87 protein-coding genes and 2 pseudogenes are annotated in these 97163 nt (G+C 73.0%); 40 read left to right on the top strand and 49 right to left on the bottom strand.

What is annotated here, in order from left to right; all coding sequences use genetic code 11:
- The 3 genes from M8J74_RS16825 to M8J74_RS16815 all read right to left on the bottom strand — a co-directional run.
- Positions 1-413: 6-phosphofructokinase (locus M8J74_RS16825; protein WP_249837183.1), on the bottom strand; the 413-nt coding region annotated here is incomplete at its 3' end.
- Positions 414-592: 179 nt separating this feature from the next.
- Entirely contained in the window at positions 593-1321 is a 729-nt protein-coding gene (locus M8J74_RS16820; protein WP_058926760.1) for a type 1 glutamine amidotransferase, read from the bottom strand.
- A 17-nt stretch (positions 1322-1338) separates the two neighbouring features.
- Positions 1339-2577: a MurT ligase domain-containing protein gene (locus tag M8J74_RS16815; RefSeq protein ID WP_058926761.1), complete on the bottom strand. Its 1239-nt coding sequence runs from the start codon at positions 2575-2577 to the stop codon at positions 1339-1341.
- 137 nt (positions 2578-2714) lie between these two features.
- Between M8J74_RS16815 and def the strand changes: the two genes are divergently transcribed.
- Complete coding sequence (def, locus tag M8J74_RS16810; RefSeq protein WP_249837182.1) at positions 2715-3293, top strand: peptide deformylase; 579 nt, start codon at positions 2715-2717, stop codon at positions 3291-3293.
- On the opposite strand, the gene M8J74_RS16805 is transcribed toward def, so the two are convergent.
- Positions 3290-3934: a TetR/AcrR family transcriptional regulator gene (locus M8J74_RS16805; RefSeq protein ID WP_058926763.1), complete on the bottom strand. Its 645-nt coding sequence runs from the start codon at positions 3932-3934 to the stop codon at positions 3290-3292. The genes def and M8J74_RS16805 overlap by 4 nt on opposite strands.
- A 171-nt stretch (positions 3935-4105) precedes the next feature.
- On the opposite strand from M8J74_RS16805, the gene M8J74_RS16800 reads away from it, so the two are divergent.
- On the top strand, positions 4106-5332 hold the full coding sequence (locus M8J74_RS16800; protein ID WP_249837181.1) for an acyl-CoA dehydrogenase family protein: 1227 nt from the start codon (positions 4106-4108) through the stop codon (positions 5330-5332).
- A 159-nt stretch (positions 5333-5491) separates the two neighbouring features.
- Here M8J74_RS16800 and M8J74_RS16795 read toward each other — a convergent pair whose 3' ends face one another.
- On the bottom strand, positions 5492-6163 hold the full coding sequence (locus tag M8J74_RS16795; RefSeq protein ID WP_058926765.1) for a response regulator: 672 nt from the start codon (positions 6161-6163) through the stop codon (positions 5492-5494).
- The gene (locus tag M8J74_RS16790) at positions 6160-7428 is read right to left on the bottom strand and encodes a sensor histidine kinase (RefSeq protein ID WP_249837180.1); all 1269 of its coding nucleotides are present in this window, start codon (positions 7426-7428) and stop codon (positions 6160-6162) included. Before M8J74_RS16790 ends, M8J74_RS16795 begins: the two co-directional genes overlap by 4 nt.
- 217 nt (positions 7429-7645) lie before the next feature.
- Between M8J74_RS16790 and M8J74_RS16785 the strand changes: the two genes are divergently transcribed.
- The 3 genes from M8J74_RS16785 to M8J74_RS16775 all read left to right on the top strand — a co-directional run bounded on the left by M8J74_RS16785 (position 7646) and on the right by M8J74_RS16775 (position 11739).
- Positions 7646-8386 carry an ABC transporter ATP-binding protein gene (locus tag M8J74_RS16785; RefSeq protein WP_249837179.1) on the top strand — a complete coding sequence of 247 codons (741 nt, stop codon included), beginning with the start codon at positions 7646-7648 and terminating at the stop codon, positions 8384-8386.
- A complete protein-coding gene (locus M8J74_RS16780; protein ID WP_249837178.1) occupies positions 8386-10950 on the top strand; it encodes an FtsX-like permease family protein in 2565 nt (854 codons plus the stop codon). Before M8J74_RS16785 ends, M8J74_RS16780 begins: the two co-directional genes overlap by 1 nt.
- A gap of 117 nt (positions 10951-11067) precedes the next feature.
- Positions 11068-11739: a thiaminase II/PqqC family protein gene (locus tag M8J74_RS16775; protein ID WP_249837177.1), complete on the top strand. Its 672-nt coding sequence runs from the start codon at positions 11068-11070 to the stop codon at positions 11737-11739.
- A 4-nt stretch (positions 11740-11743) separates the two neighbouring features.
- Here M8J74_RS16775 and M8J74_RS16770 read toward each other — a convergent pair whose 3' ends face one another.
- The 5 genes from M8J74_RS16770 to M8J74_RS16750 all read right to left on the bottom strand — a co-directional run bounded on the left by M8J74_RS16770 (position 11744) and on the right by M8J74_RS16750 (position 16506).
- Positions 11744-11980, bottom strand: coding sequence for a DUF6213 family protein (locus M8J74_RS16770; protein WP_058926770.1), 237 nt, complete (start codon positions 11978-11980; stop codon positions 11744-11746).
- Between the two features lie 25 nt (positions 11981-12005).
- A complete protein-coding gene (locus M8J74_RS16765) occupies positions 12006-13391 on the bottom strand; it encodes an NADP-dependent succinic semialdehyde dehydrogenase (protein ID WP_249837176.1) in 1386 nt (461 codons plus the stop codon).
- Positions 13392-13464: 73 nt separating this feature from the next.
- A complete protein-coding gene (locus M8J74_RS16760) occupies positions 13465-13950 on the bottom strand; it encodes an NUDIX hydrolase (RefSeq protein WP_249837175.1) in 486 nt (161 codons plus the stop codon).
- Entirely contained in the window at positions 13947-15485 is a 1539-nt protein-coding gene (locus tag M8J74_RS16755) for an ATP-dependent DNA ligase (RefSeq protein ID WP_249837174.1), read from the bottom strand. Before M8J74_RS16755 ends, M8J74_RS16760 begins: the two co-directional genes overlap by 4 nt.
- Positions 15486-15588: 103 nt before the next feature.
- The gene (locus M8J74_RS16750; RefSeq protein ID WP_249837173.1) at positions 15589-16506 is read right to left on the bottom strand and encodes an NAD(P)/FAD-dependent oxidoreductase; all 918 of its coding nucleotides are present in this window, start codon (positions 16504-16506) and stop codon (positions 15589-15591) included.
- Positions 16507-16585: 79 nt separating this feature from the next.
- Between M8J74_RS16750 and M8J74_RS16745 the strand changes: the two genes are divergently transcribed.
- A complete protein-coding gene (locus M8J74_RS16745) occupies positions 16586-17164 on the top strand; it encodes a helix-turn-helix domain-containing protein (RefSeq protein WP_058926775.1) in 579 nt (192 codons plus the stop codon).
- Between the two features lie 43 nt (positions 17165-17207).
- Here M8J74_RS16745 and M8J74_RS16740 read toward each other — a convergent pair whose 3' ends face one another.
- Positions 17208-17549, bottom strand: coding sequence for a helix-turn-helix transcriptional regulator (locus M8J74_RS16740; protein WP_249837172.1), 342 nt, complete (start codon positions 17547-17549; stop codon positions 17208-17210).
- Between the two features lie 132 nt (positions 17550-17681).
- On the opposite strand from M8J74_RS16740, the gene M8J74_RS16735 reads away from it, so the two are divergent.
- The 6 genes from M8J74_RS16735 to M8J74_RS16710 all read left to right on the top strand — a co-directional run bounded on the left by M8J74_RS16735 (position 17682) and on the right by M8J74_RS16710 (position 23123).
- Positions 17682-18425 (top strand): ANTAR domain-containing protein, encoded by a 744-nt coding sequence (locus tag M8J74_RS16735; protein WP_249837171.1) that lies wholly within the window; start codon positions 17682-17684, stop codon positions 18423-18425.
- A gap of 118 nt (positions 18426-18543) precedes the next feature.
- Complete coding sequence (locus M8J74_RS16730; RefSeq protein ID WP_249837170.1) at positions 18544-19521, top strand: NADPH:quinone oxidoreductase family protein; 978 nt, start codon at positions 18544-18546, stop codon at positions 19519-19521.
- A complete protein-coding gene (locus tag M8J74_RS16725) occupies positions 19518-20702 on the top strand; it encodes an acyl-CoA dehydrogenase family protein (protein WP_249837169.1) in 1185 nt (394 codons plus the stop codon). Before M8J74_RS16730 ends, M8J74_RS16725 begins: the two co-directional genes overlap by 4 nt.
- The gene (locus tag M8J74_RS16720) at positions 20699-21772 is read left to right on the top strand and encodes an acyl-CoA dehydrogenase family protein (protein ID WP_249837168.1); all 1074 of its coding nucleotides are present in this window, start codon (positions 20699-20701) and stop codon (positions 21770-21772) included. The genes M8J74_RS16725 and M8J74_RS16720 overlap by 4 nt, the downstream gene beginning before the upstream one ends.
- A gap of 190 nt (positions 21773-21962) precedes the next feature.
- Positions 21963-22826, top strand: coding sequence for a phosphatidylinositol-specific phospholipase C/glycerophosphodiester phosphodiesterase family protein (locus tag M8J74_RS16715; RefSeq protein WP_249837167.1), 864 nt, complete (start codon positions 21963-21965; stop codon positions 22824-22826).
- Between the two features lie 102 nt (positions 22827-22928).
- Positions 22929-23123 carry a hypothetical protein gene (locus tag M8J74_RS16710; RefSeq protein ID WP_058926782.1) on the top strand — a complete coding sequence of 65 codons (195 nt, stop codon included), beginning with the start codon at positions 22929-22931 and terminating at the stop codon, positions 23121-23123.
- Positions 23124-23135: 12 nt separating this feature from the next.
- Here M8J74_RS16710 and M8J74_RS16705 read toward each other — a convergent pair whose 3' ends face one another.
- From M8J74_RS16705 to M8J74_RS16695, 3 genes are all read right to left on the bottom strand, one after another.
- Entirely contained in the window at positions 23136-24374 is a 1239-nt protein-coding gene (locus M8J74_RS16705; protein WP_249837166.1) for a phosphodiester glycosidase family protein, read from the bottom strand.
- A 75-nt stretch (positions 24375-24449) separates the two neighbouring features.
- The gene (locus tag M8J74_RS16700) at positions 24450-24809 is read right to left on the bottom strand and encodes a DUF779 domain-containing protein (protein ID WP_249837165.1); all 360 of its coding nucleotides are present in this window, start codon (positions 24807-24809) and stop codon (positions 24450-24452) included.
- Positions 24810-24898: 89 nt separating this feature from the next.
- Positions 24899-25414 carry a GNAT family N-acetyltransferase gene (locus M8J74_RS16695; protein ID WP_249837164.1) on the bottom strand — a complete coding sequence of 172 codons (516 nt, stop codon included), beginning with the start codon at positions 25412-25414 and terminating at the stop codon, positions 24899-24901.
- 181 nt (positions 25415-25595) lie between these two features.
- On the opposite strand from M8J74_RS16695, the gene M8J74_RS16690 reads away from it, so the two are divergent.
- From M8J74_RS16690 to M8J74_RS16675, 4 genes are all read left to right on the top strand, one after another.
- Positions 25596-27671 carry a xanthine dehydrogenase family protein molybdopterin-binding subunit gene (locus tag M8J74_RS16690; protein WP_249837185.1) on the top strand — a complete coding sequence of 692 codons (2076 nt, stop codon included), beginning with the start codon at positions 25596-25598 and terminating at the stop codon, positions 27669-27671.
- 41 nt (positions 27672-27712) lie between these two features.
- Positions 27713-28174 (top strand): (2Fe-2S)-binding protein, encoded by a 462-nt coding sequence (locus M8J74_RS16685; protein ID WP_249837163.1) that lies wholly within the window; start codon positions 27713-27715, stop codon positions 28172-28174.
- 79 nt (positions 28175-28253) lie between these two features.
- On the top strand, positions 28254-31628 hold the full coding sequence (locus tag M8J74_RS16680) for a pyruvate carboxylase (RefSeq protein ID WP_249837184.1): 3375 nt from the start codon (positions 28254-28256) through the stop codon (positions 31626-31628).
- Positions 31629-31814: 186 nt separating this feature from the next.
- Complete coding sequence (locus M8J74_RS16675; RefSeq protein WP_249837162.1) at positions 31815-32303, top strand: DUF1360 domain-containing protein; 489 nt, start codon at positions 31815-31817, stop codon at positions 32301-32303.
- A gap of 24 nt (positions 32304-32327) precedes the next feature.
- On the opposite strand, the gene M8J74_RS16670 is transcribed toward M8J74_RS16675, so the two are convergent.
- The 3 genes and pseudogenes from M8J74_RS16670 to M8J74_RS16660 all read right to left on the bottom strand — a co-directional run bounded on the left by M8J74_RS16670 (position 32328) and on the right by M8J74_RS16660 (position 35314).
- Entirely contained in the window at positions 32328-32798 is a 471-nt protein-coding gene (locus tag M8J74_RS16670; protein ID WP_249837161.1) for a nucleotide triphosphate diphosphatase NUDT15, read from the bottom strand.
- Between the two features lie 104 nt (positions 32799-32902).
- Positions 32903-34121: pseudogene (locus tag M8J74_RS16665) on the bottom strand (beta-galactosidase).
- Positions 34122-34156: 35 nt separating this feature from the next.
- Positions 34157-35314 (bottom strand): FAD-dependent oxidoreductase, encoded by a 1158-nt coding sequence (locus tag M8J74_RS16660; protein WP_249837160.1) that lies wholly within the window; start codon positions 35312-35314, stop codon positions 34157-34159.
- A gap of 57 nt (positions 35315-35371) precedes the next feature.
- Here M8J74_RS16660 and M8J74_RS16655 point away from each other — a divergent pair, with 57 nt between their 5' ends.
- Positions 35372-36058 carry a TetR/AcrR family transcriptional regulator gene (locus M8J74_RS16655; protein ID WP_249837159.1) on the top strand — a complete coding sequence of 229 codons (687 nt, stop codon included), beginning with the start codon at positions 35372-35374 and terminating at the stop codon, positions 36056-36058.
- 81 nt (positions 36059-36139) lie between these two features.
- Here M8J74_RS16655 and exaC read toward each other — a convergent pair whose 3' ends face one another.
- The 8 genes from exaC to xylB form a co-directional block, all read right to left on the bottom strand.
- Positions 36140-37663, bottom strand: a complete 1524-nt coding sequence (gene exaC / locus M8J74_RS16650) for an acetaldehyde dehydrogenase ExaC (RefSeq protein ID WP_249837158.1) — start codon at positions 37661-37663, stop codon at positions 36140-36142.
- Positions 37664-37784: 121 nt separating this feature from the next.
- On the bottom strand, positions 37785-39050 hold the full coding sequence (locus M8J74_RS16645) for a GAF domain-containing protein (RefSeq protein ID WP_249837157.1): 1266 nt from the start codon (positions 39048-39050) through the stop codon (positions 37785-37787).
- A gap of 191 nt (positions 39051-39241) precedes the next feature.
- Positions 39242-39841, bottom strand: a complete 600-nt coding sequence (locus M8J74_RS16640) for an N-acetylmuramoyl-L-alanine amidase (protein WP_249837156.1) — start codon at positions 39839-39841, stop codon at positions 39242-39244.
- Positions 39842-39887: 46 nt separating this feature from the next.
- Positions 39888-40901, bottom strand: coding sequence for an acetamidase/formamidase family protein (locus tag M8J74_RS16635; protein WP_249837155.1), 1014 nt, complete (start codon positions 40899-40901; stop codon positions 39888-39890).
- Positions 40898-42409, bottom strand: a complete 1512-nt coding sequence (locus M8J74_RS16630; RefSeq protein ID WP_249837154.1) for an APC family permease — start codon at positions 42407-42409, stop codon at positions 40898-40900. Before M8J74_RS16630 ends, M8J74_RS16635 begins: the two co-directional genes overlap by 4 nt.
- A 298-nt stretch (positions 42410-42707) precedes the next feature.
- Positions 42708-42833 carry a hypothetical protein gene (locus tag M8J74_RS44530; protein WP_283948235.1) on the bottom strand — a complete coding sequence of 42 codons (126 nt, stop codon included), beginning with the start codon at positions 42831-42833 and terminating at the stop codon, positions 42708-42710.
- Complete coding sequence (locus M8J74_RS16625) at positions 42830-44038, bottom strand: ROK family transcriptional regulator (RefSeq protein WP_249837153.1); 1209 nt, start codon at positions 44036-44038, stop codon at positions 42830-42832. Before M8J74_RS16625 ends, M8J74_RS44530 begins: the two co-directional genes overlap by 4 nt.
- Before the next feature lie 10 nt (positions 44039-44048).
- A complete protein-coding gene (xylB, locus tag M8J74_RS16620; protein WP_249837152.1) occupies positions 44049-45491 on the bottom strand; it encodes a xylulokinase in 1443 nt (480 codons plus the stop codon).
- A gap of 153 nt (positions 45492-45644) precedes the next feature.
- Here xylB and xylA point away from each other — a divergent pair, with 153 nt between their 5' ends.
- Positions 45645-46811 (top strand): xylose isomerase, encoded by a 1167-nt coding sequence (gene xylA, locus M8J74_RS16615; RefSeq protein ID WP_249837151.1) that lies wholly within the window; start codon positions 45645-45647, stop codon positions 46809-46811.
- Between the two features lie 309 nt (positions 46812-47120).
- On the top strand, positions 47121-47366 hold the full coding sequence (locus M8J74_RS16610) for a hypothetical protein (protein WP_249837150.1): 246 nt from the start codon (positions 47121-47123) through the stop codon (positions 47364-47366).
- A gap of 53 nt (positions 47367-47419) precedes the next feature.
- On the opposite strand, the gene M8J74_RS16605 is transcribed toward M8J74_RS16610, so the two are convergent.
- The gene (locus M8J74_RS16605) at positions 47420-48685 is read right to left on the bottom strand and encodes an SWIM zinc finger family protein (RefSeq protein ID WP_249837149.1); all 1266 of its coding nucleotides are present in this window, start codon (positions 48683-48685) and stop codon (positions 47420-47422) included.
- Positions 48682-51582, bottom strand: coding sequence for an SCO1167/SCO6262 family helicase (locus tag M8J74_RS16600; RefSeq protein ID WP_249837148.1), 2901 nt, complete (start codon positions 51580-51582; stop codon positions 48682-48684). Before M8J74_RS16600 ends, M8J74_RS16605 begins: the two co-directional genes overlap by 4 nt.
- Before the next feature lie 207 nt (positions 51583-51789).
- Between M8J74_RS16600 and M8J74_RS16595 the strand changes: the two genes are divergently transcribed.
- Positions 51790-52851: a fatty acid desaturase family protein gene (locus tag M8J74_RS16595; RefSeq protein ID WP_249837147.1), complete on the top strand. Its 1062-nt coding sequence runs from the start codon at positions 51790-51792 to the stop codon at positions 52849-52851.
- 126 nt (positions 52852-52977) lie between these two features.
- Entirely contained in the window at positions 52978-53160 is a 183-nt protein-coding gene (locus M8J74_RS16590) for a tail-anchor membrane protein (RefSeq protein WP_058928543.1), read from the top strand.
- Positions 53161-53164: 4 nt separating this feature from the next.
- Here M8J74_RS16590 and M8J74_RS16585 read toward each other — a convergent pair whose 3' ends face one another.
- From M8J74_RS16585 to M8J74_RS16575, 3 genes are all read right to left on the bottom strand, one after another.
- On the bottom strand, positions 53165-54556 hold the full coding sequence (locus M8J74_RS16585; RefSeq protein ID WP_249837146.1) for a tannase/feruloyl esterase family alpha/beta hydrolase: 1392 nt from the start codon (positions 54554-54556) through the stop codon (positions 53165-53167).
- 259 nt (positions 54557-54815) lie between these two features.
- Positions 54816-55700, bottom strand: a complete 885-nt coding sequence (locus M8J74_RS16580) for a hypothetical protein (RefSeq protein ID WP_249837145.1) — start codon at positions 55698-55700, stop codon at positions 54816-54818.
- 135 nt (positions 55701-55835) lie between these two features.
- Positions 55836-56132 carry a hypothetical protein gene (locus tag M8J74_RS16575; protein ID WP_249837144.1) on the bottom strand — a complete coding sequence of 99 codons (297 nt, stop codon included), beginning with the start codon at positions 56130-56132 and terminating at the stop codon, positions 55836-55838.
- Between the two features lie 99 nt (positions 56133-56231).
- On the opposite strand from M8J74_RS16575, the gene M8J74_RS16570 reads away from it, so the two are divergent.
- Positions 56232-57128 (top strand): oxygenase MpaB family protein, encoded by an 897-nt coding sequence (locus M8J74_RS16570; RefSeq protein ID WP_249837143.1) that lies wholly within the window; start codon positions 56232-56234, stop codon positions 57126-57128.
- A 6-nt stretch (positions 57129-57134) separates the two neighbouring features.
- Here M8J74_RS16570 and M8J74_RS16565 read toward each other — a convergent pair whose 3' ends face one another.
- Entirely contained in the window at positions 57135-57734 is a 600-nt protein-coding gene (locus tag M8J74_RS16565) for a class I SAM-dependent methyltransferase (RefSeq protein WP_249837142.1), read from the bottom strand.
- Between the two features lie 152 nt (positions 57735-57886).
- On the opposite strand from M8J74_RS16565, the gene M8J74_RS16560 reads away from it, so the two are divergent.
- The 5 genes from M8J74_RS16560 to M8J74_RS16540 are packed head-to-tail and all read left to right on the top strand — an operon-like array spanning position 57887 to position 62780.
- On the top strand, positions 57887-58660 hold the full coding sequence (locus M8J74_RS16560; protein ID WP_249837141.1) for an MHYT domain-containing protein: 774 nt from the start codon (positions 57887-57889) through the stop codon (positions 58658-58660).
- 55 nt (positions 58661-58715) lie between these two features.
- Entirely contained in the window at positions 58716-61229 is a 2514-nt protein-coding gene (locus M8J74_RS16555; RefSeq protein WP_249837140.1) for a sensor histidine kinase, read from the top strand.
- Positions 61226-61663 carry a roadblock/LC7 domain-containing protein gene (locus M8J74_RS16550; protein ID WP_249837139.1) on the top strand — a complete coding sequence of 146 codons (438 nt, stop codon included), beginning with the start codon at positions 61226-61228 and terminating at the stop codon, positions 61661-61663. Before M8J74_RS16555 ends, M8J74_RS16550 begins: the two co-directional genes overlap by 4 nt.
- Positions 61664-61685: 22 nt before the next feature.
- A complete protein-coding gene (locus tag M8J74_RS16545) occupies positions 61686-62099 on the top strand; it encodes a DUF742 domain-containing protein (protein WP_249837138.1) in 414 nt (137 codons plus the stop codon).
- Between the two features lie 30 nt (positions 62100-62129).
- Complete coding sequence (locus M8J74_RS16540; RefSeq protein ID WP_249837137.1) at positions 62130-62780, top strand: GTP-binding protein; 651 nt, start codon at positions 62130-62132, stop codon at positions 62778-62780.
- A gap of 24 nt (positions 62781-62804) precedes the next feature.
- On the opposite strand, the gene M8J74_RS16535 is transcribed toward M8J74_RS16540, so the two are convergent.
- Positions 62805-63233: a PPOX class F420-dependent oxidoreductase gene (locus tag M8J74_RS16535; protein ID WP_249837136.1), complete on the bottom strand. Its 429-nt coding sequence runs from the start codon at positions 63231-63233 to the stop codon at positions 62805-62807.
- Between the two features lie 94 nt (positions 63234-63327).
- Between M8J74_RS16535 and M8J74_RS16530 the strand changes: the two genes are divergently transcribed.
- Together M8J74_RS16530 and M8J74_RS16525 are read left to right on the top strand one after the other, a co-directional pair.
- Entirely contained in the window at positions 63328-63741 is a 414-nt protein-coding gene (locus M8J74_RS16530) for a roadblock/LC7 domain-containing protein (RefSeq protein WP_249837135.1), read from the top strand.
- 127 nt (positions 63742-63868) lie between these two features.
- A complete protein-coding gene (locus tag M8J74_RS16525) occupies positions 63869-64819 on the top strand; it encodes a DUF6397 family protein (protein WP_249837134.1) in 951 nt (316 codons plus the stop codon).
- Between the two features lies 1 nt (position 64820).
- Here the strand turns inward: M8J74_RS16525 and M8J74_RS16520 are convergent, their stop codons facing one another.
- Together M8J74_RS16520 and M8J74_RS16515 are read right to left on the bottom strand one after the other, a co-directional pair.
- Complete coding sequence (locus M8J74_RS16520) at positions 64821-65687, bottom strand: acyl-CoA thioesterase (protein WP_058926812.1); 867 nt, start codon at positions 65685-65687, stop codon at positions 64821-64823.
- Between the two features lie 19 nt (positions 65688-65706).
- Positions 65707-68220: a DEAD/DEAH box helicase gene (locus M8J74_RS16515; protein ID WP_249837133.1), complete on the bottom strand. Its 2514-nt coding sequence runs from the start codon at positions 68218-68220 to the stop codon at positions 65707-65709.
- Positions 68221-68365: 145 nt separating this feature from the next.
- On the opposite strand from M8J74_RS16515, the gene M8J74_RS16510 reads away from it, so the two are divergent.
- The gene (locus M8J74_RS16510) at positions 68366-69160 is read left to right on the top strand and encodes a metal-dependent hydrolase (protein ID WP_058926814.1); all 795 of its coding nucleotides are present in this window, start codon (positions 68366-68368) and stop codon (positions 69158-69160) included.
- A 53-nt stretch (positions 69161-69213) separates the two neighbouring features.
- Here M8J74_RS16510 and M8J74_RS16505 read toward each other — a convergent pair whose 3' ends face one another.
- The 4 genes from M8J74_RS16505 to M8J74_RS16490 form a co-directional block, all read right to left on the bottom strand.
- On the bottom strand, positions 69214-69486 hold the full coding sequence (locus M8J74_RS16505) for a type B 50S ribosomal protein L31 (protein ID WP_249837132.1): 273 nt from the start codon (positions 69484-69486) through the stop codon (positions 69214-69216).
- Positions 69487-69522: 36 nt separating this feature from the next.
- Entirely contained in the window at positions 69523-69993 is a 471-nt protein-coding gene (locus M8J74_RS16500; protein ID WP_249837131.1) for a DUF5709 domain-containing protein, read from the bottom strand.
- A 417-nt stretch (positions 69994-70410) separates the two neighbouring features.
- The gene (locus M8J74_RS16495; RefSeq protein WP_249837130.1) at positions 70411-72192 is read right to left on the bottom strand and encodes an ABC transporter ATP-binding protein; all 1782 of its coding nucleotides are present in this window, start codon (positions 72190-72192) and stop codon (positions 70411-70413) included.
- A complete protein-coding gene (locus tag M8J74_RS16490; protein ID WP_249837129.1) occupies positions 72189-74075 on the bottom strand; it encodes an ABC transporter transmembrane domain-containing protein in 1887 nt (628 codons plus the stop codon). The genes M8J74_RS16495 and M8J74_RS16490 overlap by 4 nt, the downstream gene beginning before the upstream one ends.
- 132 nt (positions 74076-74207) lie before the next feature.
- Between M8J74_RS16490 and M8J74_RS16485 the strand changes: the two genes are divergently transcribed.
- Positions 74208-74945: a L,D-transpeptidase family protein gene (locus M8J74_RS16485; protein ID WP_249837128.1), complete on the top strand. Its 738-nt coding sequence runs from the start codon at positions 74208-74210 to the stop codon at positions 74943-74945.
- 57 nt (positions 74946-75002) lie between these two features.
- Positions 75003-76595, top strand: a complete 1593-nt coding sequence (locus M8J74_RS16480) for a peptide-N4-asparagine amidase (protein WP_249837127.1) — start codon at positions 75003-75005, stop codon at positions 76593-76595.
- Positions 76596-76735: 140 nt separating this feature from the next.
- Here the strand turns inward: M8J74_RS16480 and M8J74_RS16475 are convergent, their stop codons facing one another.
- A complete protein-coding gene (locus M8J74_RS16475; protein WP_249837126.1) occupies positions 76736-77197 on the bottom strand; it encodes a MarR family winged helix-turn-helix transcriptional regulator in 462 nt (153 codons plus the stop codon).
- Between the two features lie 112 nt (positions 77198-77309).
- Here M8J74_RS16475 and M8J74_RS16470 point away from each other — a divergent pair, with 112 nt between their 5' ends.
- On the top strand, positions 77310-79112 hold the full coding sequence (locus M8J74_RS16470) for an ABC transporter ATP-binding protein (protein ID WP_249837125.1): 1803 nt from the start codon (positions 77310-77312) through the stop codon (positions 79110-79112).
- A 43-nt stretch (positions 79113-79155) separates the two neighbouring features.
- Positions 79156-80007 (top strand): endolytic transglycosylase MltG, encoded by an 852-nt coding sequence (gene mltG, locus M8J74_RS16465; protein WP_249837124.1) that lies wholly within the window; start codon positions 79156-79158, stop codon positions 80005-80007.
- A gap of 13 nt (positions 80008-80020) precedes the next feature.
- Here the strand turns inward: mltG and M8J74_RS16460 are convergent, their stop codons facing one another.
- Positions 80021-81097, bottom strand: a complete 1077-nt coding sequence (locus tag M8J74_RS16460) for an NAD(P)-binding domain-containing protein (RefSeq protein ID WP_249837123.1) — start codon at positions 81095-81097, stop codon at positions 80021-80023.
- An 84-nt stretch (positions 81098-81181) separates the two neighbouring features.
- On the opposite strand from M8J74_RS16460, the gene M8J74_RS16455 reads away from it, so the two are divergent.
- Positions 81182-81610 (top strand): YjbQ family protein, encoded by a 429-nt coding sequence (locus M8J74_RS16455; RefSeq protein WP_249837122.1) that lies wholly within the window; start codon positions 81182-81184, stop codon positions 81608-81610.
- 18 nt (positions 81611-81628) lie between these two features.
- Here M8J74_RS16455 and M8J74_RS16450 read toward each other — a convergent pair whose 3' ends face one another.
- From M8J74_RS16450 to M8J74_RS16440, 4 genes are all read right to left on the bottom strand, one after another.
- Positions 81629-82852 (bottom strand): cytochrome P450, encoded by a 1224-nt coding sequence (locus tag M8J74_RS16450; RefSeq protein WP_249837121.1) that lies wholly within the window; start codon positions 82850-82852, stop codon positions 81629-81631.
- Positions 82853-82916: 64 nt separating this feature from the next.
- The gene (locus M8J74_RS45205) at positions 82917-83003 is read right to left on the bottom strand and encodes a hyalucidin A family RiPP precursor (protein WP_505016704.1); all 87 of its coding nucleotides are present in this window, start codon (positions 83001-83003) and stop codon (positions 82917-82919) included.
- Between the two features lie 6 nt (positions 83004-83009).
- Positions 83010-84212, bottom strand: coding sequence for a cytochrome P450 (locus M8J74_RS16445; RefSeq protein ID WP_249837120.1), 1203 nt, complete (start codon positions 84210-84212; stop codon positions 83010-83012).
- A gap of 171 nt (positions 84213-84383) precedes the next feature.
- The gene (locus M8J74_RS16440) at positions 84384-85172 is read right to left on the bottom strand and encodes an IclR family transcriptional regulator (protein ID WP_249837119.1); all 789 of its coding nucleotides are present in this window, start codon (positions 85170-85172) and stop codon (positions 84384-84386) included.
- Positions 85173-85374: 202 nt separating this feature from the next.
- Between M8J74_RS16440 and M8J74_RS16435 the strand changes: the two genes are divergently transcribed.
- The 4 genes from M8J74_RS16435 to M8J74_RS16420 all read left to right on the top strand — a co-directional run bounded on the left by M8J74_RS16435 (position 85375) and on the right by M8J74_RS16420 (position 89670).
- Positions 85375-85740: an AfsR/SARP family transcriptional regulator gene (locus tag M8J74_RS16435; RefSeq protein WP_249837118.1), complete on the top strand. Its 366-nt coding sequence runs from the start codon at positions 85375-85377 to the stop codon at positions 85738-85740.
- 96 nt (positions 85741-85836) lie between these two features.
- A complete protein-coding gene (locus M8J74_RS16430) occupies positions 85837-87099 on the top strand; it encodes an MFS transporter (RefSeq protein ID WP_249837117.1) in 1263 nt (420 codons plus the stop codon).
- 87 nt (positions 87100-87186) lie between these two features.
- The gene (locus M8J74_RS16425) at positions 87187-88377 is read left to right on the top strand and encodes a cytochrome P450 (protein ID WP_249837116.1); all 1191 of its coding nucleotides are present in this window, start codon (positions 87187-87189) and stop codon (positions 88375-88377) included.
- A gap of 69 nt (positions 88378-88446) precedes the next feature.
- Positions 88447-89670 carry a cysteine desulfurase-like protein gene (locus M8J74_RS16420; protein WP_249837115.1) on the top strand — a complete coding sequence of 408 codons (1224 nt, stop codon included), beginning with the start codon at positions 88447-88449 and terminating at the stop codon, positions 89668-89670.
- 7 nt (positions 89671-89677) lie between these two features.
- Here the strand turns inward: M8J74_RS16420 and M8J74_RS16415 are convergent, their stop codons facing one another.
- A complete protein-coding gene (locus M8J74_RS16415; protein WP_249837114.1) occupies positions 89678-90286 on the bottom strand; it encodes a tRNA-specific adenosine deaminase in 609 nt (202 codons plus the stop codon).
- Between the two features lie 189 nt (positions 90287-90475).
- Between M8J74_RS16415 and M8J74_RS16410 the strand changes: the two genes are divergently transcribed.
- The gene (locus M8J74_RS16410) at positions 90476-93667 is read left to right on the top strand and encodes an amidohydrolase family protein (protein WP_249837113.1); all 3192 of its coding nucleotides are present in this window, start codon (positions 90476-90478) and stop codon (positions 93665-93667) included.
- A gap of 134 nt (positions 93668-93801) precedes the next feature.
- On the opposite strand, the gene M8J74_RS16405 is transcribed toward M8J74_RS16410, so the two are convergent.
- From M8J74_RS16405 to M8J74_RS16395, 3 genes and pseudogenes are all read right to left on the bottom strand, one after another.
- The gene (locus M8J74_RS16405) at positions 93802-95043 is read right to left on the bottom strand and encodes a vWA domain-containing protein (protein ID WP_249837112.1); all 1242 of its coding nucleotides are present in this window, start codon (positions 95041-95043) and stop codon (positions 93802-93804) included.
- Positions 95040-96275 (bottom strand): AAA family ATPase, encoded by a 1236-nt coding sequence (locus tag M8J74_RS16400; protein ID WP_249837111.1) that lies wholly within the window; start codon positions 96273-96275, stop codon positions 95040-95042. The genes M8J74_RS16405 and M8J74_RS16400 overlap by 4 nt, the downstream gene beginning before the upstream one ends.
- Before the next feature lie 177 nt (positions 96276-96452).
- Positions 96453-97163: pseudogene (locus tag M8J74_RS16395) on the bottom strand (hypothetical protein); the annotation flags it as partial.

Raw genomic sequence — 97163 nt, 5'->3', positions numbered from 1 at the left:
CCGAAGGTGACGTCCGTGACGGCGATGTCGTTGTCGATGGTCTTGGGGACCCCGACGATGGGCAGGCCGTTGTCGTACATCAGCCGGGCCGCCTTCAGCGTGCCCTCGCCGCCGATCGGGATGATGGCGTCCAGGCCGAGTTCCTGGACGTGCTCCCTGGCCCGGGCCACGCCGTCACGCAGGTGCGAGGGCTGGACCCGGGAGGAGCCGAGGATGGTGCCGCCGCGGGCCAGGATGCCGCCCACCGCGTCGAGGTCGAGCTTGAGGTAGTCGCACTCGAGGAGGCCCTTCCAGCCGTCCCGGAAGCCGATGACCTCGTCACCGTGGTCGACGACGGCACGGTGGACGACGGACCGGATGACGGCGTTCAGGCCGGGGCAGTCGCCGCCGGACGTGAGGACACCAATGCGCATAGCCCGAGAAAACCTTCTCAACGTGGTCGGCACCGGACCGCGCTGTCCGGCTCGAACCCCGCCACCCTAGCGGCAGGAGGGGGCGGGGCCGCACCGTGCGTCCGACTGCTGGACGACCCCGCTCACCTGTGCGTACTCGGCGTCAGACGGGCTGGTTGCCGGGGGTGGGACAGGAGGTGTCAGGCGGGCTGCTGAGCCGACGCGATGCGCTCGTTGCGCAGCGCCTCGTACCACCGGTCGTCGGTTGGGGGCAGCGCGTTCACGTCGAGCGCCAGCTTCAGCAGCAGGTCGGCGATCAGCGGGTTCCGCGCCAGCACCGGCCCGTGCATGTAGGTGCCGAAGACCGTGTCGTTGTACGCGCCCTCCGTGCCGTCCCCCGTGCCGTTGCCGTTGCCGAGCTTGACCTGGGCGAGGGGGCGGGCCGTCGGGCCGAGGTGGGTGACGCCCTGGTGGTTCTCGAAGCCGGTCAGCGGGGGCAGGCCCAGGCGCGGGTCGATGTCGGCGAGCACGTCGCCGACGCACCGCTGGCCCTCGCCGCGGACCGAGACCACGTCGAGCAGGCCGAGGCCCGGCTCGCGCTGGCCGAGGTCGTTGATGAACTCGTGGCCCAGGATCTGGTAGCCGGCGCAGACGGAGAAGACGATCGCGCCGTTGCCCACGGCCCGGTGCAGGCCGCCGTCCCGGCGCAGCCGCTCGGCCGCCAGCCGCTGGGGCCGGTCCTCGCCGCCGCCGATGAGGTAGATGTCACCCGACGTCGGGATCGGCTGGTCGCTGCGCACGTCGAGCCGGGCCACGTCCAGGCCGCGCTGCCTGGCCCGGCGCTCCACGACGAGGGCGTTGCCCTGGTCGCCGTAGGTGCTGAGCAGGTCGGGGTAGATCCAGACGATCCGCAGTTGGTTGTCGCTCACAAAAGTCCCCTGATGTCTCAGTTGCCGACGCGGCGGCGCAGGTCCTGGAAGGCGGTGTAGTTGGCGATGACCTCGATCCGGCCCGGCGGACACGCCTGGACCGCCTGGTCGAGGTTGTCGCACACCTGGAAGTTCTGGTCGGCGACCTCCAGACGCACCGCGAGGTCCAGCTTGCGGTCGCCGATCACGCAGATCGGGTGACCGGACAGGCGCGTGTAGTCGACGTCCCACAGCCAGGAGGTGTCGGTGCCGTCGGCGCCGCGCGCGTTCACCGAGAGGATCACCGGCGTCGGCGGAGGATCGATCAGGCTGAACGTTTCGAGCCAGCCCGCCGGGTTCTTCGCCAGCAGCAGCCGCAGGTCACGGCCCTGGAACTGGACCACGTCGTAACGGCCCGCGACGGCCTGCACCTGCCACATGCGCTCCAGGGCGACCTGCGGCGGGACCCCGAAGACGGCGGCGACGGCGGCCGAGGAGGCGGCGTTGGCCTTGTTGGCGCGGCCCGGCAGCTGCAGATGGATCGGCCAGGCCGAGCCGTGCGGGTCGAGCACGTGGTCACCGGAGAGCGCCCAGCTCGGCGTGGGCCGCCGGAAGCCGCACTCGCCGCAGAACCAGTCGTCGCCGGGCCGCTGCATCACGCCGCCGCAGGACGGGCAGGACCAGGCGTCGTCCTTCCACATCTGCCCGGCGGCGACCCAGACGACGTTCGGGGAGGACGAGGCCGCCCACACGACCAGCGGGTCGTCGCAGTTGGCGACGACGACGGCCTTCGAACCCGCGAGGCCCTCACGCCAGTTCTCCGCCAGCATGCGCGTCTCGGCGGCGCGGTCGAGCTGGTCGCGGGAGAGGTTGAGCAGGGCGATGCACTTGGGGGCGGTGTCCCGGGCCACGCCCGCAAGGTACTTCTCGTCCACCTCGATGACGCCGTAGCGCGCGTCGGAGCTGCCGGCGAGCGCGGAGGTGATGCCGGCGGGCATGTTGGCGCCGAGGGCGTTGGAGACGACCGGTCCGGCGGCCCGCAGCGCCTCGGCGATGAGCCGGGTCGTGGTCGTCTTGCCGTTGGTCGCGGACACCAGGACCACGTCCAGGTTCTGGGCGAGCCGGGCGAGCAGGTCGGGGTCGAGTTTGAGCGCCACCCGGCCGCCGATCACCGAACCGCTGCCGCGCCCCGCGGCTCGCGACGCCGCTGCGACCGCCTTGCCCGCGGTCACGGCCAGCTTGGCCCGCGGCGTGAGCGGGTCCGAGTTGCCTGACATCAGTTCTCGATCCTCCTTGCGTACGCGCCGCGCCTCAAGCCTGACGGCAACGTGGTGTGGACCTCAGCCTATCGAGATCCACTCGCAGTCCCGAACCACGGCATGGCCAAAGCGCGCGCGACCGTACGCTTGCGGCCATGCGAAACGGCTCCATTCCGGGCGCCCGTGGGCGAGTCCGGCCCCTCATCCTGCTCGGCGACACGGCATTGCGCACCCCCTGCGCGGACGTCACCGACTTCGGCCCCGAACTGGCGGCACTCGTGGAGGACTTGTTCGCCACGATGTACGCGGCCCAGGGCGTGGGCCTGGCGGCCAACCAGGTGGGGGAGTCCTTGCGGGTCTTCGTCTACGACTGCCCGGACGACGAGGACGTGCGGCATCTCGGCCATGTGGTCAACCCGCGCCTGGTGGAGACCGACGGGGTGGTGGTCCGCGGTCCGGAGGGCTGCCTGTCGCTGCCGGGCCTGGAGGCGGGGACCGAGCGCCACGACCACGCGGTGGTGGAGGGTTTCACGGTGACCGGGGAACCGGTCACCGTGCACGGGACGGGATTCTTCGCACGGTGTCTGCAGCACGAGTGCGACCATCTCGAGGGCCGGGTCTACGCCGATCACCTCACGGGATGGCGCAGACGCAGGCATCTGCGCCAGGTGGGGAAGGCGTCCTGGCACCGCCCTTCCGGCGGATCTCCGCGATCGGGAGACAGCGACCGCTAGAAGCCCGGTCCGCCGATCCGGTCTCCGGCCGCGGCCAGCCGCCCCCACAGCAGGTCGGCCAGGCTGCGCACCAACTCCGCCCGCGAGCAGGGGCGTTCGCCCAGCCACCAGTCGCCGGCCGCGTGCATCATCCCGACGATCCCGTGCCCCCAGACCCGGGCCAGCCGCTGGCTCTCCGGACCCAGGTCCAGCCGGTCCTCGATGACCTGGGCCAGTTCCTCGCCCATCCTGCGCAGCAGCGGCGCCGAGTGCTTGCCGACGTCGAAGCCCTGCTCGGCCGCCGTACCGCCCTCCGCCGGGTGCATCAGGAAGCGGTACACCTGGGGCCGTGCCTCGATCGCGGCGAGGTAGGTGTCCAGCGTGGCCTCCACGCGCTCGCGGCGCTCCGCGGGCGCGTCCAGCGCGGCGCGCAGGGAGTCGAGCAGCGCGTCCGTGTGCCGCTTGGCGAGCGCGGCGTACAGTCCGCCCTTGTCGCCGAAGTGGCGGTACAGAATGGGCTTCGTAATGCCCGCCTCCGCCGCGATGGCGTTCATCGAGGCCTGTGGGCCATCCCGCAGCACCACCCTGTCCGCGGCCTCCAGCAACTCGCGCCGACGGCGGTCGGCGGACCGCTGCTGCTCGGTCCGCTGTGTGGTGTCCATGAGCTCTCCCCACCCGTGCTGAATCGGTAACGCCTGCGCAAACTAACACCCGACACACCCACTGCATCGAACAGGCTGCCGAGACGTCGTCGGAGTTGACTTTTCCTACCGGTGGGTAACAGACTCGTGTTACCGCTAGTAACACATTTGCACGTCGCCGCTGGAGGGGACATGGCCGAGTTCACCATGGAGCTCAACGACGAACAGAAGGAGGTCCGGGACTGGCTGCACGGCTTCGCCGCCGACGTCATCCGCCCCGCGGCCGCCGAATGGGACGAGCGTGAGGAGACTCCCTGGCCGGTCATCCAGGAGGCCGCGAAGGTAGGCATCTACTCCCTCGACTTCTACGCCCAGCAGTACTTCGACCCCACCGGGCTCGGCATCCCGATGGCCATGGAGGAGCTCTTCTGGGGCGACGCGGGCATCGCCCTGTCGATCGTAGGCACGGGTCTGGCCGCCGTGGGCGTTCTTGCCAACGGAACCGAGGAACAGATCGGCACCTGGATCCCCCAGATGTACGGCGACGCGAACGACGTCAAGGTCGCCGCCTTCTGCTCCTCCGAGCCCGACGCCGGCTCCGACGTGGCCTCCATGCGCACGCGTGCCGTCTACGACGAGACCAAGGACGAGTGGGTGATCAACGGCACGAAGACCTGGGCGACCAACGGCGGCATCGCCAACGTCCACGTCGTCGTCGCGGTCGTCGACCCCGAACTCGGCTCCAAGGGCCACGCCTCCTTCATCATCCCCCCGAACACGCCCGGTCTGTCGCAGGGCCAGAAGTTCAAGAAGCACGGCATCCGCGCCTCGCACACCGCCGAGGTCGTCCTGGAGAACGTCCGGGTCCCCGGCTCCTGCCTGCTCGGCGGCAAGGAGAAGCTCGACGAGCGCCTGGCCCGTGCCCGCGAGCGGGCCAAGCAGGGCGGCGAGCGCGTGAAGAACGCCGCCATGGCCACCTTCGAGGCCTCCCGCCCGGCCGTCGGCGCGATGGCGGTCGGCACCGCCCGCGCCGCCTACGAGGTCGCCCTGGACTACGCCAAGACCCGCGAGCAGTTCGGGCGGCCGATCATCGACAACCAGGGCGTCGCCTTCCAGCTCGCCGACATGCGCACCTCCGTCGACGCGGCGCGGCTGCTGGTCTGGCGGGCCTCGTGGATGGCGGTCAACGGCAAGCCGTTCACCGCCGCCGAGGGCTCGATGTCCAAGCTGTTCGCGAGCGAGACGGCGAAGAAGGTCACCGCGCAGGCCATCCAGATCCTCGGCGGCAACGGCTACACCCGGGAGTACCCGGTGGAGCGCATGCACCGGGACGCCGCGATCTACACCATCTTCGAGGGCACGAGCGAGATCCAGCGCCTGGTGATCGCCCGCACCCTGTCGGGCATGCCGATCCGCTGAGCGCCCCGCCGAAGGGCCGCGAGGCGCGGTCGGTCGTCCGCGGCGCCGTCGTGGCCGGTCGCGCGCCCGCGGCGGAGCCGCCTGTCGATCGCAGCCCCGCGCCCCTTCGCGGGCGTCGCGGACCCGCGGCGGACCTCACCGGGTCCGCCCGGCGCGGGCTCAGCGGCCAGCGCGCGGCACGACCAGGCCGCTGTCGTAGGCCAGGATCACCGCCTGGACCCGGTCGCGCAGGCCGTACTTCTCCAGGATGTGGGCGATGTGCGTCTTCACCGTCGTCTCGCCCACGCCGAGTTCGAGGGCGATCTCCGCGTTCGACAGACCGCGGCTGAGCGCCCTCAGCACGTCCAGCTCGCGCCCGGTGAGGGCGTCGAGCCGGGCCGGCACGGGCGCCTCGGCGGGCGCGCCCAGGTGCGCGAAACGGTCCAGCAGCCGGTGGGTGACGCGCGGCGAGAGCACGGCGTCGCCCTCGGCGACCGTGCGGATCGCCCCCACCAGGGAGTCGGCGGGGCCGTCCTTGACCAGGAACCCGCTGGCTCCGGCGCGCAGGGCGTCCACGACATGGGCGTCCAGGTCGAAGGTCGTCAGGATCACGATCCTGCTGGCCGAACCCGCCTCCACGATGCGCCGCGTGGCCTCCACACCGTCCGTGCGCGGCATGCGGATGTCCATCAGGACGACGTCCGGGCACAGTGTCCCGGTCAGCTCGACGGCCTCCGTGCCGTCCGCCGCCTCGCCCACGACCGTGATGTCGGGCTCCGCTTCGAGGATGAGCCGGAATCCCGTGCGGATCATGGGCTGGTCGTCGACCAGCAGGACCCGTATGGCCTTCATGCGCTGTGCCCTTCGTGCCGGGGTTGAGGGACCGGGAGCGGGATGACGGCGTGCACGCAGTAGCCGCCGCCCGGCCGGGAGCCGGTGTGCAGGGAGCCGCCCACCGCGCCGACCCGCTCGCGCATGCCGACCAGGCCGTGCCCGGTGCCGTGCGCCGCGACGGGCGGCCGCACCGGCTCGCCGTCGGAGGCGGGTCCGTCGTCGCACAGCCGCACCGTGAGCCGCTCGCGCTCCGGCTCCCAGGCCAGGGTGAGCGCGGTCCTGGTGCGGCCCGCGTGCTTGAGCGTGTTGGTGAGCGCCTCCTGCGCGATCCGGTACACGGCGAGGTGTGATCCGGCGGGCAGTTCGACCGGCTCACCGCTGGTGCTGAAGTCGACCCGCAGCCCGGCCGAGCGCACCGAGTCCACCAGCGCGGGCAGCGCCTCGACGGTGGGCTGCGGCGGTTCCCTGCTCGGGTCGCCCGGCCCCTCCTCGTCGGTGCGCAGCACGTCGAGGAGATGGCGCAGTTCGGTGACGGTGGCCCGCCCGGTCTCCTCGATGGCGCCGTGCAGTTCGTGGGCCTTGTCCCGGTCGCGGTCCTGGACGCGGTCGGCGGCGATCGTCTGCACCACCATCAGGCTCACGTTGTGCGCCACGATGTCGTGCAGCTCGCGGGCGATCCGGGCGCGCTCCGCCATGACCGCCGCCCGCGCGTCGGCGGCCTGCTCCCGTTCGAGCGCGGCGGCCCGCTCCAGCGCCTGGTCCCGGATCGCGGCCCGTGCCCTGGCCAGCCGCCCCAGCGCCCAGGCGGCGATCAGCAGGACCCCCTCGGTCAGCAGCGCGGCGATGCGGTGCCCGGCCGGGGCGACCACCGCCTCCGTCACGGCGGCCGCCGGAATGAGCACCGAGCCGACCAGGGCCGCGATGCGTGGTGTGCTGCGGGTGGCGGTGAGGAAGACGGCCGTGGCGACGGTCAGGTAGGTGGGGCCGATGGACGTGCCGTCGGGCCCGGACAGGTCCGGGACGTAGTGGCGGCCCTGCAGCACGCCCGCGGCCGCCGCCGTCACCAGCAGGGCGGGCAGCGGGCACAGCCGGTGCACCGCCAGGGGGAGCGTCGTCAGCAGGACGAGGATCACCCAGGTGGCGTCCGGCTCGCGCAGTTCCGGGCCGCCGTGCGGCATCGCCAGCGGCAGGACCAGACAGCCGGCGGTCAGCAGCACGGCGAGAGCCGCGTCGGTGACGGCCCGCGGCCAGGGGCGCCCCGCCAGCGACTCCATCCGGTTCATGGCTCTTACCGTAGACGGACCGCGAACCCCCGTGATCTCCCCTGAGGTGGAAAGCCGGGGCGGCCCTCCTCCGTGGAGTCTCCTCCGTGAGGAGGAGGCGCCCGCCCGCCTCGCCCACCCGGCCGAGACACCGGTTCGACTGCGTGGCCGAGGCCGAGTCCCGCCGCCCGCGATGCACTTGAGACACCACTGACGGACAGTCGCAAGGGGAGTCACGGTGCGCGCAAGCCGGTACGCGGTCCACCTCACGGACGTGACCAAGCGGTACGGGGAGGGCCCGGACGCCGTCCTCGCCCTCGACGGGGTCAGCGCGGGCATCGAACCCGGCACCTTCACGGCGGTGATGGGCCCCTCGGGCTCCGGCAAGAGCACCTTCCTGCACTGCGCGGCCGGCCTGGACCGGCCCACGGCGGGCGAGGTGCGCCTCGGCGACCAGAACCTGTCGGCGCTGAAGGAAAGGCGGCTGACGGAACTGCGGCGCACCCGGATCGGGTTCGTCTTCCAGGCCTTCAACCTGCTGCCGTCGCTGACCGTCGAGCAGAACATCCTGCTGCCGCTGCGCCTGGCCGGGCGGCAGCCCGAACCGGACCGGCTGCGCCACATCGTCGACGCCGTCGGCCTCGGCGGGCGGCTGACCCGCTACCCCGCGCAGCTCTCCGGCGGCCAGCAGCAGCGCGTCGCGATCGCCCGTGCCCTGGTCACCCGGCCCGAGGTGATCTTCGCCGACGAGCCCACCGGCGCCCTCGACCCCGAGACCGCCCGCGACATCCTGGTGCTGCTGCGCCAGGCCGTCACCGACCTGCACCAGACGGTCGTGATGGTCACCCACGACCCCGTCGCCGCCGCCCACACCGACCAGGTCCTCTTCCTCGGCGCCGGACGCGTCGTCGACGGCATGGTCACCCCCAGCGCGGACCGCGTCGCCGAGGTCATGTCCGGCCTGCGGAGGGCGGCGTGATGCTCGGACTGGCTCTGCGGACCCTGAAGTCCCGTGCGGCCGGGTTCGCCGGCACCTTCGTCGCGCTGCTGCTGGGCGCCGCCGTGCTCAGCGCCTGCGGCATCCTCCTGGAGTCCGGCATCCGGGCGGGCTCCCCGCCCGAGCGGTACGCGGCGGCCGACGTCCTCGTCACCGGCCGGCAGGACGTCGAGCTCACCCTGAAGGACGTGGACGGCTCGACGCTGAAGCAGTCCCAGCCGCTGCCCGAGCGCGTGCCGCTGCGGGCGTCCCTGGCGGAGCGGATCAGGAAGGTGCCCGGCGTCCGCGCGGTGACCGAGGACGACGGCGCGACCGTACGCCTGGCCACGGCCGCGGGCCGGTCCGTGCCGGGCCGGCACGGCGGCGCACCCCAGGCGCACAACTGGTCGGGCCTGGCCCTCGGCGACTTCCGGCTCACCCGGGGGCACGCGCCGCGCACGGCGGGGGAGGCGGTCCTGGACACCGAACTCGCCGGCCGGGCCGGCATCCGCCCCGGCGACACGGTGAGGCTGATGACCGCCTCCGTGCCGCGCGTGTACACCGTGAGCGGACTCGTCGCCCTCGACGACGGCCGGGCGCCCCGCCAGTCGGTGCTGTTCCTGACCGGCCCCGGCCTGCGCCAACTCGGCCCCGCGACCTACGCGTTCGGCGTCCGCGCGGCTCCCGGCACCTCACCCGGCCGGCTCGCCGACGCCCTTCGCTCCGCGCTCGGCGACGACCGGCTCGCCGTGCACACCGGGGAGGGGCGCGGCCGGGCGGAGTTCCTCGACGTCGCCGTCAGCGGATCCGACCTCACGGTCCTGGCCGGCGCCGTCGGCGGGAACGTCCTGCTCATCGCCGTCTTCGTCCTGTACGCCACCGGCGCGCTGTCCGTCCGCCACCGCCGCCGCGAGATCGCCCTGCTGCGCGCCATCGGCACCACGCCCGGCCAGTTGAGGCGGATGCTGGCCGCGGAGGCGGCCGTCACCGGGCTCGTCGCGGGGCTGCTGGGCTGCCCGCTCGGCCTGCTCCTGGTGCACTGGCTGCGCGACCGGTTCGCCGGACACGGCATCGTGCCGCCCGACTTCGCGCTCGCCCTCAGTCCGCTGCCGTTCCTGGCCGCGGTCCTGGTGACCGTGCTGACCGCGCCGGCCGCCGTTCTCACCGCCGGGCTGCGCGCCAGCCGCATCCGGCCGACCGAGGCGCTGGGGGAGGCGGCCGTGGAGCCCGCCGGCCTCGGCCGCGGACGCCGGATCACCGGCGGGGTGCTGTTGGCGCTCTCGGCCGGGGTCTTCGTCACCGGCCTGGTGCAGCACGCCGACTTCCTCACCCTGGTCGGCCTCGCCAACTCCCTCGTCCTCCTCCTGGTGATCGCGGGCGCCGTCCTCGGGCCGCTCCTCGCCCGCACGGCCGTACGCCTGCTGTCCCCGCTGCTGGAGCGGACCGGCGTCACCGGCCATCTCGCGGCGGCCAACTCCCGCGCCAACGCCGGACGCCTGGCGGGCGCGATCACCCCGCTGATCCTCGCCGTGTCCTTCGCCTCGACCGTCGTCTTCACCCAGACCACCGCCCTGCGGGAGTCCGCCGACCAGATCCGCTCCGGCCTTCTCGCCGACCACGTGATCACCGCGCCGGCCGGGGTGTCGCCCGACCTCGCGGCGAAGGCACGGGGACTGGGGCAGGTCGCGGCGGCCACCGGACTGGTGAAGTCCAAGGTCGTGGCAGCGGGCGAACTCATGGGCGCGCAGGAGGCCGTGTCGCTGAGCGCGCAGGGCGTGGACCCTCGCGCCCTCACCGCCACCCTCGACCTGCGCACCCGCGAGGGCGACCTGGCCTCCCTCGCGCCCGGCACGGTCGCGCTCAGCACCACCGCGGCCTCCTGGCTGGGCCTCGGCGTCGGCGACACCGCACGCCTCCACCTCGGCGACGGCACACCGTTCCGGGGCCGGGTCATCGCCGTCTACGGCCGCGGCCTCGGCTTCGCCGACGTCACCCTCGACCACGACCTCCTGCTCGCCCACACCACCCGCAAGGCCGACACCTCGGTGCTCGTCCGCGCCGCGCCCCGGGCGCAGGGCCTCTCCCACGCCCTGGCCGGGCTCGCCGCGGCCTACCCGGGCACGACGGTGCGAAGCGGCCTCACCGCCGACGACCAGCTGGCGGAACAGCGCGCGAACGCCTGGGTCAACTACCTCGTCGTCGGCGTCATCATCGCCTACACCGCGATCACCGTCGTCAACTCCCTCGCGATGACGACCGCCGCGCGCCGCCGCGAGTTCGCGCTGCTCCGGCTGTCCGGCACCGCCCGCCGCCAGGTCGCCGGCATGATGCGCAGGGAGAGCGCCGTCGTCGTCCTGGCCGGCGTGGGCACCGGCACGCTGCTGTCCGTCTTCCCGCTCCTCCTGGTCGCCCTCGCGCTGGGCGGAACGCCGTGGCCCGCCGTGCCCCCGCTCGGCTACGCGGTGATCGCCGGCGCCCTCGCGGCCCTGGCCACCGCGGGCGTGATGGTGCCGACCCGGCTGCTGCTGCGGATCCGCCCGGTCGAGGCCATCGGCGTCCGGGAGTGAACGCGCTCCACGACCACGCGGCCGAGAGGGCGATGTTCCCGCGGCGGGCTGCTTCCGTCCCCGCGATCCGTGCGAAGGTCGGAGCAGGAGCCCCCCACCCGATCGACGGAGGACACGATGGCGCCGACGGCCGCGGAACTGCTGGAGAGCACCACCGCACAGCTCGCCCCGGACCCGCACGCCAACCCCCTCGTCCCCCTGATCGCCCGCGGCGAGGCCCCGCGCGACGCGCTCGCCACCCTGGCCCTGGAACAGCAGTGGGTGATCCCCGCGGACCGGGCGGCGTTCCGTCATCTGGCCGAACGCGCGAGCGAGGAGCCGGAGGCGGCGGCGTTCTTCACGATGCTCGCCGAGGGGGAGTCGCTGGCCCAGGAGCGGCTGCGGCCGTTCGCGTCGGCGTGCGGCGTCGACGAGGCCCGCTCCCGCGCCTACGACCCCCTGCCCGGCTGCCAGGCCTACCCGGCCTACGTCGCCTGGCTCGCCCTCAACGCCTCCCCGGCCGACACGGTCCTGGCGATCACCGCCAACTTCTCGGCGTGGGGCGGCTACTGCGAGCGGATCGCCAGGGGCCTGCGGCTCCACTACGGCTTCAAGGACGAGGCCTGCGCCTTCTTCGACCTCTTCGCGCAGCCGGCGCCCGAACTGGACCGCACGGCGCGGGCGGCGGTGCAGGCGGGCCTGGACGCGGGAACCCTGAGCGAGGAACGCGCCCACGCCTACGGCCGGCTGCTGCAGAGCTACGAGGCGATGTTCTGGAGCACCCTGTCGACGCTGCCCTCGCTGCCCTGAACCCCTACGGCGCACCCCCGCTGCTGTGGGCGATGCACGCCACGTCGATCCGGTCGGCGAGCTTGGCCAGCTCGATCGTCAGCGCGGCCACCGTGTCCTCGTCGAGACCCTGCTCACCGGCCTCCACGAGGTGCAGCCACCGACCGCCCACGGTCCGCAACAACTTGCTCACGTCGGCGGCGGCCACCTGAAGGGTCCCGCGGTCGTCGACGATCAGAGGCAGAGTCACTTCGCGGTTCACAACCGGGATGTTAGCCGCGCAACACTCACGCCCCGTGCCAAACCGTCGTGATGTTGCAGAACTCGCGGATTCCGTGCCCGGCCAGCTCACGTCCGTAGCCGGACCGCTTGACCCCGCCGAACGGGAACGCCGGGTGCGAGGCGGTCATGCCGTTGAAGAACACGCCGCCGGCCTCCAGGTCCCGGACGAACCGGTCCACCTCCGCCTCGTCCCGGGTCCACACGTTCGAACTGAGTCCGAACGGCGAGTCGTTGGCGATCAGCACGGCCTCGTCCAGGTCCGCCGCCCGGTACAGCGTGGCGACCGGCCCGAACGCCTCCTCGCGGTGGATGCGCATCTCCCGGGTGATCCCGGCGAGCACGGTCGGCGGGTAGTACCAGCCGGGTCCGTCCGGCCGCTGCCCGCCGCACAGCACCTCGGCGCCGCTGCGCCGCGCGTCGTCGACCAGCTCCTCCAGATCGGCCCGACCCTGCTCGCTGGAGAGCGGCCCGACCTCGGTGTCCTCCTCCAGCGGGTCGCCCACCTTGAGCGCCTTCATGCCCTCGACGAACCGCTCGGCGAACCGGTCGTAGACGTCCGTGTGCACGATGAACCGCTTGGCGGCGATGCACGACTGCCCGTTGTTCTGCACCCGCGCGGTGACCGCGATCTGCGCGGCCCGGTCGATGTCGGCGGAGGGCATGACGACGTACGGGTCGCTGCCGCCCAGCTCCAGCACCGTCTTCTTGATCATCTCGCCGGAGGTGGAGGCCACCGCCCGCCCGGCCGGTTCGCTGCCGGTCAGCGTGGCCGCCTTGACCCGGTCGTCGCGCAGGATGTCGTCGATCGCGCCGGAGCCGACGAGCAGCGTCTGGAAGCAGCCCTCGGTGAAGCCGGCCTGGTGGAAGAGGTCCTCCAGGAACAGGGCCGTCTGGGGGACGTTGGAGGCGTGCTTGAGCAGGCCCACGTTGCCCGCCATCAGCGCGGGCGCGGCGAACCGGACCACCTGCCACAGCGGGAAGTTCCACGGCATCACCGCGAGCACGGGGCCGAGCGGCCGGTAGCGCACCCGCACCCGTGACGCGCCCGAGTCCTTGACGTCGGAGTCGGCGGGCTCCTCGTCGGCGAGGAGTTCCTCGGCGTGCTCGGCGTACCAGCGCATCGCCTTGGCGCACTTGGCGGCCTCCGCGCGGGCCTGCTTGACCGGCTTGCCCATCTCGGTGGTCATCACCCGGCCGATGTCCTGCTGCATCCCGTCGAGCAGTTCGGCGGCCCGGTTCAGCAGCCGGGCGCGCTCGGCGAACGACGTCGTCCGGTACGTGCGGAACGTCGCCTCCGCGAGCTGGAGCCGGCGCTCGAGCTCCTCCTCGCCCATGGCCTCGTACGTCTTGAGCGTCTCGCCGTTCGCCGGGTTCACCGTCGCGATGGGCATGGCCGACCTCCCTGCGGCTTGGTGTTACGACCTTCCCGCGCGGGGCGGGCGACCGCAACGCGTGTGCGTCTGCTCAGGGCTCCGCGGAGCCCCTTCCGGCCGAGTGCTCCGCCAGCCGGTCGAGAAACGCGGCCTGCGCCTTGACGATCACCTCGCGGCCCCGGTCCAGGCCGAACCAGGCCACGCGGTCCAGTTCGGGGAACTCCTGCGTCCGGCCCGACCGCGGCGGCCACTCCATGACGAACGTGCCGGGAGTGATCGCCGCCGGGTCCAGGTCGGCCTCGATCGCCCACGCCGTGACGGTCTTGCCGTTGGTCTGGCGCACCTCGCCCAGCTCCACGGCCCGCCCGTCGGGCGGCTCCAGACCCAGCTCCTCGCGGAACTCCCGGCGGGCCGCCTCCCAGGCGGGCTCGTCGGGTTCGTACTCGCCCTTCGGGACGGTCCACGCCCCGGCGTCACGTTTCGCGAAGAACGGCCCACCCATATGGCCCAGCAACACCTCCAGGCCGTCCTCGGTGTGCCGGTACAACAGCAGGCCCGCGCTGCGCCGTGCGGTCACACCCCCACCTCCGGGTGCGCGGCGAGCAGGGTCTCGACGGTGTCGGCGTCCTCGGGGCGCTTGTCCTCGCGGTAGCGCAGCACGCGGGCGAAGCGGAGGGTGACGCCGGCCGGGTAGCGGGTGGAGCGCTGCAGCCCGTCGTAGGCGATCTCGACGACGAGTTCGGGGCGTACGGTCACCACGTGGCCGCTGCTGTCGACGGCCAGTTCCCGCAGCCGCTCGGTCTGCCACTCCAGCATCGCGTCGGTCATGCCCTTGAAGGTCTTGCCGAGCATCGCGAAGCCGCCGTCCGCGGTGCGGGCGCCGAGGTGGAGGTTGGAGAGCTTGCCGGAGCGCCGGCCGTGGCCCCACTCGGCGGCCAGCACGACCAGGTCGAGGGTGTGCACCGGTTTGACCTTCAGCCAGGACGCGCCGCGCCGGCCGGCGCTGTAGGCGGCGTCGAGGGCCTTGACCACCACTCCCTCGTGGCCGCGCGCGAGGGTCGCGGCCATGAATGCCTCCGCCATGTCGCTGTCCTCGGCTCCGGTCACCAGCGCGCGGCGCACCCGCATCGGCTCCGGCACCAGCGACGCCAGTTCGGTGTGCCGCTCGGAGAACGGCAGGTCGAGCAGGTCGCGGTCGCCGACGGACAGGGCGTCGAAGAAGACGGGGGAGACGGGGACGGACTTGGCGGCCGTGGGCACGTCGACCCGCGAGCCGACGCGGCCGGCCGTCTCCTGGAAGGAGCGGGGCCGCCCGTCCTCGCCGAAGGAGATGACCTCGCCGTCCAGCACGAACCGCCGCCCCCGCAGCCGCAGCGCGGCGCCGGTCACCTCGGGGAGGCGGTCGGTGATGTCGTCGAGGGTGCGGGTGTAGACCCGTACGGCGTCGCCGTCGCGGTGCACCTGGACGCGGATGCCGTCCAGCTTCTCCTCGACGGCGCAGGCGCCGAGCTTGTCGATCGCCTCGGTCACCGAGGAGGCGGTGTGCGCCAGCATCGGCAGGACCGGGCGGCCGACGGTGAGGCGGAAGCGGTCCAGCGCCGTGGGGCCCTCGCTCAGCAGGGCCTCGGCGACGGTCTGCAGGGAGCCCGCCAGCATCACCGCCCGGCGGACGTCAACCGGCGGCGCCCCGGTGGCCTGCGCCAGCCCTTCCACGGCGACGGCGTCCAGGGCGCCCTGCCGCACCTCGCCGGTGAGCAGGCCGAACAGGAACCGCTGTTCCTCCTTGGTGGCGGCGCCCATCAACTCACCCACCAGCCGTCCTCGTTCGGCCTGCGAGCCGGGGCCCGCGACCTTGCCGAGGCCGGTGAGCAGGGCGTCCACCTCGCGCACGGTCAGGGTGGGTTCGGCGGCGGGGGCGACCGGGCGGCTGAGCACCTTCCAGCCGACGCCGAGCCGCCCCTGGGGCAGCCGTCCCGCCAGGTACGGGATCACGATCGGTACGTCGTCCGCCTCGGCGTCGCCGAAGAGTTCGGCGAGCAGGGCGATCTTCCGGGACCGCGCCGAGGTGGCGGCGACCTCCTGGGACACATGGGCCAGGCGGGCAAGCAGCATGCTGCCATGGTGCAACGCGCTCGCCCCGGTGACACCTGGACGAGCGGGTCCGGGTGCCGGCCGCGCCCGTGCGGCGGGTCCGTACCCCGACACAGCGGCCCTGCTACGGCGTCGCGTCCAGGTCGGTCATCAGCAGCTCCCCGTTGATCGTCGCGCCCGCCCGGTAGCCGCCCGCCGCCGCGTTGACGACCTGCTCGGCGAAGCCCATCGCGTTGCCGGCCGCCCAGACACCGGGCACGGTCGTCAGTCCGGTCTCGTCGACCACGGGATACGCGCCGAAGGGCGTCTCGCGCAGTTCGGCGCCGAGCCGCTCCAGCAGATCCGTCCGCGGCACCGCCCGGGGTGCGACGAAGACGACCTCGCGCGCGTGCGTCGTGCCGTCCGCCAGCCGGACGCCGGTCAGCCGGTCGTCCTCGACGACCAGCTCCGAGACCTCGCCCGGCACCACCTTCACGCCGGCCGCGGCCAGCCTGCGCAGGTCGTCGTCCGTCAGCTCCCGCTCCTGGACGGTGTGCAGGAAGAACGTCACGTCCTTCGACCACTGGGACACCATCAGCGCCTGGTGCACGCCCATCGGGGTGGTGGCCAGCACGCCGAAGGCCCGGTCGCGCACCTCCCAGCCGTGGCAGTACGGGCAGTGCAGCACATCGCGGCCGAACCGCTCGGCGACCCCGGGGACCGCCGGCGGCTCGTCCTTCAGGCCGGTGGCCACGACGAGGCGCCGGCCCCGGACGGTCCGGCCGCTCGCGAGCGAGACGGTGAAGCCGGGGGCGACGTCCACCGCCCGGTCCCGGACCAGGTCGACGCCGTAGCGGGCGATCTCCTCCCGGCCGGCGGCCAGGAACTCGGCCGGCGGCATGCCGTCCCGGGTCAGATAGCCGTGCATATGGGCGGCGGGCGCGTTGCGCGGCTCGCCGGCGTCGACGACCAGGGTGCGGCGCCGGGCCCGGCCCAGCACCAGCGCGGCGGAGAGCCCCGCCGCTCCGCCGCCGACGACGATCACTTCGTACTGCTCGGTCATGGGTGACCACCTCCACGCCCGACGGTCGCCGAACCGATGCCGGTTTGACAAACGCGTTTGCCGAAACTGCAATGGCTTCATGACGGACGACACGGACGGTGTCCTCGCGGAGGTCGGTCCCCGGCTGCGCCGCATTCGCAAGGAGCGAGGGGTCACGCTCGCCGGTCTGGCGACGGCGACCGGCATCTCGGTGAGCACGCTGTCCCGGCTGGAGTCGGGGCTGCGCAGACCCAGTCTGGAGCTGCTGCTGCCGATCGCGCGGGCGCACCAGGTGCCGCTGGACGAGCTGGTGGGCCAGCCGCGGACGGAGGATCCGCGCGTCCACGGCAAGCCGGTCGTCCGCCACGGCCGCACCTTCTGGCCGCTCACCCGGCAGCCCGGTGGACTGCAGGCGTTCAAGGTGCTGGTGCCCCGCAGCACGGAGGAACCCGAGCCGCGCACCCACGAGGGCTACGAGTGGATGTACGTGCTGTCCGGGCGGCTGCGGGTGGTGCTCGGCGAGCACGACGTGGTGCTCGCGGCGGGGGAGGCGGCGGAGTTCGACACCCGGGTGCCGCACTGGTTCGGCTCGACCGGGGAGGGGCCGGTGGAGTTCCTGAGCCTGTTCGGGCCCCAGGGGGAGCGGATGCACGTGCGGGCACGGCCCAAGCGGGCGTGACCCGCCCGGACGGCAAGGCCCCGCGGGTGACCCGGCCCGCGGGTCAGGCCGGGGTGTTCGGCCGGCCGTCGGACGTCGTGCGGTCGGCCTCGGCGTGCGCCAGCATCGACAGCAGGGACGCCACGGTCAGGCCGGCCTCGGCCGGGTGGCGCAGGACCATGCTCGGCTCGATGCGGTAGGTGTTGGTGCGCCCCTCCCGGACATGGGAGAGGTAGCCGTCCCGCTCCAGGTCGGAAATGATCTTCTGCACGGCACGTTCCGTGAGCCGGCAGTGCGCGGCGATGTCGCGGATCCTGGCGCTCTGGTTGTCGGCGATCGCGGCCAGCACGCGTGCGTGATTCGTCAGAAACGTCCATCCGGTGTGTGACTCGGGCACTCCATCCATGCCTCCACTCTAGCGAGCGACCATTCACGTATTCAAAAACCGGAACGCGATTTCGTGTATTGGTTGACGTGCTTGGGGCACAAGAGGGAATCTGAGGGGGCCATGCAGACGTGTACACGAGGGAGAAGGGCCATGCCGGAATCCGCGGACTCGGCGCAGCCCCTCACCGCACAGGAGTCCCCGGGACGGTCGCCCGGCGACGGTCCGCGCGCCGCGGTGCCGTGTCTGGCCGCGATCGAGTCCGTCACCGAAGGCGACCGCGCGCTGGTCACCGTGCACGGTGAGCTCGACGTCGGCGGCGCCGGGCTGCGGACCGCGCTCGGTGACGTCCTCGACCGCTCGGCCACCGGAATCGACCTCGACCTGACCGCGGTCGGCTTCTGCGACTGCGGCGGCCTGAACCTCCTGCTCGACCTGCGGCGGCAGGCCCTCGACCGGGGCAAGACCGTCGGGGTGCGGGCCTGGAGCCCGGCGGTGGCCCGGCTGTTCGAACTGACCGGCACGCGCGAGCTGTTCACGCCCTCCGCCCCCGGCGGACGGGGCGCCGTCGCCGTCGCCGAGGCCCCGGTCCGGCGCGCGGACGCCGATCAGGAGCTGCGCACGGAGGTCGCCCAGCTGCGCCGGGCCATGCGGACCCGGCCCGTCATCGACGTGGCCCGCGGCATCCTGATGGCGAGCTTCGGACTGAGCGCCGACGCCGCCTGGGCCGTCCTCGTCACCGCCTCCCAGAACAGCAACACCAAGCTGCACCAGCTCGCCCAGGACCTGATGGGCGCCGTCGACGGCTCCGCGCTGTCCGCGGAGGTGCGGCAGCGGATGGCGGACGCCGTCGCCCTGGTGCGGGAGCGGCAGGACGGCACCAGGCCCTCGGTGTAGGACCCCGGGGTGTGACCTTCCCGGCAGTCCTGTTCCCTCCATGGCAAGCGACCGCTTAGTATGCGGTGGATCCCGGTCGATACCCCGGTCCGACGACGCTGTCCCGTGGAGGCACCGCATGCAGGCATGGCAAGTGCACGAGCTCGGCGAGCCGAGTGAGGTGATGCGGCTCCAGGACGTCCAGGCGCCCACCCCCGGCGACGGCCAGGTGCTGCTCAAGGTGCGGGCCGCCAACATCAACTTCCCGGACGTGCTGATGGCCCGCGGCCACTACCAGGTGCGCCCGCCGCTGCCGTTCACGCCCGGCGTGGAGATCTGCGGCGAGACCGAGGACGGCCGCCGCGTGCTGGCCAACCCCGCGCTGCCGTACGGCGGTTTCGCCGAGTACGCCGTCGCGGACGCCGCCGCGCTGCTGCCCGCCCCGGACTCGCTGGACGACGCCGAGGCCGCCGCCCTGCACATCGGCTACCAGACGGGCTGGTTCGGTCTGCACCGCCGCGCCCGTCTGGAAGCCGGCGAGACGCTCCTCGTCCACGCCGCCGCCGGAGGGGTCGGCAGCGCGGCCGTGCAGCTCGGCAAGGCCGCCGGGGCGACGGTCATCGGTGTCGTCGGCGGGGCCGACAAGGCCGCCGTGGCCCGCGAGCTGGGCTGTGACGTGGTCGTCGACCGCAAGAGCGAGGACGTCGTCGCCGCGGTCAAGGAGGCGACCGGCGGCCGGGGTGCCGACGTCATCTACGACCCGGTGGGCGGCGAGGCCTACACCCAGTCCACCAAGGTCGTCGCCTTCGAGGGCAGGATCGTCGTCGTCGGCTTCGCCGGCGGCTCCATCCCCAGCCCCGCGCTCAACCACGCGCTGGTGAAGAACTACTCGATCCTGGGCCTGCACTGGGGGCTGTACAACACCAAGAACCCGAAGCTGGTCCTGCACTGCCACGAGCAGCTCACCGAACTGGCCGCCCGGGGCGCCATCAAGCCGCTGGTGAGCGAGCGCGTGCCGCTCGGCGAGGCGGCCGCCGCCGTGCAGCGCGTCGCCGACGGTGTCACCACCGGCCGGGTCGTCGTCGTCCCGTCCCTCGCGAACGGAGCCGCCGCATGAGCGTCGACGCAGCCGAACTCCGGCGGCGCACCGCCGAGTTGCTGAAGGCGCATCCGCCGGCCACGACCGACCGGCCGGACTTCCTCCGCGCCCGCTTCGACGCGGGACTGGCGTGGGTGCACTACCCGGAGGGCCTCGGCGGCCTCGGCGCCCCGCGGACCCTCCAGGCCGTGGTGGACGCCGAGCTGGAGGCCGCGGGCGCCCCCGACAACGATCCCCGCAGGATCGGCATCGGCCTCGGCATGGCCGCGCCGACGATCCTCAAGTACGGCACCGAGGAGCAGAAGCAGCGCTATCTGCGGCCCTTGTGGACCGGCGAGGAGGTCTGGTGCCAGCTCTTCAGCGAGCCCGGCGCCGGCTCCGACCTGGCCGCGCTCGGCACGCGGGCCGTTCGGGAGGGCGAGGACTGGGTCGTCAACGGGCAGAAGGTGTGGACCTCCAGCGCCCACCTCGCCCGCTGGGCCATCCTCATCGCCCGCACCGACCCGGACGTGCCCAAGCACGCCGGCATCACCTACTTCCTGTGCGACATGACCGACCCCGGCGTCGAGGTCCGCCCGCTGCGGCAGATCACCGGCGAGGCCGAGTTCAACGAGGTCTTCCTCACCGACGTCCGCATCCCCGACTCCCGCCGCCTCGGCGAGGTCGGCGACGGCTGGCGGGTCGCGCAGACCACGCTCAACAACGAGCGCGTCGCCATCGGCGGCATGCGGCTGCCCCGCGAGGGCGGCATGATCGCCCCGGTCGCGAAGACCTGGCGCGAGCGGCCCGAACTGCGCACCCACGACCTGCACCAGCGGCTGCTGAAGCTGTGGGTGGAGTCCGAGGTGGCCCGGTTCACCGCCGAGCGGCTGCGCCAGCAGCTCGTCGCCGGACAGCCCGGCCCGGAGGGCGCCGGCATGAAGCTCGCCTTCGCCCGCCTCAACCAGGAGATCAGCGGCCTGGAGGTGGAACTGCGCGGCGAGGAGGGCCTGTTGTACGACGACTGGACCATGCGCCGGCCCGAACTGGTGGACTTCACCGGCCGCGACGCCGGCTACCGCTACCTGCGCTCCAAGGGCAACAGCATCGAGGGCGGGACCAGCGAGGTCCTGCTGAACATCGTCGCCGAGCGCGTCCTGGGCCTGCCCGCCGAGCCGCGCACCGACAAGGACGTCGCCTGGAAGGACCTGGCCCGATGACCGACCTGCTGTACTCGGAGGAGGAAGAGGCGCTCCGGGCCGCCGTACGGGACCTGCTCGCCGACCACTGCGACGCGCCCGGCGTCATCGCGCGCACCGAGTCCGACGCCCCGCACGACCTCGCCGCCTGGAAGGCGCTCGCCGACGGCATGGGCCTCGCCGGCCTGCTGGTGCCCGAGGCACAGGGCGGGCAGGGCGCCGGCCACCGCGAAGTGGCGGTCGTGCTGGAGGAACTGGGGCGGGCCGTCGCCCCCGTGCCCTACCTCACCAGCGCGGTCGTCGCCACCGAGGCCCTGCTGGAGTGCGGGGACGAGGAACTGCTCGGCCGGCTGGCCTCCGGGCGGACCGTGGCGGCCCTCGCGGTCGGGCTGCATCGCGCCCCGGGCACCGCCTTCGCCGTCGCACGGCTGGAGAACGGCACCCTGCACGGGGAGCTGACCGGCGTCGCGGACGCGGCGGCGGCCGACGTGCTGCTCGTGCCGGCCGAGGACGGCGGCCTGTACGCCGTGCAGGCGTCCGACGCCACCGTCACCCCGCAGGTCTCCCTCGACCTCACCCGGCCGCTGGCCGGCGTCGTCCTCACCGGCGCCCCCGGCCGCCGCCTCGGGGACGCCGATCCCGCCGTGCGACGGGCCCTGCGCGCCGGCGCCGGACTGCTCGCCTCCGAACAACTCGGCCTGGCGGAATGGGCGTTGACCGAGACCGTGCGCTACCTGAAGGAGCGCAAGCAGTTCAACCGTCCCGTCGGCGGGTTCCAGGCGCTCAAGCACCGGCTCGCCCAGCTGTGGCTGGAGGTCGTCAACCTCCGCGCCGCCGCCCGCAACGCCGCCGACGCGCTCGCGACCGGCGAGGACGTGGACCTGGCCGTCGCGGTCGCCCAGGCCTACGCGGCGCCCGTCGCCGTGCACGCCGCCGAGGAGGCGCTGCAGCTGCACGCCGGCATCGGCATGACCTGGGAGCATCCGATCCACCTGTACCTCAAGCGCGCCAAGGCCGACTCGATCGCCTACGGCACGGCGGGCGCGCATCGCTCCGAGGTGGCCGAACTCGTCGACCTGCAGGCCCCCTGAGCGTCCCTCGGCGAAGCCCGGTGAAGCCCGGTGAAGCCCGCCCCACCTGGGGCGGGCTTCTTCGTGCGCTCGGCGCAAGGAGTGAACGGACGGCGGCGGTCCGGCCAACTCCTGCCATGTACAGATACTTTGGGGCTTCGGCGGCCCCATACTCCCTGTGGTTCGGACCCGCCCCACAGGGAGGCAGAACATGGCCCTCGTCACCCGCCGCAGAGCTCTCACCGCCCTCGGCGCCACGCTCGCCGCCGTCCTCGCCCCGCCCGCCGGAAGCGCCTTCGCCGCCGAACGGCGGCACCGCAAGGCCCCGTTGTGGCGCGCTCACGCCCACAACGACTACGAGCACCCCAGGCCCCTCTTCGACGCCCTCGACCACCGCTTCGGCAGCGTCGAGGCCGACATCTTCCTCGTCGGCGACCAGCTCCTGATCGGCCACACCGAGAGCGACCTCGACCCGACCCGCACCCTGGAATCGCTCTACCTCGACCCGCTGGCCGCCCTCGTCAAGGCCAACCACGGCTCCGTGTATCGCAGTTACCGCAAACCGCTGCAGCTGCTCATCGACATCAAGACCGAGGGCTCCTCCACCTACCTCGAACTCGACCGCCACTTGCGGCGCTACCGGCACCTGTTCACGACCTATGCCCACGGCCGCGTGTACCCCGGTGCGCTCACCAACGTCATCTCCGGCGACCGGGCCGCCCGCACGCCCATGGAGGCGCAGAGCGTGCGCCGCGCCTTCTACGACGGCCGGCTCACCGACCTCGGCACCCCCGCGCCCGCCTCCTTCATCCCGCTGATCAGCGACAACTGGCAGCTCAACTTCACCTGGCTCGGCGAGGGCGCCTTTCCCGACGCCGAGCGGCAGAAGCTGCGCGCCCTCCTCGCCCGGGCCCACGCGGCCGGCCAGAAGGTCCGCTTCTGGAACACCCCGGACCTGCCCGGGCCCGCCCGGGACGCGCTGTGGGCCGAACTGCTGGACGCAGGCGTCGACTACCTCAACACCGACGACCTCGCCGGCCTCGAGTCCTTCCTCGACGCCCACCGGACGGCGTAGAACCACACGTTCGGGGGACAGGTCAGCCGTGCCGACCGGCCCTCCGCTACGCCACACTTGCGGCCGAACGCCGCGAAACGGGCGTGGCGGAGGAGGTTGACGATGGCGATTTCCATCTCTGTGGTGCTGCTGCTCCTGATCCTGGCGGTGATCTTCCTGCGCAGCGGCGGGCTGAAGGTCTCCCATGCCCTGGTCTGCGCGCTGCTCGGGTTCTTCCTCGCCGGCACGAGCGTGGCGCCCACGATCCACAGTGGCGTCACGGCGACCGCCGACATCCTCGGCAGCCTGCGGCCCTGAGCCGGCCCGCGGTCAGGGCGTCGTGAACACCCCGATGCCGTTCGGCACCGGGCGTTCCGCGTCGCCCGAGGGATGGTTGCGCACGGTCACCGTGCTCGCCCCCGGAGCGCGCGCGACCAGCGTGGTGGAACCGCCGCCGTCCAGACTGAAGGCATCGGTAGCGCCCAACTCGCGCATTTCTTCGGCGACTTCGGCGATGGTCAGGCCCTTGCGGTAGTCGGGCGCGCCGTCCAGTGCGAACAGCAGCAGCCGCCTGCCGCCGTCCGTGATGCCGACGGCCGTGCGGACGGCCGAGACGGTGCCGTCCAGCCCGGGCAGCGGCTGTCCGCGCCGGAGCACGGGATAGCCGCCGAGGGCGAATCGGTAGGCGACCTTGGAGTGGGCCGCGACCAGGCGGTGCGTCACCTTCACCGGCTCGCCCTCGGCGAGTTTCCGCAAGCGCCGGGCGCCCTCCTCGCGGCCGACGAGCACCGTGGTGCCCACGGCGACGGGCCCCTGACCCGGGGTGGCGGCCGCCGCCACGACCCGGCCCCGGCGGACGGTGACCTCGTAGGTGTCCGTGCTGCACGCGGCGCCCCGGTCGGTGTCCGTGCCGCAGGTCGCGCGGACCCGGGAGGCCGCGCCCCAGTCCGAGGTGAACGCGCCGATCGAGTTCTCGGGCAGCGCGAACTGGTTGAGTCCGCGCAGCGGCAGGCGTCCGGCCGGTGTGCGGATCGTGCCCTCCAGGGCGAGGCCGTCCAGCCGGGCCCTGCGGTCGACGCCCACGCCGAACACGTCCTCGGTGCCGGTACCGGGCGGCAGGGCGGGGCCGAAGCGCTGACCGTCGGGCACCGCCGCCTTCAGGACGTGCCCCGCCGCGATCGCGGGTCCGTCGGTGGCGCCGGTCGCCTCGACGCCCGGGTGCTGGGTCTCCGAGATGTTGAAGAAGTCGCCGTTCACGCCCGCGACGGCGCCCTGCGCGTCGGCCAGCCGGGAGACCGTGGCCCGGGCGGCGACCGCCCCCGGATACAGCAGGCCGAGCCGTACGCGTGGATCGCGCAGATCGACGGTGAGCAGGTGCGCGTGGGCCGGCCCCTTGCTCCCCCGGAGGTCGAACTGCCGGTAGGTGACGCCCGGCGCGATCGCGGTGGCGGCGGACGCGGCGCCGGCCGGTGCCGCCCCCACCAGGGCCGCACCGGCCAGCGCGCCGAATGCCGTGACGAACGAGAGTACGGATCTGCCTGCTCTGGAACGCTTCTGACGGCGCGTCACTGTGCCCCCTGAGGTCTCGTCAACTCTCCGAACGCTCAGGGGAAGTGCAGCAGACCGCGGTGGTCCGCGCAGCGACTACGCGTCGACTACGCGAGAACGGGTGAGAAAACGCACCCCCTCGGGTGCCTCCAGCGAGAAACCGCTGCCGCGACCGGTGACGACGTCCACGATCAGCCGGGTGTGGCTCCACGCCGCGTACTGGCTGCGGGACATCCAGAACGTCACCGGCTCCGGCACCCCCTCCACCTCCAGCTCCGCCAGCAGCACGTCGGAGTCACCGGTGCGGAACTCGCCCTCCGGGTAGCACATGGGCGCGCTGCCGTCGCAGCAGCCGCCGGACTGATGGAACATCAGCGGGCCGTGCGTGGCCCGCAGGGCGCGCAGCAGGTCGGCGGCGGCCGGGGTGAGTTCGACGCGCGGGATCTCCTCGTCCATGCCGTCCAGAACACCACGGACAAGGTTGCGAGAGGGTTGCGCGGCAGCGGGGGCGGCGGCAGGGGCTGCGGCAGCGGGAAAAGGAGTAGCTAGGGAGCGGCCCAACACCCCAGGGAGACCAGCTGGTCCGGTGCCCAGCGTCGCTCCACCACGGCCAGCAGCTCCCAGCCGAGCCGCTCGTACAGGGCCGTCGCCGCCGTGTTGGAGACGACGACGTCGAGCACCGGATGCAGACCGCGCGCCCGCGCCTGGGCGACGGCCCGGGCCATCAGGGCGGCACCGAGACCGCGCCCGTGCGCGGCGGGCGACACGAACAGGCGCCCCACCACGGCGGTGTCCGCCACATCGACCCCGGCGCGGGCGCTCCACAGACCGGGTGCCACGTCACCGCCGTCGGGCCGCGACAGCTCCACGTGCCCGACGACACGGCCGTCGAGTTCGGCCACCCAGGCGGCCTCCATCGAACTCGGGGTGAGCCAGCGAGCGGGGTCCGCCGGCCAGTTGACCGGGTAGCCGCTGTGCCGGTGCACGGCGGCGAGAGCCGCCACACAGGCGTCGAGATCGTGGTCGGCGCGCTGCCGGACGCGGGATTCGTCGGTCGTCATGATCGGCCAGTATTCCGTGGGCCGGCAGAGGTCACCGAGTCGCCGGTGGCGGGAAGGGAACCCACAGGGCGGCCGGCCCCTCCTATCGGTTGACGCAGTGGCCGACCCGATCGAGGAGTGTCTGTTGGACGGCATCGACGCCTCCACCGCCGGACCGCGCACGGTCTCCCGCCGCCGGTTCATGGTGTACTCCCTGTCCACGGCCGGCCTCGTCGTGGCCGCCCCGCTCGGCTGCGACACCTCGACGGCCCAGGGGTCCGAACCCGCCCGCGCGCCGGCCGACACGGTGGTGACCGGCACCGACGACGAGATGCTGGTCCTGGAGGTCACCCGGGAGAACAAGGTGGTCGTACGACTGCCCCGGGTCGAGGTCGGCCAGGGCATCACGACCGCCGTCGCCATGATGATCGCCGAGGAGCTGGACGCCCGCCTCGCCGACGTCGACATCCCCCTCGCGGACGCGCGGACCAAGGGCAACCAGAACACGGGCGGCTCGGACTCCGTCCGCTCGCTGTACGACCCGGCCCGCCGGCTGGCGGCCACGGCACGCGCCCGCCTGGTGACCGCGGCCGCCCGCCGCTGGCGCGTCCCCGCCTGGAGCCTGCGCACCGAGGACACCAAGGTCATCGCCCCGGACGGCCGCACCGCCACCTTCGGCTCGCTGAGCGCGGCCGCCGCCCGCGTGCGCCGCACCTCGGTGTCCGACCGGCCCAAGCCGGCCTCCCGGCACAAACTGATCGGCCGGCCCACGAACCGCGTCGACGGCCGCGACATCGTCACCGGCAGGGCCACCTACGCCGGCGACCTGCACGTGGCCGGGGCGAAGCCGACGGTGGTCGCGAGGCCGGCGACGTTCGGGGGGAAGGTGGTCACCGTCGACGACCGGGCCGCCCGCGCCCTGCCGGGGGTCCACGCGGTCGTACGGGTCCCCGGCGGGATCGCCGTCGTGGCCGAGACCTTCCACCACGCCTTCCAGGGCCGCGACGCCCTGAAGATCAAGTGGGCGCCGGGCCCGCTGGGCTCGCTGTCCGACGCCGGCATCCGCGCCCGGCTCAAGGCCGCCGTCCCGAAGCTGGGCGCCCCGCCGCGCGGGTCGAAGCAGGTCGAGGGCGAGTTCGAGTTCGCCTTCGTCAGCCACGCCCCGATGGAGGTGCTGACGGCGATCGCGGACGTGCGCGCGCACCGGGCGGAGATGTGGTTCTCCGCCCAGGGACCCATGGCCGCCCGCGACGACATCGCCTCCGCGGTCGGCCTGCCGGCCTCGGCGGTCACGGTCCACGTCATGCGCGGCGGAGGTTCCTTCGGGCGGCGGCTGACGCATGAGGCCGCCGTCGAGGCCGCCCTGATCTCCAAGGCGGCCGGCCGGCCGGTCAAGCTCATGTGGAGCCGCAACGACGACACCCGCCACGGCCGGATGCGCCCGGCCACCCACCACCGCCTCCGCGCCAGCCACAAGGACGGCCGGGTCGTCGCCTTCGCCCACGCCATGGCCTCCGTCGACGAGTCCTACGGCAGCAAGGGCGGCGCCCGGCAGGCGCTCTTCGTCCGGCCGGCCGCCCGCCCCGCCCCCAGCGACTCCGGGCTGTACAACTTCGGCCGCCTGTCCGGGGATTCGGGTGGCGTCGAACTCGCGATGCCGGTCGGCGCCTGGCGCTCGGTGGACTCCGGGACGATGCGCACCGCGGAGGAGATCCTCGTCGACGAGATCGCCGGGAGCCTCGGCGTCGACCCGGTCGCCTTCCGCCGTACGACCCTGCGGAGCAAGGCCGTCCGGGCCGTGCTCGACAAGGTCGCCGAGGCCGGGAGCTGGAACGCGCCGCTGCCCGCCGGACACGGGCAGGGCGTCGCCGTCCACGAGGAGTACGGCTCCTGCGTTGCCTGCCTCGCCGAGATCGACGCCACCGACCCGAAGAAACCGAGGGTCGTCAAGGTGGTGATGGCCGCCGACGTCGGCACCGCCGTCAACCCGCGCGGCCTTCAGGCCCAGCTCATGGGCACCGCCGTCGACGGGATCTCCACGGTGCTGAGCGCCGGGCTGCACATCGACCGGGGCGCCGTCCGCGAGGGCAGCTTCGCCGACTTCCACTGGGCCCGCCAGCGGAACGCCCCCCTGCATTTCGAGGCGCACATCATGCCGTCCACCGCCGAGCCCGGCGGCGCGGGCGAACTCGGCGTGCCCGCCGCCTCCGGAGCCGTCGCCAACGCCTACGCCCGGGCCACCGGCACCAGACCCCGCCGCTTCCCGCTGAACTTCTGAACCTCCTTCCTGAACTTCTGAACCTCTTCGAGAAGGTGCCGATGCCGTCCTACTCCTTCGTCCTCAACGGCGAGAAGGTCACCGTCCAGGCCCCGGCCGACATGCCGCTGCTGTGGGTGCTGCGCGACCTGCTGCACGTCACCGGCCCCAAGTACGGCTGCGGCGTCGGCGTCTGCCGGGCCTGCACCAGCCACCTCGACGGCGAGGAGATCCAGCCCTGCGTCGTCAAGGTCAAGGACTGTGCCGACCGGAAGGTCACCACCATCGAGGGCCTGGCCGACGGCGACACCCTGCACCCCGTGCAGCAGGCCTGGCTCGACTGCGACGTCTCCCAGTGCGGCTTCTGCCAGCCCGGGCAGATCATGGCCGCCGTCGCCCTGCTGAAGAAGACACGCCACCCCACCGACGCCGACATCGACGGCATCGAGAACGTCTGCCGCTGCGGCACCTACGCCCGCATCCGTGAGGCGATCAACAAGGCGGCCACGAAAATCACTCCCTGAGTGGCCCGGGTCACATGGCCACGGGCGCATGGCACCGACACCATGGGGGACGTTCGTCGGCAGGCTGAAGGGAGCGGTGATGTTCCGCAAGGTGCTGGTCGCCAACCGTGGTGAGATCGCGATCAGGGCGTTCCGCGCCGGCTATGAGCTGGGCGCGCGGACGGTCGCCGTCTTCCCGCACGAGGACCGCAACTCGTTGCACCGGCTCAAGGCCGACGAGGCCTACGAGATCGGCCAGCCCGGCCACCCCGTGCGGGCCTACCTGTCGGTCGAGGAGATCGTCCGCGCCGCCCGCCGGGCCGGCGCGGACGCCGTCTACCCGGGCTACGGCTTCCTGTCGGAGAACCCCGAGCTGGCCAAGGCCTGCGAGGAGGCCGGCATCACCTTCGTCGGGCCGAGCGCGCAGACGCTGGAGCTCACCGGCAACAAGGCCCGCGCCGTCGCCGCAGCCCGCGCGGCCGGCGTGCCGGTGCTCGGCTCCTCCCAGCCCTCCACCGACGTCGACGAACTCGTGCGCGCCGCCGAGGAGATCGGCTTCCCGGTGTTCGTGAAGGCGGTCGCGGGCGGCGGCGGGCGCGGCATGCGCCGCGTCGAGGACCCGGCCGCGCTGCGCGAGTCCATCGAGGCCGCGTCCCGCGAGGCCGCCTCCGCCTTCGGCGACCCGACCGTCTTCCTGGAGAAGGCCGTCGTCGACCCCCGCCACATCGAGGTGCAGATCCTCGCCGACGGCACGGGCGACGTCATCCACCTCTTCGAGCGCGACTGCTCCCTCCAGCGCCGCCACCAGAAGGTCATCGAGATGGCGCCCGCGCCCAACCTCGACCCGGAGCTGCGGGACCGGATCTGCGCCGACGCGGTCCGCTTCGCGCGCGAGATCGGCTACCGCAACGCGGGCACGGTCGAGTTCCTCCTCGACCGCGACGGCAACCACGTCTTCATCGAGATGAACCCGCGCATCCAGGTCGAGCACACGGTCACCGAGGAGGTCACCGACGTCGACCTCGTCCAGGCCCAGCTGCGCATCGCCTCCGGCCAGACCCTCGCCGACCTGGGCCTGTCCCAGGAGACGGTCAAGCTGCACGGCGCGGCCCTGCAGTGCCGTATCACCACCGAGGACCCCGCCAACGGCTTCCGCCCCGACACCGGCCGCATCAGCGCCTACCGCTCGCCCGGCGGCTCCGGCATCCGCCTCGACGGCGGAACCACCCACGCCGGTACGGAGATCAGCGCGCACTTCGACTCGATGCTGGTCAAACTCACCTGCCGCGGACGGGACTTCAAGGCCGCGATCGGCCGGTCCCGGCGCGCCGTCGCCGAGTTCCGCATCCGCGGCGTCGCCACCAACATCCCCTTCCTGCAAGCGGTGCTGGACGACCCGGACTTCCAGGCCGGGCGGGTGACGACGTCGTTCATCGAGGAGCGCCCGCACCTGCTGACCGCCCGCTCCTCGGCCGACCGCGGCACCAAACTGCTCACCTACCTCGCCGACGTCACGGTCAACAAGCCGCACGGCGATCGGCCCGAGCTGATCGACCCGGACACCAAGCTGCCCCCGCTGCCGGCCGGTGAGCCCCCGGCGGGCTCCCGCCAACGGCTCGTCGAGCTCGGCCCCGAGGGCTTCGCCCGCGCCCTGCGCGCGTCCCCGACCATCGGCATCACCGACACCACCTTCCGCGACGCCCACCAGTCGCTGCTCGCCACCCGGGTGCGCACCAAGGACCTGCTGGCCGTCGCTCCGGTGGTGGCCCGCACGCTGCCCGAGCTGCTCTCCCTGGAGTGCTGGGGCGGAGCGACGTACGACGTCGCCCTGCGCTTCCTCGCCGAGGACCCCTGGGAGCGGCTGGCCGCCCTGCGCGAGGCCGTCCCCAACCTCTGCCTGCAGATGCTGCTGCGCGGCCGCAACACGGTCGGCTACACCCCGTACCCGACGGAGGTCACCGACGCCTTCGTGCACGAGGCCGCCGCCACCGGCATCGACATCTTCCGCATCTTCGACGCCCTCAACGACGTCGGCCAGATGCGCCCCGCCATCGACGCCGTGCGCGAGACGGGCACCGCGGTCGCCGAGGTCGCCCTCTGCTACACCTCGGACCTGTCCGACCCCGGCGAGCGCCTGTACACGCTGGACTACTACCTGCGGCTGGCGGAGCAGATCGTCGCGGCCGGCGCGCACGTCCTGGCGATCAAGGACATGGCCGGACTGCTGCGCGCCCCCGCCGCCGCGAAGCTGGTCTCGGCGCTGCGCCGCGAGTTCGACCTGCCGGTCCACCTGCACACCCACGACACGGCGGGCGGCCAGCTCGCCACCTACCTGGCCGCGATCCAGGCCGGCGCGGACGCGGTGGACGGCGCGGTCGCCTCCATGGCGGGCACCACCTCCCAGCCGTCGCTGTCGGCGATCGTCGCCGCCACCGACCACTCCGAGCGGCCCACCGGGCTCGACCTCCAGGCCGTCGGCGACCTGGAGCCGTACTGGGAGAGCGTCCGCAAGATCTACGCCCCCTTCGAGGCGGGCCTCGCCTCGCCGACCGGCCGCGTCTACCACCACGAGATCCCCGGCGGGCAGCTCTCCAACCTGCGCACCCAGGCCGTCGCGCTCGGCCTCGGCGACCGCTTCGAGGAGATCGAGTCGATGTACGCGGCCGCCGACCGGATGCTCGGCCGGCTGGTCAAGGTCACCCCGTCGTCCAAGGTGGTCGGCGACCTCGCCCTGCACCTCGTCGGCGCCGACGTCACCCCCGAGGACTTCGAGGCGACGCCGAACAGGTTCGACATCCCCGACTCGGTGATTGGCTTCCTGCGCGGCGAGCTGGGCACCCCGCCCGGCGGCTGGCCGGAGCCCTTCCGCAGCCGGGCGCTGGAGGGCCGTGCGGAGCCCCGGCCGGTCCAGGAGCTGACGCCGGAGGACCGCGAGGGCCTGGCCAAGGAGCCCCGCGCGACCCTCAACCGGCTGCTCTTCCCCGGCCCGACGCGCGAGTTCGACAGCCACCGCCAGACCTACGGCGACACCAGCGTCCTGGACAGCAAGGACTTCTTCTACGGTCTGCGCCCGGGCAAGGAGTACGCCGTCGACCTCGAACCCGGCGTCCGGCTGCTCATCGAGCTGGAGGCCGTCGGCGAGGCCGACGAGCGCGGCATGCGCACCGTGATGTCCACGCTGAACGGCCAGCTGCGGCCCATCCAGGTCCGCGACAAGGCGGCCGCCTCCGACGCGCCGGTCACCGAGAAGGCCGACCGGTCCAACCCCGGCCACGTGGCGGCGCCGTTCGCCGGTGTGGTCACGCTCGCGGTCGCCGAGGGCGACGAGGTCGACGCCGGGGCGACCGTGGCCACGATCGAGGCGATGAAGATGGAGGCCGCGATCACCGCGTCCCGGGCGGGCCGCGTGAACCGGCTGGCGATCAACCGGATCCAGCAGGTGGAGGGCGGCGACCTGCTGGTCGAGATCGGCTGAGGCGACACCACGACAGCGGCGCCCGCGGGCGGTCAGGAGTCGCGCAGGGTGCTGTGCGGCGACCGGCCGTAGGCGTCGCGGTGGAGGGCGGCGAAGCCCGTTTCCCTTCCCCGCGTGTGACCTGCACCGCCCGGGGAACCCGGGGCGCGCCCGAGGCAGGGAGTACGGGCGGTCCAGGGAGGTTCCATGAGCGGGCAGACCGCGCAGTACGACCACGGGGGCGCCCCTCTCGCGGGGTACGCCACCCTCGCCGCCGCCTTCACGGCCGGTGTCACCGCCTTCGCCGCGTTCGTACGGCGGCGGGGGATCCGGCCGCCCAGTGAGGTCCCGCCCTGGGACGTCGCCCTCGAGGGCGCGGCGACGTACAAGGCGTCCAGGCTGCTGACCAAGGACGAGATCACGAGCTTCGTCCGGGCGCCGTTCGCCCGCCGCAGCGGCGAGGGCGAGGGCCCGGAGGTCATGGACGAGCCGCGGGGGCACGGCGTGCACCGCGCCGTCGGCGATCTGGTGACCTGTCCGTTCTGCACGTCCGTCTGGGCGGCCGGCGTGCTGGTGTGCGGATACACCGTCGTGCCCCGCGCCACCCGGCTGGTCTGCGCGGGACTCGGCGCCGTGACCATGGCGGACTGGCTGCAGTACGCCTGGACCTGGACCCAGCAGGCGGCCGAGGACTGAGCACCGGCCCCCGGCACGCTCCCGTCAGCCGAAGGACAGCGGGTAGCGGTGAACGGGTGGCAGGTCCCGCAGGACGCCGGGCCGGAAGACATCGATGACGTGCGCGCTCGGCGTGAACAGGGGTTCGGCGAGGGCCGGCAGGCGGTCGACGTCGTGCCACTCCCAGCGATGGACCAGGTGCGGCTCGGTGACGGACGGTTCGCCCTGGTACGCCGTGACGTGGACGGCGGCCGTGAGGCGGGGCATCCCGTGCGCGCGGTCCATCAGCAGGGCCGGCAGCCGCACCCCGTCGCGGTCGGCCTTCAGCCCGGTCTCCTCCTGAAGCTCCCGCACGGCCGTGTCGCGGAAGTCCTCGCCCGGCTCGTTCTTGCCGCCGGGCAGCTCCCACACCCCGCGGGTCGACCAGCCCAGCAGGAGCCGGCCGGCCGGATCGGTCACCACGACGCCGGCGCCGGTGAGAGCGTGCGGCGAAGGCCGTCCCTTGTCGGCGTACATGAGCCTCCCTGCCCGGTGGGTCGGCCCTGTGCCGGGCCGGTCGACGAGTGCCTACCCAGCGCGGGAGGGCACAGTCCCCGGGCGCGGCGCTGGGGGCGCGCCGGTCAGACAGAGCCCGGTGTTCCGGGCGGCCCGGAACCGGTGCCCCCGGGGCCGTCGACGCTCGCGCCCCTCTCGCTCTCCCCGACGAGGACCCGCACGTCCCACGGGCCGAGCCGTACCGTGGCGCCCGAGGTGAGGCGGCTGCCGTCCAGCACGTCGGACAGCTCCGACGGGGCCTGAACCGTGGCAGGCTCCCAGCTCCAGTTGTGAACCACGTGCACGCGGCGCCCGTCGACGGCCGTGCCGGTCGTCGCGGTGACGGACTCCGGAAGGTCCTGCCACGGAGAGCGCGCCCGCGGCGCCAGCCAGGCGGCCAGCGCCCGGGCCAGATCACGCCCGGGCACGGTGCCGACGTGGGTGACGCGGCCCTGGCCGTGGCGGCGCGTGGTGACGGCGGGCCAGCGGCCGAAGTGCGGATGGTCGTACGTCACCAGCACCTCGGCATCGGTCACGGTGAGGCCGTCGGCCCAGTAGGTGGCCACGGCCGTCTCCGGCAGCCGCAACTCCCCGCCGGGGACGGCACGGACGGGTATGTCCCGCACCAGATCGCTGAACTCGTCGTACGACACCCCCGCTGCCTCCGTCAGACGTCCGGGCGCCGGTTCGGTGCGCGCCCGTGCCTCGTGGTCGGCGTAGCCGGTGCGAGACCCGGCCCCACTCGCGGTTCAGGGTCTCCACGTCGCCGTACTTGTGCCGCAGATGGTCCACGAAGCGCTGGAAGACGCCGTGGTTGTGCAGGAGTTCCGGGCCGGGTTCGTTGTCCACCTGGAAGCCGATGACCGCCGGATGGTCCGCGTACCGGGCGACGATCGCGCGGACGACGCGCTCGGCGTGGAAGCGGAACGCGGGGTGGGTGAAGTCCACTTCCTGCCGGGCGCCCCAGCCGATGCGCTCGCCGGTGCGCCGTTCACCGGTGATCTCGGGGTACTGGCGCGCCAGCCACGGCGGGACGGCGTACGTCGGCGTGCCGAGGACGACGGAGATGCCGCGCTCGTGCGCGCCGTCCAACACCGGCTCCAGTCAATCGAGTTCGAACCGTCCGTTCTCCGGCTCCCAGGTCGACCAGACCGACTCGCCCACCCTGATCACGCTGAAGCGAGCCTCGGCCATCAGGTCGAGGTCGGCCTTCAGGCGTTCGGCGGGCCGTGCGGTGCCATGGGCGGGTCGGTACTCGTGGTAGTACGCGGCGCCGAACAGGACGCGGCCGGGCAGAGCCGCCATGAGGGGAACCTCCGGGGAGAGGTCGTCCCGGTGGGTCAGGAGGGCTGGACCTCCTCGAAGACGGCGAGGGCTTCGGCGGGGTCGGGGCTCACCAGGCGTTCCAGGCCGGCCGTCGTGATCTTCGCCCACTTCTCGGCCCGGGCCCACATCCGTTCCTCGAAGGCGCGGACGGCCGCGTCCAGATCTGCCGGGCCGGTGGCGACGGCCTTGGTGAGGCCGGCGGCCCCGGAGTCCGCCGCGATGGCCTCGGCGAGTTCGGCGCCCTCCAGCATCGCGAGGTTCGCGCCCGCGCCCAGCGGGGGCATCAGATGCGCGGCGTCGCCCAGGAGCGTCACGCCCGGGACGTGGGGCCAGGTGTGGGAGACCGGCAGGACGTACAGGGGGCGGTGGGCGAAAGCGGCGCCCTGGCGCAGGAGTTCGAGAACGGCAGGGGCCCAGCCCTCGTACAGGGTCAGCAGGCCCGATCGCACCGCCTCGGCGTCGGACAGGTCGAGGTGGGCGTGCCAGTCCAGCGGTGCGCGGAACTGGGCGTACACCTTGACGTGCCCGCCGCTGTTGCGCTGGGCGACGAGGTTCCGGTTCACGCCGTACACGGCCATGGACCCCTCCCCGACCATCCGGGCGAGATCGGGGTGGCGGGTGTCGACGTCGTCCAGGGAGGTCTCCATCGCGGTGACGCCGGTGTAGCGCGGCGTCTCCTGTGAGACCGCCGGCCGGACCCGCGACCAGGCGCCGTCGGCACCGACCACGAGGTCGAACGTCTCCTGCCGCCCGTCCGCGAAATGGACCAGTACGCCGTCCCCGGTCCCCGGCGTCACCCGCGTCACGGCCCGCCCCCACTGCACGTCGAGCGGGCCGAGCAGCAGGTCGCGGAGCTGCCTGCGGTCGATCTCGGGGTTGGCCCGCTCGTCCGGACGCGGCCGCCAGTCGCGCAGGACCGTCCCGTCCGTGTCCAGGATGCGCATGGCCTGCCCTTCGGGACGGGACAGCGCCAGGAACTCCGTGAGCAGCCCCGCCTTGTCCATCGCGAGCTGGCCGAGCCCTTCGTGCAGGTCCAGCGTGCCGCCGGGTGGGCGGGCGTCGGGGGAGGCGTCGCGTTCGAAGACGGTGACGGGGTGGCCGTGGCGGTGCAGCACCCGGGCGAAGGTGAGGCCTCCGGGGCCACTTCCGACTACGGCAATACGATGTCTCATGTCGATACACTGTATTTCTCGCTTACGATGCACCGCAAGCAACAGAACGGTGTGATCATGACTGTGTGGGACCGGCCCGAACCGCCGGCTCGCCCCGCGCCGCTCGACCGGGAGCGGATCGTCGCCGCCGCCGTCGCGCTGGCCGACGAGGGCGGCCTGGAGGCGGTGTCCTTGCGCAAGGTCGCCGCCCGGCTCAACGCCGGACCGATGCGGCTCTACGGCTACATCTCCACCAAGCAGGAACTGTTCGACCTCATGGTCGACGAGGTCCAGGCCGAAATCCTCCCCGAGGAACCGCCCGGTGACTGGCGGGAGGCGCTGAGCACCCTCGCCCACCGCACCAGGCAGGCCGCCCTCCGGCACGAATGGCTGGCCGACCTGCTCGGCGGCCGCCCGAGCCTGGGCCCGAACGGCCTCGCCGTGACCGAGGCCACCCTGGCCGCCCTCGACGGCTTCGCCGATATCGACACGGTCATGCGCGCCGTAGAGACCGTCGGCGCCTACTTCACCGGCGCGATCCGGCGCGAGATCGCGAACATCCGTGCCGAGCGGGCCACTGGCCTGTCGAAACGCGAATGGCAGCGAGCCTCTGGCCCCCACGTGACGCGCATGCTGGCCACGGGCCGCTTCCCGGCGCTGAGCAGGGCCGTGCACGACGGCACGGACGTGGACGCCGAGACCACCTTCACGACCGGCCTGGACTGGGTCCTCGACGCCGTGGCCGTGAAACTGCAGGGCGCCTGACCCGTTGATCGGCGATCGACCGGGTCAGGCGCCTTGCGAGTACGGCTGTGGCTGTCGTCGAGATTGCGTCTGCGGCTGGGGCTAGAAGAAGCCGAGCTTCTTCGGCGAGTACGACACCAGCAGGTTCTTGGTCTGCTGGTAGTGCTCCAGCATCATCTTGTGCGTCTCGCGGCCGATGCCCGAACCCTTGTAGCCGCCGAACGCCGCGTGCGCCGGGTAGGCGTGGTAGCAGTTCGTCCAGACGCGGCCCGCCTGGATCGCACGGCCCGCCCGGTACGCCGTGTTGATGTCACGCGTCCACACACCCGCACCGAGCCCGTACAGCGTGTCGTTGGCGATCTTGATGGCGTCGTCGAAGTCGTCGAACGACGTCACGGACACGACCGGTCCGAAGATCTCCTCCTGGAAGATCCGCATCCGGTTGTCGCCCTCGAAGATCGTCGGCTGGACGTAGTAACCGCCCTTCAACTCGCCGTCGTACTCGATGCGTTCGCCGCCGGTGAGGATCTTCGCGCCCTCCTGCCGGCCGATGTCCAGGTAGGAGAGGATCTTCTCCAGCTGGTCGTTGGAGGCCTGCGCGCCGATCATCGTGTCCGTGTCCAGCGGGTGGCCCGTCTTGATCTGCTCGGTCCGGGCGACCGCCGCCTCCATGAACTCGGCGTAGTGGCCGCGCTGCACCAGCGCCCTGGACGGGCAGGTGCACACCTCGCCCTGGTTGAGCGCGAACATCGTGAAACCCTCGAGCGCCTTGTCCCGGAAGGCGTCGTCGGCCGCGGTGACGTCCTCGAAGAAGATGTTCGGGGACTTGCCGCCGAGCTCCAGGGTGACCGGGGTGATGTTCTCCGACGCGTACTGCATGATCAGACGGCCGGTCGTGGTCTCCCCGGTGAACGCCACCTTCGCCACCCGCGGGCTGGACGCCAGCGGCTTGCCCGCCTCCACGCCGAAACCGTTGACGATGTTGATCACGCCCGGCGGGAGCAGATCGGCGACCAGGCTCAGCCAGTAGTGGATGGACGCCGGGGTCTGCTCGGCCGGCTTCAGCACGACCGCGTTGCCCGCGGCCAGCGCCGGCGCCAGCTTCCAGGTCGCCATCAGGATGGGGAAGTTCCACGGGATGATCTGCGCGACCACCCCGAGCGGCTCGTGGAAGTGGTACGCCACCGTGTCCTCGTCGACCTCGCCGAGCGAACCCTCCTGCGCCCGGATCGCGCCCGCGAAGTAGCGGAAGTGGTCGATGGCGAGCGGGATGTCCGCGGCCAGCGTCTCCCGGATCGGCTTGCCGTTCTCCCAGCTCTCCGCGACCGCGAGCTTCTCGAGGTTGGCCTCCATACGGTCGGCGATCTTCAGCAGGACGTCGGAGCGCTGGGTCATCGACGTACGTCCCCACGCCGGAGCCGCCGCGTGCGCCGCGTCGAGCGCCCGTTCCACGTCCTCCGCGGTGCCGCGCGCGATCTCGGTGAACGGCTGCCCGTTCACCGGGGACGCGTTCTCGAAGTACTGCCCCCGGGCCGGCGGCACGTACTCGCCCCCGATGAAGTGGTCGTAGCGCGCCTGGTAGGAGACGATCGCGCCCTCGGTGCCGGGCGCCGCGTAACGGGTCATGCTGGTGCTCCTTCAGAAGCGCTGCCCGCCGTTGGGCAGCTTTCCTGCGGAGGCTAGGGACGGGGACGTTGCAACCACGTTGCCGGTCGGCCGGGCGGGGTTGCGGCGGGGAGCTCGTCGGTCAGCGCGGGCGCGCCGTCGGTGCCGCCAGTTCCGTCTCCAGTGCCGTCAGCCGCGACCGTACCGCCGGCGTCGGGCGGACCGCGGCGAGCGCCCGCCACACGTCGAGGTCGTCCTCGCCCCAGGGCGCGTGCGCCCAGTCCGCGAGGAGGTCCGGGTCACGGCGGGCGATCAGCGCCGTGCGCAGGCCGTCGGCGAGGCGCTGCCTGAGCCGCACCACCGCCGGGGCGTGCGAACCGGGCAGCAGCGGTCCCGCGTACGCCCTCGCGGCCGCCGTGACCGCCCCGGTCTCCAGCCGTCGCTCGACCACGGCGACGTCGCACTCCACCGGCACCGTCAGCCGGTAGGGCCGCGAGGCCAGCAGCCCCGGGCCCAGGACCCTGCGCAGCCGGGCCAGTTCGGCACGCAACGTCACCGGCGTCACCGACTCGTCCTCGTACAGCGCGCACAACAGCTCGTCGCCGGTCAGCCCCTCCGGGCGTCGCGCCAGCAGCACGAGGATCTCGCTGTGCCGACGGCTGAGCCGGATCCGGCGCCCGTCGATGCGGAGCTGGGCCTCATCCCGGCCCAGCACGGTCAGCTCGGGCGTGTCGGTGCCGGGCCGCTCCGGCACGAGCAGTGCCAGCTGCGACTCGGCGGCCCGGGCCACGGCCTGCACGAAGCCCAGGCTGTGCGGATGCGCCAGCCCGTCGCCACCGGTGATGTCCACGGCGCCGAGCACCCGCCCGGTCCGTGGATCGTGCACCGGGGCCGCCGCGCAGGTCCAGGGCTGCACCCGCCGGATGAAGTGCTCGGCCGCGAACACCTGCACCGGCCGGTCCACGGCGACCGCGGTCCCCGGCGCGTTCGTCCCCATCGCGGTCTCCGCCCACCGGGCGCCCGGTACGAAGTTCATCCGGCCCGCGTGCCGCCGGGTCGTCGGATGGCCCTCGACCCACAGCAGCCTGCCGTGCGCGTCGCACACCGCCAGCAGATGCTCGCCGTCGGCGGCGAACGTCCCCATCAGCTCCCGGAACAGCGGCATCACCCGCGCCAGCGGATGCTCGGCCCGGTAGGCGCCGAGGTCGCCGTCCATCAGGTCCACGTCCGCCAGTCCGTCGGGCCCCACGCCGGCCCGCGCCGAACGCCGCCACGACTCGGCCACGACCGAACGCACCGGGCGGGTCACGGTGCCCGCCTCGGTGAACGTCTCGTGCGCCCGGCGCAGCATCCGTGTGCGCTCGGTGAGGTCGGCCCCCGGCTCCAGGGCAACCCACGGATCGGTCAACTCGGCCTCCCCGGAAAACGATGCGGCTGGGGACATCGTCACTCCGGGTACGCGTCCCGACAACCGTTTCGACCACGATCACCCGGACGAAGCGCCGGTCTCTCGTGTGTCGAGCGAACCGGTTCCTCGTGTGTCGAGCGAACCGGTCCCTCGTGCGTCGAGCGAACCGCAGGGTGCGCCGGCCCGCCGGATCACGCGAAGTTGACCATCCTTATAAAGCGCGTCCAGTCCCACTCGGGCCCGGGGTCGGTGTGGTCCGTGCCGGGCACCTCGTAGTGGCCGATGATGTGCGCCCGGTCCTTCGGGATGCCGTACTTGGCGCAGACCGCCGCCGTCAGCTTCGCCGACTGCTCGTACAGGGCGTCGGTGAAATAGGCAGGTTTGTCCACCCAGCCCTCGTGCTCGATGCCGATGCTGCGTGTGTTGTAGTCCCAGTTCCCCGCGTGCCAGGCGACGTCCTTCTCCCGGACGCACTGCGCCACGTGGCCGTCGGCCGAGCGCACGAGGTAGTGAGCGGACACCGCCTTCTTGGAGTTCTGGAAGATGGCGAGGGTGTCCGCGTAGGTCTCCTGGGTGACGTGGATGATCACGTAGTCGAGCGGATAGGACGTCGGCCGGTTGGACGCCGTGTAGTTGGAGGTCGTCGCGGGCTGCCATTCCGCGGGCGGGTAGTCGACGGCCTGGACGTCGGCGTCGGCCCGCGCGTCGGGCAGCAGCACGTACGGAACGGCGGCCAGCGCGGCCCCCTTGAGGAACCGTCTTCTGGAGGTGCCGGGTCTTGCTCGCTCCATCGAGCCGTACCTTTCGTGTGGGGGACGAGGTGGGCCCGCGGCCCGCTCAGCGCCGCAGCGCGGCGGCGGTCTCGCGAAGCCGGGCGTGCATCCCGCGGTAAGTCTCGCGCTCGGGCAGCCACTGCTTGCGGATCTTCGCCACACACGTGTAGTTGGTGTCGCACACGTTGGCCAGCGGTGATTCCACCGCCTGGGTGGCGAACTGGTACGCGTCCAGCTCACTGAACCCGTAGTCCCGCGCCAGCCACTGCACCAGATCGAGCTGCGAGATCCGGAACGCGTCCTCGAGCGGGCGGGCCGAGCCGGTCGAGACGATGTGCGTGTCCGACTCGATGCGCGGCCAAGGCGTGGCCACTCCCTTGAGCAGCTCGACGATCACCACGGTGTTCATGGCGCACTCGACGGCGACCCCGCAGGTCTCGCCCTCGCCCTGCCGGGCGTGCCCGTCGCCCAGGCTGAGCAGCGCCCCTTCCACGTTCACGCCGAGATAGCAGGTGACGCCGGCCCGCATCTCCGGCGTGTCCATGTTGCCGCCGTGCGCGTCGGGCACCAGCGCGGAGCGGACCTCCAGGTTCGCGGGCGCCACGCCCACCGTCCCGTGCATGGGGTCGAGGGGCAGTTCGGCCTCGATGTCGCTGTCGTGCGCCCGGAACAGCGCTGTGCGCCGGGTGAGGTCGAGCTGCCAGAGCCACACGGTCTCCGGCAGTGGCGGCTGCAGCGTGGCCGTGGCGTGGGTGGAGGTGAGCGCGCCGAACAGGGGCACGGTGGTCGACGCGGCCCAGTCGCGCGCCGGTTCGATCGACACGAAGTGCACGGCGACGGTGTCTCCCGGCTCGGCGCCCTCCACGTGGAACGGTCCGGTCTGCGGATTGAGGAACGGGAACTCGCACACCTCGGACACCAGGTCCTTCTCGGACCGCACCCGCCCGGCGAAGCAGTCCTCCGTGTACAGGTCGAGGACAGTGCCGGGCGTGACGCGTGCCACGGGCGGTGCGCCGCCGAACGTCCAGGCGAACTCGCCCGGTTGGGGCCGGACGGTGAGGATGCGGGGGTCGCTCATCGGTGGGTCGCCCCGTTCTGCGCGGGATCGGCGGGGTCGGCGGGATCTGTGGAATCGGTGGGGGCGGGTTCGTCGAGGTGGACACGGGCGGTCTCCGCTATGCGCCCGGGGTGGCGCCGCATCAGCACGACCAGCACCACGAGCCCCGCGGCCATCCATATGCCGACGATCGGTCCGGCGTAGGACACCGGAGCGGTCAGCTCGGTGACGAAGTCGAAGACGGGCAGGCCGGCGGCGGTCAGCAGCGCGGGGACGAAGGCGGCGATGCCCAGCACGGGCAGCAGCAGATGCCGCACCGGCTTGAGCGATTCCCGCCCGCGACGCAGGAAGTAGCCCGCGCAGGCGAGGTTCACCACGATGTACACGCCGATCACGACGGTCACGATCACCGTGGCGAGCAGCAGGAAGGCAGTCACCGGGTCGTAGCCGAGCCCCAGGCCGAGTACCGCACCGACCGCCACGGCACTCTGCACGGCGATTCCGGCGACGGGGGAGCGGTACCTCGGGTGGAGGACGGCGAAGAGGCGGGGCAGGACGCGGATGCGAGCCAGGGCGAAGGCGGTCCGCGTGGAGACGTTGGCACACGCGTTGGCGTTGGCGACGGCCGAGTTGACCACCGCGAGGAAGACCAGGACCCAGAACAGCCCGAACGACGCGCGGGCCACTCCTTCCCACGACGCGTCCCCGGAGACGCCGAAACCCGCGAAGCGCTCGGGGCCGAAGTACACCGTCATGGCGTAGGTCGTCAGGACGTAGAAGAGGCCGATCGCCAGCGCGGCGCCAAGGACCGCTCGATGCATCGTCCGCCGTGGGTCGCGGGTCTCCTCGGCCAGGGGAGCCGCTGCCTCGAACCCGGCGAAGGCCAGCACCGTGTACACCGAGCCGGCGAAGACCCCGCTGACGCCGTGATAGCCCTCGGGTGTGTGGGAAGTCCCGAACACGGAAAGGGTGTTGTGGCTTCCCGCCCTGACGATCAGCCAGACGGCGAAGACGAGGAACACGAGGATCTCGAAGACGCCGAGGACGGTGCCGAACCGTGCCGAGGCACGCACACCGAAGTACCCCGCGGCCGTGATGACCGCTGCGCCGGCGAGGGCCCACGGCCACCACAGGTCCGCCGGGTACGAGGACCACTCCTGGTGCAGCGTGCCCGCCGTGGTGAAGCCGAGCTGAAGAAGCAGCAGGGGTGGGACGAGCGCCTCCACGAAGACGTACCCCCAGCCCACCAGGAACCCGACGACGGGGTGCAGCCCCTGCGCCGCGTACACGGACACCGAGCCTGCCGCCGGGAGTTCCCGGGCCAACTCGGCCACGCAGGAAGCGGTGAACAGACACGCCACCAGCGCGATCAGCACCGCGAGGGGCAGACTGCCTCCCGCGAACGCCGCCCCGGACGGAATGGACGCGGCGACCGCGGCGGCCGGGGCCATGGCCGTGATGCTCTGGAACAGCACCTCGCGCAGTCCGATCGCGTCACGCCTGAGCCCCGCCCCCGATTCCCCCGACATGTGAATCCCCCTCAATCCACGCCGACTTGCCCGACGCCCTCGACACCGACGGCTGCGCCTCGCGTGATTCACGGTACGGCGCACTCGGGACGGGCAGAAGGGCATGGCGTGCTTCGGTGGACGACGCCGCGGATGTGGATAACTCGGCCACTCGAACGGGTGAAGCAGGCCTGAATCCGGCATCCTCGGCGCGGTGGTTCGGGGCCGTGGACGGGGTGGCGCGGTCGGTCTACCGCGTTCCGCCGCCGCCGCTGGCGCGGTGGTGGGGGCCTGGAGGCGCGGTCGGGTTCAGTCGTGTTCAGTCGTGTTCCGGCGCCTGGGCGATGCCGGGGGCCTGTGCCAGCGCCTGTGCGATACCGCGGGCTTGTTCCGGCGCCCGTGTGATGCCGACGGCCCGCCGGCCGCCCGGCGCGATCGGGGTCACCCCCGCTCCGCCACCGCCGCCGGATCGTCGAGGACCGCCCGGACCACCGAGTGCGCGGCGCCCAGGAGCGGGCCCTCGGAACCGAGGCCCGACACCGTCACCGGGCAGGCGGGGCCGGCGGTGCGCCGGGCCAGCTCGGCCTCCAGCGACGGCAACAGCCACGGCGCGAGTCCGGCCAGCGCGCCGCCCAGCACCACGCCCTCGGGATCGAGCAGGTTGACCGCCCCCGTCAGGGCTATGCCGAGTGCCTCACCGGCGTCGTGGAGGGCCCGCCGTACCTCGGTGTCACCGTCGGCGGCCCGGTTCGCGAGCAGGCCGACGCGGTCCTCGCCCGGTTCCAGTCCCGCCGCCCGCAGCACAGCCTCCTCACCGGCGTACTGCTCCAGGCATCCCCGGCCGCCGCACGGGCAGGGGGGTCCTTCCGGACGGACGGGCACGTGTCCCAGCTCGCCGGCGAACCCACGGGTCCCGCGCAGCAGCCCGCCGGCCACGACGACCGCGGCGCCGATGCCGATCTCCGCGGACACGTGCAGGAAGTCGCGCGGCGTGCCCTCGCCGAGCCAGAGTTCGGCGAGCGCGCCGAAGTTGGCCTCGTTGCCGACGGTCAGCGGCCAGTCGGGCGGGAGCAGCGCGCCCAGGTCGGTGTCGTGCCATTCCAGGTTCGGGGCGCGGACGACGGTGCGGGCGTCGCGGGCCACCAGGCCGGGCACGGCCACCGCGAGCCCCGCGGGCCACAGCCCCTCGCCCTGCGCCTCGGCGACGACCCGGTGCACCAGCTCGGTGAGTTCCGCGATCACCGGCTCGGGGGAGCGGCCGCGGTTCGCACCGTGGCGGACGGCCTTCGCCCGCACCTGTCCGCGCAGGTCGACCGCGCACACCGCGAGATGGTCGACACCGACCTCGGCGCCGATGCCGGCGGGGCCGTGCGCGCTGACGGCGAGTGCCGAGCCGGGGCGGCCCACCCGGCCGGGCCGCTCGGGGCCCAGCTCTTCGAGCAGGCCCGAGCGTATGAGCTCGTCGACGAGGCTCGACACAGCCGCCCGGGTCAGCCCGATGCGGGAGGCCACCGTGGCGCGGGAGAGCGGGCCGTCGGCGCTGACGGTGTGCATCACCCGGGCCAGGTTGCGGCGGCGCATGCCCTGCTGGGTGTCCGGCAGCGCCCGGCCGGGCCCGGCCGGGTGCGCCTCGTGCAGCGGTGCGGTCATGCCCCCGTCCTCAGCGGTCGTCGGTGCTCCGCTCCAGCAGCGGGGCCGCGTCGGAGAGTACCCCGGCGATCCTTTCCAGCGTCTCGTCGTCCCGCTCCACGGCATCCAGCACCGGCCCCGCGGCCGTGTTCCAGCGCCGGGCGACCGCGGCCGGGTCCTCGCCGGTCAGCAGCCCCGCCGCCTGCGCCGCGGCGCCCAGCGCGACCAGCTCCTTGGCCTCGGGCACCTGAACCGCACGGCCCGACAGCCGCCGTACGGTCTCCTGCCAGGCCCGGCCGCGGGCGCCGCCGCCGATCAGCAGCAGCGGCACGGAGCGGTCCGCGTCCGCGTCGAGGACGAGGTCGAGCGCGCCGAGCAGGGAGTGCACGGCGCCGTCGTATGCGGCCTGCAGGACCTGGCCGGCGGTCGTGTCGTGACGCAGGCCGTGCAGCAGCCCCGACGCGCCGGGCAGGTTCGGGGTGCGCTCGCCGTCCAGGTAGGGCAGCAGGGTGAGGCCGGTGGGTTCCACGGCCTCGCGGTCGAGGCCCAGCAGGGCGGCGACGCGGTCGACGGCGAGGGTGCAGTTCAGGGTGCAGGCCAGCGGCAGCCAGTCGCCGTGGGCGTCGGCGAAGCCCGCCACGGTCCCGGTCGGGTCGGCCGGGCGGCGCCGGGAGACGGCGTACACGGTGCCCGAGGTGCCGAGGCTGAGCACGGGGGCGCCGGGCCGCAGCCCCAGGCCCAGCGCGGCGGCCGCGTTGTCGCCCGTGCCCGGCGCGACCAGGGTGCCCTTGGAGAACGGCAGGTCGTGGCTGTCGCGCACGGTGCCCGCCACCTCGCCCGGCCGCACCACGCGGGGCAGCATGGCGGGGTCCAGGCCGACGTGCGCGAGGGTCTCCTCGTCGTACGCCTCCGTCCCGGACGCCCACCAGCCCGTGCCCGAGGCGTCGCCGCGGTCGGTGGTGCCCTGTCCCGTCAGGCGCTCGGTGAGGTAGTCGTGGGGCAGGCGCACCGCCCGGGTGGCGCGGACCGCCTCCGGCTCGTTCTCGGCCAGCCACGCCCATTTGGTGACCGTGAACGACGGCCCGGGGACGCTGCCGGTGCGCTCCGCCCACGCCTTCGGGCCACCCAGCTCCTCGATCAGACGCCGGGCCTGCGGTGCCGAGCGCACGTCGTTCCACAGCAGAGCGGGGCGCACCGGTTCACCCCGCTCGTCCAGCGTGACCAGGCCGTGCTGCTGACCGCCGATCGACACGGCGGCCGCCTCGTGCGCCGCGTCGCCGCACTGGCGCAGCGCCTCGCACAGGGCGTCCCACCACTGGCGCGGATCGCTCTCGCGGCCGGCCCCGGAGGAGACCGTGTGGGGGGCCTGGCCGCTCGCGACGACCTGGCCGGTGGCCGCGTCGACGACGAGCGCCTTGGTGGACTGGGTGGACGTGTCCACGCCGACGACGAGCGGTCCCTCGGCTGCTGACATCGGGCTCTCCCTCTTCCGCGGCTCAGCGGGATGTTCTGTGACAGACCCCCTGGACTCTTCCCAGGGCTGCGTCCGCATACTAATTTGTAAACGGCCATGACGAAATAGTTCTTCATGGTCCGCCCGACAGTCTGTGAAGCAAGGAGCCGCGGCATGAGCTACCAGCCCACCCCCGAGGACAGGTTCACCTTCGGCCTGTGGACCGTCGGCTGGCAGGGAAGGGACCCGTTCGGCGACGCCACGCGGCGTGCCCTCGACCCGGTCGAGACGGTGCAGCGCCTGAGCGAGCTCGGCGCCTACGGCGTCACCTTCCACGACGACGACCTGATCCCCTTCGGATCCTCCGACAGCGAGCGCGAGTCGCACATCAAGCGCTTCCGCCAGGCCCTCGACACGACCGGCATGACCGTGCCGATGGCCACGACGAACCTCTTCACCCACCCGGTCTTCAAGGACGGCGCGTTCACCGCCAACGACCGCGACGTGCGTCGCTACGCCCTGCGCAAGACCATCCGCAACATCGACCTCGCCGTCGAGCTGGGCGCGAAGACCTACGTCGCCTGGGGCGGCCGCGAGGGCGCCGAGTCCGGCGCCGCCAAGGACGTACGGGTCGCCCTGGACCGCATGAAGGAGGCCTTCGACCTCCTCGGCGAGTACGTGGTCTCCCAGGGCTACGACCTGAAGTTCGCGATCGAGCCGAAGCCGAACGAGCCGCGCGGCGACATCCTGCTGCCCACCGTCGGCCACGCCCTCGCCTTCATCGAGCGCCTGGAGCGCCCCGAGATGTACGGCGTCAACCCCGAGGTCGGCCACGAGCAGATGGCCGGGCTGAACTTCCCGCACGGCATCGCGCAGGCCCTGTGGGCGGGCAAGCTGTTCCACATCGACCTCAACGGCCAGTCCGGCATCAAGTACGACCAGGACCTGCGCTTCGGCGCCGGCGACCTGCGTGCCGCGTTCTGGCTGGTCGACCTCCTGGAGAGCGCCGGCTACGCGGGCCCGAAGCACTTCGACTTCAAGCCGCCGCGGACCGAGGACCTCGACGGCGTGTGGGCGTCGGCCGCGGGCTGCATGCGCAACTACCTGATCCTCAAGGAGCGCGCCGCCGCCTTCCGTGCCGACCCCGAGGTGCAGCAGGCCCTGCGCGCCTCGCGGCTGGACCAGCTCGCCGAGCAGACCGCGGCGGACGGCCTGGAGGCGCTCCTGGCCGACCGCAGCGCTTTCGAGGAGTTCGACGCCGAGGCGGCCGCCGCGCGCGGGATGGCTTTCGAGCGGCTCGACCAGCTGGCGATGGACCACCTGCTGGGGGCGCGCGGCTGATCACACACACGCGCGTGTCGGTGAACGGGCTCCGCACGGAATGCGCCGGAATCGTACGGTCCACGGAATGGGGTCGTACCAAGTTCCGTGCGGGGCTCGCGCGTCGTCCGGTTCGAGGCGACTCTGGACGGTATGGCCACGCCGCCGGTACCGCCTCGCCCGCCCGGACCACCGGGCGACACGCCGCCTCCGGGCGGCGGTTTCGGACCGCCCTCCTACGACGACCGGCCGTCGGGCCCCCGACCGCCGCAGGAGCCGGCTTCGCCGCCGGGGTCAGGACGGCGGCGAAGTCCGTTCTCCGTCCTGCTGGTGGCGGTCGCCGCGATCGTGGCCGTGGCCGTCGTGGTCCTCATGGCCACCTCTCGGCACGACGGCTCACCGGGCAGGAAGTCGCCGGGCGGCACCGGTGCCGGCGGCTCACCGTCGGCGTCCCGTGGCTTCCCGACGAAGCTGCCCAGCGAACTGCCGTCGAAGCTGCCCAGTCGACTGCCGAGCGAGATCCCGAGCGGCATCGCGTCGCTGATCCCGTCCTTGGGCAGCGTCCGGCTGCCGTGACCGTCGTCGGACACGGCACCCCTCGCGGGCCCGATCGAGGGGTGCCCCGCCCGTCAGCCCTCCTCCTCCCCAGCCGCGTCCAGTGAGGCCAGTGCCGTCGCCGGGTCCCGGGACGCCCCGCCGGCGGGCACCCAGCGCCCGCGCTCCTCGCGATACGGCCACCACCGCCCGTCCCGACCCAGCCGCAACTGGGCCGGCGCGTCCACGACCGTCCACCGGTTGCCGACGGCCCGCAACGACGGCCGCTCCTCGTCGTCCCACGCCCCCTCCAGGGCGGCACGCGCGCGGGTGAGGCTTTCGCCCGAGACGGTCCACTCCTCCTCCAGCACCGCCGCCGCGGCCGCGCCGCCGAGCTCCCACGCGCGCGTGGCCAGCGCCAGCCCCTCGCGGTCACGTCCGGAGCCCTCGGCCAGCCGGTCCGCCACGGCCTCCGAGGGCGCGCCGAGGGCCAGCCGCACCGCGTCCTGAGTGACCGTCAACTCTTCCACGGCGCACTCCGGTTCCGGCTCGGCATGCAGTGCCTCGGCGAGCAGCCGATGCGCCTCCGCGGCGGTCCGCGCCGCCAGATGACGGAGCGCGCCCGGATCGATGCCCGCCGGCGGCGGGGTGCCGGTGTCGAGCGAGGGCGGTGTGCCGCGTTCCTCGGGCAGGTCCGGCGGGGCGGGCAGCGACGGCAGGATGCCGCCGGCCGCGTACGCCTCCGCGGCGTCCACGCCCTCGTCGGTGGACGTTTCCGCCGCGGGTGACGCACTGCGGGCCTGAAGGCCGGTCAGCAGTGCCCGTTCGCCCCGTCCTCGCATCAGGAGCAGGGCCAGGGGAGCCTGGTCCAGCAGGCGTGCCACCTGGTAGCACAGGGCCGCGGTGTGCCCGCAGTGGTCCCAGGCGTCGCAGTCGCACCGCGCCTCCAAGTCGCCCATGCCCGGCAGCAGGTCGACACCGGCGGCGGCCGCGTCCTCGACCAGGTGCGGCGGCATGTCGCGATCCAGAAGGGCCGCGACGTGTCCGGCCCGCTCGACCGTCATGTCCAGCAGGCGGTTCCACTGGTCGTCGTCGAGTTCCGCCAACAGGACATCGGCGCGGTACGCGCTGCCGTCGCGGTCCTGCACCACGGCGGTGATGCGCCCCGGCCGGACGGACACCGCGCCCACGGCTCCCGCGCGGGCGAGGCGGCGGCCGGCCTTGAGCTGAGCCGAGTCCAGTGCCGCGTCCTCCAGGGCCTTCAACCAGGCCCGACCCCACCACGTGCGCGCGAAGGCCTGCCCGTGCGCGGGCGGCAGCGGCGCGAACGTGCGCTCGGTGTCCGTGTCGTGCCGGCTCATCGTGCGCTCCCTCGCAGCTCCACCAGATCGATCAGTTCGGCATCCGTCAGCTCGGTGAGAGCCCCCTCGCCGGAGCCCAGCACCGCTTCGGCGAGCTTCTGCTTGCGGGCCAGCATCGCGGCGATGCGGTCCTCGACGGTCCCCTCCGCGATCAGCCGGTGCACCTGGACGTGCCGGTGCTGGCCGATCCGGTACGCCCGGTCGGTGGCCTGGGCCTCGACGGCCGGGTTCCACCAGCGGTCGTAATGCACGACGTGCTCGGCCCGAGTGAGGTTCAGGCCCGTGCCCGCGGCCTTCAACGACAGCAGGAAGACGGGCACCTCGCCGTCCTGGAACCGCCGCACCATCGCCTCCCGTCCTGCGACGGAGGTGCCGCCGTGCAGGAGCTGAGAAGGCACCCCGCGTGCCGTCAGATGCCGTTCCAGCAGGCGTGCCATGCGCACGTACTGGGTGAAGACCAGAACGCTCGCCCCCTCGGAGAGGACGGTGTCCAGCAGTTCGTCCAGCAGTTCCAGCTTCCCGGAGCGCCCGCCGGTCTTCGGCAGCTCCTCCTTCAGGAACTGCGCCGGATGGTTGCAGATCTGCTTCAGCCCCGTCAGCAGCTTCACGATCAGCCCGCGCCGCGCCATGCTGTCGGCTGCGGAGATCTCCGCCAGCGTCTCGCGCACCACCGCCTCGTAGAGCGCCGCCTGTTCCTCGGTGAGCGACACGGCGCGATCCGTCTCCGTCTTCGGCGGCAGCTCCGGCGCGATGCCCGGGTCCGCCTTGCGCCGCCGCAGCAGGAACGGCCGTACCAGCCGCGCGAGTCGCTCGGCGGCGGCCGGGTCCCCGCCGCCCTCGACGGCCCGCGCGTAGCGGGTGCGGAAAGTGCCGAGCCGGCCGAGCAGCCCCGGGGTCGTCCAGTCGAGAATCGCCCACAGTTCCGACAGGTTGTTCTCCACCGGGGTGCCGGTGAGCGCCACGCGTGCGCGTGCGCCGATGGAACGCAGCTGTCGCGCGGTCGCGGAGTAAGGGTTCTTCACGTGCTGTGCCTCGTCCGCGACGACCATGCCCCAGGCCACCTCCCTGAGCGCGCGGGCGTCCAGGCGCAGCGTGCCGTACGTGGTCAGCACGAACTCTCCGTCGCCCACGCCGTGCAGGCCGCGGCCGGGGCCGTGGAAACGGCGCACGGGCGTGCCGGGTGCGAACCGCTCGATCTCCCGCTGCCAGTTGCCCATCAGCGACGTCGGACACACCACGAGGGTGGGACCGGCCGTGGGCGTCTCGGCCTGCCGGTGCAGATGCAGGGCGATGAGCGTGATCGTCTTGCCGAGCCCCATGTCGTCGGCGAGACAGCAGCCCAGACCGAGCGAGGTCATCCGGACCAGCCAGCTCAGGCCCCGCACCTGGTAGTCCCGCAGCGTGGCCGCGAGCGCGGCGGGCTGTCCGATGGTCTTGTGGCCCTCGGGATCCGCGAGCCGCTCGCGCAGGGCTTCGAGTCGACCCGTGAGGTGTACGGCGACCGGGTGGCCGTCGACTTCCGTGGAGCCCGTCAGGGCGGCTCGGAGGGCGTCGACGGGCGTGATCCGGTGATCCTGTCGCGCGCGGGCCCGCCGGACCTCCCGGGGGTCGACCAGGACCCACTGGTCGTGCAGGCGCACGACGGGGCGCTTGGCCTCGGCGAGCAGGTCCAGCTCCTGCCTCGTCAGCCGCCGGTCGCCCAGTGCGAAGCGCCAGTCGAAGGCGAGCAGCGCGTCGGCGGACAGCGACGGCGGCGCGTCGTACTCGTCCCGGCGGGCCGTCGTCTCGTCGTCCGGCGGACCGATCACCGCGCCGACGGTCAGCCCGCGGGCCGGCTCCTTCGGCCAGTGCACGTCGACACCGGCGGCGGCGAGCGCCCGCGCTCCCTCGGAGAGGAGGTCGGTGATCTCCTCGTCGGCGAGCTCGACCGCCTCCGGCACGCTCTCCGACAGCAGCGGGGTGAGCGGCGGCCAGGCCCGGGCCGCCCGGCGCAGCGCCACCAAGGTGTCCAGGCGCGCGCGGGGACCGAATCCCGGGGCGGTGTCGGCGGCGGCGTCCCACATGTCGGCGGCATCCGCGACGAGCCCCGGATCGTTCACCCCGTGCACCTGCGGCACCGCCCGGAACGTGACAGCCGCGTCGTCCACGGCGGGTTCCGCGAGCCCGGTCACCTCGATCCGCAACGACAGCCGGACACCGGCGTCGTGGCCGGAGGCGACGTCGGCGGCCCAGTCGCGCAGCTCCGGCATGCGCCGGGCTTCGCGGGCCGCGTAGGCGGGGCCGCCGGTCACCAGCGGTGCCGCGGGGGAGCGGGGCAAGGTGTCGGCGACCGCGTCCAGGAAGGCGCGCAGCAGCCGTTCCGGGTCCGGGAGGCGCCAGGGCCCGGTGCCGCTCAGCGGTGTGGCGTGTGCCTCCGGCGGCATCGCGGCGGCCAGTCGGCGCACACGCTCGGCGTCCTCCGGGGACAGCGGACCGACACGCCAGGCGTCGTGGTCGCCGGGCGACAGACCGGGCAGCAGCAGCCCGCGAGCCACCAGGTGCAGGGCGAGCATGCCCGCGGCGCCCCAGAACACGGTCGCCCGGGGCCCGTGCGCATCGCCACGCGCGCGCGTGAGGACCGGCAGTGCCGCCCGCACCGGCAGCACGGCGGCGGGCACGTCGACCCGGTCGAGACCGTGCTCGCCAGGCAGGACGAGGCCCACCTCCCGGACGTGTCCGGCGGCGGGGGACGGAGGGGCGGCGCCGTCGGGCCGCCAGAAGGCGACGGCGCCGTCACGGGCGGGGCCACCGGGCAGGAAGACAGCGCTGCACAGGGTCAGTTCATGAGTTTCGGACGGTGTGGCCAGAGGGGTCCTCCGCACGGCTGTACCGCACTCCTCAAATTTGACTACCGACATGGGGAGGTCGAGAGTACAGCAATCCGGCAGGAGATCCGCCGCGATCGGGGGCGAGGGAATTCCTCACCTCATGGGTGCTGTCAACCCCCCTGTGTGCCACGGGCTGACACCAGGGCACACCCGGGTGGTGGCGCCATGGTCGCGAAGCGTCGCCGTTCCGTACGTTTCTCCAGGTCAGACCGTTGCCCATAAAGCCGGAGACCGGACATGCCCGAGCCCGTCACAGCCGTCGTCGACCCGATCCCCCACGCGCGCGCCGCACCGCCCTCCGCGAGCGAGTTCGCGCCCCTGCTGCGCACGGTGAAGGGCCAGGGCCTCCTGGAGCGGCGCCGCACCTGGTACACGCTCGGCATCGCCGTCAACGCGCTCGCCCTCGCCGGAGTGGTCACCGGTGTCGCTCTCACCGGCGACTCCTGGTGGTCCCTCCTCCTGGCCCCGCCGCTGGCGGTCCTCTCCGCCCGCACCGCGTTCATAGGCCACGACGCCGGACACTCCCAGATCACCGGCGACAGGACCCGCGCCCGCGCCATCGGCCTGATCCACGGCAACCTCCTCCTGGGGATGAGCTACGCCTGGTGGAACGACAAGCACAACCGCCACCACGCCAACCCCAACCACATCGACAAGGACCCCGACGTCGTCGCCGACGTCCTGGTCTTCACCGCCGCGCAGGCGGCACACCGTTCGGGCTTCCGCCGGTGGCTCACCCGCAACCAGGCCTGGCTCTTCTTCCCGCTCACCCTTCTCGAAGGCGTCGCCCTGAAGGTCCACGGCTTCAGGGACCTGCGCCGGCAGCCCCTCCGGGAGCGTGCGGTCGAGGGCGGCCTCCTGGTGGCGCACGTCGCCGCGTACGCGACGCTGCTGCTCACCTCGCTGTCGCCCGGCAAGGCGCTGGCCTTCGCCGCCCTCCACCAAGCGCTGTTCGGTCTGCACCTGGGACTGGCCTTCGCCCCGAACCACAAGGGCATGGAGATGCCCGACCCCACCGGTGAGCGGTGGGGTCATCTGCGCCGGCAGGTCCTCACCTCGCGCAACATCCGCGGCGGAGCGCTGACCGACTGGTTCCTCGGGGGCCTCAACTACCAGATCGAGCACCACCTCTTTCCCAGCATGCCCCGTCCGCATCTGCGACTCGCCCGGCCTCTGGTGCGCGCGCACTGCGAGGAGTTGGGTATCCCCTACGTGGAGACCGGGCTCGTCGACTCCTACCGGCAGGCCCTGCTCCACCTGCACGAGGTGGGGGAGCCCCTGAGGCCGGCACGGTCGTGAAGGGCTCTCGGGGACGGGTCGGGGTCAGGACTCAGGGTCGTCTCAGGGTCGCGACCCGGAACCGCGGGGAGCGCGGGCCCGTTCTCAGGACAGAGAGCGGCAGTGGCCGCGAAGGAGGCGACGCACATGTCGAAGAACGCGAAGATCGCCATAGGAGGTGTGGCGCTCGGGCTCTTCCTGTGGATCTGGCTGCCCTTCTGGGCGGTGGTCCTGATAGTCATCGGAGTCCCGACGGCCGCGTACCTGACGCTTGACCCGTCACAGCGGCGCAGGCTGCGTCGCATCAGCCGCAAGGAACTGGGCCGCTGAGGCGCTATCGCGACGAAGCGCCCGGATCGCCGAGCGCGCACGAGTCGACCACATCGCCGCCCGAGGGCCGTGCGACGGTGTGGTCGGCGGGCGGCCGGGTGCCCTTCTCCACCCAGGAGACCAGCGAGTCGAAGGCCGACCGGTAGCAGGGCAGGATGGGTCGCAGCCGATCCGGAAACGTGTCGTACAGGCCGTCCACGTGCGTGCCGCCCTGGATCGTGTAGTAGCGGTGCAGCGGGCCGCGTCCGCTCGCGTCGACCATGCGCGCGTACACGTCCGAGTCGGCCGCCTTCGGCAGCAGGGCGTCCAGGTCGCCGTGCAGCGTGATCAGCGGTCTGCCGATCCGGCCGGTGAGCGACACGCGCGCTACCGCCCGGTGCACGGCGGCGGGTCGTGCGGCGTAGTCGTACGTGGCATCGGCGGGGCACGGCGCCAGGATCCGGTCCGCCGTGCTTCCGGCGGACGCACCGGGGCAGTCGGGGTCGTAACCGGGATCGAACTCTGCGCGGTAGATCTTCTGCGTGACCCCCCAGTAGGCCTTCTCGTGGTACGGCCACAGGAATTCCGAGCCGCGCGCGAAACCGACCGCGTACATGTCCTCGTCGCGTGCCGAACCCAGCGTCCGGGCCACCGCCGTGGGCAGGGAGGTGAGCAGGTTGGGCCCGTCCGGGGTCCACAGGGCGCCCTCCCAGTCCACGCCGCCGTCGTACAGCTCCGGATGGTTCTCGAGCTGCCACCGGGTCAGGTAACCGCCGTTGGAGATGCCGGTCATGTAGGTGCGGCGCGGGGCGTGACCGTACCGCTGGGCCACCGCGCGCCTGGCCGCCCGGGTCAGCTGGGTGGTGCGCGCGTTCCATTCGGCGATCGCGTCACCGGGGCGCGTTCCGTCCCGGTAGAAGTCCGCGCCGCTGTTGCCCTTGTCGGTCGCCGCGTAGGCGTAGCCCTCGGACAGGACCTGGTCGGAGATCGCCTTGTCCGTCGCGTACTGCTTACGGGTGCCGGGTGCGCCGGTGACGACCAGGCCGCCGTTCCAGCGGTCGGGGAGCCGGATCACGAACTGCGCGTCGTGCGCCCAGCCGTGGGTGGTGTTGAAGTGGGACGAGTCCGGGAAGTACCCGTCGATCTGCAGCCCAGGCACGCCCGACGGAGTGCGGGTTCCGGCGGCGGTGAGTCCCGCCTGGTCGGCCGAGTCGGTGTACGGCGTTCCGGCCAGCCCGGTCGTGGTCAGGTCGGGCAGACAGGCGCCGAGCTGCAGGGCCGCGCCGGGTACGCGCACGCGGTCCTGACGGGCGCAGTGCTCCCCGCCCGCCGCCGCGGCCGACGCGTGGGCCGGCCAGGCCAGGGCCGCCGCGAGCAACGTGGCGACAGCGAGCGGGACACCGCGGATGGGACGCATGACGGGCCTCCTGAGGCAGCGCTGGGGTGACGGCGCCCGAGGGGACGGGCGCCGAGAGCTGCCTCATGGTGCGGCTCGGCGTTCAGGGCATCCATGGGTCGGGACCCCATGGAATGAGGTCGTCGTATGGGGAATCAGCACAGGCGGCGGGAGCTACCACCCGCCCTGCGTATCAGGGGAGCGCCACGGAACCGCCGAGTCACGGCAACTGCCGCGCCTGCCCGTGGGAGAGGATCGGCACTCTCGTCGTCTCGCCTGCTCAGCTCGGGCGCACGGCCATCTTGTCCAGGGCCTCCAGCAGCCCCGGCAGCTCCGGCCCCCGGCCCACCGGCAGCACCTCGCCGGGCTCCGCGTCGAGCAGCACGAACGCGATGTCGTCGGTCCTCGCCACCAGCGACCAGCCGGGACCGTCGGCGCGCAGGGTGCGCGCGTCGCCCGGGGCGAACGACGAACGGACCCGGCCGAGCGGTGGCGGCGAGTCGACGTAGGCGCGGGCCTCGGCGAGCACACGCCGGATCCCGTCGTGGCCCGGAGGCCTCGCCGGCCGGCCCTCGGCACCCGACTCGCCCCGATCGGCCTCACCGGCCTCCGCCGCGTCCTGCGAGCCCTCGTCGGCCGCCGGGGCGCCGTCCGTGTTCGCGAAGGACCCGTCGTCGATCTGCTCCCGCCACAGGGCCCACTGCAGGGCGATCTCGTCGGCGCCCAGCCGCCGCTGGGCCGGACCCCAGGTGGTCGTGTCCGGCGGCGCCAGCGGGGCACGCTCCGCGACCTCGGGATCGGGGTCGTGCGGCTCGGGCACACCCGGGGCCGCGACGGCGACCGCGAGCGGCCAGCCCGGCAGAGCGGCCACGACCGAACGCTCGTCGGGCGACAGGTCGTACTCCATGCCGCAGTCCCACGACGCGATGGCGACGGCGACCAGCGAGACGTCGTCGACGACGACGGTCCACCGGGCGCCGTCCCCGTCCTGGCCGATCACCAGGCCGTATCCGTCGGCGAGCGGCGCGAGGCCGAGCGCCGCGCAGGCCTCCGGATAGTCGTCGCCCAGCACGCTCGGAAACTTCGCCGGCGTCAACAGCACCGCCGTGAGCACATAGAGCGCGTCGTCCGCGGCGGCGACGGCGCCTTCGTCCGTCCCGGCCATCCCAGCCTCCCCATCGTTCGTCCAACGGCGCGCACCCTAATGCGCGCGGAAGGCGCTTGTCACGACGCACAAGCGCACCCGGAGCTGCAGTTTTCCGGGTGGACGGGGCGAATCGACCTCCGGTCCCCGCGTGTGTCAGACCGCCGGAAGCCCGAGGAGGGTGCGCGCCACGGCCCGCGGTGACTCGTCCCGCTCCCGGGCCAGCGCGATCAGCGCCCGGCAGGCCAGCTCGTTGACCCCGAAGGACAGCGCTTCCGGCGACACCCAGCCCGCCGCCTCGTCGATCCGCTCCTGGTCGTCCTCCGCGCACGCCGAGACGTACGCGGCAGCGGCTTCGAAAAGATTGTGTGTACGTTTATCCCGGCCGTCGCTCATCCCTCCGCGCGCGGCGGTGAGGAATCTGGCACCGGACTTGCGCAGCCTGCCCCACATGCTGATCGCCTTCCCCCTGCGTCGTTGCCCTGACCCATCGTCCATCTCCTGCTACTCAACGTAGAGTTGCAGTCGCGGCGGCAGAAGGGGGAGGACGCGGTGAAGCGCTTCACACGGCTCGAGGAGATCCGGCGGCTGGACCCCTACCGGGACGCGTCCGAGATCTACCGCCTCAGCTCGGCCTACGAATTCCCGTGGGACTACACCCGCGCGCTCGAACTGGCCCTCTACCGGACCTACGCGGTGCCCTCCATCGGACGGTTGCTCGCCGAGACCGCGGAGCTCACCGGGCGCGCGCAGAAACGGTACGACGACACCACGCTGCTTCTCGACGCCATCGTGGAGCACGGCTTCCGCAGCGCGGAGGGCCGCACGGCGGTCCGCCGGATCAACCAGATGCACCGCAGCTACGAGATCACCAACGAGGACATGCGCTACGTCCTGTGCACGTTCGTGGTGATGCCCAAGCGGTGGATCGACGCCTACGGCTGGCGCAGGCTGTCACGGCACGAGATCGTCGCCACGGCCGAGCACTACCGCACCCTCGGCCGCCACATGGGCATCCAGGACATCCCCGGGTCCTACGAGGAGTTCGAAGCGCTTCTCGACGCCTATGAGGAGGCCCACTTCGCGTGGGACGCGGGCGCACGCCGCGTCTCCGACGCCACGCTCGACCTGATGGCCTCCTGGTATCCGCGCCCGCTGGCCCCCCTGCTGCGCACCTCGACTCTCGCGCTGCTCGACGACCGCCTCCTGCGGGCTTTCCGCTACGCGCCGCCGGGCCCCGCCACGCGCGCGTTGGTGCGCCGCGGGGTACGCGCGCGTGGACGGTTCGTCCGCCTGATGCCGCCGCGGCGGACAGCGCACCACGCGCGACAGAACCGGGAGGTCAAGGGCTACCCCGACGGCTACCGCCTGGAACGGCTGGGCACCTGGCCGGTTCCGGGTGTGCGGGGCTGCCCCGTGCGGCACCTGGACGTGACCGCCGGCGAATGAGCCGGTCTACCCCTCCCGCACGGCAAGCGCGAGGAAACGGCTGTCCTCGTCGGCGTACGACGTCATCCGCCAGCCCGAACCGGCCAGCAGCGGCCGCAGGTTGGGCTCCGCGCGCAGATCGTCCGGAGTGATCGTGCGGCCCTGGCGGGCGGCGAGCGCCGCCCGGCCGATGGGGTGGAACAGGGCGAGCGTCCCGCCGGGACGGACGACACGCGCCAACTCCCGCAGGTTCTCAGTCGGCCGGGGCAGATGCGCGATCAGGCCGGCGGCGAACACCGCGTCCAGGGACTCCGACCGCAGCGGCAGCGCGGCCACGTCGGCCAGCAGCAGCCGCCCGTCACGGTCCCTGCCCGCCCGTACGGCGGCCTGGAGCATGGCCGGGGTCAGATCGACTCCCACGGCCACTCCCGTGGCCCCCACGGCGGCACGCAGGGGCGTCAGGGTCCGCCCGGTGCCGCAGCCGGCGTCGAGCACCCGGTCGCCTTCGCGCAGGCCGAGGTCGGCGACCGCGGAGGCGTAGGAGGGACCGTCGTCGGGGAACCGGCTGTCCCAGTCGGCGGCGCGGGCGCCGAAGAACTCCTGCACGTGTGTGTGGTCGTCGCTCATGTTCCGCATGATCCCTCGCCGACACGGATGACGCCCTGGTGCGCATGTTCGGGCGGGACGCGGTCTTTCAGGCGCACCGCTGCGTCACATTGCAGCACCTTTCGAAATGGGCCCCCTTCGTGCGCCTGCGCTCCCGCTAGCGTCCCGGGGCCATGGGACACCTGGACCATGCCACCTTCGGCTGGCTGACCCCCGTACTGTCGTACGTGATGGCCTGCACGGGCGCCGCCCTCGGGCTGCGCTGCACGGTCCGCGCTCTCGGCGCCACCGGACGCTCGCGTCGCAACTGGCTCCTCACCGCCGCCTCCGCCATCGGCACGGGCATCTGGACCATGCACTTCGTCGCCATGCTCGGCTTCGGCGTCAGCGGTACCGACATCCGCTACGACGTGCCGCTGACGCTCCTGAGCCTGCTCGTCGCCATGCTCGTCGTCTGCGGCGGAGTCTTCGCCGTCGGCTACAGCAAGGACCGCACCCGGGCGCTGCTCCTGGGCGGACTCGCCACCGGCGTCGGCGTGGCGAGCATGCACTACCTGGGCATGGCCGCGGTACGGCTGCACGGCCGCGTCGGCTACGACCCGCCCCTCGTCGCGCTCTCCGTGGTGATCGCCGTGGTCGCGGCCACGGCGGCCCTGTGGGCTGGCCTCAACATCAAGTCACCGGTGGCCGTCGCCGTCGCCTCGCTGATCATGGCCGCCGCGGTCACGAGCATGCACTACACCGCGATGTTCGCGGTGCGGGTCCACGTCGTGCCCTCCGGCCGGGCCCTGCCCGGGGCCACGGCGATGCAGTTCATCTTCCCCCTCGCCGTCGGCCTCGGGTCCTACCTGTTCCTGACCTCGGCCTTCGTCGCGCTGTCGCCGACGACCGGAAAGCGCGAGGAGGCCGCCTCGACCCAGCGGCCGGTCGAGAGCGCCGTCCCGTAGGCGCGGCTCCGGCCGCGACGGCACGCATCCCGAACCACTCCCGAGCGAGGAGTCCATGCGCACACCCCGTAGGACGTCCACCAGCGGCGCCGAGACGCCCCCCGGGTCTCTCCCGCGCGGTCGGCGCGCCCACGCCGGACCCCCGGCCGACGAGCGCGAGCAGGAGTACGACGGCACGGCGGGCGAGCAGCCCCCGCGCGCGACGCGGCGCCGCATACACCCGCGCACCATCCGGGCCAGGGTCGTCTGCCTGCTGATGGTGCCGGTCGTCTCGCTGCTGGCCCTGTGGGCCTACGCCACCGTCACCACCGCCCAGGACGTCTCCGGGCTGCGGCAGTTGCAGCGCGTCGACGAGGAGATCCGCACGCCCGTCGCCGAGGCCGTCGCCGCCCTGCAGGCCGAACGCACCGCCGCCGTGCGCTGCGCCACCGACCCCTCGCCCCGGCACAGGGACGACTACAAACAGCTCGCGGACCGCACCGACCGGGCCGTGGCCCGGCTGCGGCTCGGCGACGACAGCACCGTCGCCGACGGCACGGAACTCCCCGCGGACGTGTCCAGGCGGCTCAAGGCCTTCGTCACCGGCGCCGGAGAACTGAACACCCTGCGCAGCGCCGTACTGGACCACCGCACCGACTGGACGCGGGCGTACGGGGGTTACACGCGGACCATCGCCACCGCGTTCGCGGTGGACGGCGCGCTCGGCGGCATCCGATACGCCGACCTCGGCACCGACGCGCGCGTACTGCTCGAGTTCTCCCGCGCGGGCGAAGCCCTCGCCCAGGAGGACGCGATACTGGCCGGCGCGCACCGCGCCGACGGTCTCAGCGAGCCGGGACTGCGGCTGTTCACCGGAGCGGTGGACACCCGCAGGACCCTCACCGCGATCGCCGTCGCCGACCTGAACGGCACCGACCGCGACACCTGGCACACCCTCGCCCGCAGCAGCGCCTACCGGGCCGTCAACGCCGCCGAGGATCACGTCCTGGCCGGCACCCCCGGCCCGCTGAGGGCCACCGCGTCGCAGGACACCTGGAACACCGCACACGCACGCGTGCAGGCCGGCATGCGAGCCATCGAGTCCGGCGCCGGACGCGAGGTCGCCGGCCGGGCCGATCCGTTCACCCGCGGCCTGCTCACCCCGGCCGGCGCCGCCGTCCTCCTCGGCCTCGCCGCCGTCGCCGCCTCCCTCGTCATCTCCGTGCGCATCGGCCGCGGCCTCGTCGTCGAGCTGGTGAGCCTGCGCGACAGCGCCCTGGAGATCGCCCGGCGCGGCCTCCCCGAGGCGATGCGGAAGCTGCGCGCCGGCGAGGAGATCGACATCCGGTCCGAGGCCCCGCCCGGACCGCCCGCCGAGGACGAGGCCGGACAGGTCGCCGAGGCCCTCGGCATCGTGCACCGCGCCGCACTGCGGGCCGCCGTCGAGCGCGCCGAACTCGCCAGCGGCATCTCGGGCGTCTTCGTCAACCTCGCCCGCCGCAGCCAGGTCCTCGTCCACCGCCAGCTGACCCTGCTCGACAGCATGGAACGCCGCTCCGACGACCCGAACGAACTCAGCGACCTCTTCCGCCTCGACCACCTCACCACCAGGATGCGGCGGCACGCCGAGAGCCTGATCATCCTCTCCGGCGCGGCGCCCGGCCGGGCCTGGCGCACGCCGGTGTCGCTGACGGACGTGGTGCGCGCGGCCGTCTCCGAGGTCGAGGACTACGCGCGCGTGGAGGTACGGCAGCTCCCCGAGGCGTCCGTGGTGGGCACGGCCGTCGCCGACCTCACCCACCTGCTGGCCGAACTCGTCGAGAACGCCGCCCAGTTCTCCCCACCGCACACGCGCGTGCGCATCACGGGAGAACCCGTCGGCAACGGCTACGCCCTGGAGGTCGAGGACCGCGGCCTGGGCATGGGCAAGGAGACCCTGGCCGAGGCCAACGGGCGCATCGCCCAGTCCGAGACGCTCGACCTCTTCGACAGCGACCGCCTCGGCCTCTTCGTGGTCAGCAGGCTCGCGGCCCGCCACGGCGTCAAGGTGCAACTGAGCACCTCGCCCTACGGCGGTACGACCGCCGTCGTCCTGCTGCCGACCGCACTCCTGCACACCGAAGCGGCAAAACGTTCCCCCGGCGAGGTGGCCGGCCCGCGGCGGCCGGTGGCACGCGAGTACGCGCGCGTGCCCGGCGCCACCTTGCCCAAGGAGTCCGTGCACGCCCTCGCCGAGCGGCCGGCACTGTCGGCACCGGCCGCGGCGGAACCGGCGTCCGACCCCCCACCCCCTGGAGTGACCACCTTGCGCCCGCACCGTTCCGAGGACGACGTCGAAGCATCGGACGACCTGCCCCGCCGGGTGCGTCAGGCGAGCCTCGCCCCTCAGCTGCGCGGGCACCGCGGCGAGGAACCGGAACGGCGCCCCTCCGGCGCCCTCGCGGACGAACAGCGCACCCCGGAGGTCGTACGCGCACGCATGGCGGCCTACCGCGACGGCTGGGCGCGCGGCGGCGGAAGGCAACCGGGCCGCGGTGCCGGCCCAGATTTCACAGCGGGCAGCGACAGCAACGAAGGAGATCGCGCATGATCCAGGACCCGAGCACCAGAGCCGCCCAGCGGAGCGGCGAACTCGACTGGCTGCTGGACGACTTGGTGCTGCGCGTGGCCGAGGTGCGGCACGCCGTGGTGCTGTCCAACGACGGCCTCGCCGTGGGCGCGTCCACCGATCTGCGCCGTGAGGACGCGGAACACCTCGCCGCCGTCGCCTCCGGCTTCCACAGCCTGGCCAAGGGTGCGGGCCGGCACTTCGGGGCCGGCGGCGTGCGCCAGACCATGGTGGAGATGGACGACGCCTTCCTGTTCGTGGCCGCCGCGGGCGACGGCTCCTGCCTGACCGTGCTGACCGCCGTGACCGCCGACATCGGCCTGGTCGCCTACGAGATGGCACGCCTGGTCAAACGCGTCGGCGAGCACCTGTACACCCCGCCGCGCGCCGGCGCGCGGCCGCCCGCCGCAGGATGAGGCGCGAGGACGGTCCGCTCGAATGAACACCGACAGGACCGGCGTGGCGCAGCAACCGGGCAGCCAGTGGTTCGACGGCGAGGCGGGACCGCTCGTGCGCCCGTACGCCATGACGGGCGGACGTACCCGGCCCGGGCCGACCGGTGTCCGCTTCGACCTGATCGCCCTGGTCACCCTGGACCCCGGCACGCCCGGCGCGGCGGACGACGCCGCGCTCGGCCCGGAACACCGGACCTTGATCGACCTGTGCAGCACGGAGACCCAGTCGGTCGCCGAACTCGCCGCCGGCACCGACCTGCCCGTGGGCGTGGTCCGTGTCCTCCTCGGCGACCTGCTGGAGTCCGGCCGCGTGACCGTCAGCCGTCCCGTGCCACCCGCTCAGCTGCCCGACGAGCGGATTCTGCGCGAAGTGATCGAGGGGCTGCGAGCCCTTTAGGCGCACCCGAAACACCGAGAGAAGTGATCGATGATCTCCGAGCACCGCGAGTACTCCGAACACCCCCAGCAGTCCGAGCACCACGGACACTCCGACGCCCCGGACGGCGAGACGGCACCGCTCGCGTTGAAGATACTGGTCGCCGGCGGCTTCGGCGTGGGCAAGACCACCCTGGTCGGCGCGGTCAGCGAGATCAAGCCGCTGCGCACCGAGGAACTGCTCAGCGAGGTCGGTCAGTCGGTGGACGACACCGGCGGCGTGGACCAGAAGGTCACGACGACCGTCGCCATGGACTTCGGCCGCATCACCATCCGCTCCGGTCTGTCCCTCTACCTCTTCGGCACGCCGGGCCAGGACCGCTTCTGGTTCCTGTGGGACGAGTTGGCGCAAGGGGCGCTGGGCGCCGTGGTCCTCGCCGACACCCGCAGGCTCGACGACTGTTTCCCCGCGGTCGACTACTTCGAGCACCGGCACATCCCGTTCGTGGTGGCCGTCAACTGCTTCACCGGCGCCCGCAGGTACACGGACGAGGAGGTCTCGCGCGCCCTCGACCTGGACCCGGGGACGCCGGTGGTGCTCTGCGACGCCCGGGACCGCGCCTCGGGGAAGGAGGTGCTGATCCGGCTCGTCGAGTACGCCGGGCGGATGCACACCGCCCGGCTGCTCGACTCCGTCGGCTGACGTCCCACGCCGCCCTGTGGACGGTCAGCCGGAGACGGCCTTCTCCGCCAGCACCTTGTCGATCGTCATCCGCACGAGGAGTTCGCCGGGTACGCCGTTGCGGGCCCCGAACTCCTCCGCCCGCTCCTCGCCCATGTACCTCGCGCCGATACGGGTGGCCCAGTACCGCAGTTCCTCCGGGTCCTCCGAGATCCGGGCCCGGCCCCGCAGCACCACGTAGTCGTAGGGCGGCCGGTCGTCGTCCACGCACAGCGCGGCACGCCCGTCGCGGGTCAGATTCCGCCCCTTCACACTGGTCTTCGCGGTGTTGAACACGACGTCGTCCCCGTCCAGCACGAACCAGATCGGCGTCACGTGCGGGCTCCCGTCGGCCCGGACGGTCGAGAGTTTCGCGGTGCGGGTGCCGTACGAGACGAACGCCCGCCATTCCTCATCGGTCATCTTCTGTGCCATGCCCCCATCCTCCTTGCTCGCGGGCGTGGTGTGGGGAAGGCTGACGGGCAGATCCTCCGGCCAGGGGGAGTCGATACACGGGGAGTTTTCGACCATGGTGCAGAACCAGACACTTGGCTGGCTGCTGGACGATCTGACCGAGCGGGTGGAACAGGTGCGGCACGCCCTGGTCCTGTCCAACGACGGTCTGGTCACCGGCGCGAGCACGGGCCTCAGGCGCGAGGACGCCGAGCATCTCGCCGCGGTCTCGTCCGGACTCCACAGTCTGGCCAAGGGCTCGGGACGCCACTTCGGCGCGGGCGGAGTGCGCCAGACGATGGTGGAGTTCGACGACGCCGTGCTGTTCGTGACCGCGGCCGGTGCGGGCAGTTGTCTGTGCGTGCTCAGCGCGGCGGAGGCCGACATCGGTCAGATCGCCTACGAGATGACCCTGCTCGTCAACCGGGTCGGCGAACACCTCGACATCGAGGCCCGCCAGCCCGACCCGACCTCGGCAAAAGACTTCTGACCTGCGGTTTCCCTCTTTCCCGTGGAGTTATCCACAGGTCCGCCACACGATCCGCCGTAGCGGCTACGGTTTTTTTCCGAGGCCGCGCGGACGGCGCGGACCACCGACTCCACGGGGGAGACCAGTCATGCAGGGCAACATCGTCACGCCATCGACCCACACGGCCCGCACGACCTGTACGCCCAGCCGCGCGGCCAGGGAACTGGGCTTGAAACGAGGCGAGTTCGATCTCGCCGTGCACCTCGGACACATCAGGACCGTGCCCGACGAAGGCGGTGGCGGGCCGCGTGTCCCACGCGCCGAGATCGACCGGCTGCGGGCAGGGGAGGGCTCTCCCGAGAACCTGCGCACACGCGTCGAGACCATGGGCACCAAGGAGGGCGCCGGGCTGCTCGACGTACCGCCGGGCCGGTTCACGCGACTGGCCAGGCTCGGTGTCGTCGTGCCGGTCAAGTTCTACCTGAACCGTTATCGAGCGGTGGTGTGGCTCTATCTCGCCGAGGAACTGCGGCAGTTCGCGGCGGACGAGAACAACGCGCGTCTGCTGAGCGGGCGCACACCACCGGGACTGCGGGAACAGCTGAAGGAGGGCCTGGATGTCCGGGCGCGCAACTGGCGGGTACGGCAGCTGGGCTTCCTGCGGCGGCAGAGCGCGGGCCATCCGTGGGCGCAGGCGGCCGCCGTCGCCTCCCTGCTCGATCCGGCCCAGCTGGCGGAGATCGTGCCGGACCCGTACGAACGCGCCCACGTGAACCGGTTCCTGCCCAAAGTCACGACGTACGGCGCTCCGGACTCGCCCACCGCCCAGGTGGCGGCACGGATCCTGCGGGCCACCGACCCCGACGAGATCGCCTGGTACCGAGCCGACCTCGAACAGGCGGTGCGCGAGGCCAGGGCCGCCCAGCCCGCACCCCACCCGGCCGCGGTACACAGCCCCGCCGCGGCACACAGCCCGGCCCGACCACAGCGGCCGCCCGCCCCGCCGGCCGTGCCCGCCGTGCCGCGACAACACCCGCAGGCCGCGGAGGCCCGAAGGCCGCGCGGCCTGCTGGGCCGGCTCCGCCGCAGGCACGCGTGAGCTACAGCCGGCGGAACAGACCCTCCTGAACCACGGACACCAGCAGCCGGCCCTCCACGTCGTAGATCCGTCCGCGGGCCAGGCCCCTGCCGCCGACCGCGATCGGCGACTCCTGGTCGTACAGGAACCACTCGTCGGCGCGGAACGGCCGGTGGAACCACATGGCGTGGTCCAGCGACGCGATGTCGAAGCTGCGCGGCCCCCACAGGGGCTGGACCGGGATGCGGACGGCGTCCAGGAGGGTCATGTCGCTGGCGTAGGTCAACGCGCAGGTGTGCACGACCGGGTCGTCGCCGAGCGGCCCGACCGCGCGCATCCACACGGCGCTGCGCGGCTCGGCGTCCTCGACCTCCTCGGGCGTCCAGCGCAACCGGTCCACATAGCGGATGTCGAAGGGCTGGTGGCGGGACATCCGCTCCAACTGCTCGGGCAGCGTGCCGTGGTGCTCACGGATCTCCTCGGCGACCGTCGGCAGGGACTCCGGGTCCGGGACCTTGCGGGCCGGCGGCAGCTGGTGCTCGAAGGGCCCTTCCTCAGGTTTGTGAAAGGAGGCGGTGAGATTGAAGATCGTGCGGCCCTGCTGTACGGCGGTGACCCGGCGCGTGGTGAACGACCTGCCGTCCCGCACCCGTTCGACCTGGTACACGATCGGCACACCCGGCCGGCCCGGACGCAGGAAGTACGCGTGCAGGGAGTGCACGGGGCGTTCGCCGTCGGTGGTGCGGGCGGCGGCGACCAGCGCCTGGCCCGCCACCTGGCCACCGAAGACCCGCTGCAGGGACTCGTTCGGGCTCAGGCCACGGAAGATGTTGACCTCGATCTGCTCCAGATCGAGCAGGTCGACGAGTCTCTCGGCCGGGTTCGTCATGCGGGGGTCGCTCCTGGGCTCACAGCTGACCGACATCGGTGACACGGACGACGGCACGGCCCTCCGCGTCGGAGGCCGCGAGGTCGATCTCCGCGCTGATGCCCCAGTCGTGGTCGTCGTTCGGGTCGTCGAAGATCTGCCGGACGCGCCAGACGCCGTCCTTCGGCGCCTCCTCGATCACGAGCAGCTTCGGGCCGCGGGCGTCCGGACCGGTACCGAGGTCGTCGTACTCGTCCCAGTACTTGTCCATCGCCTCGCCCCACGCATCGGCGTCCCAGCCGTTCTCGCCGTCCATCTCGCCCAGTTCCTCGACCTGGTCGAGCGCGGCGAGCTCGACACGGCGGAACAGGGCGTTGCGGACCAGGACCCGGAAGGCGCGCGAATTGGCGGTGACCGGCTTGACCTCGTCGGCCTTCTCCTGGGCCTCCTCGGCGGTCATCTCCTCCGGGTTGGCCAGCTGCTCCCACTCGTCCAGCAGACTGGAGTCGACCTGGCGGACCATCTCGCCGAGCCACTCGATCAGGTCCTGCAGGTCCTCGGACTTCAGGTCGTCCGGGATGTTGTGGTCGAGGGTCTTGTAGGCGCTGGCCAGGTAGCGCAGCACGATGCCCTCGGTGCGGGCCAGCTCGTAGAAGGACACCAGCTCCGTGAAGGACATGGCCCGTTCGTACATGTCGCGGATGACGGACTTCGGCGACAGCGGGTGGTCGCCCACCCAGGGGTGGCTCTTGCGGTACGTGTTGTAGGCGTGGAAGAGCAGCTCCTCCAGGGGCTTGGGGTAGGAGATGTCCTGGAGGCGCTCCATGCGCTCCTCGTACTCCACGCCGTCCGCCTTCATCGCCGCCACGGCCTCGCCCTTGGCCTTGTTCAGCTGGGCGACGAGGATCTGCCGCGGGTCGTCCAGCGTCGACTCGACGACCGACACCATGTCCAGTGCGTAGGACGGGGAGTCCGGGTCGAGGAGCTCGAACGCGGCGAGCGCGAACGTGGACAGCGGCTGGTTGAGCGCGAAGTCCTGCTGCAGGTCGACGGTGAGGCGGACGATACGGCCGCTGGCGTCCGGCTTCTCGAGCTTCTCGACGATCCCGCCGTCCAGCAGCGAGCGGTAGATGGCGATCGCCCGCCGGATGTGCCGCAGCTGCTGCTTGCGCGGCTCGTGGTTGTCCTCCAGCAGGTGCCGCATGGCGTCGAAGGCGTTGCCCGGACGGGCGATGACCGACAGCAGCATCGTGTGCGTCACGCGGAAACGGGAGGTCAGCGGCTCCGGCTCGGAGGTGATGAGCTTCTCGAAGGTGTTCTCGGTCCAGCCGACGAAGCCCTCGGGCGCCTTCTTGCGGACGACCTTGCGCCGCTTCTTGGGGTCGTCACCGGCCTTCGCGAGGGCCTTCTCGTTCTCGATGACATGCTCGGGCCCCTGCGCGACGACGAAGCCCGCCGTGTCGAAGCCCGCCCGCCCGGCCCGGCCGGCGATCTGGTGGAACTCACGGGCGCGCAGGGTGCGCACCCGGCTGCCGTCGTACTTGGTCAGCGCCGTGAACAGCACTGTGCGGATGGGGACGTTGACGCCCACGCCCAGCGTGTCCGTGCCGCAGATGACCTTCAGCAGGCCGGCCTGGGCGAGCTTCTCCACCAGACGCCGGTACTTGGGCAGCATGCCGGCGTGGTGGACGCCGATGCCGTGCCGGACGTAGCGGGAGAGGTTGCGGCCGAACTTGGTGGTGAAGCGGAAGTTGCCGATCAGCTCGGCGATCTGCTCCTTCTCCTCCTTCGAGCACATGTTGATGCTCATCAGCGCCTGCGCCCGCTCCACCGCCTGCGCCTGGGTGAAGTGCACGATGTAGACCGGGGCCTGCCGGGTCTGCAGCAGATCGGTGAGGGTCTCGGTGAGCGGGGTGAGCCGGTACTCGTAGGAGAGGGGAACCGGGCGGGTCGCCGAGCGGACCACCGAGGTGGGGCGGCCGGTGCGGCGGGTGAGGTCCTTCTCGAAGAAGGAGACGTCGCCCAGCGTCGCCGACATCAGGATGAACTGCGCCTGCGGCAGCTCCAGGATCGGGATCTGCCAGGCCCAGCCGCGGTCGCCCTCCGCGTAGAAGTGGAACTCGTCCATGACGACCTGGCCGACGTCGGCGCCCTTGCCGTCACGCAGCGCGATCGACGCCAGGACCTCCGCGGTGCAGCAGATGACGGGGGCGTCGGCGTTGACGGAGGCGTCACCGGTGAGCATGCCCACGTTCTCGGTGCCGAAGAGTTTGCACAGCTCGAAGAACTTCTCCGAGACCAGCGCCTTGATCGGCGCCGTGTAGAAGGTGACCTCGTCACGGGCCAGGGCCGCGAAGTGGGCGCCCGCCGCGATCATGCTCTTGCCGGAACCGGTGGGTGTCGACACGATCACGTTCGCGCCGGAGACCACCTCGATCAGCGCCTCCTCCTGGTGGGGGTAGAGCGTCAGACCGCGCTCCTGGGCCCACGACTCGAAGGCTTCGTAGAGAGCGTCGGGGTCGGCGGTCGGCGGCAGCTGATCGATGAGTGTCACGCACCCATCTTGCCTGGCGTCCTGCTTCATCGGGGAATCGGCTGCGGCTGTGAAGATCACGAGCAGTACGCTGTGACGCCGACGGAGCGTCAGCGCACCCGGTCAACTGGACAGCGGCACACGAAGAATGGGGCGGGGAACGGCCATGATGGGACCAGCACACTCACTGTCGGGGGCCGCGGCCTGGCTCGGCGTCGGCGCGGCGGCCGCCGCGACCGGGCACACGATGCCCTGGCCGGTCCTGCTGGCAGGTGCCCTGATCTGCGCCGGAGCGGCTCTCGCCCCGGATCTGGACCACAAGGCGGCCACCATCTCCCGGTCCTTCGGGCCCCTGTCCCGCTGGGTGTGCGAGATCGTCGACAAGCTCTCCTACGCCGTCTACAAGGCGACCAGGAAGCAGGGCGACCCGCGCCGCTCCGGCGGTCATCGCACGCTCACCCACACCTGGCTCTGGGCGGTGCTGATCGGTGCGGGCTCGTCGGCGCTGGCCGTCAGCGGTGGGCGCTGGGCGGTGCTGGCCATCCTCTTCGTCCACATGGTGCTGGCCATCGAGGGCCTGCTGTGGCGGGCGGCGCGCGGCTCCAGCAGCGACGTGCTGGTCTGGCTGCTGGCCGCGACCAGCGCCTGGATCCTCGCCGGGATCCTGGACAAGCCGGGCAACGGTTCCCACTGGCTGTTCACCGAGCCGGGCCAGGCGTACCTGTGGCTGGGGCTGCCGATCGTGCTGGGCTCGATAGTGCACGACATCGGGGACGCGCTGACGGTCTCCGGCTGCCCGATCCTGTGGCCGATCCCGGTCGGCCGCAAGCGCTGGTACCCGATCGGCCCGCCGAAGTTCATGCGGTTCCGGGCGGGCAGCTGGGTCGAGCTGAGGGTGTTGATGCCCGTGTTCATGCTGCTCGGTGGGGTGGGCTGTGCGGCGGCCCTGAACTTCATCTGAGGCAGCGGGCCCCTCTGCGGGAGGGGCCGGTGGGGCGGGCGAGGCCGCGGGACTCAGCCGTCGGCGCCCTGGCCCTGAGCCGCCCCGCCGCCGTAGCGCCGCTCGAACTGGGCGATGCGGCCCTCCGAGTCCACGGTCCGCGCCTTGCCGGTGTAGAAGGGGTGGCTCTCGGAGGAGATCTCGACGTCCACCACGGGGTAGGTCTCGCCGTCGTCCCACTCGATGGTCTGTTCGCTGGTGGCGGTGGACCGGGTCAGGAAGGCGTAGCCCGCGGCGCGGTCGCGGAAGACCACCGCGTGGTAGTCGGGGTGCTTGTCCTGCTGCATACGTGCTCCTCGTGCGCAGTGGGGGCGGCGGACAGGTCAGCCGTAGAGGGAATCCTCGTCGACGATGTGCATCGCCGCCTCCTCGGCGGAGGCCGCCGCGCCGTCGATGCCCACGTCGGTGGCGATCAGGGCGCTCTCCTCGTCCTCGTGCGCCCCCTCGTCGGGGGCCACGAGGCGGCCGGAGCGCACGGCGCCGACCTCGTTGTCCAGCAGCTCCCCGTCCGTGCCGTCGACATCGCCGAGGCCGTCTCCGTCGGGCGCGACCAGGTCCGGAAGCTCCTCGGCCAGGCGTTCCTCCAGCGTCTCCCCGTGGTGCCGCTCGGCGGCCGTCACATCGGCGCGCTCCACCGCCCAGGGGCGTTCCGGAGGGGACCAGCCGCGGTCGAGGGGGTCGTCGACACCGTCGTACTCCAGGGTGTCCTCGGAGTCGAGCAGCCCGGTGTCCTCCCGCTGGTCGGATCCGTCGGGCTGGTAGACGTCGTCTCCCCATCCCTCGGCGCTGTTCACGGGATACCTCCAGGTGCTGGGGACGGGCCCGTTCCGGTCAGGCCCGGCGTCGGGCCGCCGGTGCGCGGAGCACAGGCCGTGCCCATGCGGACCGCGGGGTCCTCGGGACACTCCCCGAGCCGGTGCCGGTATCCAGACTTCCACTGTCGATCGGCACCGCGCAACGGCACGCCCCGAGCGGGCCGGACGGCACGGGCGCCGGGCCCGCGGATCACCTCCGTGCGGCGGCGCCCCGCGGCGCCCCCGCGCCGGCCGGCCCGCGAGGACGCCGGCCGGTGGTTCCGCGCCCTCACCGGGACCGCGCTTCGGCCCCTCGGTACCGGCCCGGGGCACGGTCCCGCGCTCTGCGGCCAGGGGTTCCGTACCTCCTCGGCCTCAGCGGCAGCGTCTGGCCCGGGGTTCCTTACCCCCTCGGCCTCACCCGTGCCAGGACCGCCACAGTGCCGCGTAGGCCCCCTGGGCGGCGACCAGCTCGTCGTGGCTGCCGAGCTCGCTGATGCGGCCGTTCTCGACGACGGCGATGACGTCCGCGTCGTGCGCGGTGTGCAGACGGTGGGCGATGGCGACCACCGTGCGGCCGTCGAGGACGCGGGCCAGGGAGCGCTCCAGGTGGCGGGCCGCGCGCGGGTCCAGCAGGGACGTCGCCTCGTCCAGGACCAGCGTGTGCGGGTCCGCCAGCACGAGGCGGGCCAGCGCGATCTGCTGGGCCTGGGCCGGGGTCAGCGTCAGGCCGCCGGAGCCGACCTCGGTGTCCAGGCCCTCGTCCAGGGCGCGGGCCCAGCCGTCCGCGTCGACCGCGCCGAGCGCCGCCCACAGCTCGGCGTCCTCGGCGTCCGTCCGGGCGAGCAGGAGGTTGTCGCGCAGGGAGCCCACGAAGACGTGGTGCTCCTGGTTGACGAGGGCCACGTGGGAGCGGACGCGTTCGGCGGGCATCCGGGACAGTTCCGCGCCGCCCAGGGCGACCTGCCCGGTCCGCGGGGCGTAGATCCCGGCGAGCAGCCGGCCCAGGGTGGACTTGCCGGCGCCCGAGGGGCCGACCAGCGCCAGACGGGTGCCGGGAGCGACGTCCAGGGACACGCGGCGCAGTACGTCCACGCCCTCGCGGTAGCCGAAGTGCACCTGGTCGGCGTGGAGGTCACGGCCGTCCGGGGCGAGCGCCTCGTCCCCGGCGTCCGGTTCGATGTCCCGGACCCCGACGAGGCGGGCCAGCGACACCTGGGCCACCTGGAGCTCGTCGTACCAGCGCAGGATGAGGTTCACCGGGTCGACGAGCATCTGCGCGATCAGCGCGCCCGTCGTCAGCTGGCCCACCCCGATCCAGCCCCGCAGGGCGAACCAGCCGCCGATCATGAGGACCGAGGCGAGGACCGTCACATGGGTGAGGTTGATGACCGGGAAGAGCACCGACCGCAGCCACAGGGTGTAGCGCTCCCAGGCGGTCCACTCGCGCACCCGGCGGTCCGACAGCTCGATCCTGCGGTCGCCGAGCCGGTGGGCCTCGACCGTGCGGCCGGCGTCGACCGTCTCGGCGAGGGCGGCGGCCACGGCGGCGTACCCGGCGGCCTCGGAGCGGTAGCCGTGCGGCGCCCGCTTGTAGTACCAGCGGCAGCCGATCACCAGCAGCGGCACGGCGACCAGCACGGCGGGCGCCAGCGGCGGCACCGTGACGACGAGGCCGCCGAGCAGCAGCACCGCCCACACCACGCCGATGGCCAGCTGCGGCACCGCCTCGCGCATCGCGTTGGCCAGCCGGTCGATGTCGGTGGTGATGCGGGAGAGCAGGTCGCCCGTGCCGGCCCGTTCCAGGACGCCCGGCGGCAGCCCGACGGAGCGCACCAGGAAGTCCTCGCGCAGGTCGGCCAGCATCCGCTCGCCGAGCATCGCCCCGCGCAGCCGCACCTGCCGCACGAACACGGCCTGCACGGCGAGCGCCAGCACGAACAGCGAGACGGTGAGGGGCAGATGGAGCTCCCGGGCACCCTCCGACACCCGCTCGACGAGGTCGCCCAGCAGCAACGGGCCGGCCAGCGAGGCCAGGACGGACGCGGTGTTGACGGCGATCAGGACCAGGAAGGCACGGCGGTGCCGGCGGAACAGCTCGGCCACGTAAGCGCGTACGGTCGCCGGGGCGCCGACGGGCAGGGTGTTCGCCGTGGTCGGGGCCGCCGGGTCGTAGGCCGGTGGCGCCACGCCGATCATGCTGTCTCCTCGATCTCTTCCAGTGCGTTCAGTTCCTCGAGCGCGCCGTTCAGGGCGGCCTCTTCGTCGGTCTCGCGGGTCACGACGGCCCGGTACCGGGGTTCGGTGTGCACCAGTTCGCGGTGCACGCCGATCGCCGCGACCTCGCCCTCGTGCACGAGCACGACCCGTTCCGCGCGGTCCAGCAGCAGCGGTGAGGAGGTGAAGACCACGGTCGTGCGTCCCTGCCGCAGGGCGCGCAGTCCTTCGGCGATCCGCGCCTCGGTGTGCGAGTCCACGGCCGAGGTCGGCTCGTCCAGGACCAGCACCTCGGGATCGGTGACGAGCGACCGGGCCAGGGCGAGCCGTTGGCGCTGGCCGCCGGACAGGGACCGTCCGCGTTCGGTGATCCGGATGTCCATCGGGTCCTCGGCGTTCAACGACCCCTGGGCCAGGGCCTCCAGGACGTCCGCGCACTGGGCGGCCGCCAGCGCGTCCCGCGCGGTGACGGCACCGGATGCGGGCACGTCCAGCAGCTCGCGCAGCGAACCGGACAGCAGCACCGGGTCCTTGTCCTGCACGAGCACGGCCGCGCGGGCGGTGTCCAGGGGCAGTTCGTCGAGGGGCACCCCGCCCAGCAGCACGGACGTGCCCGGCTCGGCGGGGTGTCCGCCCAGCCGTTCGGCGAGCAGTCCCGCCGCGTCCGGGTCGCCGCACACCACCGCGGTGAGCCGGCCGGCCGGGGCCAGCAGGCCGGTGGCGGGGTCGTACAGGTCACCGGCCGGTGCTTCGCGAGGGCGCGCACCGCCGCTGTCCGGATCGTCCGGGCGCGCGCCGCCGCTGTCGGGGTCGTCTGGCCGTGCGCCGCCGGTGCCGGGGTCGTCCTGCCGTGCGCCCTCCGAGTCCGTGGCCCGCTCCAGCGACAGCACCCGTGCCGCCCGTTTGGCCGACGGCCGCGAGAAGGAGTACGCCATCGCGATCTCCTCGAAGTGGCGCAAGGGATAGGTCAGGACCATCACCGAGCTGTAGACGGTGACCAGTTCGCCGATGGTGATGCGGCCCTGCCGGGCCAGGTGGACGCCGTACCAGACCACCGCGATCAGCAGCAGGCCCGGCAGCAGGACCTGGATCGCGGAGATCAGGGACCACATGCGGGCGCTGCGCACGGCGGCGTGGCGGACCTCCTGGGAGGCGCGGCGGTAGCGGTCGAGGAAGAGTTCCTCGCCGCCGATGCCGCGCAGCACGCGCAGTCCGGCGACGGTGTCCGAGGCCAGTTCGGTGGCCCGTCCGGCCTTCTCGCGCTGGACGTCGGCCCGCCGGGTGGCGCGGGGCAGCAGCGGCAGCACCGCCACCGCCAGCAGGGGCAGTCCGACGGCGACCACCACGCCGAGCGCGGGCTGGTAGACCAGCAGGGCGACGCAGACGATCACGACGGTCGTGGCAGCCGCGGTGAACCGGGAGACGGCCTCCACGAACCAGCCGATCTTCTCGACGTCGCCGGTGGACACGGCCACGACCTCGCCGGCCGCCACCCGCCGGGTCAGGGCCGAGCCGAGCACGGCGGCCTTGCGGGCGAGGAGTTGCTGGACACGGGCGGCGGCCGTGATCCAGTTGGTGACGGCGGCGCGGTGCAGGAAGGTGTCTCCCAGCGCGACGCACACGCCGACGAGCAGCAACAGCCCGCCCGTCAGGGCCAGTCGGCGACCGGAGCGGTCGACCACGGCCTGGACGGCGAAACCCACACAGAACGGCAGCGCGGAGACGGCCACGAAGTGCAGCAGCCCCCACGCCAGGGACTTGACCTGGCCGCCCAGTTGGTTGCGGCCCAGCCACCACAGGAACCGGGGACCCGAGCGCGCGTCCGGCACACCCGGATCGGGATAGGGGAGGTCTTGGATCTGCATGACGACTGTCGTCCCGGTGGCTCGTGTCAGGGGTGGACGGAAACCGCGTTCGGCGGCAGCAAACCGTGACAGGTTCGCCTCGCAGCGTGGTCAATGGCAAACGGTTTTCCGGCCGCCGTACAAAATGGGGCGATGCGAAGGAACGGTGCGCCGCGCGCGGCGATCGCGTTGACGGCCACGACAACACTGCTGGCCTTACTGGCGGCATGCGGCGACGGCCGGCACGGCGGCCCCTCACGGCAAGACGGTCGGACCGGCGCCGCGGGCAAGGCGGCCGACGCCCCCGCCCACCGCGGCATTCCGGGCGTCGGCGAGCGGCTGGCGCGGCGCATCCCCGCCGACGCCGGGCAGATCGTCGCCGTCTACGGAGAGGGCAGGGACTCGCCGGACTCGAAGGTCGTCCTGTACACGAAACGCGGCTCGGCCTGGCAGGAGACGCGCAGTTGGCCCGCGCACAACGGCAAGAGGGGCTGGACGGCCGATCACCACGAGGGCGACCGGCGCAGCCCCGTCGGCGTGTTCACGCTCACCGACGCTGGGGGCGTCCTGCCCGACCCCGGCGCCCGGCTGCCGTACACGCGGGACGCGTCCTTCGCGGCCCCGCGCTGGTGGGCCGAGTCGCACTGGCACGACTTCGACTACGTCATCGCCATCGACTACAACCGCGTCAAGGGCACCCCGCCGAACGACCCGTCCCGGCCCGAGGGCGATTCCAAGGGTGGCGGGATCTGGCTGCACATGGACCACGGAAGCGGTACGTCCGCCTGCGTCAGCCTGTCCCGGGCGGCGATGGAGTACCTGCTGCGGACGCTGGACCCGGACCGGCATCCGGTGGTGGTGATGGGGGACAGAACCGACCTGGAACGCTAGCCCCCGCGCCGGAGGCGTCATTGCCACAGGGTGCCGACTCGCCGTAGAACACCGGCCATGAAGAGACGGATCGTCATGTCCATGCTTGCCGGAGCGACCCTCCTGGCGAGCACCCTCCTCGGGGCCGCCCCGGCGCAGTCCGCCGACGTGCCCGCAGAGTTCGGCACCGACTGGCACGACCCGGTGACCGCGGCGCCGCCGATCGAGAAGCCGTCCGGCAGGTCCTGCCAAGTCACCCTGGCGGAGGCGCAGTTCCGGGACTTCACCCCCTACCGCGGCGCATATGCCCCGCCGAAGGGCTGCGGCGACCGCTGGAGCAAGGTGGTGCTGCGGCTCGACGGCAAGGTCAAGGGCCGGCAGTACGACCGGCTCGGCTATCTGCACGTCGGCGGCGTCGAGATCCTGCGCACCTCCACGCCGGAGCCCTCGCCCGACGGCATCGCGTGGTCCGTCGAGAAGGACGTCACGCGCTACAGCGACACCTTCCGCCACGAGCAGGACGTCGAGATGCTCATCGGGAACGTCGTCGACGACACCTACACGGGCGTGATCGACGTCAAGGTGACGCTCACCTTCTACGCCGGGAGACCGGCCGCCGCCCCCGACCGCGTCCTCACCCTCGGGGAGGGCGACACCCTCACCACCCCGCGCAACAGCGAACGCATCGTCGCCGAGGTGTACGCCACCGGATCGGGCGGCGGCTGCGAGGAGTTCTGGTATCTGGCGGTGTCGGACAAGGCGCCGTACTCCTGCCAGGCGGACGGCGGGCCCTACCGTGAGGTGCAGATCAAGGTGGACGGGCAACTGGCCGGAATCGCCGCGCCGTTCCCGCACGTGTGGACCGGCGGCTGGTCGAATCCCTTCCTCTGGTACGTCGTTCCGGGCCCGCGCGCCTTCGACGTCAAGCCGATCGAGTACGACCTCACCCCCTTCGCCGGGCTGCTGAACGACGGCCGGCCGCATCGCGTCGACGTCTCGGTCGTGGGCGTGCCCGAGGGGCAGAGCGGGTGGAGCGCGCCCGTCGACGTGCTCGTGTGGCAGGACGCGAAGAGCGACCGGGTGACCGGGAAGCTCACCGTGAACAAGGCCGGCGACCTCGCCAACTCCTCCACCTACACGGCCGGTTCGCCGGAGCGGGTGGACACCGACGCCGGCCACCGGCTGACCGTGTCCGGGTACGTGGACACCTCGCACGGCCGGGTCACCACCACCGTGAACCGCTCGCTCGCGAACACCTCGAAGCACGTGTGGACCGACGGCGAGAACACGGACACCCTCGACGCCACGTGGACGGACGAGGAGTCGGTCACCGTCGACGGCCGCGGCCCGGCCCGTACGACGGCCACGCACCGGACGTACACGATGGACGGCTCGATCACGATCGGCACGGACGACCGGCTGCGGACGGTGCTCTCGCTCGGTGACCGGGCCGTGGTCGCGGAGTCGGCCGGCGGCCGGCGGGCCGTCCGGTCGCGGCTCGACGACACCGTCTCCGGCGATGCCTCCTGGACGCTGAACGTGCCGCGCGACCAGCGCCATGCGGTCGGCACGACGAGCGAGCGGTACCGGCTGTACGGCTCCGGCGGCTGCTACGACCGGACTCTCACGGCCGTCCAGGGGGTGCTGACGGAGGACCGGAGCGGCTGCTGAGGTCTGGGTCGCATGTCGGCTGCGGGTGGTTCGTGGCTTGTCGCGCAGTTCCCCGCGCCCCTTTCAGGGGCGTGCACTGGTCCCACCTTCAGGGGCGCGGGGAACTGCGCGAGCGACCCCCACGCACCCGCGGCCGCCCGCTACCCGCAGTGCCCGCCCCCCTCTGGCGGCACCCCGTCCACCAGCGTGTCCAGCAGTCCGCCCAGGACCTCGCGCTGCTCCTCGGTCAGCGGCGCGAGGATCTCCTGCGCGGCCGCCCTCCGCGCGCCCCGCAGTTCGCGCAGCGCCTTGCGGCCGTCGTCCGTGAGCTCGATCCGAATGACCCGGCGATTCGTCGGGTCCGGTACCCGGCGCACCTTGCCGCCCGCCTCCAGGCCGTCGACCAGGGAGGTCACCGCCCGCGGAACGACCTCCAGGCGCTCGGCGAGATCCGCCATGCGCGGGGGTGCGCTGTAGTGCGCCAGGGTGCGCAGCAGCCGGGACTGGGCCGGGGTGACCCCCATGCCGCACTGTTCGATGTGCCGCTTCTGGATGCGGTGGACCCGGCGGGTGAAGCGCAGCAGCTGCTCGGCGAGCGGGCCGTCGGGATCGGGGGTGGTCATGGAGGGAACAATATCAGGATGCAGTTCATTGTGAGTATAGGTAACAATGAGCTAAGCTCCGTCAGTCTTCATCCTCACCGTTCAACCGTTCCCTCACCTCACGCAGGAGCCCATGCATCCCGATCGAGAACCCCGCTGGACACCGCCGGCCGACGCCAAGGAGCAACCCCGGCAGGTGCGCCGCATCCTGAACCTCTTCCGCCCCTACCGCGGACGCCTCGCGATCGTCGGCCTCCTGGTCGGCGCCTCGTCCCTCGTCTCCGTGGCCACGCCCTTCCTGCTGAAGGCGACCCTCGACGTCGCCATCCCGCAGGGCCGCACCGGCCTGCTCAGCCTGCTCGCGCTCGGCATGATCGTCAGCGCCGTGCTGACCAGCGTCTTCGGCGTGCTGCAGACCCTGATCTCCACGACCGTCGGCCAGCGCGTCATGCACGACCTGCGCACCTCGGTCTACGGCCGCCTGCAGCGCATGTCGCTGGCCTTCTTCACCCGTACGCGCACCGGTGAGGTGCAGTCCCGCATCGCCAACGACATCGGCGGCATGCAGGCGACCGTCACCTCGACCGCCACCTCCCTGGTCTCCAACGTCACCAGCGTGGTCGCCACGATCGTCGCGATGATCGCCCTCGACTGGCGTCTGACCCTCGTCTCCCTGCTGCTGCTCCCGGTTTTCGTCTGGATCAGCCGCCGCGTCGGCAACGAACGCAAGAAGATCACCACGCAGCGCCAGAAGCAGATGGCCGCGATGGCCGCCACGGTCACCGAGTCGCTGTCCGTCAGCGGCATCCTGCTCGGCCGCACCATGGGCCGCTCCGACTCGCTGACGCGGTCCTTCGCCGAGGAGTCCGAGGGTCTGGTCGACCTCGAAGTGCGCTCGAACATGGCCGGGCGCTGGCGTATGGCCGTCATCACGATCGTCATGGCCGCCATGCCGGCCGTCATCTACTGGACCGCGGGCATCGCGCTCCAGTCGGGCGGCCCCGACATCTCCATCGGCACGATCGTCGCCTTCGTCTCGCTCCAGCAGGGCCTGTTCCGGCCGTCCGTGAGCCTTCTGTCGACCGGCGTGCAGATCCAGAGCTCGCTCGCGCTCTTCCAGCGCATCTTCGAGTACCTGGACCTGCCCATCGACATCACCGAGCGCGACGAGCCGGTCCACCTCGACCGGATCAAGGGCGAGGTCCGCTTCGAGGACGTCGAGTTCCGCTACGACGACAAGGGCGCCCCCATCCTCGACGGCATCGACGTCACCGTCCCCGCCGGCAGCAGCCTCGCGGTCGTCGGCCCGACCGGCGCGGGGAAGTCGACGCTCGGCTATCTCGTCCCGCGCCTGTACGACGTCACCGGCGGCCGGGTCACCCTGGACGGCGTGGACGTCCGCGACCTCGACTTCGACACCCTGGCCCGCGCGGTCGGCGTCGTCTCCCAGGAGACGTACCTCTTCCACGCCTCCGTCGCGGACAACCTGCGCTTCGCCAAACCCGACGCCACCGACGAGGAGCTGCACGCGGCGGCCAAGGCGGCCCAGATCCACGAGCACATCGCGGCCCTGCCCGACGGCTATGACACGGTCGTCGGCGAGCGCGGCCACCGTTTCTCCGGTGGTGAGAAGCAGCGCCTGGCCATCGCCCGGACCATCCTGCGCGATCCGCCGGTCCTCATCCTCGACGAGGCGACCAGCGCCCTGGACACGCGCACCGAGGCGGCCGTCCAGGAGGCGATCGACGCCCTGTCCGCCAACCGCACCACGCTCACCATCGCCCACCGCCTGTCCACCGTCCGCGCCGCCGACCAGATCGTGGTCCTCGACTCCGGGCGGGTGGCCGAGCGGGGCACGCACGAGCAGCTGCTCGACCTCGACGGCCGCTACGCGGCGCTCGTACGCCGGGATGCCCAACTGGAACCGACAAGCTGAAGATATGCCGGGTTTGTGACGGTACGCGGGTTACCGTGCCCGCATGTACCTGAACACTCCGCCACGGAGAACGATTCGACTGACGCGCAGGGGCCGGCTCGCCCTCATCGCGACCGGAGCCGTCGTGGCCGGCACCGCCGTGGCGGTGCCGCTGCTGACCCCGGAGAACGAGAAGGACACCAAGCCGACATCCTTGGTGATCCCGGAGGGCTGGCGCGCGGGGCAGGTCTACGACGCCGTGGACAAGGCACTCGCCCTGCCTCCCGGCAGTACGAGGAACTCCCTGGCGAAGGCCAGGCTGAAGCTCCCGAACGACGCCGAGGGCAACCCGGAGGGCTACCTCTTCCCGGCGACGTACCCGCTGCAGGTGAGCGGGAAGAAGGCGACGCCGGAGGCCCTGCTGTCGTTCATGGTCGACACCGCCGACAAGAAGTTCAACGGCGCCCCGGTCGCGGCCGGTGCGCAGCGCAACGCGATGAACGTCTACCAGGCGGTCACCATCGCCAGCATCGTGCAGGCCGAGGCCGCCTCCAAGGCGGACATGGCCAAGGTGGCGCGGGTCATCTTCAACCGGCTGGAGCGCGGGATGCCGCTGCAGATGGACTCCACCATCAACTACGCGCTGAACCGCTCCACGCTTCGGACGAACGCCGGCGACACACGGATCGACAGCCCGTACAACTCCTACCAGCGCATGGGGCTGCCGCCCACGCCCATCGACAACCCGGGCGAGGACGCGATGCGCGCCGCGATCAACCCGGCACCGGGGGACTGGCTGTACTTCGTGACGGTCAAGCCCGGCGACACCCGCTTCACCGCCGACTTCGCCCAGCATCAGCGCAACGTGGCCGAGTTCAACGCCCTGCAGAAGAAGAGCGCGAGCCCGGCCAGGTGATGTCGGCGGCGGGTCAGGCGGCCATCGGCTCGTTCGACAGCAGCCGCCTGATGTCCCGTACGGCGGCGCGGCCGGCCCGGTTGGCGCCGATGGTGCTGGCCGACGGGCCGTAGCCGACGAGATGGATCCGGGGGTCGGCCACCGCGCGTGTGCCGTCGACGCGGATCCCGCCGCCGGGCTCGCGCAGCCGCAGCGGCGCCAGATGGTCGACGGCCGCCCGGAAGCCGGTGGCCCACACAATGACGTCCGCCTCGACGTGCCGTCCGTCGGCCCAGGTCACGCCGTCCGGCGTGATCCGGTCGAACATGGGCCGGCGGTCGAGGACCCCGTCCGCGATGCCCTGCCGGATCGCGTCGTTGAGGGGCAGTCCGGTCACCGAGACGACGCTGCGGGGCGGCAGCCCCTGGCGCACCCGTTCCTCCACGAGGGCGACGGCCGTGCGGCCCACCTCCTCGGTGAACGGGCCCTCCCGGAAGACGGGCGGGCGCCGGGTGACCCAGGTGGTGGCGGCCGCGTGACCGGCGATCTCCAACAGATGCTGGGTGCCCGAGGCCCCGCCGCCCACCACGATGACCCGCCGGCCCGCGAACCACTCGGGGCCGGGGTACTGCGCGGTGTGCAACTGCCGCCCCAGGAAGGTCTCCTGGCCGGGATAGCGCGGCCAGAACGGCCGGTCCCAGGTGCCGGTGGCGTTGATCAGCGCCCGGGTGGACCAGGTGCCGTCCGAGGTCTCGACGAGCAGCCGGCCGCCGTCCCCCTCGCGCACGGCCCGCACGTCGACGGGCCGGTGCACCGGCAGGTCGAAGCGGCGCTCGTAGGCCGCGAAGTACGCGGAGATCACCTCGGCGGACGGCCGCGCCGGATCGGCGTCCGTCAGCTCCATGCCGGGCAGCGAGTGCATCCCGTGGACCTTGCCGTAGGTCAGCGACGGCCAGCGGAACTGCCAGGCCCCGCCCGGCCCGGGGGAGTGGTCGAGGACGACGAAGTCCCGCTCCGGCACGAAGCCGGTGCGGCGCAGGTGGTAGGCGCTGGACAGACCGGCCTGACCGGCGCCGGTGACGACGACCTCGACCTCGCGCATGTTGTTCACATTTCTACTAACCGAGGGGGCGGCACGGATCTTCCCCCGACCGCACTCGGGCGCGCGGGGCTGTGCATGGGCCAGGATGGGGGCATGTCAGATGCCTTCACCACCCGAGTCCTGAACATCACCACCGGCTCCACGGAGAGGGTGGTCGACCTGACCCGAGACTGCGAGGCCTTCCTGCGCGAGGTGGCCCCCGGCCGCGACGGCCTGCTGAACCTCTTCGTGCCCCACGCGACCGCCGGCATCGCGATCATCGAGACGGGCGCCGGCAGCGACGACGACCTGCTCGCCGCCCTGCACACCATCCTCCCGGCCGACGACCGCTGGCAGCACCGGCACGGCAGCCCCGGCCACGGCCGCGACCACGTCCTGCCCGCCTTCGTACCGCCCCACGCGACGCTGCCCGTGGTCGACGGCGGGCTGGAGTTGGGGACCTGGCAGTCGGTGTGCCTGGTGGACACCAACAGGGACAACGCCGACCGGAAGGTGCGCCTCACCTTCCTCGCGGGTTCCTGACGGACGCGGGCGGCGCCGTCACCGGAGGGTAAGCTGGCCGCGGAAGTTCTCCGGCACCGGGGCGAACCGCAGCGCCATCGTGATCTCGTCCGGCCTGCGGGCCGTCAGACGGTAGCGCGTGCACAGCAGATGACACAGGGCCATCAGCTGGAACGTGCCGACGTTGGCGCCCACGCACTTCTTCGGCGCCCAGCCGAACGGCACGTAACTCGTGCGGTCCGCCGGTCCGTGCGGGGCGCCGGGCAGGAAGCGGTCCGGATCGAAGACGTCGGGCTGCTTCCAGACCCGTTCGTCGCGGTGGATGAGGTGCGGGCTCAGCAGGTACCACTGCCCCGGCTCCAGCCGGGCCCCGCCCAGGTCGAACGCGTACGTGGAGCGCCGCACCAGCAGCAACGGCGGGCTCCACAGCCGCAGCACCTCCTTCACGAACCGGTGGGTCACCGGAGCCACCCTGGTGGGCGCCGCGTGGAACTCCACCGGATCGACGGCGCACAGTTCGTCCGCGAGCCGGCGCTGCCACTCGGGGTGCCGTACGAACTCGTACACCAGGCTCGCCGCCGCGGTGCCGGGCGGGCCGCCGATCGCGGTCAGGACGGTGGTCACCACGTCCAGCGCGCGGTCCATTCCGAGTTCCGGCAGCAGGTCCACGAAGGGGTCGGCGAGATCCGGCTCGCGGTCGCGCCGGCCGTCGGCGCGCTGGCGCAGGACCCGCCGCACCACCAGGCCCGCACGGATCTGCACCACGATGTGCCGCAGATGGTGCAAGGGACCGCCGGGCTCGGGCGAGACCAGCCGCGACAGCTTCATCTCCAGGTCCCGGCGGACCAGTTCCTCCTCGGCGCAGGTGAGACCGTCGAGCGCGAGAGGCAGCAGCGAGCGCAGGGTCACGTCCTGCATCAGCATGGTCAGGTCCACGTCCTCCCCGAGCCGCTCGTCCATGACCTCTTCCATGCGCTCGACCAGCCGGCCCTGGTGCTCGGCCGTCGCGAGGGCGTGCAGGCGGGTCATCCAGGTCGAGCGGACCCGGCTCCACAGGATCTCGGGGCTGCGCCGCCGGCGCACCAGGTCGACCAGGCGGTCGTGCATGACGTACCGGTGCCAGTTCGTGGCGCTGACCCGGCGCGCCGCCTCCGGCTCGAACACGCCGAGCCGCTGGTCGTCGACCCAGAAGATCCCGTCCTCCCGGGCGCTGCGGCGCCTGATGGAGTGCAGGAAGTCCTCGGGGTGCTGCGGGGTGGTCATCGTGAGCGTTCCCCTCGTGGGGCGCGGGGAGCCGACCCTGGGGCGCCTCCCCGCGCAGGGCCGGTCAGATGTGGTGGTACAGGTACCAGAAGTGCGAGTAGACCTTGCGGACGTTGAGGACCGACTTGGTCTTGGAGTACAGCGCGCGCATGCGGGTTCACCTCCTTCCGGGGCAGCCGTCGGGACGGCTCAGCGTCGCGGTGAACCGCGGCGGAGCCAGCGCCGGACCCACCTGAGGGGCGGCGCCGTCATGAGGGGTGACCGACAGACGCCAGTCACGGGAGAGCAGGCCCACGAGGTCCTCCAGCAGCCGTACGGTCACGGTCGCGCCCGCGCAGGTGTGCGGACCGTGCCCGAACGGCAGGTACGCGGCGTCGGGCACCGCCGTCGCCCAGCGCTGCGGGACGAACTCGTCGGGCCGGTCCCAGTGCCCGGGATGCCGGTGCACCAGGTAGCTGCACACCACGAGCCGGTCCCGGGGTGTCACCCGCGTCCCGCCCAGCTCCTGCACCCGGCTCGGCGTGCGGGCGAACAGCCACGCCACCGGCCACAGCCGCAGCGCCTCGCGCACCGTCCAGCTCGGGTCCGCCGCGACGCGGTCCGGATGGGTGCCCATCAGGAGGACGGACCAGCCCAGCGCGAACCCGACCGACCCGACCACGGCGAACAGGAACGACAGGTAGATCTCGACGAGTTCCCGCGGATCGGCCGCCGGGCCGCCCCCGCCGACCACCACGTCGATGAGGTCGCGCGGTGCGCAGGGGCCGTCGAGCCGGTCCTGCCGGACCTGTACTTCCCGGCGCAGGGCTCGCAGGGCGCGGCGGCGGAACAGCAGCCGGGACGGGGCCGGGTGGCGCCGGCGCGCGCCCGCCAGTACCGCGCGGGCGACGATCGCCTCCACCGTCGTGCGCAGGTCGGCCGGCGCGTCCCGGTGCAGCAGCACCTCGCGCAGGTGCGACAGGACCAGCAGGTTTCCGGCGTCCGGCCATTCGCTGTGCGGGGCGAGCCGCTCGGCGATCAGACGGTCCAACTCGTGCCGGTGGGCGCTGAGGTGATTGCGTATCAGGTCGCGTGCCGCGCGTCCGATTTCGACCTGCGCGGAACGCGGACCGAAGACGCCGTGCCGGTGGTGGAAGAAGTCGGAGGTCTCCGCCACGGTGCCGTGCCGATTGCCCATCACCGCCCGGACCGCCTCGGGATCGACCACGCACACCTCGCCGCCGGCCGAGCGCCACACGCCGTTCACGCCGTTCAGGCCGTTCACGCTGTCGAACTCGGCCCTGATGCGGGCCAGCGGGTCGGTGCGGCGGTCGAGCGGACGCCCCGCACCGCGCACCGCGTGGGTCGGCGAAGACTTCATCGTGGTCCCCCGTAGGTCGTGGTTCGGATCGCGGTCGTCCCGTGCAGGCGCTCGGCCTTCGGTGTGACGGGGACAGCCTGCTGGGCCGATGCCGGCCTGTCGCCCGCTGTGCCGCTGAGCGGAACGGCGGGACGCTGCGCCCGTGCCCCCGCCCCTGCCCGCCCGTTCCGCTCAGCGCCGGCGTCCGAGGGCCGCCGTGACCGCCGACGCCGCCCGGCGGGCCGTCTCCGCGAGGCGTTCCAGGCGGTGGTCCGGACCGGTCAGGACGCCCAGGGCCGCCACCGGTACGCCGCCGGCCGCGAACACCGGTGCGGCGGCGCAGCACACGCCCTCCAGGACCTCCTCGCGGTCGTAGGCGACGCCGGAGTCCCGGATGCGGGCGGCTTCGTCCGGCCAGGTCCGGGGCAGCGGACCGAGCGGCAGTCCGGGCTCCGCCCAGGCGGCGAGGACCTTGCCGGTCGCCGTGGACCAGGGCCAGATCCGCCGGTCGTCCGGGACCGGCCGGGACAGGTCGGTGGTGGTCCGGTCGAGGATCAGCGTCTGCCCCTCGTACAGCACGGCCAGGGTGGCGGTCGTGCCGGTGGCGGCGGCCAGCCGGCGCAACGGCCGCTGCGCTGCGGCGCGCAAGCCCGGGTGCGGCTGCCAGTCCTGGCCCAGACGGAACATGCCGGGTCCGATGCGGTAGCGGCCGGCACGGCGTTCGACAGCCCCCAGCTCCACGAGTTGGTCGAGCAGCCGGTACGCGGTCGTCTTGGGCAGACCGCACGCCGAGGCCAGGGTGGTCACGCCCGCGTCCTCCCGGTGATGCAGGGCGTCGAGCAGGGCGAAGGCGCCCTCCAGCACACCGCGTCCGGCCGTCGCGGACAGCGGTCCGGCCAGGTCGGGCGAGGGTGCCGGGGCGGGCGGCCCGGTCCGAGGAGGTGTCGCGGCGGTCGCGGTGGCCGTGGTCGATCGATGCACGTGTCTACCCCCGTGTTCACGTGTGAGCCCCGTGTGGTGCCGGTGTGGTGCGTGGTCGCGCGTGCGCCGCGCCGTCGTCCGGAGCGGCGTCGCTCGAACGAGGGTGGGGTGAGCGGGTGGGCCGAGACTTTGCCGAAAGCTTGTCGCCCTGCGTACGGACGTGAGAGGGCCGTGGATGCGATGTGAACGGGGAGTGGGTGCGGTGCTGCGCCTGTGTCTGTCGGGACCCGTGGACGTGCTGGTGCGCGAGGCGCCGGTGGACCTGGGACCGCCCCAACGCCGTGCCGTCCTCGCCGCGTTGGCGGTGGACGCCGGCCGGTCCGTGCCGGTCGAGGTGCTCATCGACCGGGTGTGGGGCACCGAGCCCCTGGACGGCGCGCGCCGCGCCCTGTACGCGCACATCGCCCGCATCCGGCGCCTCGCCGAGCGCCTGGACGAGGCCGGCGAGGGACGATCACCGGTGCTGCGCAGAGCCGGCGGTTACCAACTCGACCTCGACCCCGACCGGGTCGACCTGCACCGCTTCCACCGCCTCGCGGCCCTGGCCGGGGCCCCGGCGAAGTCCTGAACGCCGTCACCCCTTTGTGTGATCTTTGCCGCGAACCGCGTTGTCCCCCTGGCCGGCCCCACCTAGCCTCACCCGCGGAACCACGGGAGGGCTGGCATGCTGAAGACCGTACGGGAACAGGCATCGGGACTCACCAAGGACCAGCGCAACGCCTTCGTCGCCGCCTATCTGGGGTGGGCGATGGACGCCTTCGACTACTTCCTCGTCGTACTCGTCTACAGCGAGATCGCCGACGACTTCGGTGTCTCGCTCACCGACATGGCCTTCCTCACCACCGTCACCCTGGTGATGCGGCCGGTCGGTGCCCTGATCTTCGGCATGTGGGCCGACCGCAAGGGCCGGCGCGTGCCGCTCATGGCCGACGTCGTCTTCTACTCGCTGGTCGGCTTCGCCTGCGCCTTCGCCCCCAACTACACCGTGCTGCTGGTGCTGCGGCTGCTGTACGGCATCGGGATGGGCGGCGAGTGGGGCCTCGGCGCGGCGCTGGCCATGGAGAAGATCCCCGCCGAGCGCCGCGGCTTCTGGTCGGGGCTGCTGCAGAGCGGCTACTCGCTGGGATACCTGCTCGCCGCCGTCGCGTTCCTCGGCATCGAACCCGCCTTCGGCTGGCGCGGGTTGTTCGCCTTCAGCCTGGTGCCCGCCCTCGTCGCCCTGTGGGTGCGCACGCGGGTCGAGGAGAGCGAGGTGTGGGAGAAGAGCGTGGCGCTCAACCGCACCCCCGCTCACCAGGTGTTCCGGAACCCGGCGGTGCTGCGGCGCTTCGTGTACCTGGTGGCGCTGATGACCGCCTTCAACTGGATGTCGCACGGCACCCAGGACGTCTACCCGACCTTCGTGAAGAAGGGCCTGGGCCTGTCGCCGGACACCGCGATCGCCATCGCCGTGGTCTACAACATCGGCGCCATGATCGGGGGATCCCTGCTCGGGGCCTACTCCGAGCGGCTGGGCCGCCGCCGTACGATCATGGTCGCGGCCGCCGCGGGCCTGGTCGTGGTGCCCTTCTTCGTGCTGTCCACCACCGCGGGCTGGCTGATGCTCTCCTCCTTCCTGATGCAGGTGTGCGTGCAGGGGGCCTGGGGCGTCATCCCCGCGCATCTGACCGAGATGAGCCCGGACGCCGTCCGCGGCTTCTATCCGGGCGTCACCTACCAGCTCGGCAACCTGATCGCCGCCCTCAACCTGCCCATCCAGGAGGCCGTCGCCGAGCGGCACGGCTATCCGGCGGCGATGACCTGGACCGTGGTGCCCGCCCTCACCGCCGTGATCGTGCTCAGCGCCGTCGGCAAGGAGGCCAAGGGCATCCGGTTCGGCACCACCGGCACCCGGGCGGCGACCACCCCGGCGGCCGACAACGCGTAGAGACGGCACCGTCCGGCACCAGCTGGCAACCGAGTGCGCAGAGCACCCGACGGCGCCGGGCCCGCCGTGACGCGTTTAGCCTTGGGTGTGATCGGATTCCCCCTCGGCGCCTCGACCACGCTCGCCGAACTCGCCCGCGATCCGCACCCGCGCCTGGCCCTCCTGCGCGCGCACGAGCCGGTGTCGTGGCTGCCGGAGCTGAACGGCTGGCTGGTGACCCGCCGCGACCTGGCGCTCGACGTGATGCGCGACGCGGCCGCCTTCACCGTCGACGACCCCCGCTTCACCACCGCCCAGGTCGTCGGGCCGAGCATGCTGTCCCTGGACGGCCCCGAACACACCCGCCACCGCGACCCCTTCGCCGCGCCCTTCCGGCCCCGCGCGGTCCGGGAGGGGTTCGCCTCCTTCATCGAGCGGGAGACCGACCGTCTGATCGCCGGGTTCGAGTCGTCCGGCACCGCCGAGCTGCGCCGCGCCTTCGCGGGCCCCCTCGCGGTCGCCGTCGTCACCGAAGCCCTCGGCCTGGCAGGCACCACCACGGACACCGTGCTCTCCTGGTACGAGGCCATCGTGCGCTCGGTCTCGGACCTCACCGCCGGCGTGGCGGCCGGACCCGACGGCGCCGCCGCCTACGCACGCCTGAAGGACGCCGTGGAGGCCACCGTCGCGGACCGGCGCACCTCCTCGCTGCTCCTCTCCGCCGCCGACCGGCTGGCACCCGCCGAGGTGGCGTCCAACGCGGCCGTGCTGATGTTCGGCGGCATCGAGACCACCGAGGCGATGATCGTCAACGCGCTGCTGCACCTGCTGAGCCACCCCGACCAGCTCGCCCTCGTGCGAGCCGACCCCGGGCTGCTCGACGGCGCGATCGAGGAGTCCCTGCGCCTCGAACCCGGCGCGGCCGTCGTCGACCGCTACGCCACCCGCGACACACGGCTCGGGCCGGCCACCGTCCGCCGCGGCGACCTCGTCACCGTCTCCCTGGCCGGCGCCAACCGCGACCCGGCCGTCTTCCCCGACCCGGACCGCTTCGACGTCCGCCGTGCCAACGCCCGCCTCCAACTGGCCTTCGCGCACGGCCCGCACCACTGCCTCGCCGCCCACCTCGCCCGCCTGGAGACCCGCATCGCCCTTCAGCGCCTGCTCGAACGGCTCCCCGGCCTCCGCCTCGACCCCGAGCGGCCCGCCGCGCCGTACGGCCTGGTCTTCCGCAAGCCGGACGCCCTGCACCTGCGCTGGGACGGCCCGTCCGAACCCGAACCCACCACGCCCTCGTGATCACGCCCGGATGCCCATGACAGGCTGAGGCGTCGGAGAAACGGCCCTCGGCACCCACAGGAGCACCACGTGACCTACGACATCAGCGCACTGCGCTCCCGGTTCCCCGCCCTGGCCGCGGGAACCGCCCACTTCGACGGCCCCGGCGGCACCCAGACGCCCGAACCCGTCATCCGGGCCGTCGCGGACGCCCTGGCGAACCCCCTGTCGAACCGGGGACAGGTGACGGTGGGGGAGCGCAACGCCGACGCCATCGTCACCGGGGCCCGGCAGGCCATGGCCGACCTCCTGGGCGCCGAGGCGTCCGGGATCGTCTTCGGCCGCAGCGCCACCCAGCTCACGTACGACGTCTCCCGGACCCTCGCCAAGACCTGGGCGCCCGGCGACGAGGTGGTCGTCACCCGGCTCGACCACGACGCCAACATCCGCCCCTGGGTCCAGGCCGCCGCCCTGGCCGGGGCCACCGTGCGCTGGGCCGACTTCGACCCGGCGACCGGGGAGCTGACCGTCGACCACGTCCGGGCCGTACTCTCCGAGCGCACCCGGCTGGTCGCCGTCACCGCCGCCTCCAACCTCATCGGCACGCGCCCCGCCGTGGCCGAGATCGCCCGGCTGGCGCGCGAGCACGGCGCGCTGACCTACGTCGACGGCGTCCACCACACCGCCCACGCGCTGGTCGACGTGGAGCTGCTCGGAGCCGACTTCTACGTCTGCTCGCCGTACAAGTTCCTCGGCCCGCACCTCGGAGTGCTCGCCGCCCGGCCGGAGTTGCTCGCGACCCTCCACCCGGACAAGCTGCTGCCGTCCAGCGACGCCGTACCGGAGCGCTTCGAACTGGGCACCCTGCCCTACGAGTTCCTCGCCGGAACCCGGGCGGCCGTCGACTTCCTCGCCGGGCTCGACAGCAGTGCCGCGGGCAGCCGCCGCGAACGCCTGGCCGTCTCCTTCGCGGCCCTCGAGGAACACGAGCAGGTCCTGCGCGCCCGGCTCGACAAGGGCCTGTCGGCGCTGGAGGGCGTCACCGTCCACTCCCGGGCCGCCGACCGCACCCCCACCCTGCTGCTGACCTTCGCGCACCACAGCACGGTCGACGCCTACCACTTCCTCGCCGAACGCGCGGTCCACGCGCCCTCGAGCTCCTTCTACGCCGTCGAGGCCTCCCGCCGGCTCGGCCTCGGCGACGCCGGCGGCCTGCGCGTCGGCCTCGCGCCCTACAACGACACCGAGGACGTCGACCGCCTGCTGGCCGGACTCGCCGAGTTCCTGGCCCTCCCCGGGACCGACGCCCCCTGACCGAGGACTACTTGGAGCCGCCGCGTGCGTTGTAGACGACGATGTCCCCGGCGTCGACGGCCTCCCGGTAGGCGCGGAACACCGTCAGGGCCTCCTCGCGCAGCACGTCCCCCACGACCTCGATGCCCCGCTCCTCGAACTGCTCGGCCCAGTCCGTGCGCAGCGGTCCCTCGTCGAACCTGGTGAGCTCCTCCAGCTCCGGTCCGGCGCCGTCGATCACCGGACGCCGGACGCCGGACCACAGGGTGGCTCCGTAACACTGCACGCAGGGACGCCAGTTGACGACCAGCTCGTGCGCCGGGAGTCCCTCGCCGCCGAGGTTCCAACTGCCCTTCGCCCGCTGGGCCAGAGCGAGCGCGAGGACCTCGGCGGGCGCGCTGGAGACCCCGGAGGCGAGGACGACGTTGACGCCGACCGAGACGATCCGGCCGGTGTCCCGCTCGGCGACGAGCGCCGCGAACGGACCGCCGGCGCCCGCACGCCTGTTGCGGTCGGCCAGGCGGTGCACCAGCCGCATCCGCTCCTCACGGCCCGCGAGGACGGCCGGCACGTCGGCCAGCTCCTCGTCGATCCACGCCGGCAGCGCGACGCGGTACTCCTTGACGATGTCGATCATGTTCGGCCTTCTGTGCGGCGGCCGGTGTCGTGCGGAACCCACGGCTGGAATCGTGCGGACCCCCTGCAACGGGTCACCGCATCGCCCCTTCACAACAAGTTCGGTCGTTCATTTTTTGGTGGCCGTCCGTGTGCCGTCCGTGTGCCGTCTGTTGAATCCGGGGCGTGCGGTGCACCAGTGTGGGGTCCCATGGACCGTGACTGGAGCCCCACCTTCCGTCCGACCCGCCGTCAACTCCTCGCCGCCGCAGGCGCCTTGCCCCTCGTGGGCGTGGCCCCGGCGGGCGCGGCACGACAGCGCACCGGCGCCGCCTCCCTGACCTTCACCCGAGCCACCAACGGCGCGGCCACCCTCGCCCCCGCCGGTGACCACCTCGTCGCCGAGGTGCAGGGCACGCTGTGGTCGCTGCCCCGCACCGGCGGCACCGCCCGCCCCCTGACCCCCGCCGACCTGGAACCGGGCCGTCCCACCCACTCCCCGGACGGCCGGCTCATCGCCCTGTGCGCCTACCGGGACGGCGGGTTCCACCTGTGGACCGTGCGCCCCGACGGCTCCGAGCTGCGCCGGCGCACCGACGGACCCTGGGACGACCGCGGCCCCGCCTGGTCGCCCGACGGCACCCGGCTCGCCTTCGCCTCCGAACGCGGCGGCGACCCCGTCGACGGCAGCCCCTACCGCATCCACGTCCTCGACCTGCCGACCGGCCGGATCACCCGCGTCACGGGACTGCCCGGACAGCAGGGACCCCTGCAGGACACGCCGTGGGAGGACTTCGACCCCACCTGGGCACCGGACGGCGCCCACATCCTGTTCGTCCGCGCGAAGACCGTCACCACCTCCCTCGGCCTGACCGTGGAGGCCCGCACCATCGCCGCCGTGCCCGCCGACGGCACCGGCCCCGTCACCGTCCGCCACACCGAGACCGAGGCCGCCCAGGTCATGACGCCGGCCCTCGCCGCCGACGGCCGCCTGGCCCACCTGCGGACCACCGCCGCCCCGAACGCCTCCTGCACCCTGGTCGTCGACGGCCGCGCCGTCCCCGTCACCGGCGACATCGCCCCGGTGCCCCCGCGCTGGACGCCCGAGGGCGAACTGCTGCTGACCCTCGACGGCGCCTTCACCCTCCTGCGGCCGGACAGCCCCGACCAGCCGCGGACCGTCCCGTTCGAGGGCGTGCTGCCCGTGCACCGGCCCCGCTACCGGGTCAAGGAGTACGACCTCGGACAGGCCCGCACCCGGCCGGTGCGCGGCATCCACCTGCCCGCCCTCTCGCCCGACGGCCGGCACATCGCCTTCGCCGCCCTCAACTCGCTGTGGATCGCAGACAGTTCGGGTGGCCGCCCACCCCGGCGACTGCGCAAGGCGGACGCCACCCGCTATCTGCTCGGCCCCTCCTGGGCCCCCGACGGACACGCGCTCGTCTACGCTGACGACCGGGACGGACTCCTCGGCGTGTACCGGCACGACCTGGCCACCGGCGAGGAGACCGCGCTCGCCACCGGCGGGCGGGTGCATCCCGCGCTGTCCCCCGACGGGCAGCGGCTGGCCTGCCTCGACATGACCGGCAGGCTGATCGTCCGCGACCTGGCGTCCGGCACCGAACGCGTCCTGGCCGCGCCCCTCGGCGGCGGCGGTCTGCCCGGCCGCCCCAGCTGGTCGCCCGACGGCCGCCACCTCGCCCTGTGCGACCGCAACCGGCTCAACGCCCGCTTCCGGGAGGGCTACAACCTGATCCGGATCGTCGACGCCACCACCGGCGCCGACCGCCGCCACGCCGTGGCCCCCCACACCTCGATCGCCGACCGGTACGACTCCGGGCCCGTCTGGTCACCCGACGGCCGCACGCTCGCGGTCGTCGTCGAATCCGCGCTGTGCCTGCTGCCCGTCGACCCCGACGGCACCCCGCGCGGTGCGCTGCGCACCCTCACCGACGAACCCGCCGACCACCCCTCCTGGTCCGCGGACTCCTCCACCCTGCTCTACCTCTCCGGCGGCCGGCTGCGCCTCGTCGGCGCCGACGGCGGCCCGGCGCGCACCGTCCGCGTCACCCTCGACGCCCACAGACCCACCCCGCCCGACCTGGTCGTGCACGCCGGACGGCTGTGGGACGGCACCGGCGAGACGACCCGCGACGACGTCGACATCGTGGTGAGCGGCGGACGGATCACGGCGGTCGAACCGCACCGCTCCGGACGCCGGGCCGCCCTGCGCCGCGTCGACGCCTCCGAGCGCACCGTCCTGCCCGGCCTGTGGGACACCCACACCCACCCCTGGCAGAGCACCTACGGCGGCCGCCAGACCGTCGGCCAGCTCACCTACGGCATCACCACCGCCGTCTCCCTGGGCGGGTTCGCCTACGAACAGGCCCGCATCCGCGAGGCGGTGGCCGCCGGACAGCTCGCCGGGCCCCGCCTGCTGGCCACCGGCGAACTCCTCGACGGCGCCCGCGTCGCCTACAGCATGGGCCGCGCCCACCGCACCCCCGAGGGACTGCGCCGCTCGCTGGAACGCGGCGCCGCACTCGACTGGGACTTCGTCAAGACGTATGTCAGGGCGCCGGGTTGGGTGATGCGGGAAGCGGCCCGCTTCGCCCACGAACGCCTCGGCGTGCGCACCGGAGGACACCTGCTCTCGCCCGGCGTCCAGCTCGGCCAGGACCTGACGACCCATCTGCAGGCCACCCAGCGCGCCGAGTTCGGACACGCCGTCACCGCCGCGGGCCGCGCCCACGAGGACGTCGTGGAGATCTACACCCAGCGGGGCGTGGACTTCTCGATGATCGCCACCCCGTTCACCGCCGCGCCTCTCCTCGGCGCCGATCCCGCCCTCGCCGACGACCCGCGGGTCACCGTGGTGATGCCCCCCTGGGACACGGCGGCGGTCAAGCAGTCGGCGGGCGTCCCGCCCACCGCCGCCCAGCTGGCCACCCTGCGCACGGAGACCGACATCTACCGGCGCGTCCTGGCCGCCGGCGGACTCGTCGCCCTCGGCACCGACCAGCCGCTCGTCCCCGTCGGCCTCGCGCTCCACCTCGGCCTGCGCGCCCTGCACCGGGGCGGGCTGTCCCCGGCACAGGCCCTGCGCACGGCCACGGTCCTGCCCGCCCGTCTCTTCGGCCTGGACGATCACCTCGGCACCGTCGAGGAGGGCAGGCTCGCCGATCTGACCGTCGTCGACGGCGATCCGTTCACCGACTTCGCCGCCCTCGTCCACACCGTGGCCGTGCTCAGGGGCGGAGTGCCGTACACGACTGAGGAGTTGGTCGCCGCGTTCGAACCCGCGGCCCGGCGGACGGCGGCCGCCGAGGACGACTGGCTCGCAATGGGACGGCTGATGAGAAGGGACGGCTGCTGCGACGGCCACGGGCCGTACGGCGGCTGACGGGGCGGCATCCGACGACGAGGCCGTCGCGCGGTACGTGAGCGCGGTCACCGCCGGGCTGCGGCCGGTTTGCACAGGGCATCCGTGCGTTTCGCACGGTCGCCGGCCCGAGGTCCGCGGGGCGACCGGCGGCCTCACCCGGGCCCGATGTGGACCACGCGGGCCCAGGCTGGCGGGGTGTCCGGCACGTACTCCGGGTCTTCCTCGTCCCAGGAGTCGTCCGGCCGGGGGAACAGACCCACCACCGTCCGGCAGGCGGGCCGTTCCTCGGGCCAGGGCGTCTGCCCGTCGGTCAGCACCACGACGACGTCGGGGCCGGGACGGGTGCGCAGCGCCTTGGCGAAGCCGGTGCGCAAGTCCGTACCGCCGCCGCCGAGCAGCGGGATGCCCTCCGCGCGGCACAGGGGATGTGCGACCCGCGCCGCCGCGTCGCACGGCACGACGGTGACCAGGTCCCGACGGCCGCCCACGGCACGGGAGATCGCGGCGACCTCCAGCAGCGCGCTGCCCAACTCGGCGTCGCTGACCGAGCCGGAGGTGTCGATGACCACGCACACGCGGGGCGGCCGGCGCCGCAGGGAGGGCAGCACCACGCCGGGCAGTCCGGCCGAGCGCCGCGCCGGGCGGCCGTAGGAGTAGTCCTCGCCCGCACCCGGGGCGGTCGCCGCCGAGCGCACCGCCGCCCCGAGCAACTCCCGCCAGGGCTGCGGCGGATGGAACGCCTCCTCCGCCCACCGCCGCCACTGCTCCGGGGCGTTGCCCGGGCGGCCCTTGATGCCCTGTGCCACCCGGAAGCGGACCGCGTCCCGCTCCTGTTCGCTCAGCCCGTGCGCGCCGTCCGGGCCGAGATCCCACTCCCGTTCCCTCCCGTCGGCGCCGCTGCCGCAGTCCAGCCAGGCCAGGCCCTCGGTGTGCGGGCCGAGCCGGAACCGGCGCAGGTAGTCCTCCATCAGCTGCCCGGTGGGCAGGTGGAGGAGGTCGGGGTGGACGGCGCCCTCGGGGCGGGGCAGTCCGTCGCCGTACACGTCGTCGTTGATCTCGAAGTCCGCGGCGATGTTCATCCGCAGCCGTTCGGCCGGGCCGGTCAGCCCGCGCTCCTTCGCGACCCGGTCGCCGCGCCGGTGGTGCTCGCGCAGCAGGTGGGACACCTCGTGCACCCAGACGCCGGCCAGCTCCTCGACGGGCGTGCGGTCCACGAACCCGGGCGAGACGTAACAGCGCCAGTGCCGGTCGACGGCCATGGTCGGCACCGTCCGGGACGCGACGGTGTGCAGGGCGAACAGCGCCGTGGCCAGGTAGGGGCGGGCCCGGGCGGCCTGCAGACGGGCCGTGAAGAGCTTGTCCTCGTCCAGGGCCGCCGGCGTCGCCCCGCTCATCGCGCCACCCTCGCGGCCGCCTCGTCCGCGCGCCGGGACAGGGACACGACCCCGGCGAGTTGCTCGATCGACGCCGGTACGTCCCAGTCCTCCCGGCGCAGCGACGCCAGCGTGCTCGCGGGGACGACCACCAGGTCCGGGGCGCCGGTCCGCACCGCCCGCACCAGCAGCTCCCACGCCGCGTCCCAGCGCGCCTTGTCCGGGCGGGCACGGACCGCGGCCACCACGCCGTCCAGGGCGGCCTGGCGCAGATCCCCCCGTTCGGGCAGGACGGCACCGGCCGGGTCGGCGAGCAGCTCCTCGGGGTCCGGGAGGTCCATCCGGTCCACGCTCGCCAGCAGTTCCAGCCCCGGACCGTCGCCCACGGTTGCCCTGACGAGCAGGGACAGCACGTCCCGGGAGGAGCCGGCCGCGGTCGCGAAGGCGATCAGACGCAGGGTCATCTCCCAGCTGCGGGGCGAGGGCCAGGGCCCGCCCCGGCGGGTCTCACTGCTGGGCAGCCGGTGCACCAGCGTCGGCCGGGCGGTCAGCAGCCCGCACACCGCCCGGCGCGCGAAGTCCACGGCGTCCGGCAGCCGTTGCTGGTTGAGCCGGGGCAGGGTGGCCCGGGGCCAGGTCCCGCCGAGGCCGCGGACGACGACCTCGTGGTCGTGGGTCCACTGCAGGTGCACGAACCGGTTGGCGAGCGGCGGGCTCAGCTCCCAGCCGTCGGCCGCCGAGGAGCGCGGGTTGGCGGCGGCCACGATCCGCACGCCGGGCGGCAGCCGCAGCGCGCCGATGCGCCGCTCCAGCACCAGCCGGAGCAGGGCGGCCTGCACGGCCGGCGGTGCGGTGGACAGTTCGTCCAGGAACAGCAGCCCCCGGCCGGCCCGCACCAGGCGCACCGCCCAGTCCGGCGGGGCCATCGGAACGCCCTGCTCGGCGGGGTCGTCGCCGACGATGGGCAGCCCGGAGAAGTCGGACGGCTCGTGCACGCTGGCGATCACCGTGGTCAGCGGAAGATCCAGCGCCGCGGCCAGCTGGGTCAGCGCGGCGGTCTTCCCGATGCCGGGTTCGCCCCACAGCAGCACGGGCAGATCGGCGGCCACGGCCAGGGTGAGCGCCTCCAGCTGGATGTCGGGGCGGGGTTCGGTGGAGGCATCGCGCAGAAGAGCCAACAGAGCTTCGGCGACGTCGAGTTGGGGGTCGTCGGTGGAGACAGGGGACAGGGTGGGCTGAGAGGGCACGGACATGAGTGATCACCTTGGGTGTTGTGTGGGGTGGAAAGGGGGAGGGGTGCGGACCGGTTCGTGGCCGGTCCGTGGCCGGTTGGTGGGCGGTGAAGCAGCGGGTGCGGGTCGGGCGCGTGGTGGTGTGGCCGACGGGGGTGCCGTCGGAGGGGCGTCGCGGGTAGGGGCGTCGTCGCCGGTTCAGCGGAAGGTGCTGTGGCGCGGGCGGCGGCGCAGGGAGCGTGGGCGTGGGGTGCCCGGGAGGATGCGGCCCGGGGCGGGGCCGGACAGGCCGGCGCGGAACAGGCCGTAGGCGATGCGCCGTTGGGCGGCCGTCTCCAGCTCCTCCCGCAACGGCCCGTCCCGCAGCACCGCTTCCGGCCCCAGCAGCCCTTCCACGACGGCCAGCGCGCCGGCGGTGTCGCCGTGGTCCAGGCGTTCGCGGACCCCGGCGAGGCAGTCGGGCCGGCGGTGCGCCCGGTCGATCGCCTGCAGACAGGGCAGCGGAGTGCCCGTCAGGGCGGCCAGCAGTTCCTCGCGCCGGATCTCGTCCGCCCGGTGGTCGAGCGCCGTCAGCACGCCGTCGACCAGACCGATCCGGTGCGTTTCTCCCCGGCAGTCGACGAGGTGCGGCCGGTCCGCCCGCTCGGGGGCCCGCGGGAAGCCGGACGACACGTGAGCGGGGGCCAGCGCGGCCGCCACCAGCGGGTGCAGTCGGCCGGCGTCGATCGCACCGGCGCGCAGCAGTTCGAGGTCGGGCGGCACCCAGGTCGCGGCGTCGGGCAGCACCGGCAACCCGGCGCCCTCGCCCGGGCGGAGCCGCACCGGGGCGCCCCCGAGCGGGTCGATGAGCAGCCGGTAGCGGCGGCCCAGCCGCGCCACGACACCGGGCGCGTCCGTCGCCGAGGCGCC

The sequence above is a fragment of the Streptomyces panaciradicis genome (assembly GCF_023516615.1).
Taxonomy (GTDB): Bacteria; Actinomycetota; Actinomycetes; order Streptomycetales; family Streptomycetaceae; genus Streptomyces; species Streptomyces panaciradicis.
This window is presented reverse-complemented; position numbering and strand designations above follow the sequence as displayed.

What these genes read in the sequence shown, in the direction of transcription:
- M8J74_RS16815 (WP_058926761.1), bottom strand. Translation starts at nt 2,577, where the DNA reads ATGTCAGGCAACTCGGACCCGCTCACGCCGCGGGCCAAGCTGGCCGTG.
- def (WP_249837182.1), top strand. Translation starts at nt 2,715, where the DNA reads ATGCGAAACGGCTCCATTCCGGGCGCCCGTGGGCGAGTCCGGCCCCTC.
- M8J74_RS16805 (WP_058926763.1), bottom strand. Translation starts at nt 3,934, where the DNA reads ATGGACACCACACAGCGGACCGAGCAGCAGCGGTCCGCCGACCGCCGT.
- M8J74_RS16800 (WP_249837181.1), top strand. Translation starts at nt 4,106, where the DNA reads ATGGCCGAGTTCACCATGGAGCTCAACGACGAACAGAAGGAGGTCCGG.
- M8J74_RS16795 (WP_058926765.1), bottom strand. Translation starts at nt 6,163, where the DNA reads ATGAAGGCCATACGGGTCCTGCTGGTCGACGACCAGCCCATGATCCGC.
- M8J74_RS16790 (WP_249837180.1), bottom strand. Translation starts at nt 7,428, where the DNA reads ATGAACCGGATGGAGTCGCTGGCGGGGCGCCCCTGGCCGCGGGCCGTC.
- M8J74_RS16780 (WP_249837178.1), top strand. Translation starts at nt 8,386, where the DNA reads ATGCTCGGACTGGCTCTGCGGACCCTGAAGTCCCGTGCGGCCGGGTTC.
- M8J74_RS16775 (WP_249837177.1), top strand. Translation starts at nt 11,068, where the DNA reads ATGGCGCCGACGGCCGCGGAACTGCTGGAGAGCACCACCGCACAGCTC.
- M8J74_RS16765 (WP_249837176.1), bottom strand. Translation starts at nt 13,391, where the DNA reads ATGCCCATCGCGACGGTGAACCCGGCGAACGGCGAGACGCTCAAGACG.
- M8J74_RS16755 (WP_249837174.1), bottom strand. Translation starts at nt 15,485, where the DNA reads ATGCTGCTTGCCCGCCTGGCCCATGTGTCCCAGGAGGTCGCCGCCACC.
- M8J74_RS16750 (WP_249837173.1), bottom strand. Translation starts at nt 16,506, where the DNA reads ATGACCGAGCAGTACGAAGTGATCGTCGTCGGCGGCGGAGCGGCGGGG.
- M8J74_RS16745 (WP_058926775.1), top strand. Translation starts at nt 16,586, where the DNA reads ATGACGGACGACACGGACGGTGTCCTCGCGGAGGTCGGTCCCCGGCTG.
- M8J74_RS16740 (WP_249837172.1), bottom strand. Translation starts at nt 17,549, where the DNA reads ATGGATGGAGTGCCCGAGTCACACACCGGATGGACGTTTCTGACGAAT.
- M8J74_RS16735 (WP_249837171.1), top strand. Translation starts at nt 17,682, where the DNA reads ATGCCGGAATCCGCGGACTCGGCGCAGCCCCTCACCGCACAGGAGTCC.
- M8J74_RS16730 (WP_249837170.1), top strand. Translation starts at nt 18,544, where the DNA reads ATGCAGGCATGGCAAGTGCACGAGCTCGGCGAGCCGAGTGAGGTGATG.
- M8J74_RS16725 (WP_249837169.1), top strand. Translation starts at nt 19,518, where the DNA reads ATGAGCGTCGACGCAGCCGAACTCCGGCGGCGCACCGCCGAGTTGCTG.
- M8J74_RS16720 (WP_249837168.1), top strand. Translation starts at nt 20,699, where the DNA reads ATGACCGACCTGCTGTACTCGGAGGAGGAAGAGGCGCTCCGGGCCGCC.
- M8J74_RS16715 (WP_249837167.1), top strand. Translation starts at nt 21,963, where the DNA reads ATGGCCCTCGTCACCCGCCGCAGAGCTCTCACCGCCCTCGGCGCCACG.
- M8J74_RS16710 (WP_058926782.1), top strand. Translation starts at nt 22,929, where the DNA reads ATGGCGATTTCCATCTCTGTGGTGCTGCTGCTCCTGATCCTGGCGGTG.
- M8J74_RS16700 (WP_249837165.1), bottom strand. Translation starts at nt 24,809, where the DNA reads ATGGACGAGGAGATCCCGCGCGTCGAACTCACCCCGGCCGCCGCCGAC.
- M8J74_RS16695 (WP_249837164.1), bottom strand. Translation starts at nt 25,414, where the DNA reads ATGACGACCGACGAATCCCGCGTCCGGCAGCGCGCCGACCACGATCTC.
- M8J74_RS16690 (WP_249837185.1), top strand. Translation starts at nt 25,596, where the DNA reads ATGGTGTACTCCCTGTCCACGGCCGGCCTCGTCGTGGCCGCCCCGCTC.
- M8J74_RS16685 (WP_249837163.1), top strand. Translation starts at nt 27,713, where the DNA reads ATGCCGTCCTACTCCTTCGTCCTCAACGGCGAGAAGGTCACCGTCCAG.
- M8J74_RS16680 (WP_249837184.1), top strand. Translation starts at nt 28,254, where the DNA reads ATGTTCCGCAAGGTGCTGGTCGCCAACCGTGGTGAGATCGCGATCAGG.
- M8J74_RS16675 (WP_249837162.1), top strand. Translation starts at nt 31,815, where the DNA reads ATGAGCGGGCAGACCGCGCAGTACGACCACGGGGGCGCCCCTCTCGCG.
- M8J74_RS16670 (WP_249837161.1), bottom strand. Translation starts at nt 32,798, where the DNA reads ATGTACGCCGACAAGGGACGGCCTTCGCCGCACGCTCTCACCGGCGCC.
- M8J74_RS16660 (WP_249837160.1), bottom strand. Translation starts at nt 35,314, where the DNA reads ATGAGACATCGTATTGCCGTAGTCGGAAGTGGCCCCGGAGGCCTCACC.
- M8J74_RS16655 (WP_249837159.1), top strand. Translation starts at nt 35,372, where the DNA reads ATGACTGTGTGGGACCGGCCCGAACCGCCGGCTCGCCCCGCGCCGCTC.
- exaC (WP_249837158.1), bottom strand. Translation starts at nt 37,663, where the DNA reads ATGACCCGTTACGCGGCGCCCGGCACCGAGGGCGCGATCGTCTCCTAC.
- M8J74_RS16640 (WP_249837156.1), bottom strand. Translation starts at nt 39,841, where the DNA reads ATGGAGCGAGCAAGACCCGGCACCTCCAGAAGACGGTTCCTCAAGGGG.
- M8J74_RS16635 (WP_249837155.1), bottom strand. Translation starts at nt 40,901, where the DNA reads ATGAGCGACCCCCGCATCCTCACCGTCCGGCCCCAACCGGGCGAGTTC.
- M8J74_RS16630 (WP_249837154.1), bottom strand. Translation starts at nt 42,409, where the DNA reads ATGTCGGGGGAATCGGGGGCGGGGCTCAGGCGTGACGCGATCGGACTG.
- M8J74_RS16625 (WP_249837153.1), bottom strand. Translation starts at nt 44,038, where the DNA reads ATGACCGCACCGCTGCACGAGGCGCACCCGGCCGGGCCCGGCCGGGCG.
- xylB (WP_249837152.1), bottom strand. Translation starts at nt 45,491, where the DNA reads ATGTCAGCAGCCGAGGGACCGCTCGTCGTCGGCGTGGACACGTCCACC.
- xylA (WP_249837151.1), top strand. Translation starts at nt 45,645, where the DNA reads ATGAGCTACCAGCCCACCCCCGAGGACAGGTTCACCTTCGGCCTGTGG.
- M8J74_RS16605 (WP_249837149.1), bottom strand. Translation starts at nt 48,685, where the DNA reads ATGAGCCGGCACGACACGGACACCGAGCGCACGTTCGCGCCGCTGCCG.
- M8J74_RS16600 (WP_249837148.1), bottom strand. Translation starts at nt 51,582, where the DNA reads ATGTCGGTAGTCAAATTTGAGGAGTGCGGTACAGCCGTGCGGAGGACC.
- M8J74_RS16595 (WP_249837147.1), top strand. Translation starts at nt 51,790, where the DNA reads ATGCCCGAGCCCGTCACAGCCGTCGTCGACCCGATCCCCCACGCGCGC.
- M8J74_RS16590 (WP_058928543.1), top strand. Translation starts at nt 52,978, where the DNA reads ATGTCGAAGAACGCGAAGATCGCCATAGGAGGTGTGGCGCTCGGGCTC.
- M8J74_RS16585 (WP_249837146.1), bottom strand. Translation starts at nt 54,556, where the DNA reads ATGCGTCCCATCCGCGGTGTCCCGCTCGCTGTCGCCACGTTGCTCGCG.
- M8J74_RS16580 (WP_249837145.1), bottom strand. Translation starts at nt 55,700, where the DNA reads ATGGCCGGGACGGACGAAGGCGCCGTCGCCGCCGCGGACGACGCGCTC.
- M8J74_RS16575 (WP_249837144.1), bottom strand. Translation starts at nt 56,132, where the DNA reads ATGTGGGGCAGGCTGCGCAAGTCCGGTGCCAGATTCCTCACCGCCGCG.
- M8J74_RS16565 (WP_249837142.1), bottom strand. Translation starts at nt 57,734, where the DNA reads ATGAGCGACGACCACACACACGTGCAGGAGTTCTTCGGCGCCCGCGCC.
- M8J74_RS16560 (WP_249837141.1), top strand. Translation starts at nt 57,887, where the DNA reads ATGGGACACCTGGACCATGCCACCTTCGGCTGGCTGACCCCCGTACTG.
- M8J74_RS16555 (WP_249837140.1), top strand. Translation starts at nt 58,716, where the DNA reads ATGCGCACACCCCGTAGGACGTCCACCAGCGGCGCCGAGACGCCCCCC.
- M8J74_RS16550 (WP_249837139.1), top strand. Translation starts at nt 61,226, where the DNA reads ATGATCCAGGACCCGAGCACCAGAGCCGCCCAGCGGAGCGGCGAACTC.
- M8J74_RS16545 (WP_249837138.1), top strand. Translation starts at nt 61,686, where the DNA reads ATGAACACCGACAGGACCGGCGTGGCGCAGCAACCGGGCAGCCAGTGG.
- M8J74_RS16540 (WP_249837137.1), top strand. Translation starts at nt 62,130, where the DNA reads ATGATCTCCGAGCACCGCGAGTACTCCGAACACCCCCAGCAGTCCGAG.
- M8J74_RS16535 (WP_249837136.1), bottom strand. Translation starts at nt 63,233, where the DNA reads ATGGCACAGAAGATGACCGATGAGGAATGGCGGGCGTTCGTCTCGTAC.
- M8J74_RS16530 (WP_249837135.1), top strand. Translation starts at nt 63,328, where the DNA reads ATGGTGCAGAACCAGACACTTGGCTGGCTGCTGGACGATCTGACCGAG.
- M8J74_RS16525 (WP_249837134.1), top strand. Translation starts at nt 63,869, where the DNA reads ATGCAGGGCAACATCGTCACGCCATCGACCCACACGGCCCGCACGACC.
- M8J74_RS16520 (WP_058926812.1), bottom strand. Translation starts at nt 65,687, where the DNA reads ATGACGAACCCGGCCGAGAGACTCGTCGACCTGCTCGATCTGGAGCAG.
- M8J74_RS16510 (WP_058926814.1), top strand. Translation starts at nt 68,366, where the DNA reads ATGATGGGACCAGCACACTCACTGTCGGGGGCCGCGGCCTGGCTCGGC.
- M8J74_RS16505 (WP_249837132.1), bottom strand. Translation starts at nt 69,486, where the DNA reads ATGCAGCAGGACAAGCACCCCGACTACCACGCGGTGGTCTTCCGCGAC.
- M8J74_RS16495 (WP_249837130.1), bottom strand. Translation starts at nt 72,192, where the DNA reads ATGATCGGCGTGGCGCCACCGGCCTACGACCCGGCGGCCCCGACCACG.
- M8J74_RS16490 (WP_249837129.1), bottom strand. Translation starts at nt 74,075, where the DNA reads ATGCAGATCCAAGACCTCCCCTATCCCGATCCGGGTGTGCCGGACGCG.
- M8J74_RS16485 (WP_249837128.1), top strand. Translation starts at nt 74,208, where the DNA reads ATGCGAAGGAACGGTGCGCCGCGCGCGGCGATCGCGTTGACGGCCACG.
- M8J74_RS16480 (WP_249837127.1), top strand. Translation starts at nt 75,003, where the DNA reads ATGAAGAGACGGATCGTCATGTCCATGCTTGCCGGAGCGACCCTCCTG.
- M8J74_RS16475 (WP_249837126.1), bottom strand. Translation starts at nt 77,197, where the DNA reads ATGACCACCCCCGATCCCGACGGCCCGCTCGCCGAGCAGCTGCTGCGC.
- M8J74_RS16470 (WP_249837125.1), top strand. Translation starts at nt 77,310, where the DNA reads ATGCATCCCGATCGAGAACCCCGCTGGACACCGCCGGCCGACGCCAAG.
- mltG (WP_249837124.1), top strand. Translation starts at nt 79,156, where the DNA reads ATGTACCTGAACACTCCGCCACGGAGAACGATTCGACTGACGCGCAGG.
- M8J74_RS16455 (WP_249837122.1), top strand. Translation starts at nt 81,182, where the DNA reads ATGTCAGATGCCTTCACCACCCGAGTCCTGAACATCACCACCGGCTCC.
- M8J74_RS16450 (WP_249837121.1), bottom strand. Translation starts at nt 82,852, where the DNA reads ATGACCACCCCGCAGCACCCCGAGGACTTCCTGCACTCCATCAGGCGC.
- M8J74_RS45205 (WP_505016704.1), bottom strand. Translation starts at nt 83,003, where the DNA reads ATGCGCGCGCTGTACTCCAAGACCAAGTCGGTCCTCAACGTCCGCAAG.
- M8J74_RS16445 (WP_249837120.1), bottom strand. Translation starts at nt 84,212, where the DNA reads ATGAAGTCTTCGCCGACCCACGCGGTGCGCGGTGCGGGGCGTCCGCTC.
- M8J74_RS16430 (WP_249837117.1), top strand. Translation starts at nt 85,837, where the DNA reads ATGCTGAAGACCGTACGGGAACAGGCATCGGGACTCACCAAGGACCAG.
- M8J74_RS16415 (WP_249837114.1), bottom strand. Translation starts at nt 90,286, where the DNA reads ATGATCGACATCGTCAAGGAGTACCGCGTCGCGCTGCCGGCGTGGATC.
- M8J74_RS16410 (WP_249837113.1), top strand. Translation starts at nt 90,476, where the DNA reads ATGGACCGTGACTGGAGCCCCACCTTCCGTCCGACCCGCCGTCAACTC.
- M8J74_RS16405 (WP_249837112.1), bottom strand. Translation starts at nt 95,043, where the DNA reads ATGAGCGGGGCGACGCCGGCGGCCCTGGACGAGGACAAGCTCTTCACG.
- M8J74_RS16400 (WP_249837111.1), bottom strand. Translation starts at nt 96,275, where the DNA reads ATGTCCGTGCCCTCTCAGCCCACCCTGTCCCCTGTCTCCACCGACGAC.